The sequence below is a fragment of the Veillonella sp. AF36-20BH genome, assembly GCF_003602765.1.
Classification (GTDB): Bacteria; Bacillota; Negativicutes; order Veillonellales; family Veillonellaceae; genus Veillonella; species Veillonella hominis.
Window position 1 is genome coordinate 290858 of sequence record NZ_QTLR01000001.1, and the last position, 115343, is coordinate 406200.

A 115343-nucleotide genomic window follows, 5' to 3' on the forward strand; every position below is an offset into this window, starting at 1 on the left:
AGATCATATGGATGGTTTCTTTATGGCTCGCATGAAACGCTTATCATAATATAAGAAATGGAGCACCATGATAGAATTATTGGGTAAGTCTTTAGAAGAATTACAATCTATCTTTAAGACCCATAATATACAAAAGTTTCGAGCGAAACAATTAATTGACTATATCTATCATAGATATATTTTTGATTTTGAAGACATGACACAATTTCCGAAAGACTTACGTCAATGGCTAGGTGACAATTGTGTTATTTCTTTACCTACATTAATTACAGAGTCTATTGCCCCTGATGGAAAGACTCGCAAAATACTTGTAGAGATGTCAGATCAAAGTCGTGTGGAAGCAGTTTTGATGGAGCAACACTATGGGTATTCTGTATGTGTTTCCTCTCAAGTGGGGTGTGCTATGGGGTGTGTATTCTGTGCTTCTACACAAGGTGGCTTATACAGAGATTTAACAGTCGCTGAGATTATTGGACAAGTTGTCATATTTGGGGCTCTTACTAAAGAGGAAGTACACTCTGTTGTCGTTATGGGCGCAGGGGAGCCGTTACAAAATTATGATAATGTATTACAAGCATTACAACTACTACATGATCCTATGATTTGTAATATTAGTTATCGTAAGATGACGATTTCCACTTGTGGTTGGGTTCCTAATATTTATAAATTAGCTGATGAAGGTTTGCCAATAACCTTAGCACTTTCATTACATGCTACAAATAATGAAGTTCGTCGTAATATTATGCCCGTTGGGGCACGTTATGAATTGACGGAAGTCTTAGATGCGGTAAAATACTATTATAATACGACACAGCGTCGTGTTACCTTTGAGTATATTCTTATAGATTCTGTAAATGCATCTATAGATGATGCTCATGCTTTGGGGAAAATCTGTAAAGATTTCCCAAATTGTCATGTTAACTTGATCCCAGTTAATGGCAATGAACATATTGAATTATATAAACCATCTATTACGAATATGAATACATTTAAAGACATCGTTAGCTCCTATGGCGTATCAGTAACGGTACGAAAGGAAATGGGCGATGCAATCCAAGCCGCATGTGGACAGTTAAAGGCTGCTCATGGTCGGAAAAAGGAGAATCATGAATAATTTTGTTGGTTTAAGTAAAATTGGGCTTGTACGCCAGCGTAACGAGGACCGTTTTTTCATTGATGGCCATATTTGTGCTGTTACTGATGGCATGGGTGGTTATAGCGGTGGTGAAATCGCAAGTACCTATGCTGTAGATGAAATAAAAGAATATTTGTCCTCCCTTGAAACGATAGGTCAACAAGACTTATGTGATGCTATCATTCACGCTAATCAACGTATTGTAAATCGCGTTGCTTGTGAAGAACGACTTGCTGGTATGGGTACTACCGCTGTAGTTACAGCTATAAATGGTAATCAACTTTACTGGGCAAGTGTTGGTGATAGTCGTTTGTATGTATATAGAGATGGTCATTTACGACAAATTACTACGGATCATTCTATGGTACAAGAATTATTAACAGCTGGAGAGATTACAAAGGATGAAATGCTAAATCACCCTCAACGTAATTTATTAACCCGTGCAGTCGGTGTTGATGAAATCTTAGAGGTTGATAGTGGTGTAGAGTCTATTCTTCCCGGTGATCGTATTTTACTTTGCACTGATGGATTAAGTGGCTATGTATCTGATGATGTAATTGCCTCTGCATTACAATCAACGGATGATGATATGTTGGTTATTGAATCATTGATGGAAGCTGTATATGAAGTCGGAGCAGGAGATAATGTGACCATTGTGGTGGGAACAATCTAATCTAGAAATGGAGAAATAATGAGTACTATGAATATAAAAGGCATACTTCTAGATAACCGCTACCGTATTGTTGATAAAATTGGCGTTGGTGGAATGGCTGATGTATACCTTGGAGAAGATACCTTACTAGGTAGACAAGTAGCAATAAAAGTATTGCATGCTAATTTTGCAAATGATGATGAATTTGTGACTCGATTTAAACGAGAAGCACAAGCGGCAGGTAAATTAAATCATCCCAATATTGTAAATATGTATGATGTAGGTTTTGACCAAAATTTACATTACATTGTTATGGAATATGTAGATGGTGAAACCTTAAAAAAATATATAACTCGTCATGGAAAACTGTCTATAGATGAGGCTGTTAAATTTACTATTGCCATAGCTGAAGGCTTAGAACACGCTCATACAATGGGTATTGTTCATTGTGATATAAAACCACATAATGTTATTATTACCAATACTGGGCGCGTTAAAGTAACTGACTTTGGTATTGCTCGTGCAATAAATGCAACTAACACAGTTATGTATACGAATTCGATTTTGGGTTCTGCACACTATTTATCACCAGAGCAAGCTAGTGGTAAACCGGTAGATGGAAATACAGATATCTATTCATTGGGTGTTGTATTGTATGAAATGCTTACAGGTCGTGTGCCATTTGAAGGGGAAACGCCAATTGCAGTAGCATTAAAACACGTTCGTGAGAAGGTAGAACCTCCAACTCGATATAATCCATCAATTCCTCCGCTTTTAGAAGCTGTTGTTATGAAAGCATTATCTAAAAATCCTGCAGATCGTTTTGATTCTATCTCTGATATGATCAGTGATTTGCGGTTATCTCAAGGTTTTACAATGGGGAAAACACAACGTCATGAACCATATGATTTTGCTACACAAATGATTCCTGCGGTTGATCCTGAAGCACTTGAAGATCTAAGTACTATTCAAGAAGAACGTAAAGACGAGGGTAAAAAGAAGAGTATGTTAAGTAAAATTGCATCGATTCCACAAAAATACATCGTTCTAGGTGCTGCTGTCATTTTTTTAGTAGCATTTTTAGGTGCTTTCTTAAGCTACGGAAATTTCTGGAGTAATACAACAGTAGATGTACCTAATGTGGTAGGCAAACAAGTTTCTGTAGCAAAAAATATCTTAGAAGATAAACATTTGCGTGTGTCTACAAGTGAAGTTACGAATCCTGATGTGCCAGCTGGTCAAGTTATTTCTCAAACACCTGGGGCTGGAGAAAAGGTTAAAGAGCAACGGACAATTCACCTTGTAGTTTCTAAAGGTGTAGGCGATATTACGGTGCCAGATTTAACTGATTTAACTGTCGATCAAGCCCGTCAACGACTTAAAGATTTAGGTTTAGTTGTGGGGAAAATAACACAACAATCTGTAGATGGTAAAAAAGATGGTGTAATTATTGCTCAGAGTCCTTCAGGAGATTCTAAAGTGTCTAAAGGGACAACAATTGATCTCGTAGTAAATAAAGCGAAGGCTAAGAAAGTCAAAGTACCTAATCTTGTTGGTATGACATTAAAAGATGCTCGTGATACATTGAGTAATATTCAACTAGGTGTAAACCAAGTATCTGGATCTGTGGAAGAAAAATCTGTGGTTATAGAGCAAAGCATTAAAGCTGGCGATGAAATTGACGAAGGTTCCACATTAAATCTTACGACTGAGTTAAAAGATGATAAAAAGAAATCCGATAAAAAAGAAGGAAACAGTGGTAATAAAACAACTGGTACTATAGATGTTACTGTACCAGCTGGTTCTAAAAATCAAGAACTTAAAATTGTCGTAAAAGATGATGAAGGTTCTGCCGTAATCTATGATGATACGAATAAACCTGGAGATCGTGTTGTTAAAAAAGTGTCTGGTGTAGGTAATGTACGTATTGAGGTGTACCTCAATGGTGCATTAGTGCAAGAAACTGCATTATAAGAGGTACTATGATTACAGGCATTGTTGTTAAAAATATGAATGGGTACTTTTATGTACAAGATGATACAGGTACCATTCATGAATGTAAGGTTCGTGGCAGACTTAAGCAAGGACGCTATAGTTTACTTGTAGGGGACCGCGTTACGATTTCGGAGGATGGGTTCGTTGAATCCATCCATGAACGTCATAATTCGATGGTTCGCCCTGCAGTAGCTAATATTGACCAAGTTGTATTAGTTGTGGCTGCTCATGAACCAGATATTAATGAGTTATTACTCAATAAAATGCTCGTTATGATTGAACATGCGGATATCCCTATCGTACTATGTATCAATAAATGTGACTTGATGGATTCAGAGACGGAAACTATGGTTGATCTTTATAAATCAATCGGCTATGAGGTTTTGATGACATCCACATATAATATGACAGGCATTGATGATTTGCGTCATGTACTTCAACATAAGGTAACGGCTTTTGCAGGACCATCTGGTGTTGGTAAAAGTAGTCTTTTAAATGCGGTAGACCCAAAATTTGCCTTCCAGACTGGGGAGGTAAGTGATAAGATTAAACGTGGTAAACATACTACTCGTCACGCTTCTTTATATAGTTTAGATGCAGATTCTTTTATCATGGATACACCTGGATTTAGTGCTATTGAATTTAATGATGTTTCCCTTGAAAGATTGCCTACATTATTCCCAGAATTTGGTGAATATGTTGATACTTGTAAATTTAATCCTTGCTATCATGAACATGAACCCATTTGTGGGATTAAAGCTGCTCTAGAAGCTGGTCATATTCATCAAGGACGATATGATGCTTATATGTCTATACGTAATGATATAGAAAGTCAACGAAAGAGGTTTTAATATGATAAAAATTGCACCATCTATGCTTTCCGCAAATTTTGCGGTGTTAAGCGAAGAATTAAAATCTATTGAAGCAGCGGGGGCTGATTTATTACATATCGACATCATGGATGGACACTTTGTTCCTAATCTAACCTTTGGTGCTCCCATTGTGAAAGCAATTCGTACATATACAAAATTACCATTTGATGTGCATTTGATGGTTACTAATCCTGGTGATTATGTAGAAGAATTTGCAAAAATTGGTGTAGAATATTTTACTTTTCATCAAGAAACTGTACCTCATATGCATCGTTTGATTCAACATATCAAACAGTGTGGGATGAAGGCTGGTGTAGCATTGAATCCTAGTACACCTGTATCTCTACTAGAAGATGTAGCTGCAGATTTAGATATGATTTTAATTATGTCTGTGAATCCAGGATTTGGAGGACAATCTTTTATTAAGAATGCCATAAAAAAAGTTAAACAAGCTAAGATATTGTTAGAAGAAGTAGACAATTCAACGGCAGTCATTGAGGTGGACGGTGGTATTAACGATATTACTTGTGTACCGATTAAAAGAGCGGGGGCTACAGTTTTAGTTGCTGGTTCTGCAGTGTTTGGAGCAGAAAATCGTGCAAGTATGATTGACTCCATTCGCAATAATTAAATAAATAGTTTCATAATATTCTATAATTCAAATTTGAACATAAGATCGTACATCAATAAGAAAGAGAATGTATTTAAAATAAGGAGTGAGGAATACTTAAAGAATTCCTCACTCCTTGCTTGCTTTTGCCATGATTTTTTGTTAGAATTATTAGGTATGAAAAATATGCACGTCAGTGGACTTCGGTACTGTGCCTAATTTTGGGTGACCCGAAGGATGAAGCGGCGGAGGTTAATTAACAGGAGGTGCCACAATGGCAGTAGTATCAATGAAACAATTATTAGAGGCTGGTGTACACTTTGGTCATCAGACTAGAAGATGGAACCCTAAAATGGCGAAATTCATCTTCACTGAACGCAATGGTATTTATATCATTGATTTGTCTAAAACAGTTAAAAAAGTAGAAGAAGCTTACAATTTCTTGCGTGAAGTTGCTTCCCAAGGCGAAGTAATCTTGTTCGTGGGTACTAAAAAACAAGCTCAAGAAGCTATTAAAGAAGAAGCTATCCGTGCTAACATGTTCTTCGTTAACGAACGTTGGTTGGGCGGTATGTTGACTAACTTCAAAACAATTGAAACTCGTATTAAACGTTTAAAACAATTGGAAGCTATGGCAGAAGACGGTACCTTCGAAGTATTGCCTAAAAAAGAAGTTATCGGTCTTCGTCATGAAATGGATAAATTGGAAAAATACCTTGGTGGTATCAAAGATATGCCTAAAATGCCAGGTGCTCTTTTCGTAGTAGATCCTAAAAAAGAAAAAATTGCTATTGCGGAAGCTAAAAAATTGGGCATTCCAGTGGTTGCAACAGTTGACACTAACTGTGACCCAGATGAAGTTGATTTCCCAATTCCAGCAAATGACGACGCTATCCGTGCTGTTAAATTGTTGGCTGGTAAAATGGCTGACGCTGTTCTTGAAGGTCGTCAAGGCGAATCCTTCGAAGAAGCATTAGATAACATGGTAGCTGACTCTGCTGAAATGGTTAGAGACGGTAAAGCTTAATCGTTGTCGTATTAGCATTTGAAAGATAAATCTATAACATATATAATTGGGGTAAGGACTATATCCTTACCTTAATTAATACTAGGAGGAACAAAATAATGGCAATTACTGCTGCTTTGGTAAAAGAATTGCGCGACATGACTGGCGCAGGTATGATGGACGCTAAAAAAGCATTGGTTGAAACTGACGGTAATATCGATAAAGCGGTTGACCTTCTTCGTGAAAAAGGTTTGGCTGCGGCAGCTAAAAAAGCTGGTCGTATTGCAGCTGAAGGTGTAGTACAATCCTACATTCATGCTGGTGGTCGTATCGGTGTTTTAGTGGAAGTTAACTGTGAAACTGACTTTGTTGCAAAAACTGATGATTTCCAAAATTTAGCACGCGATATCGCAATGCAAATTGCGGCTGTAAATCCTACATACTTGAACCGTGAAGAAGTTCCTACTGAAGTTATTGAACACGAAAAACAAGTATTATTGGAACAAGCTAAAGTAGAAGCTGAAGAAGACGTTAAAGCTGGTCGCAAACCAAAACCTGAAGCTGTTTTAGAAAAAATGGTTGCTGGCCGTATCGAAAAATTCTATAAAGAAAATTGCCTATTAGAACAAGTATTCATTAAAGATGGTGATAAAACTGTTACAGACATCATTAATGAAAGTATTGCAAAAATCGGTGAAAACATCAACGTACGTCGTTTTGTTCGCTATGGTTTAGGTGAAGGCATTGAAAAACGCCAAGATGACTTCGTAGCAGAAGTAATGGCATCTGTTGGTAAATAATTAATAAACAATAAGAGAACACCGTACAGTGTTCTCTTATTTTGCAATAGAGGAGTAAAAATATGGCAAAAAGAAACTTTCGACGTATTGTTTTAAAGTTGAGTGGTGAAGCATTAGCAGGTGAACAAGGTTTTGGTATTAATCCTGATGTTGTCGAAGAATTTGCAAAAGAAATTGCTGCTTTAGCAAAATCCACTGATTTAGAAATCGCAATTGTTGTTGGTGGTGGTAACCTATGGAGAGGTTTAGCTGGTAGCAATCAAGGTATGGATCGTGCTACTGCTGACTATATGGGGATGCTTGCAACAGTGATGAACTCCTTAGCATTGCAAGATGCATTAGAACAAGCTGGTGTAGATACACGTGTACAAACGGCTATCGAAATGCAAGAAATTGCAGAACCTTATATTCGTCGTCGCGCTATTCGTCATTTAGAAAAAAAACGTATCGTCATCTTCGGTGCTGGCCTTGGTAAACCTTACTTCTCTACAGATACAACAGCTGCATTACGGGCCGCTGAAATTGAAGCCGATGCTATTTTAATGGCAAAGAAATTTGCTGATGGCGTATATGATTCTGACCCTAAGACAAATCCTAATGCCGTTAAATTTGATGAATTAACATATAACGAGATTATCACAAAAGAATTAAAAGTAATGGATGCTACATCTACAACTTTATGTAAAGATAACAATATTCCTATTATTGTATTTAGCATGGATATTCCTGGTAATATTACAAAAGCTGCTAAAGGTGAAGAAATAGGGACCATTGTTCGAGGAGAATAATTCATATGGAAATTAAAGAATTGTTACAACAAGCAGAAGACCGCATGAATAAGTCTATTGAGGCTTTAAAACATGAATTCGCATCTATTCGTACAGGCCGTGCTAGTGTAGCACTACTTGATAAAGTAATGGTTGATTATTATGGAAGTCCATCACCCATTAATCAAGTTGCGAATATCTCCGTGCCTGAACCTCGCATGATTGTGATTGCACCTTGGGATAAAACAATGATTGGTGCTATTGAAAAAGCAATTTTACAATCTGATTTAGGTTTGAACCCTGGTAATGATGGTGCACAAATTCGTTTAAGTATTCCTCAATTAACTGAGGAACGTCGTAAAGAAATCGTTAAAGTAGTTCATAAAAAGGCTGAAGATGCAAAAGTTGCAGTGCGCAACATTCGTCGCGATGTAAATGAAGCATTAAAAAAAGAAGAGAAAGCTAAAACGATTACTGAAGATGATGCTAAAGACGGTTTAGATCAAATCCAAAAGCTTACCGATGCTAAAGTTAAGCAAATCGATGAGTTAAAAGCAGTAAAAGAAAAGGACGTATTAGAAGTATAATGTTTGATTCTAATAGCCTTATTGGAATACCATGGCAGCTTGCAAAGTCTCGTTTGCAGGCTGCCCATATTCCTTTTAAGGTAATGATTGGTGGATCCTTTAATCGCTTCTTTGAAATTTCAGATAAAGGATTTTATGTGGCACGTATTACAAAGGTTGATGAGTGCTTACATATACTACTATATAGACCAATGATTGCCAGCGACTTCGGAAATTCTATCGAGGTAGACTATGCTAAAGAAATTATTTAACCGTAAACGTTCTGATACGCCTGTCATTGATCGTAATATAATTCCACAACATGTTGCTATTATTATGGATGGTAATGGACGATGGGCTAAACGCAGAGGCATGCCGCGCTCCATGGGGCATCGTGCTGGTGCAGAGGTGTTAAAAGAAATTGTTATGGCCGCAGATGAGATCGGAATTAGAGCTCTTACGGTATATGGTTTCTCCACGGAGAACTGGAAACGTCCTGAACAGGAAGTTTCTTTACTTATGTCTCTCATAAAAGAATACTTAAATAATAATGTTAAGTATATGCATGAACATAATGTACGCATTCGATTTATTGGTTTTATTGGAGGGCTTTCAGAAGACCTACAAAAAATCATTCAAGATGCAGAATTATTAACTCAGAATAATACAGGCCTCACATTACAGTTAGCGATTAACTATGGTGGGCGTGATGAAATAATTAGAACTATCCGCGACATTGTAAAATCCGTTGCGGATGGCGTTATTACAATGGACAAAATTACTGAAGAATATGTAAGTTCTCAATTATTCACTAAAGAGTTTAGTGATGTAGATTTATTAATTCGTCCTAGTAGTGATTTTAGAATTAGTAATTTTTTGTTATGGCAACTAGCGTATGCTGAATTTTGGTTTACCGATTTGCATTGGCCAGATTTTACTAAGGAAACTTTACTTGAAGCTGTGGCGGCATATCAGAAACGAGAACGCCGATTTGGTGGCTTATGTGATGAGGAATAAAAAATGTTAAAAACACGTGTTATTACCGCTGTTATTGGTTTTATTATTGCCTTAGGGGCCATTACATTTGGTGGATTAGTGTATGATGTGCTAATTACACTTTTAGCTTTATTAGGGTGGCGTGAGTTTGTATTACTTGGTAAAGCTAAACGTGTTTGGATATCTATTATATGGGGATATATTAGCATTTTATTGCTAATGATTGCTCTTGCATGTCATCAGTATATTATAGCTATAGCTATTTTAGTATTAAGTTTATTTGCCAATTATATGTTGTGTACATTTGGTGAAACTAAGTACTCGATGTCTAGTGTATCCTTTAGTGTATTTGGTTTATTATATATTGGTATGGGTATGACTTCATTGCTCTTGATTCGTCATGATTCAATTTACATGAATTTATCAATGCCTTTTGAACTATATAACTGGGGCACTATTACACTTTGGTTATTATTGTTTACTACTTGGGCTAGCGATACCTTTGCATACTTTTCAGGTCGAGCTTTTGGTAAACGTAAAATAGTACCATCCATTAGTCCTAATAAAACACTAGAAGGTTTTATTGGTGGATTTATCGGCTGTATCCTTACAGGTGCAGTATTTTCGTATATCGTTGGCATTCCTTGGTGGATGGGAATCCATGTAGGTATGATTAGCGGTATATTAGCACCATTAGGTGATTTGTTTGAATCAAAGATTAAACGACTATGTAATGTAAAAGATTCTGGTACATTATTACCAGGTCATGGCGGTGTATTGGATCGCTTTGATAGTTTATTATTTGCGGCTCCTATTACATTAATATATATATTACTATTTTCGTACTAATTTCATAGAGGTACACTTATGAAATACCTAAGTATTATCGGCAGTACTGGCTCAATCGGTACACAGACGCTTGATGTGGTGTCTCAACATCCAGATCAATTCAAGGTGGTTGCCTTAGTGGCACATCATAATATTGACCTCTTAGAACATCAGATTAAAGAATATAAACCTTTGGTGGCGGGTCTTGTAGATGAAGGTGCTTTTAAAGAATTACAAGCACGCTATACAGGTCCTACAAAATTGATAGGTGGTAAGGAAGCCCTCATTGCAGCAGCTACAATTCAAGAGGCAACAATGATTGTTACTGCTATTGTAGGTGCTGCGGGCATTGAGCCTACAGTGGAAGCTATAAAACAAGGTAAGACTATAGGTCTTGCTAATAAAGAAACTCTTGTTGCTGGAGGTCCATTAATTACGGCTTTAGCTAAAGAACATGGCGTGCAAATCTTACCTATCGATAGTGAACATAGTGCTATATTTCAGTGCTTAGAAGGACAGAAACGTGACAATGTTGATTCTTTAATTGTCACTGCTTCTGGTGGTCCTTTACGCACATGGGATTCTAGTAAAATTCAAACTGCAACTGCTGCAGATTGTTTGCGACATCCTACCTGGAATATGGGTAATAAAATAACTATAGACTCTGCATCCTTATTTAATAAAGGATTAGAGGTAATAGAAGCTCACTGGTTATTTGGTTTCGATTTTGATCATATTGATGTAGTAGTACATCCTCAAAGTATCGTTCATTCTATGATTCGTATGAAGGATGGTGCGATATTAGCGCAAATGGGGAATCCAGATATGCGTGAGCCCATTCAATATGCTTTGACGTATCCAAAACGTGAAGTTTTAAGTATGAATCATCTTGATTTTAGTCAAGCACTACAATTGGAGTTTTTACCTCCACGGTATGACGATTTTCCTGCACTTCGACTTGCGTATGAGGTGGGACGTGCTAGTGGATTTAAACCTGCTGTATTTAATGCAGCTAATGAAACGGCAGTATATGCCTTTTTAGAAGATAAAATCGCCTTTGGTGATATTTATAAAGTCGTTACTTCTGTTCTTGAATCTATGGGACCAGAAGATGATTTTACATTAGATAATTTATTATCCATCGATAGATGGGCCCGTGAAAAGGCAACATCGTTGATGTTATAGGAGAATATATGATTACGGCATTAGCCACAATATTTGTGTTTGGTTTAATCGTGTTTATTCATGAATTAGGCCATTTTATTACAGCTAAGATGTCAGGTATGCAAGTTGATGAATTTGCTATAGGTTTTGGTCCAGCCATATTTAAAGTACAAAAAGGGGAAACTTTATATTCTATTCGTATAATTCCTCTTGGAGGATTTAATCGTATTGCTGGTATGACACCTGACGAGCCTCTTAATGAGCGCTCCTTTTATAATAAACCTGCGTGGAAAAAATTTATTGTTATTTCTGCAGGGGCTGTATTTAACTTTATATTAGCCATTGTACTTTTCTTTGGCCTAAATGTGACTGTAGGAAATCTTACATATACAAATGAACCTGTAATTGGTAACATTATTGTGGGTAGTTCTGCAGAACAGGCTCATTTAGAAGCTAACGATAGAATTATTACGATTGATGGTAAAAAAATTAGTACTTGGGATGATATTCGTCCTAGCTTACAAGGCACAGCAAACCATGGTGTAACTGTTGTTGTAGAGCGTGAAGGACAAACTATAGAGACTACAGTAATACCTAAAATGGAACAAGATAGTCCTAAGATTGGCATCTATCCTAGCTTTACTCGTGAAACTTATAGTATTGGTGAATCTTTGAGCCTTGCTGTTAGTCGGACGGGGCAAACTATTGTTGCTATGGTCAGTGGGATTTATGATATGATTCGTGGCACACAAGCAGCCGAATTATCTGGTCCAGTAGGAATTTCCCAAATGGCAGGTACTATTGCACAATCAGGATTTGCACCACTATTAAGTTTTGCTGCATTCCTTAGTATTAACTTAGGGGTTATTAATCTTTTACCATTACCTGTTTTAGATGGTGGTCACTTGATTATTATCTTGGCGGAAGCTATAACAGGTCGTAGATTACCTGCTAAAGCTCTTATGTATATACAAATGGTTGGGGTTGCCTTAATGGTAGCATTATTCTTATATGTAACAACGCAGGATATTTTCCGTTTACTATAAGACAGATGGGAGATTACAATGATTGTACGTAAACCAACAAATGGTATCTATGTAGGTACAGTTAAAATCGGCGATTATGCACCGGTAAGTATTCAATCTATGATTACTACGGATCCAGTACATACAGAGAAGGCAATTGCAGAAATTAATCATTTAGCAGAGGCTGGTTGTGAACTGGTTCGTGTCGCCGTTCCTACAATGGCATCTGCAAAGGCTTTAAAGGCTGTTAGAGCGGGCATTTCAATTCCTTTGATCGCCGATATTCACTTTGATTATAGATTAGCTTTAGAAGCTATTGAAAATAATGTTGATGGATTGCGCATTAATCCAGGAAATATTGGTGGTGAAGATAAGGTTTTAGCCGTTATTGAAAAGGCAAAACCTAAACAAATCCCAATTCGCATTGGTGTTAATGCAGGCTCTTTACCAAAGCATATTCTCGATGCTCATGGAGGACATCCTACAGCGGATGGTATGGTTGAAACAGCTTTAGAACACGTAAGAATTTTAGAAAAACTCGATTATCGTCAAATGAAATTATCTATTAAAGCAACGGAAGTACCTCTAATGGTGGAAGCATATCGTAAGTTATCTGATAAGATTCCTTATCCGTTACATTTAGGTGTAACAGAAGCTGGTACTATTAAACAAGGCACTATTAAATCTGCTATGGGGATTGGTGCATTATTGCTCGATGGCATTGGTGATACATTACGGGTATCCTTAACTGGAGATCCAATTCACGAAATTGAAGTAGGTAGAAGTATTTTAAGTAGTTTAGGATTAAGAAATTTTGGGGCCACTATGATATCTTGTCCTACATGTGGCCGTTGCCAAGTAAATTTATTTGATATGGCTGGTATTGTAGAAGAACGTCTAGCAGATATAAAAGCGCCTATTAAGGTTGCCGTTATGGGGTGTGTTGTAAATGGTCCAGGGGAAGCGCGTGAGGCCGACTTTGGTATTGCTGGTGGTGATGGTCAAGGTATTATTTTCCGTAAAGGGAAAGTTATTAAGACTGTACCAGAAGCCGAATTAGTAGATACATTGTTTAGAGAAATTGACCAATATTTAGAAAATTTAGATGAGGAGTCTTTATGTTAGCCACTAAATTATATGCACCTACATTGCGTGAGGTTCCATCTGACGCTGATGTAGTAAGCCAACAGCTTATGCTTCGCGCTGGTTTTATGCGTAAAACTGCAAATGGTTTATATAGTTTTTTACCATTGGGTTGGAGAAGTATCAAAAAGATTGAAGCTATTGTACGTGAAGAAATGGATCGTGCTAGTGCTCAAGAAATTATGATGCCAATTTTACAGCCTGCAGAAATTTGGAAAGAGTCTGGCCGTTGGAACGCATATGGCGCAGAAATGATGCGTATCAATGATCGTCATGATAATGAGTTTTGTCTAGGACCAACACATGAAGAGATGATTACAACCCTCGTTAAAAATGAGATTAACTCATATCGTCAATTACCAGTCAACTTATATCAAATTCAAAGTAAATTCCGTGATGAGCGTCGTCCACGTTATGGCTTGATGCGTAGCCGTGAATTCATTATGAAAGATGCTTATTCTTTTGATGTAGATGAAGCGGGTTTAGATGAATCCTATAAATCTATGTACGATGCATATACACGTATTTTTACACGTTGTGGTCTTACATTCCGCCCAGTAGAGGCTGATAGTGGTGCAATCGGTGGTAGTGGTACGCATGAGTTCATGGCCATTGCCGAAGCTGGTGAAGCTGATATCGTATATTGTACTAAGTGTGATTATGCAGCTAACATTGAAATCGGCAAGCCTGGTATTATGAAGCAAGACGAAGAAGTTCTTCATGAGTTATCTGTTGTGGATACACCAAATGCAAGTTCTATTGAAGCTGTGGCAGACATGTTAAATTTACCATTACATAAAACTATCAAAGCGGTAGTATTTTCTATTGATGGTAAAGTGGTATTAGCCATTGTTCGTGGTGACCATGAAGTAAATGAAGTCGCTGTACAACATGCCGTTCTTGGTGCTGTAGAGCCTGAGATGGCTACCCCTGAAGAATTAGAAAAAGTAGGGTTAACAGCTGGTTTCATCAGTCCTATTGGTTTAAAACAAACAGAAGAATTTGCTATTGTTGTTGATGAATCTGTTATGGAAACTTACAATGTTTGTGGTGGCGCTAATAAAAAAGATGCTCACTACGTTAATATTAATCCAAAACGGGACTTTAATGTAGAAGACATTATTGTTGCTCCAATTCGTTTGATCACGAAGGACGATGTGTGTCCTAAATGTGGTGGTGCTTTAGAACATGCTAAAGGCATTGAAGTAGGTCAAGTATTTAAATTGGGTACAAAATATTCTGAAGCATTACAAGCTACATTCTTAGATCAAAATGGTCGTCCTAATCCAATGATTATGGGGTGCTATGGTATCGGTGTATCTCGTACACTAGCTGCTGCTATTGAGCAATATCACGATGAAAATGGTATTATTTGGCCACGTTCTATCGCTCCATTTGAAGCAGTTATTGTTCCAATTAATGCAAAAGACGAAGCATTAATGTCTACTAGTCAAACTATTTATACTGCACTACAAAATGCTGGTGTAGATGTATTGTTAGATGATCGTAAAGATCGTGCAGGTGTTAAGTTCAAAGATGCTGATTTGATTGGTTATCCACTTCGCATTACAGTAAGTAAAAATACTCTTGAGAATAACGAAGTAGAAATTCAAATCCGTAAGTCTGGAGAAGCTCTTCCATGTGCTATTGATTCTGTATCTGATAAAGTAACAGAATTGCTTCAAAACTTATAATAGAATTGCGATTCTAGTGAATGTTCATTAGGGTCGCAATTTTTCTTTCTAAACTTGAATTAATAGATTAAATAAGTCATAATTAAATGATAGAATATTTGGAATGGAGGTGCTATATGCTTGTAGATTTTCATATGCATTCCATCTTTTCAGATGGTGTTGAAACACCTAAAGATCTATTGCAACATGCCATAGACTGTAATGTATCTATGATGGCTTTAACCGATCATGATGAAATAGACGGCATTCAAGCATTGCGTGCTGCTCAAAAAGAGTTAGATCCTAATGAATCTATTAAAATCGTAAATGGCTGTGAATTTAGTGCTGATTATAAAGATAAGTCAATTCATATTTTAGGATATTGTTTTGATGAAAATAATAAAGATTTAATCGATTTTATTACGTTTTTTAAAGGAAAACGTGAAGAACGTATCGATGAAATTATCCGTCGTTGTAACAATGAAGGATATTATATTACAAAAGAAGAGCTCATTAAACAATTTCCTAATACTAAAGCTTATGGTCGCCCACATATTGGTAAACTTTTAATTGATGGTGGTTATGCCAAGGATATTAATGATGTATTTAAAGGTATTCTTCGAAAAGATAGTCCTTGCTATGTTCCTAAGGTAAAAGTAGAGGTTCCTTATATTATTGATATTATACATAAAGCTGGAGGACTTGCTGTTATGGCTCATCCTAAATTGGTTACCAGTGATGAATATGTGTTGGAAATGTTAAATTATGATTTTGATGGTATGGAGGTATATCACTCAAAGCATAATGATGTTGATGTGGAGCGATATAAAGAATTCGCTAAAAAGCATAAGCTATTTATTACTGGTGGTTCTGATTACCATGGTATTGTAGGCAAGAAACCTGATAGATTTGGTGATTACTTAGTATCTGGTAAGGATGTATCAGAATTTATTAGTTTGTTATAAATGACGAGGTAGGCTATGGAAGTCGTTGCTTTTGTAGGTAGTAGTGGCACAGGTAAAAGTCATCGTGCCCTCGTAGTTGCTCATGAAAATAAAATTGAATGTATCATCGATGATGGTATTTTGATTCATGATAATAAAATTGTAGCTGGCTTTTCTGCAAAAAAAGAGTCTAGTCGTTTAAAAGCTGTTCGTCGTGCTATTTTTCAAGACGAAGTACAAGTTAAATCCGTACGAGAACAATTAGATAAGATTAAACCTAATAAGCTTATGATTATCGGCACTTCTGATAATATGGTTAAGAAGATTACTAAAGCTTTAGGCTTACAAGAACCTGATCGATATATTCGTATAGAAGATGTTGCAACACCTAAGGAAATTGAAAAGGCACAACATGCACGTCTTAAAGAGGGTAAACATATAATTCCTGTGCCGACTATGGAATTAAAGCCACACTTTAGGGGGTATTTGATTGATCCAATCAAAACCATGTGGCGCCGCAGGACTTTGAAAAAACAAGATCAAGATACCTTAGGTCAAATTGGTTCTGAAGGATTTGAACGTTCTGTTGTACGGCCTGCTTTTAGCTACTATGGTCGACTCACTTTTGACGATGAAGTAATTATTAAATTGATTAGAAATGGGTTAAAAAAAGTAGCTGGTGTCGATGAGACCAGTATAATTTCTTTTAAAAAAAGCGACAAAGGTCAAAACGGTCTTGTTGTTGATATGGCTGTAGTTATTGAACATGGATATCCTGTTAAACCGTTGATGCAACAGGTACAAAAATCTGTTCGCAATGAAATTGAATATATTACCGGCATGTCTATTGAACGCATGTCCATTAAAGTTAAGAATATTATTGAAACAAAACGTAAGATTGTTAAAGTGTAGGAGTTAGAATGAAGTCTTATTATATTTACACCTATGGTTGTCAAATGAATACTGCCGACTCTGAGCGATTATCGCATCAGCTGGAATCTGTTGGGTATATACCAACAGAGAATGTTGAAACTGCAGATTTAATTCTGCTAAATACTTGTGCAGTGCGTGAAAATGCAGAAACTAAAGTTTATGGGCGTATAGGTGAGCTAAAAAGACTAAAACGTAATAATAAAAACTTGATTATCGCCGTCACAGGATGTATGGCTCAAAAAAATCAAGCAGAAATGTTTAAACGAGCTCCTCATATTGATATTGTATTGGGTACTCATAATATTCAACATATTAACGAGATGATTGAAGCAGTACAACATGGACATACGCATCAAATCAGCGTAGATATGGATAACTCTGTATTGCCTGAATTAGAGGCAAAACCAAATGGCTCTTTTTATGCATGGGTACCTATTATGAATGGCTGTAATAAATTTTGCACCTATTGTATTGTTCCCCATGTACGTGGTAGAGAGATTAGCCGTCCTGTAGAGGCCATTGTTAAAGAGGTTACAGACCTAGGGGTTAAAGGATTTAAAGAGATCACTTTATTAGGGCAAAATGTAAACTCTTATGGCCTAGATTTTAAAGATGGTACAGATTTTGGTACATTAGTTGATGCTCTTGATGGTATTCCTGGTATAGAACGTATTCGCTATATGACAAGTCATCCTCAAGATATGAGTAAGTCTATGATTGATGCTCTTGGTAGGTCATCCAATATTGTGACGCATTTACATTTACCTATTCAATCTGGTTCCAATCGTATTTTAAAGAAAATGAATCGTCATTACACGGTAGAGCATTATAAAGAATTGCTTTCTTATTGCCGTGAAAAAATAAAAGATGTGGTGGTGACTACGGATATCATTGTAGGTTTCCCAGGAGAAACTGAGGAAGATTTTCAAGCTACATTACAATTATTAAAAGATGTGCGCTATGACATGGCGTATACGTTTATCTACTCTAAGCGATCTGGAACGCCAGCAGCAACTATGGATGATCAAATTCCAGAAGAGATTAAGCGCGTTCGCTTACAAAAATTGATGGATGTACAAAATGAAATCTCTTATGAATTAAATAAACCTATGGAAGGACAAGTATTTGATATTATTGTAGAGGGACCAAGTCCTCGTGATGAAGACATGTGGTTCGGTCGTACATCTGGTAATAAAATGGTTTTATTCCCTAAGGATGACTCCCTATCAATTGGTCAAACTGTACCAGCTCATATCGATAAAGCCCAAACATGGGTTTGTTATGGTAGTATTTTAAAATAAACTATTAGAATCAAAAAGAACTCGTCACTATTATGTTAACTCTAAGGTTAGATTTTTATCTAAAATTAGTTTGCTAAACATGTGGTGACGATGTTCTTTTTTATCATAGATGCTGATTAGAAATCATATGTGTTATAATAATAAAATAATATAAAAGTTGTATATTGATGACTTTCATAGGTATGAACACCATTTATATATCGTATTTTCTATAAAGAAGGTGTAACTATGAATTTAGATTTAAACGCTGTAGGCGAAACGGCATTATTGACACTATATGCGAGAGCGAAAGATTACGAGTCAGAACAATCCGTATTGAAGGATCAGAAATCCTGGGATATTTTAAAGCATATTGATTATGATTTTGATCAATTTAAAGATGTTAAGATGTCCTATTACGGAATTTTAGGACGGGCTAAAGTAATCGATGATGAGATACGAAAGTTTATATCTCTATATCCAGATTGTATCGTCGTATCATTAGGTGCCGGTTTAGATACTATGTTTTATCGTGTCGACAACGGTTATATTGATTGGTATAATATCGATTTTGCTGGAGTGATTGAGGCACGTACACATTTTTTTGAGCCTCATGAACGAGTCCATAATTTAGTGAGTTCTATAACTGATGAATTGTGGACTAAAAATATTGAGATAAATGGACGAAAACTACTGCTTGTTAGTGAAGGTGTAGTTATGTATCTTACATTGGATGAAATGAAGCAGTTTTTAGGCTTGCTGACTGATTCTTTTGAAGAATTTACGTTATATCTTGATATGATTTCTCCATATGTGGCGAAACGCACTAAACAACATGATATGCTTAGTAAAATGAATGTTTCTTTTCAATGGGGAACTAAGGACGGTCATAAAATTGTAGTTATGAATCCTAAGCTTAAACAGACTGGATTGATTAATTTTACAGGAAGTATGTTGTCCTTAGCACCTATTGTTTATAAATTATTATACCCGTTTATATATTTGTTTAATAATCGTATGGGAATATACGAATATAAGCGGAATCTGTGATATGACTCATAATATATGAGGTGAATATGAGTAAAAAGCAAACACCTATGATGGAGCAGTATTTAGATATTAAATCTAGATACTCTGAAGAATTATTGTTCTTTCGATTAGGTGATTTTTATGAATTATTTAATGAGGATGCTTTAGTCGCATCACGTGAACTTAATATTACCTTAACAGGTCGTCCTACAGGAGATGAGGAACGCACACCGATGTGTGGCGTTCCTTTTCATGCGGCTGAAAGCTACATAGAAACGCTTGTAAAAAAAGGATATAAAGTTGCTATCTGCGAACAACTAGAAGATCCTAAAGCAGTTAAAGGCATTGTTAAGCGGGATGTTATTAAAGTTGTTACTCCTGGTACAGTGATGACAGAAAATGGTAACGATGCACGGTCAAATAACTTTTTATCATTATTTTATATGGTAAAAGATACGTGGATTCTTGTGTTTTCTGATGTATCTACAGGGGAAGTTATTTGGCACCGCATCACTGATTGTGAAAAACGCAGTGATATGTACGATGCACTCAGCATGTATAGACCAAGTGAAATCATATTACCTGAAGGAACGATATTACCGCAAGATATTCGGGATTTTATTGAAAATCAATTTAGTAATGTCGTATTTTCTCCTTTTTCTACATACTATACACAACGTGAAGTAGCTGAAAAAGCTGTAACTCATTTCGGTGATTTAGGCCTTATGGAAGAGGATGTATGGGAAGCTTTAGGTTATATGCTTTTATATTTAGAGGATATAATTAAGTCTGAAATTTCTCATATCAACTATGTACATCAATTAAGTGTAGGTAATCGCCTTATTCTTGATACATCTTCTTTGCGTCACCTTGAAATTACACATAATTTACGCGATGGTGGACAAAAAGGTACTTTACTGGATGTACTAGATCATACGTTGACACCAATGGGGGCACGTCTTTTAAAACAATGGCTTGAAAGTCCATTAATTGATATAAATCAAATACAACGTCGTCAAGCAGCCGTTTCAGAACTTATTACACGCGGTGCTGAACGTTCTCATATTCGTAACTTTTTAGATTGTATTTACGATTTTGAACGCATTGTTGGTCGTGTTGAAACCGGATCTGTGTCTCCCAGAGATTTAACGGCTCTTCGTGAGTCATTAGCAGTTCTACCTGATATTAAGAATGTATTAGGTACATGTTCAAGTCTAGCTTTAACATCTATTAATGAGCGCATGCAAGATCATAAAGATATTTATGACTTATTATGTCGAGCTATTGCAGAGCAACCAGCGTTGACATTAAAAGACGGTCGTGTTATTAAAGATGGATTTAATGCTGATTTAGATGAGCTACGTTCTTTAGCGACTAATAGCGAGCAATGGCTTGCTAAGATGGAAGCGGATATTAAAGAAGCTACAGGACTTTCAAAAATTAAGACTGGTTATAATAAAGTGTTTGGCTACTATTTCGAGGTATCCCATAGTAAATCAGAACAAGTACCAGACTATTTCATACGAAAACAAACCTTGGCCAATGCTGAACGCTATATTACGCCTGAGTTAAAAGAATTTGAAATTAAAATTCTCAGCGCGAAAGATAAAATCATCGCGTTGGAACACGAACTATATCAACAATTACGCAATGACATTAAACTCGTTATAAAAGATGTGCAAGAAACGGCACGTGCTCTTGCAGACCTTGATGTATTGTGCTCTCTTGCTTTGGTTGCTTATGAAGAAAATTATATTTGTCCAACTATTGTAATGAATGGTCAAATCAATATTCGTGATGGTCGTCATCCTGTTATTGAAAAGTTCTTAAAACGTGAGGTATTCGTACCAAATGATATCGTTTTAAATCATGATGAAGAAGAATTTTTACTCATTACAGGCCCTAATATGGCAGGTAAATCTACTTACATGCGTCAAGCGGCTATCTTAATGATTATGGCACAGATTGGTTCCTTTATCCCTGCTCGTGAGGCATCTATCTCACCTGTGGATCGTATTTTTACACGTGTCGGTGCTAGCGACGATATTTCTACTGGTCAAAGCACGTTCATGGTAGAAATGAAAGAGGTAGCGTATATTTTAGAAAATGCTACTCATAATAGTTTAATTATTCTCGATGAAATTGGTCGGGGTACGAGTACCTTTGATGGTTTGAGTATCGCACAAGCCGTAGTGGAACATATTTGTAAGCACATTCATAGCAAGACTTTATTTGCAACGCACTACCATGAATTGATTTGCTTAGAAGAAAGCTATAGTAAATTAAAAAATTATACCGTTGCAGTTAAAGAAAAAGGGAAAGATGTTGCTTTCTTGCGTCGTATCATTAAAGGTGGTGCAGATCGCAGTTATGGTATCCATGTTGCTAGACTGGCGGGCCTACCTAACTCTGTATTAAAACGAGCTGAAGTGATTTTAGAATCCTTGGAAGATCAAAGTCATGATGTAAGTGACTTAAATAATCGAGTTATGGGTGCTCAACTTACTAATGTGGCAAAACCAGCGGTTAAGCAAGTTAGTGATTCTCCACTAGGCAATTTATTTACCCATTCCGTAGTAGATAGCTTACTGGAAGTCGATGTAATGAGCATGACTCCAATTGAAGCATTAAATAAATTATATGAACTACAAGAGGAGGCTCGTAAAGGAGGCGGGAAATAATGGCAACCATTCACGTATTGGATGAAACGACAATCAATAAGATAGCTGCCGGTGAAGTCGTTGAACGTCCCGCATCAGTTATTAAAGAGCTCATTGAAAACTCTATTGATGCGTCTGCCACTAATATTGAGATTGAAATTGGTGAAGGCGGTGTGGCCTATATGCGGATTACTGATAATGGTATCGGTATGACGGAGGAAGATGCTCGCTTGGCGATTCTACGTCATGCAACCTCTAAAATTCAACAAGTAGAGGACCTCTTTGATATTGCGTCCCTAGGCTTCCGTGGGGAGGCCTTGGCTAGTATTGCCTCTGTATCTCATTTCTCTTTGACTACTCGTAAAGCAGACTCTGATTTGGGGACTCGTATTACTGTTGATGGCGGCACTTTTACCGATTGCATTCCTTATGGTGCGGCACCTGGTACAACTATCGAAATTAAAGATTTATTTTATAATACGCCGGCTCGTCGTAAATTCTTGAAAACGGAGCGTACAGAAGCCTCTAAAATTCAAGATATTGTAGGGAAATTAGCTCTAAGTAATCCACATATTTCTTTTAAGCTTATCATCGATGATCGGGTAGCTATTATTACACCAGGAAATGGCGATATTAGTGATACTGTAGCTGCGCTATATGGATATAAAACCAAAGATGATATTTTTACTGTTGCCTATGAAAGTGATTCTATCTATATCGATGGCGTAGTGAGTAAGCCCACACTTCTTAAAAGTACAAGGATATGGCAGACTATTATCGTCAATAATCGCGTGATTTCTGATAAAACCATAATGAAGGCTATCGATAATGCATACCATGCACTATTGCCGAAAAATGGTCATCCTTTGGTGGTACTAAATATTACTGTGCCTGCGAGAATGGTTGATATAAACGTACATCCTCGCAAGAGTGAAGTTAAATTCTCAGATGATAAGATTATATTTAAAGCGGTTTATCACGGTATCTTAAATGCTTTAAATAATCCACTCCATGAGAGATACGAACGAGAGTCATCATCTTATATGACTGGTACAGTTGCTAATATATCCGATAAATATGGTAATGATATTGCTAGTAATAGTAATAGGGATATAAAGAATTTTAGCTCTGATAGTACATCCTTAGCTGGTAATACTACTTATGATTCTTATCAAGCGCCTACTGTTGTACACGATTCAATGCAATCTGCTGAACATATAGCAACAGCTATAGATTATGATAAAGTTTTTGGTGGACGCCGTACAAAAGGCTATGAAGTCATGCGCGGTGAAACTTCGCAGTTTGTGGAAAACCTTAAAACAAAGGGGTATACACCACCTGCACCTAAGGCTACTTATGAACAATCCTCTTTTGTAGATAAAAGTTTTGAAGCTGTTCCTACTGCTTACACTAGTTATACTTCGGAAGATGTAGAGAAGTTTAAATCCTTGTCTCACGATATTCGTAACGAAGAGATAGAAGATCGTACAATTCAAAACTCGGGTTTTTTACCAATGGGTCAAGTTGCATCTTGTTATATATTAGCTAAAAAAGGTGATGATCTATATATCATAGATCAACATGCTGCACATGAGCGTGTGCGTTATGATAAGTTGTGTAAGTCTTCTGAATCGATTCCTATGCAATCTATTTTGGTTCCTCAGTATAGTGAGGCCACAGATGATGAAATGAATTTAGTAGAGGAAGAACGAGAAACATTACTTGATCTTGGATTTGATGTAGAGTTAGGTGGTCCTGCTAAGATAAAATTAGTAGGGGCTCCAGTAGATTTAGTAGAGTCAAAAGCATTTGAAATTTTGCAATATATATTCTCTTACTTACATGATCATCAACAGCCTACTAAGGCTCAATTACGACATGAAATGTTAGCTTATGCATCTTGTAGAGGGGCTATCAAGGCAGGTCATAATTTAAATATGTATCAAATGACTACTTTAATTGAGGACTTATTTAGTACCGAAAAACCATATGTATGTCCTCATGGTCGTCCTACGATCATCAAATTTACACCTGATGAATTAGGTAAATTATTCTTACGGTCCTAATATGAATATATTAACTACAGCTCAAAAATCTAATGAGGCCATTCAAGAGGAAGCCAAAGCTTTGGCTTCCTCTATGCATATGGCCTATATAAAAAGAGGAAAATTATCTATACCAGCATTATTTAATGCTCATCCATGTGATTTTATTGCTGTTCTTTCTGGTAATGGCTTAACTATTCATTTTCCTGATAATCAGCTACATAGCTTTCATTTATCCATGGCTCAATTACGTATACTACGTTTGCAACGTGGAGAAGGAGATCATTTAATTAATGCTGTTCAGACAATACTAAATACTAATGAAATAACTGATAAAGAAGAATTTTCGTTTCTTGATTGTACAATTGGTCTTGGTAGTGACAGTATCGTTGTGAGCTATGCTTTTCCTCAGGCTAAAATAAAAGGTCTAGAAGGTTCTTTACCTATATGGCTTGCCACATCTTATGGTTTAGCTCATTATTCGCATAATGTGAAAAGTGTGACGGACGCATTACGTCGTATTGAGGTAAGTTATGATATCTTTGAAAACTATGTACCAAATCTACCAGATGAAAGTATAGATATTATTTATTTTGATCCCATGTTTGAGGTCCCTGTAGAGGATAGTCCTCAATTTAAACCACTTCGTGGACATACTGTGGAAAGTCATATTGATGATAAAATTATGGAGGAAGCTATGCGTGTTGCCTCTTATGGTGTTATCATTAAAGAACGACCATTTAGTTCTGTCTTTCAGAAATATCCACCTCACCAATGGGTAGGAGGAAAATATAGCCGCATAGGCTATGGTGTATATATGAAGGAGTTATTGTGAATCCCTTAATTACCATCGTTGGACCTACTGCGGTAGGCAAAACAGATCTTACCTTGGACTTAGCAGAACAGCTACATGCTGAGGTTATTTCTGGTGATGCTTACCAGGTTTATAAACAATTCAATATTGGTACCGCTAAACCATCGGTGGATGAACTTAATCGGGTGAAACATCATCTCATCGATATACTGGAACCAAATGATTCATATTCGGTATCTATTTTTCAAGATCAAGCTAAAGAAATAATTGCAAGATTAAAAGATAGAAATATCCTTCCTATTCTGTCTGGTGGTACAGGACTGTATGTCCAATCATTATTGGAGAACTACAACTTTAATGATGTTAAACCTGACGAATATTTGCGAGCAGAACTCGATGAGCTCTATAGTACAAAAGGTATTGAAGGCTTACGAGAATATGCTTTCACATTAGGTAAAGAGCATAATATAGAGATACAATATAGCGACAAACATCGTTTGTATCGAGCTATTGAGATATTGCATCATGGTGATGTAGATTCGTTGCGAAATCAGACAAAAGATGGTGTATCCTATAAAGGTCCTGTTATCGGTCTTATGAGAGATCGTGATAAATTATATGAACGCATCAATTTACGGGTTGATATGATGTTTGATGCAGGTTTGATTGAAGAGGTGAAACAACTCATAAAATCTGGAGTGAATCCAGATTGCCAAGCTTTTAAAGGTATTGGCTATAAAGAGGTTGTAGACTATATAAATGACAATATAACATTAGATGAGTGTCGTGACTTAATTAAGAAGAATACACGTCACTTTGCTAAGCGCCAAATTACATGGTATAAACGTATGCCATATATAGAATGGATACATATTGATAGCAATACATCTAAAGATTTTATATTTAATAAAGCTATGGATTTAATCCGTAGAGAAGGATTAGCATGACATTAGAAGAAATACGCAGTAAAGCCCTAGAAATGGCTGAACCAGAATTTAAGAAATTTGAACCTATTGCATTGGCCAATACAAAAAAAGTATTAGAAGCCTTTAAGGAATGCCAAGTATCTGATTATCATTTCACTGGTACTACTGGTTATGGATATAACGACGTAGGGCGTGAAAAATTAGATGAAGTATTTGCCTATGTATTTAAAGGTGAAAAGGCTATCGTTCGTCCTCATTTTGTTTCTGGTACACATGCGTTAGCTACTACATTAATTTCTTTGATGGGAAATGGCTCTAAAGGGACAGAGTTTATCTATGCCGTAGGGGCTCCTTATGATACGATGCAATCCGTTATCGGTGCCGCTCGTGAAGTACGTGGTTCTTTAGTAGAAAAAGGTTTTACCTATACTGAGGTACCATTGAAAGATAATACCTATGATGTTGAAGCTATTGCTAACGCTGTTAACGATAATACGCGGGTAGTAGTGATTCAACGGTCTCGAGGCTATAGCACACGTGAACCTTTATCTATTGCAGATATTAAGGTTATTGTAGATGCTATAAAAACTAAAAATTCTAAAACGATTTGTTTCGTAGATAATTGTTACGGTGAATTTACAGAGCTGCAAGAACCATTAGAAGCTGGTGCTGATATTATGGCTGGCTCTCTCATTAAAAATGCAGGTGGCGGTTTAGCACCAACTGGTGGTTATATTGTTGGTAGAGAAAACCTTGTAGAGGATGCAGCGTATCAATTGACAGCTCCTGGACTTGGCGATCATATGGGTTCATATGCTCCTGGTTATCGCTTGTTCTTCCAAGGTTTATTTATGGCACCTCACGTAGTATTACAAGCTCTTAAAGGTGCTGTATATACGGCTGCTGTAGGTGAGTTACTAGGTTATGATGTATTCCCTAAGGTAAATGCTGATCGCTATGATTTGATTCAAGCCATTAATCTGAAAAATGGGGAAGAAATGGAGCATTTCTGTGTAGGTATGCAAGCCTATTCTCCTGTAGATGCTCACGTACATCCTATTCCTGGGGATATGCCTGGGTACGAAGATAAAATCATCATGGCTGGTGGTACCTTTGTACAAGGTTCCTCTATTGAACTCAGTGCCGATGGTCCTATACGTCCACCATATACAATTTTCATGCAGGGTGGCCTAGTGTTTGAACATTCCATGCTTGGTATTTTAGGAGCTGCTGAAGAACTATTAAAACATAGATAATGTTTAGAATCTCTTTCTTTTGTGAAAGGGATTCTTTTTATTTCAAATCTTTTCAATATACCTATTTCTAGGCTATAATATAAGTTGCTATAATTTTATAGCAATACTACTCGGACTTTTACACCGAACTAGTGTTTTACACGTCAGGCTTTCACCCTGATTAGTTTTATGATCAAGAGATCATTAAAAGGAGAAAGTATGGAAAAAGTTATCGCTGTAGCTATGAGTGGCGGCGTAGACAGTTCTTTAACTGCTGCAATGCTATTAAAACAAGGCTATAAAGTATTTGGTATTACCCTATGGTTATGGGTGAGTGGTACGCCCTATGATGAGGTGCCTCTTGCCGTAACTGATGCTAAGAAGATGTGTGATTTTCTTGGTATCGAGCATCATGTTATCGATGCTCGTGATGTATTCTACGAAAACGTAGTAGATTACTTTGTAAAAGAATATGCCTATGGTCGTACGCCAAATCCTTGTGTATTTTGTAACAAGAACATCAAGTTTGACTTGATGCTCAATCGTGCTCTTGAATTAGGTGCCACACATATGGTAACTGGTCATTATGCACAAGTAAATTATAATGAAGAAACAGGTCTATATGAGTTACATAAAGGTGTTGATCCTACAAAAGACCAAAGTTATGTTATGTACAATATGAACCAACGTATTTTGAGTCATCTTATGTTTCCATTAGGTGGTCAATGTAAGACTGAAACACGTAAATTAGCTGCTGAATATGATTTGCCAGTCGCTAAAAAACCAGATAGCGTAGATATTTGTTTCTTGCCTCATGGGAATTATCAAAAGCTAGTGGTAGAAGAAATGAATGGTAAGCCAGAGTCTGGTAATATCGTTACCGAAGATGGTGAGGTATTAGGTAAGCACAACGGCTTATTTAATTATACGATTGGTCAACGTAAAGGCCTTGGTATTGCTTATAAACACCCTTTATATGTTATTGGATTTAATGGGAATCGTAATGAGGTCATCGTGGGTCCTAATGAACGTCTCTTTACAAATCGTATGATTTGTAAGTTCTATAACTTCTTAGATGATACAATTCATAAGGAATTGAAGGCAGAAGGAAAAATTCGCTATGCAGCTAACCCTTCTCCTTGCACAGCACGTATTTTAGATGACGATACAATGGAGGTTATTTTTGAAGAACCACAACGGGCTATTACCCCAGGTCAGTCTGTAGCCTTTTATAATGGCACTCAATTATTGGGAGGTGCTGTTATCGATCGCGTATGTTAGAAAGGAGAATGCAAGTTCTTTGAACTTGTTTACATAGTATGTCAACGAAAAAGATTCGAAACTTCTGTATTATAGCTCATATCGACCATGGTAAATCAACCATCGCTGATAGATTAATTGAATATACTGGTACATTACAAAAACGTGAAATGGAGGCTCAAGTTTTGGACTCCATGGACCTTGAACGTGAACGCGGCATTACTATTAAAGCGCAATCTGTTCGTATTTTGTATAAAGCGCAAGACGGTGAAGAATATATTTTGAATCTCATCGATACTCCGGGCCACGTCGATTTCAGCTATGAAGTATCTCGTTCTCTTGCAGCTTGTGAAGGGGCATTACTCGTAGTCGATGCTGCACAAGGTGTGGAAGCGCAAACGTTGGCAAATGTGTATCTCGCTTTAGAACATGATCTTGAAATCATTCCTGTTATTAACAAGATTGATTTGCCGTCAGCAGATCCTGATCGCGTTAAACAAGAAATTGAAGATATTATTGGTTTAGACGCATCTGATGCTGTATTATGCTCTGCCAAATCAGGTATCGGTATTCCTGATATTTTAGAAGCTATTGTAAATAAAGTTCCTGCACCACCAGATAAATCTGATGAGCCAACAAGAGCCTTGATTTTTGATAGCCGTTTTGATGCGTATAAAGGTGCTATTGCTTATGTCCGCGTAAAAGAAGGGTCTATAAAAGCAAAAGATACAATTCGCATGATGCATGATAAAAAGGACTTTGATGTTACAGAACTCGGTATTTTTACTCCCAATCTTGTACCTGTGCAAGAATTACCATGTGGCTCAGTAGGTTGTATTGCAGCTAGCATCAAAAATGTAAAAGATTGCCATGTAGGCGATACTGTAACATTAGCTAATAATCCTGCATCAGAACCATTGCCTGGTTATCGTAAGGCTGTATCTATGGTGTACTGTGGCCTTTATCCAACAGAATCTAAAGATTATGAAAACCTTCGGGATGCATTAGAAAAGTTACAGCTTAATGATGCTGCCTTAGAATATGAAGCAGAAACATCATTGGCATTGGGTTTTGGTTTCCGTTGTGGGTTTCTCGGTCTTTTGCATATGGACGTAATTCAAGAACGTTTAGAACGTGAATATAACTTGACGCTTATTACGACGGCTCCATCTGTAAATTACAAAGTGTACAAAACAAATGGGGAAATGCTCGAAGTCGATAATCCTGCTAAATTACCACCTCCAACGGAAATTGACTATATCGAAGAGCCTTATGTAAAGGCTACAACAATTGTACCTAAAGATTTTGTTGGTACTATCATGGAATTATCTCAAGATAAACGCGGTGAATATCAATCTATGGAATATTTGGATGAAACACGCGTATCTGTCGTTTATCACTTGCCATTGAGTGAAATCATTTATGATTACTTTGATAAATTAAAATCCGCTACAAAGGGATATGCATCTCTTGACTACGAATTGATTGGATATAAACAATCTCCAATGGTTAAGATGGATATTCTCTTAAATGGAGATCCTGTAGATGCATTATCCATTATTGTACACAAAGACCGTGCAGCTACACGTGGTCGTGCATTAGCTGAGAAATTGAAAGAATTGATTCCTCGTCAAATGTTTGAAATTCCTATTCAAGCGGCGGTAGGTACAAAAATTGTGGCTCGTGAAACTGTAAAAGCTTGGCGTAAGGATGTTTTGGCAAAATGTTACGGTGGTGATATTTCTCGTAAGCGTAAATTACTTGAAAAACAAAAAGCCGGTAAGAAACGCATGAAGTCCGTCGGTTCCGTAGAGATCCCGCAAGAAGCATTCATGGCGATTCTCAAGGTTGAGGACTAATAAAATGAAAACAGATTCTGATATTCTGAATCTGTCTACGCTGAGGGATATGGGGCTGTATGTCCATATCCCTTTTTGTAAACAGAAATGTATGTATTGTGATTTTCCTGCTTATCAAAATTTACAAGATTATTACGAAACCTATGTATATGCTTTAGTTCAAGAAATCGATTTATGGGTCTCTGAACATCCAGAGTCAACATCTAAAGCTATTGATACAATTTATTTTGGTGGAGGTACGCCTACAGAATTATCGATTCAACATCTACAGATGATTCTTGATAAAATCAAAAACACTTTTACAATTACTGACGATTGTCATATGACTATTGAATCGAATCCTGGGGAAGTAAATTTACATTATTTAACGAAATTAGTTAAATTTGGTTTTAATCGTATTAGCTTTGGTGTTCAAACATTTGACGATAAGGCACTTACCATGCTTCATCGCAGTCACAACGGGGAACAGGCAAAACAAGCCGTTTATGATGCTAAAGAGGCGGGCTTTGCTGATATTAATATTGATTTGATTTATGGATTACCAAGACAATCCTTAGACGATATTAAACGTAATTTAGCAGTCGTAGAAGAGTTGCCTATTAATCATATTTCTACTTATGGATTACAAGTAGAAGTGGGGACCTATTTATATCATTTAGTTCAGAAAAATCTTATTTTCATTCCTAGTGAAAGTATAGATGAATCAATGTATGATACAATGATGGCTGGTTTAAAAGAATTGGGTTTTGAACGATATGAGATTTCAAATTTCGCCAAGGTTAATTCCTATAGTCGTCATAATTTAAAATATTGGCACTATATAGATTATTTAGGCTTTGGTGCTGGTGCTCATTCCTTCTATGACGGAGTACGCCGTAGTAATAATCGTAATGTAATGCCCTATATACAATCTGTTGACAGATATATTATGCCTACTATTGATACGGAGACGATTACTTTAGAGCGAGCTCAAGAGGATTTTTCCTTTTTAGCCCTTCGCACTAAATGGGGCCTTGATGAGCAAAAATTCGAAGATAAATTTGGCGTATCTGTCCATGATTTATTTGGTACTGCTTTAGATGATTTAGTTAGTAAAGGTCTATTAGAGTATCAAAATGGAAGTTATCATTTAACCGCTGAAGGTGCCAAGCATGGGAACTATGTATTTAGTCAATTTATTCGTGAGTAATTTCTCACAGTTTCTCAAAATCTAATATGTTAGTATAAATAGGATGATGGTGAATAAGCATGCTAGATTTGAGGAGGAGCGATGAAGACATCTGTAATATTACACGGTTTACATAATGAATTTACTTTAGATCAAATGAAAGCATGCATAGAACTTGCTGAAAAATATGGTGGATCCTTCCGTCATGTTGTAACAGGTATACAAATTACAGGTATTGAAAAAGATGATAAAGAGCAGTTTATTTCTGAATTGCCTGATGGCGTGACCACTGTTATTCATAGAGGTGTTAATTCCTTAATTGCTTGTGTAGGTAAAGGCCATTGTAAAAATGGACAAATGGAAACTAAAGAATTGGCTGATTATGTAGAGAGAAAACATTACGGCCGAAAAACCTCTCACAAGTGCAAAATCGGCATCAGTGGATGTGGACGTAACTGCCCAGATGCAATGGTAAAGGATATTGCCTTTATCGGTACATCTCAAGGTTTTATGTTGGCTGTTGGTGGTAATACAGGCATGAGACCTGAAGCAGGAAAAATTTTAGCAAGAAAACTAACTATTGAGCAATCTAAAAAAGCTGTAGATATTTTGATTGATTGGTATGCTAAATATGGTGAACCTCGTGAACGTATGGGGAAACTGTTAGAGCGTCTTGGCAATCCATTAGAAGGGGTAGAACTATAAATCAATTAGTACATTTTAGTTCTAATTGATTTATAGTTTATAGTCCGTAAATTCTTGGGCCAAAAAAGTATTTTAACTAAGAGTTTATTGACAACTAAATTATTATATATAAACACTTATACTATTTCAGGTTTTAATAATAGAAATTTTATTAGAACTACATATTCTAATCTTTAAATTTTGGGATATGTCATAAATGTAGATAGTATAAGTGTTTTCTTATTGTTGCACTTTGATTTTTTGACTAATTAATCAAAAATATTGATTTGTCTTTTTGACTAAATTGATATTATTTGACTTTTTTGGCATTTTTTAGCTTGACAATTTTTTTTAATATGGTAATATTATACATGCGATTAGCACTCAAAGTTAATGAGTGCTAACAAGAGGTGTCATTATGGATGAAAGAAAACAGCGCATCTTGCGAGTCATAATTGAAGACTATGTTAAGTCCGCAGAACCTGTAGGATCTCGAACGATTGCTAAAAATTATGATCTTGGCATCAGTCCTGCTACGGTGCGGAACGAAATGTCCGATTTAGAGGAATTAGGCTATTTAGAGCAACCTCATACATCGGCTGGACGTATTCCTTCAGCTAAGGGCTATCGCTTATATGTTGATTCTATGCTGAGTCGACAACCTGTTCCATTACAGGATGCTGAAAAAATTGAAATGTTATGGAAGCGTTCCAATGGATCAACGAGTGAACTCTTTCTAAATATGGCTAAACTACTTTCACAGGTAAGTCATAGCATGAGTTTATTCTTAGCACCAGCCCATGATAGAGCATTAATCAAATACATTCATGTATTACCGCTAGATAGTCATCAAGCCATTATGGTAGTTATTACTGAAACAGGAGCACTCGATAATGAGTTGATGTACTTTGGTGAAAGTGTTTCACCAGAGCTTTTACAAAGTCTAGCCATACAATTTAGCAATGCACTACAGAATGTAAGTATTGGTCATGTAACGGCTGAGGCTTTAGGATCTATATTGGTCCATATGGAAGGACCGCAGGGAATTTTATTAATCCTTTCGGAGACATTATTACGAGCTATTAATAAACGTAAGTTGTTCTATTCGGTAGGTACCACAGAGTTGTTAAATCAACCAGAGTTTAAGTCTGTTGAGAAGGTACAACCCTTGCTTTCCTTAGTGGAAGAACAAAATCAATTAGGACAGTTATTAAAAGATGATTCTCCAACACCTGTTAAGGTCAAGATTGGTATTGAGAATGAAACTGAAGCGCTACATTCAATGAGTGTGGTACAAGCTGATTTTACGAATCAAGATCAGCCTATCGGAACTCTTGCTATTCTTGGTCCAACGCGGATGGAATACGGACGTATCATCGGCATGTTGTCCCATATGAAACATATAATGGAAACTATGGTAAAAGAACAAAACAGAAAGGGCAAATAATGGCTGAAGAACAAGACATTAAACAAGAAACAGTGGAGGAAACAGAGGATACTACGAATGTAGAGGAACCAACTGTTGAAAAAACTGAAGAAGCTGTGGCTGATGCTGCTCAAGTGTTAGAAGAACTTAAAGCCGACTTTGATAATCGATATAAACGGTTACAAGCGGACTTTGAAAACTTCAAACGTCGTACTAACCAAGAAAAAGAGCAACTTGCTGGATATGTAAAAGGGGATGTATTAACGGACCTTCTTCCTGTATTGGATAACTTTGAACGGGCCGTTCAAAGTCCTGCAGAAGGGGAAGCAAAAGTATTCCTCGATGGATTCATTATGATTCATCAAAATTTGATGGCTATGTTATCTAAACATGGTTTAGCTGTTATTGAAGCTGTGGGTCAACCATTTGATCCAAATTTCCATCAAGCGATTATGCGTGTACCGTCAGATGAATATGAATCCGATACGGTGTGTGAAGTTTTGCAAACTGGCTATACTGTTGATGGTCGTTGTATACGTCCAGCAATGGTAAAAGTTGTTGAATAGATTATAAAGTTTTAGGAGGTATATATTATGGCAAAGGTAATTGGTATTGATTTAGGGACAACAAACTCTTGTGTTGCTGTTATGGAAGGCGGCGAACCTACGGTTATTACAAATCAAGAAGGTGCACGTACAACTCCTTCCGTTGTTGGGTTTGCAAAAAATGGAGAACGTTTAGTTGGTCAATTGGCTAAACGTCAAGCTGTATCTAACCCAGAAAATACAATCATTTCTATTAAACGTCACATGGGTACAGACTACAAAGTAACTGTAGAAGGTAAATCTTATACTCCTCAAGAAATTTCTGCAATGATTCTTCAAAAAATCAAAGCTGATGCAGAAGCTTACTTGGGCGAACCTGTAAAACAAGCTGTTATTACAGTTCCTGCATACTTTACAGATGCTCAACGTCAAGCTACAAAAGACGCAGGTGCCATTGCAGGTCTTGAAGTACTTCGTATCATCAACGAACCTACAGCAGCTGCTCTTGCATATGGTGTAGATAAAGATGAAGATGGTAAAGTTCTTGTATTTGACCTTGGTGGTGGTACATTCGACGTATCTATCCTTGAACTTGGTGACGGTGTATTTGAAGTATTAGCAACATCTGGTAATAACCACCTTGGTGGGGATGACTTCGACCAACGCATTATGAACTACCTTATTGAAGAGTTCAAAAAAGAAACTGGTATCGATTTATCCAATGATAAATTAGCTGATCAACGTTTAAAAGAAGCTGCTGAAAAAGCAAAAATTGAATTGTCTGGCGTAGCTAGCACAAATATCAACTTGCCATTTATCACAGCTGATGCTACTGGTCCTAAACATTTGGATGTAACATTGACTCGTGCTAAATTTGAAGAATTAACTGCTGATTTGGTACAAGCTACTATAGAACCTACTCGTAAAGCTATGAGTGATGCTGGCTTATCTGCATCCGATATCGATAAAGTATTGTTAGTTGGTGGTTCTAGCCGTATTCCAGCTGTACAAGAAGCAATCAAAAAAGTATTGGGTAAAGAACCAACTAAAAATGTTAACCCTGATGAATGTGTAGCTATTGGTGCTGCTATTCAAGGTGGCGTATTAGTAGGTGAAGTTAAAGACGTATTGTTACTTGACGTAACGCCATTGTCCCTTGGTATCGAAACAATGGGTGGCGTATTCACACGTATTATCGATCGTAACACTACAATCCCTACATCTAAATCTCAAGTATTCTCCACTGCCGCAGATAACCAACCATCTGTAGATATCCATGTATTGCAAGGTGAACGTGAGTTCGCAGCAGATAATAAAACATTGGGTCGTTTCAACTTGGATGGTATCCCAGCTGCTCCTCGTGGGGTTCCTCAAATCGAAGTAACATTTGACATCGATGCTAATGGTATCGTACATGTAAAAGCTAAAGATTTAGGTACTCAAAAGGAACAAAAGATTACCATTACTTCTTCTAGCGGCTTGAAAGAAGAAGAAATTGACCGCATGGTTAAAGAAGCTGAAGCTCATGCAGCGGAAGATAAAGCTAGAAAAGAAGAATTAGATGTTAAAAACAATGCTGATTCCTTAGTATATCAAGCTGAGAAAGCATTGAAAGACCTTGAAGGTAAAGGCGATGCTGCTTTGATGAAAGAAGTAGAAGAAGCGAAAGATAAATTGAAAAAATCTATCGAAGCTGGCAATATCGAAGACATCAAAAAAGATAGTGAAGCTTTGGAACAACCATTACATAAATTAGCAGAACAAATGTATGCAGCAGCTCAACAAGCTCAACAAGCAGCTGGTGGTGCTGAACAAGGTCAACAACAAACAAAATCTGATGACAATGTAGTTGATGCTGATTACACAGTAGTGGATGATGACAAGAAATAAGAAGGGTTGGTAACGAATGGCACGAGATTATTATGACATCCTAGGGGTTAGTAAAAATGCCTCTCAAGATGAAATCAAAAAAGCCTTCCGTAAAAAGGCACGCCAATACCACCCAGATGTAAATAAAGATAATCCAAAGGAAGCGGAAGCAAAGTTTAAAGAAGCTAACGAAGCTTATGAAGTCTTGTCTGATGAAACTAAAAAAGCTCAATATGACCAATTCGGCCACGACGCCTTCAAACAAGGAGGCGGCGCTGGTGCCGGTGGTTTCCAAGGCGGCTTTGGCGGTTTCGGTGGTCAAGCTGGAGGCTTTGGTGATATCTTTGGCGACATTTTTGGTGGCATGTTTGGTGGTGGACGCCAACAACAAGGCCCTCAAAAAGGTAATGACTTGCGTGAAGATATCGATATTTCCTTTGAAGATGCAGCCTTTGGTAAATCTATGGAAATTGAAGTGCATCGTCATGAAGAATGTGATCACTGTCATGGTACTGGTGGTGAACCAGGCTCTCGTGTCGATACTTGTCCAAACTGTCATGGTTCTGGTCAAGAAGCGGTTATTCAAAATACTCCATTTGGACGTATGCAGTCCGTTCGCACTTGTTCCCGCTGTCATGGTACGGGTAAAAGCATTGAAAAACCTTGCTCTAAATGCCGTGGTACTGGCGAAATGTTGGCTAAACGGAAGATTTCCATTAAAATTCCAGCTGGTGTAGATAGCGGATCTCGTTTACGTGTAGCCAATGAAGGGGAACCTGGTATTTTAGGCGGTCCTAAAGGGGATCTCTATGTATATATCTTTGTTCGTCCTCACAAGGAATTTGAACGAAATGGTAATGACGTTATTAGCCGTGTAAATATTAGCTTTGCTCAAGCTGCTCTTGGTGCGACTATACAAGTTAACACTTTAGATGGTAAAGTAGAGTTAAAGATTCCGGAAGGTACTCAAACGGGAACGGCATTCCGCGTAAAGGGCAAAGGTATACCATATTTGCGTAACCCTAACCAAAGGGGTGACCAACACATTGTGGTAACCGTCCAAACGCCTAAGAAGTTGACAGACACTCAACGTGAGCTATTGTTACGCTTTGCAAATGAAAGTAATGAAGATGTAAATAACTTACAAGTGAGCAAAAGTCTCTTTGAAAAAATCAAGGACTGTTTGACTAAATGAACAGCTCATGTGAAGGAATGGTTTGTTCCATCACATTCCCTATAAAGGAGCATATATGCAATGGATAGAAGTATCCATTGTCTGTGAAAGAGTAGCCACCGATGAGGTGACTACTCTTTTTGACGATTATGCAGACAATGGAATTATAGAAGAAGATGTTGAAAATCAGCCTAATTTAATAAAATTAACTATGTATGCTGATATATCACTCGATATGAATATGATTAAGGCGGATTTAGTAAAACGGCTTACTGAGGCCAATATCAAGGTTATATCAATAGATACAGATATTCTTGATGAGTCAACTTGGTTAAACTCTTGGCAACAGTATATTGAACCTACAGAAATTTTACCTAACTTAATCATTAAACCAGCATGGCAGGAATACAATAATGTAGATAATAAAATTATTATTGAAATTGATTCAGATATTTCCTTTGGTACCGGGTCTCATGAGACGACACGGACTTGTGCAGAGCTATTAAAATCCTATAGTAAATCTATGGATCTTGATACAGTTACTTGTTTGGATATTGGTACTGGCACAGGTATTCTTTTATTAGTAGCAGCCCATTTAGGTATTAAAAATTTAGTTGGTATAGATATAGAAGAGTATGCTGCAAATCAAGCTAGAATTAACTGTGAGAATAATCATGTATCTGCTGAAATCATTTGTGGTAATTTGGATAGTGATTTCAATGGTACTGCCCAATTAATTTTAGCTAATCTAACAGTGGATCCCCTTAAAATACTATTACCTCAAATTGGTAAGAAACTGGATGATAGGGGCATTTTGATTATTAGTGGCATTATTGATGATCGTTATGATGAAATCATGCCATATATTGAGGCTCATTGGCATATTATTGAGGAGCGCGTTGCAGGGCCTTGGCATACGTTTGCGCTAGAAAAACGATGAAAAAGATTTTTATTCCTACACCATTAGATGAAATAATAGAATTACCAAAAGATGTAACCCATCATGTACTACATGTATTTCGCCATAATATGGAGAAGCCTATAACTGTAACCGGCAGCGACAATCGTTGTGGTACATATCAAATTACAGCAGAAGTAGATGGTAAAGCTCAAGCAAAACTGATTGAATATGTAGAAGGAAATCTAGCATCGTATCGTACTATTCTAGTTCAATCATTATTAAAAGGTGAAAAGCTAGAATGGGTGTTACAAAAGGCGACGGAGTTAAATGTGGATACAATTTATCTTGTGCCCACAGCTAACTGCGTAGCTAAATATGATGAAAAAAAGCTTCAATCAAAAGTAAATCGTTGGGAAAAAATAATGCTAGAAGCAGCTCAACAATGTGGACGAAATCACTTGCCTACACTAGTAGTAGGAGAGACGCTTTTACAAGCATTAGACATTGAATCTGAGGCGTTGAAATTGGTAGCCTATGAAAATGAAGCAGGTCAGACTATCAAAGATGTACTTAAAACTTTACATTCCGATAAGTCTGTAACTGATGTTTTAATTTGTATAGGTCCTGAAGGGGGCTATCAAGAGAAGGAAATCAATGCTATTATAAAATATGGTGGAAAATCAGTATCGCTGGGAAATACAATTTTACGGGCTGAAACTGCTGCTATTGGATCGTTAGCGATGATTCGATATGAATTAGAATTATAAATTAAATAAGAATAGAGAGGTGCAATGAAAACCGTTGCTTTTACAACCTTAGGGTGTCGCGTAAACCAATATGATACAGATGCCATGAAAGGTTTATTTTTACAAAATAATTACGAAGCGGTAGACTTCGATGAAAAAGCTGATATATATGTAATTAATACCTGTTCTGTAACGAATATGGGGGAAAAGAAATCCCGTCAATTAATCCGCAAGGCAAAGCGTCAAAATGAAGATGCCTATGTTATTGTAACTGGTTGTTATGCTCAGCTTGATCCAGATGCGATTGCCGCTATAGATGGTGTTAATCTCGTTATTGGTACAAATAATCGCTCTAAAATTGTTGAATTAGTAGAGCAATTAGAATCTACAGAACGACAAATCAATGCTGTTCGGGATATCATGAAGGAATCTAACTTCGAGGAAATGCCGTTATATGGTAATGAATCTGACAAAGCTCGTGCGTTCATGAAAATTCAAGAAGGTTGTAATAACTATTGCGCCTTTTGTATCATTCCTTATACTCGAGGAAAATTAAAATCTCGTAAAGTTGATGATATTGTACAAGAGGCAAAACGTTTAGTAGATCATGGATTCCATGAAATCGTATTAACTGGTATACATTTGGGTAATTACGGTGTCGAATTACCAGGTCGTCCAACATTAGCTGATGTGGTAAAAGCTTTATTAGAGATTCCTAATTTATACCGCATTCGTTTCGGGTCCATTGAATCCGTAGAGGTTTCTGATGAGTTAGTAGAATTAATGGCTACCAATAAACGTGTTTGTCCTCATTTACATTTACCATTACAAGCTGGTTCTGATCATGTATTAAAGTTGATGAAACGCCATTATACATTACAAGAATATAAAGATTTAATTACAAGTTTACGTTCTCGTATTAAAGATTTATCAATTACAACTGATATTATTGCTGGTTTCCCTCAAGAAACTGATGAAGACTTCGAAGAAACATTGAATACAGTACGTGAAATTGGATTTACGCACATTCATGCCTTCCCATACTCCATTCGTGAGGGTACACCTGCAGCCACCATGGCGGATCAAGTACCAGAAGCTGTTAAGAAGACTCGTGTAGCACTTTTAAATGGCCTTAGCCAATCTGGTTATGAACGATACGCAAAATCTCGCATTGGTAAGCCTGGTGAGATTCTCATCGAAAAGGAAGAGAATGGATACTATATGGGCTTAACAAATGAATATATAAATGGTAAAGTTAAGTCTGATGGGACACGTAAAATTGGTGATCTCGTTGGTGGAACTGTTGTAGGTTTAGAAGATAATTATTTAATTATTGAGTAAGGAGTTAGATTATGAGTGACTGCATTTTTTGCAAAATTATCAATGGTGAAATTCCGTCTAAAAAAGTGTTAGAAAATGATAAATTCTATGCTTTTTATGATATTCAACCTGTAAAAAAAGTTCATGTATTAATCGTACCTAAAAATCACGTGTCTAATATTGCACATCTTAATGAAAAGAATGCAGATTATGTTGAAGGGTTACTGCCATTTGTTCGTGATGTAGCAAAAGAGCTTGGTATCTCTAAAGATGGATATCGTTTAATTTTTAATACTGGTGAAAAAGCAGGCCAAACTGTATTCCATATGCATGCACACCTTTTAGGTGGAGAAGAGATGGGCTGGCCAGAAGCCTAATTTTGAGTATTATGCATTCTTTTTATAATACTCATTAAAAAACCTATAAAATATACTTGAAAATATTGACAACATCTATACCTATACATATAATATTATATGTGCGTATGTAAATTATCAGCACTTCCCGAGATTATTTTTGGAGGGAGGGATATAGATGTCTGAAATCAAAGTCGGTAAAAACGAAACGCTTGAAAGTGCTCTTCGTCGATTCAAACGCTCCTGCCAAAAAGCGGGTGTTTTGTCTGAAGTAAGAAAACGCGAACACTATGAAAAACCAAGCGTAAAAAGAAAGAAAAAATCTGAAGCAGCAAGAAAACGCAAATTCAGAGCATAAGATGATTACCCTAATTCTGCCTTTTCATGGCTTTATGAAATCCAGAATTAGGGTTTCTTTATTATATACATAAGGAGGAAATATGAGTTTAAAAGATCAATTAAAGGAAGATATGAAAGCAGCTATGAAAGCTCGTGAAGAAGGTAAAACAGCTTTATCTGTAATTCGTATGGTCAATAGTGCCATAAAAAATACAGAAATCAATGACAAAATTGAGCTAGATGATGCTGGCATTCTTGGCATTTTAGCTAAAGAAATGAAAACTCGTCAAGATTCCTTAACAGAATTTGAAAAAGCGGGACGTGAGGACTTAATTAGTCATGTAAAAGAAGAAATGGCTGTATTGCAAAAATACTTACCAGAGCAATTGAAAGAAGATGAAATTCGTACAATTGTACAAGAAGCCATTGCTGCATGTGGTGATAACGTAAATATGGGCAATGTTATGAAACATGTAATGCCAAAAACAAAAGGGCGTGCAGATGGTAAGGTTGTCAATAATATTGTTAAAGAATTACTTGGATAATATATAGTGATATCAACGACCATTCTATATACAGTTATTGATTAAAGTTGATAGTATTGGATGTGTTAGATGTAACTTTAAAAGAATAATGAAATTCTATAGAAAGTTATTGACATATATTTTCAACATATGATAATATGAACTCAATAAAATAATTGGTCAACGAAGACTCCACTTTAGATATATAGATTTATATATTTATTTGTTGGAGTCTTTTTCTTTTAGGAGGAACAAATATGTCGACAACTAACGAATTATTATATTACATTCCGGCGGGTCAATATGGGAAAGAAGGCGTTCTTGCATTATTAGAACAACATCCTGAAATCAAGTTCGTATCTCTTGTAGGTATTGACTTAGCAGGTAATGATACTGATGAAAAGATTCCTATGTCAGCATTCTTCGATGACTACGAATCTTTCTTTGAAGGTCGTGCTGTTCAAACAGATGGTTCCTCTGTAGTACTTACAAATATTGCTACATTAAATAATGCTCGTGTAGATATGTGGGGCGATCCAAGTGTAAACTGGTTTGTTGATTACAACTACGAAAATATTGATCCTGTTACAGGATTACCAACTGGTACACTTCGTATTCCTGCATTCTTGATGCATAACTATCGCTATGTAGATTCTCGTTCTATTTTAAAACGCAGCTGCGACTATGTACGTGCTGAATTATTGGCTTTGATTAAAGAACATGGTTTACCTGGTATGCCGCATGTGAAAGCTGATGAAGTTGTAGATATCATTTTCACATCTGCAACAGAACTAGAATTCTGGGTAAAAACTCCATCTAGAACAGTTACCAAAAAAGAATTATCCGTATCCCAAAAATTACAAGAACAATACTGGCAACGTACTCATGGTACAGTTCGCACTGCATTAGAACAAGCTGTTGAACGTCTTGATAGATATGGTATGGTTGCTGAAATGGGTCATAAAGAAGTAGGTGGCGTTAAAGCTAAACTTGATGAAGATGGTCATGAAGCCGTTGTATTAGAACAATTAGAAATCGACTGGAAATTCTCAAATAATCCATTACAAACAGCAGATAATGAATTACAAGCTCGTATCATTGTTCGTGAAGTATTCCGTGAAAATGGTCTTGATGTAACATTTAATGCAAAACCAATAATTGGTGTAGCTGGTTCTGGTGAACATACTCATTTTGGTGTTATGGCTAAATTAAAATCTGGTAAAGTTGTTAACTTATTTAGCCCAGAAGATATGCGTAAAGAATCTGCTAGCTCTTTAGGCATTGGTGCAATTATGGGACTTTTAAAACACTATGAAGCCATTAATCCATTCATCAGCTCTACAACAGATTCTTTAAACCGTTTAAAACCTGGGTTTGAAGCGCCAGTATGTATTGTTACATCTTTAGGTACTGATCCATCTGAACCTAGCCGTAACCGTACAATCCTTTGCGGTTTAATTCGAGATATCGATAATCCTATGGCGACACGTTATGAATTGCGTTCTCCAAATCCTTACACCAATACATATACTGCTTTAGCGTTGATCTTTATTTCTGCATTTGATGGTATGAAATATGCCATTACATCTGGTAAAACACAAGCTCAATTGGAAGCAGAGCTTTCCAAAGAAGTAGGTGAAACATCTGATTATCTTGCTACAAATCGTGCATACCGTACTGAAAAAGATGTGTTTGATGATTTCACACAAGAAGAACGTAATCAAATGTTTGGTGTTGCTCCAGCTACTGTATGGGAAAACATAAAGGGTTACCAAAATAATCCTGAATTAGTAGAAACATTGGCTCAAGGCAATGCATTTGCTAAAGATTTAATGGACTCCTTTATTGCCTCCATTCTTAAACGCTGGAAACTAGTATTGGCTAACCGCTTAATCCCAAACAATTTGGATACAGTTCGTAGCATGGTTGCAATTCATACTGACAGCCGAAATAGTGTAGATGATAAACGCTTTGCAGAAGTTAATGACTTACGTTTCTACCTTGCGAAAGATAGTGATGATCGTAAATCCTTATTCACTCGTTTAATTGATGCACTTAATGATGGTGAATATGATTTAGCATCCCAATTACAAATCGAAATGAATGATAAAATGGAAGAATTAGAAGCTAAGTACGCTAACTACGCTAAAAATATCTTCTAATAAAATCAATTTATTAATAAAAATGGCCTCTACTACGGTAGAGGCCATTTTTCATTTAAATATATCTAAATAAATTAGATATATTCAAACAAAACGATTTAAATTTTATTCGTTATGTCCAATAAATTTTTCTACTAATACTAAGCTACATACAAGTACAAAAATTGCAACAGACCAAATTAAATTATCAAATGATGATTCATGATTGATAATTAGAAGTCTTACAATTGCAGTTATGCCAATGTATAAAAAGAAGTTAAGCGGAAAGTGGAAGTTATTTTTAAAATATTTAACGATGAGTGCAATAAACTCAAAGTATAGAAAGAAGGTAATTAGTTCTTCAATCAATAAAGAGTATGTACTATAACCTTGAATATTCGCCCACGTAACATAGACAAGACTAATCAATGTATTAATAAGTGCAATACAAAGTGCAATACCAACGCCTACAAGGGCTATATTTTTTATCGTTAATAATAGTTTAGAAATACGAATCCACATATATAATTCACCTACAATAAAAATCTAAATACTATACTACATAAAAAAGACCGTACACCGTACGGTCTTTTTACCTTTATATTAAGCTATTAGCAAAAATCTTAAGATTAGATATCAGCTTTAATAGCTTCTAATGCAGCATCGAAGTTAACTGCTTGAGTTACTTCTGGTACATATTCAACATAAGTTACTTTGTTATCTTTGTTGATTACTACAACGCCACGAGTTAAAAGACGAAGCTCTTCAATCAAGAAACCGTAGTTTTCACCGAAGGAAGCATCTTTGTGGTCAGACAAAGTAATAACTTTATCTACGCCCGCAGCACCACACCAACGTTTTTGAGCGAATGGTAAGTCCATAGAAATTGTCAATACGACTACATCTTCGGAAAGAGCTGTTGCATCTTGGTTGAACCAACGAGTTTGAGCATCACAAACACCTGTATCAAGGGAAGGAACAACGGAGATAACTTTTACTTTACCTTCGAAGTCTTTTAAAGTTTTAGCTTGCAAGTCATTACTCAATACAGTGAAGTCTGGAGCTTGTTGACCTACTTTAATTTCTGGGCCAACTAATGTGATAGGGCCACCTGCAAATGTTACTACGCCAGTACGTTTTTCCATGTTTTATTCCTCCTAAGAGTTTTAATTCTAATTATGTAAGATAAAATTTCTTTATATGCATAGTATAACATTTACATTACTATAAGTAAACTAAAAAATTCGATATAGTATTAATTTAGAAAAAACTTTAAGATTGATTACCATTAAAATTTAAAGAGGTCATTTAACTTATATTGTTGAAATACAACTACTGCTGTGATAAAAATATTTAATCTAACTATTATACATATAGGTGTATTAATGTATTATAAAAAATGTGTATACTATAAAGAGTAAAGTTAACATAATAAAGTTTGTTGATTTAGCTTTTACAGTATTGATTCAAATTCAATTACAATATAATAATACTAATGATTATATAGGCAATGATTTTAATTAGACTTAATAGAATATATTAGAGAGGACCTATGAAACCAATAGATTTATTTATGCAGTTTTTCCGGCGTGAAGGCTGGATCTATGCCATTGGCTTAACTATGTTGATGGCAATTGATGTGGCTTTTTTATTTGTTCCTCAATTCATTGGCAATGCTATAGATACATTGAGCAATAATAAGGAAGGTTTAGTTACTTATATTTATTATTTTATTTTATTATTTATTATTATCACTATTTTGAAAGTTATTTCACGTAGAACCCTATTAGGATCTATTCGTCGCATGGAGTATCTTTTTCGTGAGATTTTGTGTAGTAAAGCATTACAAGTAAAAACAACGTACTATGAGGCTAATGGACCTGGTAAGGTTATGGCGCTCATGACTAACGATGTAACATCGTTACGTGTTGCCCTTGGTCTAGGTGTAATGATTGTAGTGGATATTATTTTCTATTCCGTTGTGGGCTCCATAATATTAATTCAAAAGATTAATACTGTATTAGCTTTTAAAATTATGACACCTGTATTCTTAATTATTGTGACTATATTTGTACTAGGCAGAAAGCTACGTATTAAACAACGTAGTGCACAAGCTACTTATAGCGATTTAACAGAGTTTGGACAAGAGCTATTTCAAGGGATGGATGTTATTCGCGCTTTTAATCGTGAAAGCATTATATCTAACTCTTTTGAAAAAATAAATAAACTTAATTATAAGAAGAATATGGATGTTGCACTACTAGATGCAATATTAACACCGTTAACAAGAATTGCACCCTTTATCTGTATCAGTATTAGTATTTTTATTTGTGGACATTTAGCTGTAGAAGGTAAAATGACTATAGGCGAATTTGTTACAATCAATTCTTTTATAATGTTAATTGTAGGGCCTTTAATAGGCTTTGGAGGCCTTATTTCTATTGTACAAAAAGGTCTTGCTTCTTTAGATCGTATCATGGATTTCTTGCATTTGCCCACTGAAACAATAGATGATACCGATGAGGTATTGCCACTTGAGGATATTCACATCCGATACTTAGATTTTAATTATGAAAACTCTAAAGGTCATGCATTATCTCAAGTGACAACGACAATACCGAAAGGCTCTTTTATTGGTTTAGTTGGCAAACCTGGTTCTGGTAAAAGTACATTGTTTAAATTGCTTATTGGATTACAAGAATGTCCGGAACAGTCCATTTATTTTGGTAATCAAGATTTAGCTGCTGTTTCTTTATCAAAACTTAGAAACTCAATTGCTTATGTGCCAACACAATCTTACCTTTTAAGTACGACCATTGCAGATAATATTAAATTTGGTAAAAATTTACCTATGCACGAAACTGTAGAGGTTGCGGCACAAAAGGCAGACTTATATAGAGATTTAGGCGATTTGTTAAACGATGATTTACATGAGCTCGCTGAAGAAGGTCATGATTTATCAGGTGGACAAAAGCAGCGAATCAATATGGCTCGCGGCTTTTATAAAAATGCACCATATTTATTGCTAGATGATTGTTTTTCTGCTTTAGATGCAGTAACAGTTACAACTATTTTAAATACATTACATAATGTAAAAGAACAAACAATTTTATGTATTTCACAGCGATTAGAGGTTGTAGAGAAAGCAGATAAAATTCTAGTATTCGATGAGGGGCGTATCGTAGAAGAAGGTACTCATAAAGAATTATTAGCTAACAATGGTTTATACCGCACCTTATATGAAGCGCAGAAAGGAGAGGCCCATTATGAAGAAGCGTAATCTAAGAAATGACTGGGCTTTGTTCTCCTATATAACTGGCTACATTAAGCCTTATTTAGGTATTCTATTATTAGCAACGGTTGCGCTAGCAGGAAATTTAGTGCTATTACTTTTACGACCGTATATAACAAAGCAAGTCATCGATCTTGGCTTTGCCACTAATGATATCGCTGTTATTGAATACTATGCTCTAATGTATGGACTTACTATAATTGGTAGTGTTTTATTTATTTTTGTAGAGAATTATTTTTTAAAAAGTTTTGGTCAAAAAATAATTTATAATATTCGTAGTATTGTCTTTAAAAAGATTCTTAATAAACCACATGATGAATTTTATAAGTTGCCGATTGGCAATTGGGTAACTCGCATCACTAATGATGTAGAGTCATTACGTACATTATATACAGATGTAATTTTGAATTTAGCTAGTAGCGGTTTGATGATTATTGGTATATTAGGATTTATGTATGCTATTAATGTACCCCTAGCTATCATCATGACAATTTTATTACCTATAATGGGTGGAATTATTTGGGTGTTTCAAAAGTTTTCCCGCAAAGCATTTCGTCAGGTAAGACGCTCTGTAGCTGCATCTAATGCGAGTATCAAGGAACTGTTAAATTATATTGTAATCGTAAAATCCTATGGTGGCGAAAAAGCAATTGAGGAACGTTATAATACTGTTAATAAAGGTTTCTTAGAAGCAGGCCTTTTTGAAGTTACTACATTTTCTATTTTTAGACCACTCGTAGATGGTCTATTCTTTGTTGCGTTAATTGTTATTTTTATAACTACGAATTTAATAGACTCTGTAGCTGACGCTGGTACAGTATTTGCCTTTATCCAATATATGGACCGATTCTTCCAACCATTAAAGGAAATTGCAGATAAATATAACTCACTACAAAGTGCATTAGCTGGTGCTGAAAGATTAGTTCCCTTATTAGAGGAAGAAGAGCGTCAGATGGCTAATGAAGTTCCTGATGAATTTAAACATATAGAGACCATTGAATTTGAGCATGTGTGGTTTTCCTATAATAATAACGACATTTATGCGCTAGAAGACTTTACATTAAACATTAAAGCTGGAGAATTCATAGGGATTGTAGGTCCTTCTGGTAGTGGTAAATCTACACTTTTAGCATTGTTGATGGGGGTCTACAAACCAACAAGAGGGACTATCTATATCAACGGTATAAATATTACCAAATATGACAATTCTGTGCTTCGCCATTTAATGGGATATGTTTTTCAGCAAGCTTATCTATTTAAGGGTTCCATTAGAGATAACTTAACACTTTTTGATACATCAATTTCTAATGAGGAAATGATCAATGCAGCAAAACAAGTTAATTTGGATTCTATGATTGAACAACTTCCGGAAGGGTATGAGACACCGGTTGGTTATTTAGGCTCCTTATTATCTGATGGGCAAAAACAATTATTGGCTTTTGGCCGTACCTTGATTAAAAAAACACCAATTCTATTGCTAGATGAAGCAACGGCTAATATCGATAGTCATACGGAGAAGCAAATTCAAGCAAGTATTGAAAATATTCGAGGTAGTAAAACAATCGTAAGTATTGCTCATCGTCTTTCAACAGTAGAAGATGCCAATAAAATAGTGTATATGGAATATGGTAAAATAATAGAAAAAGGATCTTTTAATGAGCTTATCAACTTAAAAGGGGCCTTTTATAATCTATGGAATAATCAACACAGTGGGAGTTAGTATGGAATTTATCCAATCTAAAGATAATAAAACGATTAAGCGAATTATCTCATTAAGGCAACGTAAAAATCGCCAAAAAAATGGAGAGTACATCGTTGAAGGCATTCGCTCTATTCGAGATATTGCAGCTATGGGTGCAGTAAAAACAATCGTTATACGTGAATCTAAAGCGCAAGATAAAAATATATTAGATTTATTAGACTTAGATACTGTTCAATCTGTACCTAAATATATCGCACAAGATCCAGTGTTTGATAAAGTAGATAATACCGTAAATGGACAAGGTGTAGTTGCTATTGTATCAAAGCCTACATATGATATTGAATCAATTTCTATTGTGGATGGTTTATATATTACATTAGATGGTGTTCAAGATCCCGGCAATCTAGGTACCATTATTCGTACTGCTGTTGCAGCAGGTGTTAAAGGGATATTTTTGATGAAAGGAACTGTGGACCCTTTTAATGACAAGACAGTGCGCAGTACTATGAGCGCCTTACATAAAATACCTTTATATGAAGACATTACCTTATCTCTGTTACATGATATGGTAACCGAGTCTAATATGACTAGCTATGTAACAGCTTTAGAACATTCCAATCCTTATCATACTGTAAGTTATGCTAAGCGAACTATGCTAGTATTAGGAAACGAAGGAAATGGTGTAACACCAGAAGTTATGAATCTATGTACAAATCGTATTATGATTCCTATGTATGGTGATATGGAATCCTTAAATGTAAGCGTAGCTGCTGCATTATGTATGTATAAAGTACAAGAACAATTGATGCCTTAGTATATATATGATAAAATTTTATGACCTTATAAAAAGTCCTCTACTAGTAAACAAGTAGAGGGCTTTTGTATTGATTTTTTAGTTGTGTATTTGGTAAAATAACATATATCCTTTGTGGGAGAACAAAGTTCTCCCTTTTTTTCATGAAAAGGAAGATAACTATGTCCAAATTAATTGTAAATGCAGACGATTTTGGCCTTCATAGTGCAGTTAATGCTGGTATTATTGATGGTCACCGTAGAGGTATTATTACCAGTACCTCTTTAATGGCAGGAGGAGAAGCTTTTACAGAAGCCGTAAGTATGGCAAAACAAAACCCTAAGTTGGGCATTGGTATTCATATTACCTTGGTGGGTGGGGTCAAACCAGTATGTGATCCATCAGAAGTTTCATCACTTCTCACACCAGAAGGTGTATTTCCAGAGAACTATGTAGAATTTATTAAACGTATTTACTCTGGCAAAATCAATTATAGTGAATTACGTAAAGAGATTCATGCACAAATAGCTCAAATAATGGATACCGGCTTAAGGGTAACTCATATTGATGGACATCAACATTTGCATGTGTTACCAACGGTATTGCCAATTGTGATTGAACAGGCAAAATCCTTTGGTATACATGCTATACGTATACCCGATGAGTCTACTGGTTTTATGAATTATATGTATTCCCCAATTCGATTTCTTGGTAAAGTTGGTTTATCAACGGTTGCGGCTAATGCGCGACCAATCATACGAAATAATTGTATGACTACAACCCAATATTTTTGGGGCATGGTAAATGGAGGTCATATAAATCAGAAATCTCTAATGGGTATCCTAAAAGCGGTAAATAAACATTCTGGTACACATGAATTGATGGTTCACCCAGGTAGTAATAGTAGTATTCTTAGTAAGCTTTATAATTGGGGTTATCATTGGGAAGATGAGTTGCATGCACTCTGTTCCAGTCATACGCGATTATATATAAGTCAACATGATATAGAGCTCATTAATTATGGAGACTTGGTATGAGTAAAATGATGAAGAGAGGCATCTTTATGTTTCTCTTGTTATTGGCTGTATCAATTGGTATTATTTACTATACTATTGATTTAGATGCATTGAAAGCCATATCATCTTTTAATAGTATTTCCTTATTATTAGCTTTAGTTGCTTTAGTAGCAGGTATGTATTTTGATGGATTACGACTTCAAAGGCTCGTAAAAATTGGTGGTTACAAGTTATCGATACGAGCAGTGCTACGAGTTATTTTTAGTAATTATTTTATGGCTATGTTGACACCTGGAGCTAGCGGTGGTGCTGTCGCGCAAGTACTGGTGTTGAGAAGTTATGGCGTACCTATATCTAAAGGTACACCGATTGTATTAATACGTACCGTATTTTCCATTATGTTTTTGGTCATTATGCTGCCATTAGTATTCTTACGAGATGCTATTGAAATTCCATATATCTCTCGTGATATGCTTTTGATTTTTGCCGTGCTTGCTGTTATAGCAACCTTAGTGGGAACTTATATATTACAGACTAAGTATATGCGTCAATTTGTCTATAATCTAGCACAACGATTTAAAGCACATAACACTAAAGATTGGCTTTCTAAATTAGAAACACTAAATCAAGGTCTTGGTTTACTTTATAAACAACCTGTCCAATCTTTAATAGTTTTTATTGAATCTGGTTTGAGTTTATTATGCTTATATTGTATTGCACCCGCCTTAATGTATGCTTTCACACCAGATATTCCTATTATCGATATTTTAGATCGCATGATTTTATTAAATCTTATTTTGTATTTTGCACCAACCCCAGGGGGAACAGGCATTGCAGAAGGTCTATTTGTAGTATTATTTAGTGCCTTTGTACCTAATGGAACAGTGGGCATCATCGCTGTAGGATGGCGTGTTGTGGCTGAGTATATGCCATTCTTTATCGGTATGTATGCAGTATTAACATTATATGGACGACAATTCGTTGCCCAAGAAACTTCAAGAGAACAATAAGGGAGTGTGCTCTATGTCTAAACCAAAAAAAGATAAATTTTATCTGGTTCAAGAAGATATTTTACCAGAGGCTATAAAAAAGACGATAAAAGTAAAAGAAATTCTAAAACTAGGTGAGGTTAAAACAATTAACGAAGCAGTTGAAAAAATGGATTTAAGTCGATCTGCGTATTATAAATACAAGGATTATGTTTTTCCATTTTTTGAAATTGCTCAAGGAAAAATTGTTAGTATTTATGTTTCTATGTCAAATGAATCTGGTATGTTATCAAGCGTTTTGAAAGCCATTGCTGAACGTAACGGTAGTATTTTAACGATTAATCAAGATATTCCATTACAAGGCATTGCGAATAGTAGCATTTCTTTTGAAACCAAGGATTTACAAGGCTCATTAGAAGATTTATTGCTAGATATTCGCTCTATGAAGGGTATTATAAAGGTAGAGATTTTAGGCCAAGCATAGGCTAATTAAGAGAGTAGGACGATTATGACCACTATAAAAATTGCTTTATTAGGTTTTGGTACTGTTGCACAAGGTACTTTTAACTTATTGCAAGACAATGCTGAATTAATTAAAAATCGTACAGGTGTCAATGTTGAAATTTCTAAAATTTACGTACGAAATCCAGAAAAATATAGTCATATTATATTACCAGAAACAGCTAAATATGTAACTGATATTGATGAAGTATTAAAAGATGACTCCATTCAAATGGTAGTGGAATTAATGGGTGGTACAAACTTTGCAAAAGATTGTGTAGAAGGGGCTTTAAAAGCTAAGAAGAATGTGGTAACTGCAAATAAAGACTTATTAGCAGAAGCTGGTCCATACTTATTAGACTTAGCGAGTAAAAATGGGGTAGACTTACGTTTTGAAGCATCTGTTTTAGGTGGTATTCCTATAATCCGCACATTATATGAATCGTTAGCCGGTAATCGTATTACTGAAATCATTGGCATTATGAACGGTACTACAAACTTTATTTTGACTAAAATGTCTGAAGAAGGTTTAAGCTATCAAGATGTATTGAAAGAAGCACAAGAGTTAGGATATGCAGAGGCAGATCCTACAGCTGATGTTGAAGGCCTTGATGCAGCTCGTAAATTGGCAATACTTGCATCCATTAGTTTTAACCGTCGTATTTTCTTTGAAGATGTAACTGTAGAAGGTATTACTTGTATTGATACTGAAGATATAAAATTTGGGAAAGAGTTTGGTTACAATATTAAATTATTAGGTATTGCTAAAGAAACTGCTCAAGGATTATCTCTAAATGTATACCCTGCATTTATTCCTACTACACATCCATTGGCATCTGTTCGCGGATCCTATAATGCAATTTATGTTAAGGGTAATGGTATCGATGATGTCATGCTATATGGTCGTGGTGCAGGTAGCTTACCGACAGGTAGTTCTGTAGTATCTGACATAATGGAAGTGGCAAAGAATGTCTCTTATAATGAAACAGGGCGTTTGAAACCGTTCTATTATGATCAAAAAGATATTTATTCTCCAGGTAAAATCCAATCTAGCTACTACTTGCGTTTAGCAGTGGATAATAAAACAGGTGTTCTAGCAAAAATCTCTGCAAAATTAGCAGAACAAAAAATTTCTGTTTTATCCATCGTTCAACGAAATATGGATCCAGAAACTGCAGTTCTTGCCATTGTTACATCTAAATGCCCAAGATCTTATATTTTAAATCTTATAGACTCTTTTAATAGCTTGCGCTCCGTTAAGGCTGTTAATAGTGTCATTCGTATTATGGAAGCTTAATTATGAATACTGTTCGTGTACAAGTACCTGCCACTAGTGCAAACTGTGGCCCAGGTTTTGATTGCTTAGGATTAGCACTAAATCTTTATAATATATTCAGCTTTACACCAGATGAAAATGCTACAGAATATATATATACTTTTGAAGGTTTTGGTGCAGATATTCTACGCGCTGAAGATCCTAAAAAGAATCTAATTGGTTTCGCTATGGATCAAGTTTTTGCTACTGCTCAAGAACCAATTCGATATGGTCATATAACTTCTGAAACCTTGATTCCTCCATCTCGTGGACTAGGTAGTAGTAGTACGGCTATAGTAGGGGGACTTTTACTGGCGAACGCATTGGTAAAGCATCCACTTTCAAAAGAAGAGTTACTAGTTATAGCAAATCGTATGGAAGGTCATCCAGATAATGTGGCGCCAGCTATTTACGGAAATTTATGTTGTGCTACAGGTTTAAAAAATAAGGTACTAAACACGGTCATTTCTATTCCTCCGGAGCTACATTTTGCTGTTGTAGTACCAGAAGTCATGGTATCTACTGAATATGCTCGTTCTGTGCTACCAAATCATATTCCATTTAAAGAAGCTGTACAAAATGTAAGTCATGCTTCATTATTTGTAACAAGCTTAATTACGCATCAATTAAGTAATTTATCTGTTGCCTTAGATGACAACTTGCATGTACCTTATCGTAAGACATTGATTCCTCATTGTGATGAAGTTTTTGAAGCCGCAAAAGTTGCTGGAGCTTACGGTGCTACTATCAGTGGATCGGGTTCTACTCTGATTGCATATGTTGATAAAACTCATGTACAAGAGGTAGCAAAGGCTATGGGGGCCGTATTCACAGCAAATGAGATTGAAAATAAAATATATTGCTTAGAAGCTGATACAACTGGAGCGTTAATTATATAGTTTATGGTATAATTATAGTGTTAGGCATAGTCCATAACAATAATTGGAGGAAACTATGAACAATATAAAAACAACACTTTTATTAGCGACGCTAACGGCCATTTTAGTGGTTATTGGTGATATGATTGGCGGCAGAAGCGGTATGATTATGATGTTTGTCATATCCATGGGTATGAATTTTATGTCCTATTGGTACAGCGATAAAATCGTTTTAGCCCAATACAATGCTCAACCTGTTACTGCACAGTCTAATCCAAAACTATATGCAATGGTAGAGCAATTGGCTAAAAATGGTAATTTACCAATGCCAAAGGTTTATATCATTCCCAGTGAGGTACCGAATGCATTTGCAACAGGTAGAAATCCTAGTCATGCAGCAGTTGCTGTTACAGAAGGTATCCAACGTCTATTAACTGATGAAGAATTAGAAGGTGTGCTTGCACACGAATTAACGCATGTTAAGAATCGAGATACATTGATTAGTACAATTGCAGCTATGATGGCTGGTGCTATTTCTATGATAGCCAATATACTTCAATTTACTGCCATATTTGGGCGTTCCGATGATCGAGAAGGTACTAACCCTTTGGCGCTTCTTGGTACAATCATTATTGCACCTATCGCAGCTGGTCTTATTCAGATGAGTATTTCCCGTACTCGTGAGTTTTTAGCTGATGAGGGAGGCGGAGATATGTGTCGCAATCCATTAGCACTGGCTTCTGCACTTGCAAAAATTGACTACTACTCTAAACATGGTGCATTGCCTAATGCAAGTAATGCTACAGCCCATATGTTTATTATTAACCCTATGATGGGAATTGGTGAAAGCTTGAGCAATCTTTTTAGTACACATCCTCGCACGGAAGAACGTATTCAAAAGTTAAAGAAACAAGCTATGAATCCAAAGTATAAAGAAAAGGCAATATTATAATTAGTATCTACTGGAGGGTATTATGCAAGAAACATTAGTTTTAATTAAACCAGATGCAGTTAAACGTCAATTAAGTGGTGAAATTCTTAGCCGTTATGAACGTAAAGGCCTTGTTATTAAAGCATTAAAACTCTTACAAGTACCTCGTGAATTAGCGGAAGAACATTATACAGAACATAAGGAAAAACCATTCTTTGGTGAATTAGTTGATTTTATTACATCAGGACCAGTTCTTGCTTTTGTGTTAGCTGGTGAGAACGCAATTGTATCCGTACGTGCTTTAAACGGAGCAACAAATCCTGTAGATGCTGCCCCTGGTAGTATTCGTGGTGACTATGCCCTAACAATGGATGCTAACGTAGTACATGCTTCTGATTCTCCAGAAGCCGCTGCTCGTGAAATTCATCTTTGGTTCCCTGAATACAAATAATCTCAAGGTTGGGATTCTTTAGCTTTTATTTCTACATCCATGTTATCTATAGGAGGTAATCATATGGCAAGTAGCGTTTATACAAAAACAGGTGATGCTGGTACAACTGGTTTATACACGGGCGAACGTGTACAGAAATCATCTTTACGCGTAGAAGCTTATGGTACAATCGATGAATTACAAGCTTTTTTAGGATTGGCTCGCGCTTATGCTGAAAATCCACGTGTTTCTGCTGAATTATACGATATTGAGCGCAACTTATGGACATTAATGGCCGATATTGCAAGTTTAAATGCCGCTCCGGTAATTACTGAGCAATATGTAAAGCATTTAGAAAAAGTTATAGATCGCTTTGATGCAAAATTAGAACCTTTATCTAGTTTTGTTATTCCAGGTGAAAAACAATCTTCTGCTTACTTACATGTAGCTAGAACGATTACTCGACGTGCGGAACGCGCTTTATGGCGGGTATTAGACGCTGGTGAAAGTGTTCACGAATCTAATTTAAAATACTTAAATCGTCTATCCGACCTTTGCTTTATCTTGTGTCGTGTAGAGGAAGAACTTGGAGCAGAATAAACAAAAAAAGCTATGTATTTTACATAGCTTTTTGCTCGTTATAGACCTTATTGTGAAATTGTTTGGTTTAAAACATCTTGAGGACTAGGATAGTAGAAAAAGATATGAGGAATTTCATAACGGAATTTTTCTCTTAATAGATTGGCTAATGTTGTTTCAAAGTTTATAATTTTATCAGCGCCGAAATCAAAGTCTTCAACTAATACTAAGAGTTGTGCTTCAACTTGAGGTGCATTTTCTGGTAAGGCTTCTGGTGGTAGCGGAACATTCACTACTACTCGTGCAGTACCAATATATTTACCTTGCCCGTCATCGATGGCAACACGATATGTGTTATCCCATAAAGTAGCCATCATTTTTAGTTTCATATTCATAATTTCCATAGTATCGCTCCTTTGTTATACTTATAATGATACTGAAATTATAAATTCTTGTATAGGTGCATTATGAAATCACAAATTATATTGTGTTCCGGTGGGGCACGTAGTGGAAAAAGTGAATTTGCTGAACGTTTAGCATTGGCTACAAAAGGTTTAAAAGCTTATGTAGCTACGGGCCAAGCTTTTGATGAGGAAATGGTGGATCGCATCAAAAAACATCAAGAGCGACGAGGAAAAATATGGAATAATTTTGAAGTACCTTTACATTTAGCTGATGAATGGGAAAATATCAGTAAATCAGCAGATGTAATTCTTATAGATTGTTTAACCATGTTCACTACCAATCACATGATGGCTTATGGCTCCATTCGTGGTCAAGAAGATGCTAATAGTTTAGAACAGACAATACTTTCAGAATTAGACACTTTATTAGACTCGATACAATCATGTGAAGGTAAAACAGTTATATTTGTGACCAATGAAATTGGGTTAGGTATTGTGCCGGATAATAAACTGGCTAGATATTTTAGAGATATTGCTGGTCGTGTGAATCGAGCAGTAGCTTCTGTTGCAGATAAACTCTATTTAACAATTAGTGGTGTTACCATTGAATTGAAATCACAGGAGGTTCATATAAATGGCTAAGAAAATAATGTTTCAAGGAACGAGTTCTAATGTAGGTAAAAGTATTCTTTGTACTGCATTATGCCGTATTTTTTATAGAAAAGGTTTTAAGACCGTTCCTTTTAAAGCACAAAATATGGCTCTCAATTCTTATGTGACAAAATGGGGCGATGAAATTGGTCGTGCTCAAGTCGCTCAAGCCGAAGCCGCTGGTATTGATCCAATAGTTCAAATGAATCCTGTTTTATTAAAACCTACAGGCAATCAATCGTCTCAAGTTGTATTGATGGGAAAACCTGTTGGTGTATATAGTGCTAAAGAATATCATACTAAATATTCTCTAACCGCTTTAGATAAGGTTAAAGAATCTATCGATTTCTTAGATTCAAATTTTGATATGATGGTTATCGAAGGTGCTGGTAGCCCTGCAGAAGTTAACTTAAAAGCAAATGACATTGTAAATATGCGTATTGCCAAGATGACTCAAGCTCCAGTTTTTCTCATTGCAGATATTGACCGAGGTGGTGCTATTGCGTCTATTGTTGGTACCTTAGAACTATTAGAACCAGAAGAACGCGATCTTATCAAAGGTATCGTTATCAATAAATTCCGTGGTGATATCAAACTATTAGAACCAGCTCTTACATTTATTGAAGAAAAAACAGGTAAAAAAGTGGTAGGAGTTATTCCTGCCATTGAAAACCTCGATATTGATGAAGAAGATTCTGTTGCATTAGAGAACAAACGCAATAGTGGGTCTAAAGATATTCAGGTCGTAGTTATGCAAACACCTAAAATCTCTAATTTTACAGACTTTGATGCACTTAATTATGAGCCAGATGTATCTGTCCGTTTTGTAGGCCCTGGAGATGTTATCGGTACACCAGATTTAATTATATTACCTGGTTCTAAAAATACATTGGCTGACTTAACATATTTACGCGATACAGGCTTTGCTGATGAAATCAAAAAATTGGCTGCTCAAGGTACACCTGTTATCGGTGTTTGTGGCGGTAACCAAATGTTAGGTAAAACTATTTATGATCCGCATCATATGGAAGGTGATATCGAGGAAATTGAAGGACTTGGCCTTGTTGAATCCTCCACGACTATGAAGGCTCAAAAAACTACCCATCAAGTACAATTCAATGTATCTAATTTACAGTTCTTAAATGGTACTTTCAGGGGTGAAAAATTAGTAGGCTATGAAATTCATATGGGGGATACTACACCACTAGCAGATACAGTGTCTCGTTGCTTTACAATTACAAGTCGCAGTGAAGAGGCCGTCAATGTTATTGATGGTTTTATTGATGGCAATCATCAGGTAATGGGTACATATATTCACGGTGTATTTGATAATGACGAGTTTAGACGTTTTATTATCAATCAATTACGTGAACGCAAGGGATTACAACCATTAGATGTAGTATTCCATTATTTTGAACATAAAAATGCGGCATATAATCGCTTAGCTGATATTGTGGAGGAACATTTAGATATGGACTATATTATGTCTACTTTGGGATAGTAGAGGAGATATATGGAACATTTAACATTTTTTCACTGGTTTTCGAAGTATAACTTTGTGTGTATACCAGTTTTAGCATTTTTATTGGATTTAATTATTGGAGATCCTAATAGTAAATATCATCCAGTGGCCATTATTGGACGTATAATATCTTTTTTTGAAGCCGTTCTTTATAAGGACACTGATAATGATACGAAGAAATTGTGGTACGGTGGTATTGCAGTAGGTTTAATTCTTATATCGGTATATATCATAGTATCTTTATTGTTATGGCTAGGTGGAGTAGTAGACAAATGGGTATACTATGCTTTCGAAGTAGTGATCCTCTACATCGCCATTTCTCCACGTTCATTGGCTGGCGCAGGTTTTACGATTAGTCAGTTAATAAAACAAGGTAATATCGTAGAAGCTCGTAAACGTTTATCTTGGATTGTGGGACGTGATACTGAAGACCTAGATGAAAGTGAAATCACTCGTGCTACAGTAGAAACGATTGCGGAAAATACGGTAGATGGTATCATTGCACCTTTTTTCTTTTTTATTATCGGTGGCCCTATGGGGGCTATTCTTTATAGAACTGCTAATACTATGGATTCTATGTTAGGCTATAAGAATCAAAAGTACTTGTACTTTGGTCGCGTAGCTGCACGCTTTGATGACATATTAAATTGGATTCCTGCCCGAATTACCTTTGTATTAATTGTAATTTCTGCATTCTTTTTACGCTTTGATGCAAAAAAGGCGATCCAAATTGGTTTGCGCGATGCTAAGAAACATCCAAGCCCTAATGGTGGTTACGCAGAAGCACCAGTTGCAGGAGCTTTACATATTCGCTTAGGTGGTTACAATCAATATTTCAAAAAAATGACTTTTCGCGAATATATGGGTGACCCTATTGAAAAGTTGAATCGCAACCATATTACACGAACTATTTATATGATGTATGTTACGACTATACTAATGGTCATCATTAGTACAGTCATTACCTATGGGATGAATGTATAATGACACCTTTTTTTATAGCACTACAATTTTTAACGCGTTTAAAACTTGTAAATCAAACTGAATGGTCTGTAGAGGACTTTGGTAAATCGGTAGTAGCCTTTCCTTATGTGGGCCTTATTATTGGTCTCATACTAGCTATATTATATGGCGTATTGTCGCCATTTATTCCGATTATGCCATTGATGTTAATTATCGTTGTGGCTGAGTTTTTAATAACTGGTGGCCTTCATGCTGATGGTTTGATGGATACAAGCGATGGTTTGTTTTCCGGCCGTGAAAGAGAACGTAAACTAGAAATCATGAAAGATAGTCGTATAGGCTCCTTTGGAGTTGTTGCTTTTGTATTTGTTACACTTTTGAAATGGCAATTATTAGCTTCGATTCCATCGGCTGAATTTATTCCTATGGCACTCATTATGATGCCTTTAATGAGCCGCTGGTCTATGGTTTTTAGTATTCGATCCTATCCATATGCTAGAGAACAGGGGATGGGGGCAGCATTTGCTAATTTAGCACCTAAATATGTTATTACTTATAACACCATATCTACGTTCTTTATGCCTATTCTATTACTATTAATCGGTTTAGTATTATATACACTTTTATATGGTGCTTATGCAATTTTTTCAGCACCTGATGTAGGGTATTTGGTAGGACTAGGTGTGTTAGTATATGCTACTATAGGTATTTTCCAAATCAATATTGTTAGCATGATTATTACGTATATTATTAACCGATTATTAAACCGCTATATTGTAAAAGCGTTAGGTGGCACTACTGGTGATACATATGGATTTGTTGTGGAAGTAACTGAAGTATTATTGATATTGGTATATAGCATAATTTTATCTATACTATCAGCTACGGTAGTTAATAATCCAACTATGTTCTAACTCTAAATTTTTGATTTTCAAAGTTTTAATATCTTTAGAACGTATACTTTATTTGATGTGAAAGGAGTTTAATGTGACCTATTATGTAAGAGCCCCAGGTACATGTGGGGAATTTCTACAAGGTTCTATTGATGGTCAGTCATTTTTAGTGACATGTCCAATTAATCGATACTCCTACGCATTGAGTAATGTAATACAACCTTTTTCTAAAGAATTTTGTGCACTTCAACCAAAATCTGCACAAGCTCGTAAATTAGTACAAGAATTGGTCCAACAAAAAAATAAAAATCAAATTTGCCCGCCTGTGTATGTAAGATCCGATATTCTGCAAGGAAAAGGCATGGCTTCAAGTTCGGCAGATATTTCTGTAACAGCTATGGCTACAGCTTTGGCCATGGACTATGATTTATCATTAAAAGAACTTGAGCAAATTTGTCTATCTGTAGAGCCTACAGATGCCTCTTTTTATCAAGGTGTAACTCAGTTTGATTATATTAAAGGGACTATCTCTAAGCCATTAGGTATGTGCCCACCTTTAAAAATCCTCGTTTTTGACGAAGGCGGTAGCATTGATACAGTTAGCTTTAATAAACAAGCAGATTTACAAAATAAAATTTTAGAAAAAGAATCTATTATACAAGAATCCTTTGATTTCTTTAAACAGGGTCTTATAACGCATGATATAAAGCTCATTGGCCAAGCTGCTACATTAAGTGCTTTTGGCAATCAGCGTATTTTATATAAACCTAATTTATATGACTTTCACGATGTAGGTAATTCTTATAATAGTGTGGGAACAATCATCGCTCATAGCGGAACCATTATGGGACTATTATTCCCCGTTGATTATGGTCGTATTGATGATTGTAAGAATGAGATTTTACGTAAGTTGCCACAATTAACCTATGTAGATACGGTTGAAACTACGAATGAAGGATTAACTTATATCAAACGATAAAGTATTTCATAGAAAGAGAATAGTATGTCTAAAATACATGGGGGCAATATCTTTCAGTTTGCCCATGAACAACGAATTGAACCATACGATGTTATTGACTTTAGTGCTAATATTAATTCACTAGGCCCTAGCCAACGTGGCTTATCTGCATTAGAATCTCAATTGCGATATATATCACATTATCCGGATGCTACAAATGATGATATATTAAATGCCATTGCTGATATCTATGGTATGAATAAAAATCAAATTGTAGTTGGCAATGGAGCAGCAGAGCTATTATATGCAATTTGTCGGTTACCTGGCTATACGGGCGCTTTTGTTCCCGCACCAGGTTTTTCTGAATATAAAGCAGCTTTAGAAGCAAGTAGAATTCCAGTACGCGATATTTATTATCGACCACGGGAAGATGAACATGGAAAACCTTATTTTGAGGTTCCTTATTTAGCATTAGAAACTTTTGCAGCTGAGTTAAAGGGGCAAGATGGTCATATTATTGTATTTCTAGGTAATCCCAATAATCCAGATGGTACGTTACTTGATAAAAACCATATTCGTACTATTGCAAGCATGCTGAAAGATGCTAATAGTTTACTTGTTATAGATGAGTCCTTTATCGATTTTGTTGGTAACGACACATTACAAGATAATGAATACTCCATGCGCTCCCTAGTTAACGAGTTTGATAATATTATCGTGGTTCATTCTTTTACAAAATTCTATGCCGTGCCAGGGCTACGAATTGGTGCTGCTTTCAGCAATCCTCTTATCATTGAGCAACTAAATAGTTTTATTCCCACTTGGTCTGTTAACACATTAGCTCAATCCTATACAGAGGCGGCTTTGAATGATGTAGAGTATGTGAAACGAACAAAACAAGTATTACATGAAGAGCAACTTTTTATGCATAACTCATTAGATACTATAGATGGTATTACTGTATATCCGCCTTCAGCTAATTTTATGTTGTTCCACATTGAGCAAGAAGGAATAACGGCAGAGTCGATTAATGAAGCTCTTAAAAAAGATAATATGATTGTTCGCAACTGTGATTCTTATATGGGATTAAATAATCAATGGGTTCGCGTTGCAATTAAAGATCATGATACTAATGTTAAGTTAGTAGAAAAATTAACAGATATTTTGAAAGTATAGGAAGACTATGAAGACATTGTATATTGTGCGCCATGGTGAAACTGATTGGAACAAAATGGGAAAATACCAAGGCATCACAGATGTTCCACTTAATGAAAATGGTTTAAATCAAGCAAAGGCATGTGGTCAGGCTCTTAAAGATGTTAAATTTGATCGCATATTATCTAGTGATTTGAGTCGTGCTTTAGTTACAGCTGAAGTCATTCGCGGGGAACGTACTACTCCTATAACAGTAGATAAACGCTTACGAGAACTTAATTTTGGCGATTGGGAAGCTATGCTATTTTCAGATATCGAAGATCGTTGGCCTGGTTTGATAGATGAAATGTATTTGCGACCACATCTAGTTAAGGTTCCTAATGGTGAAAGCTTTAAGAATTTACAAGACCGTGCATGGGAAGGTCTAGAGGAATTTATCAATGTTAATAATGAGGAGGAAACACTTCTCATTGCTTGTCATGGTGGAACTATACGAACATTATTGTGTAAATTATTAGATATTTCCATTAGTCATTGTTGGAATTTTAGTCAAGGTAATACAGCAATTAATCGTATATTCTATAATGGCATGGGAGAGTTTGATCATAATATTTTAAACTTGCTCAATGATACAGCACACGTAGATATATTACAAGGTCATGCATGATGCGACTAGATAAATTATTAGCCAATAAAGCTTATGGTAGTCGAAAAGAAGTCCATCAAATCATAAAGGATAGAAGGGTTACCATCAATGGTAGTATAACAACGAAAAAAGATACTCACATTGATATTAATGTTGATATAGTTGCTGTTGATGGTAAGGTTGTTAGTACTACTCAACTATATTATGTAAAATTTCATAAGCCAAAGGGCTATGTTACAGCGGTAGAAGATTCTAATCACCCTGTTGTTATGGATTTACTCCCTCCAGAATTCATAAAAATGGGAGTTGTTCCAGTAGGCAGATTAGACAAGGATACAGAAGGACTTTTATTATTAACTAATGATGGTGTGTGGGGACATTCTATCATCAATGGTAATAAACATGTGCCTAAGATTTATTACGTAGAATTTGAAGGAACGCTATCTGATGAAGGTATACAACGTATTAAAAAGGGAATTCTTCTTGGAGATGGTACGCAATGTAAACCGGCAGAAATCGAATCTGTATCGTTACACTCAGCACATATAACGATTGAAGAAGGCAAATATCATCAAGTTAAGCGCATGATTGGTGCTGCAGGTGGTACTGTAACATATTTGAAACGTCTTACGATTGGTCATATTGATTTAAGTGGCATTGAGGAAGTTGGTTCTGCAATGGAATTGACCGTTGAACAGATAGAGGGCTTTAAAAAATAGCATAAAATTCTATTCAATATAGGCATTTTATGGTAAGATTAATTGTACTTTATAGACTAGGAGCAAGATTATGAATGGATTAAATCTGCTACAACAGTATATTAAAGAGCAAGAATTAACAGGCGTCATTTTAATAAGCCCTATAAATTTACATTATTTTGCAGGCTTTACTGGTACTACAGGCTTTGCTATCATTACTCAAGATAAAGCCTTTATGATTACTGATTTCAGATATACTGAACAAGCAACAAAACAATGTGAAGGGTACACAGTTATTCAATATGAAACAACTGTTATGGATACTCTTGTAGATATATTCAATGAATATCATATTCACGAAAGTTTATTCGGTATAGAAGGCAAACAAATGCCTGTGGATACGTATGAAACTTTATGTGATACATTAGATGAACGCTTTAATTTTACATCTATCAATTTTGCAAAACTACGTGCGGTTAAGCGTGAAGATGAATTAGACTTATTGCGTAAAGCTGCTAAAATTGGTGATGGTGCTTTTGCTGCCTTGCTACCACAACTAAAGGTAGGGATGACAGAAAACGAAGCGCGCATTATATTAGAATCAGAAATGTTAAAACGTGGATCAGAGGAACCTTCCTTTGCAACCATTGTTGCTTCTGGTAATCGTTCTAGTATGCCTCATGGTGTAGCCAGTGATAAGGTCATTGAAGCAGGTGATTTTGTTACCTTTGACTTTGGTGCAGTATATAAGGGTTATCATTCTGATATGACTAGAACTATTGTAATGGGGCCTGCCTCTGAATTACAAAAGAACCTGTATGGTATAGTTTTAGAAGCACAAAAACGTGGCGTAGCTGCAGTTCGGGCTGGTATTACTGGTAAAGAACTTGATGCAGTTTGTCGTGATTATATTAAAGAACATGGATATACCAAGGAATTTAATCATGGTACTGGGCATGGCGTAGGTCTTGAGATTCACGAAGAACCAGTAGCCAATACTAAATCCGATACGGTATTTACAGAAAATATGATCATTACGGTAGAACCTGGCATTTATATAACAGGTACTATCGGATTGAGAATAGAGGATAGTGTCATCGTCAAATCTGACGGCTATGAGGTGTTGACACATAGTCCAAAAGAGTTAATTGAAATAGGTATTTAGAAGGAGAAGAGTTAGATGATTTCCAGTAATGATTTTCGTCCAGGTGTAACCGTTGAAATTGACGGTAATGTATGGCAAGTAGTTGATTTTCAACACGTTAAACCAGGTAAAGGTGCTGCATTCGTACGTACTAAAATGAAAAACTTGCAAACTGGTTCTGTAGTTGAGCGTACATTTAATGCAGGTGAAAAAGTGCCTAAAGCACATGTTGATCGTCGTCGTATGCAATACTTATATGAATCTGATGGCTCTTATACATTCATGGATAACGAAACTTATGATCAAGTTGAACTTACCCTTGAACAATTAGGTGATGCTAAAAACTTCCTTCTTGAAAATATGGAAGTATCCATCATGTTTTTCCAAGGTATCGTAATCGGTATCGATTTACCTGTAGCTGTTGAACTTCGCGTAGTTGAAACAGATCCTGGTATCCGTGGCGATACTGCGACTGGTGGTAATAAACCAGCCGTATTAGAAACAGGCTACACTGTAAAAGTACCTCTCTTCATTGAAGTAGATGATGTACTTCGTATTGATACTCGTACAGGACAATACATCGAACGTGCCTAATACTCATTGATATGTATTGGGGCAAGATCTTTTCAAGGAATCTTATTCCCCATATATCGTAACATTTGCACTGTAAGCACTTGTCGTCTATGTAATTATATATAGGGACAGGTGCTTTTTTTGAAAGAGGCCAGTATGACCAAGAAAAATACTGAACTAGAGTCGGGTAAGATTAAGATTAACGATGATGTATATGCTACAATTGTAACAATGACAGCGCTTGACACAAAGGGAATTCATCATATGAGTTCCACCTTTAATGATGGCGTTAACACTTTTTTTAGACGTAAATCCGATCATGAAGGTGTTAAGATATCCTTTAACGATGAAGGAGCAATATCAGTTACACTATATGTGTGCATTCAGTATGGATATCGTATTCCTGATGTTGTTTTACGTCTACAAGAGCGCATTAAAACTGCTTTAGTCTCTTATACAGAAATTGAGGTTCAAACTATTGATGTAGTTGTACAAGACATTATTTTTGATGATTTAGTAACACCTCAACAGCCATAGGAGGTATCTCTATGAGTTCAGATAATCAATTAAATTATGGTTTAGACACGGATACCATTGATATTGCAGATTCTGTCATCATTGATGTAGCAACAAAAACTTTAGGAACCATTCCTGGTATTCATTCTTTAAGCCCACGCTTTTACGATGAGTTGGTAGAGGGTATTACACATGCTTTTGGTCAGCGTAGCTTACCTGGTATCAATGTAAAGCATCGTAAAGGTTTTATTGAAATTAACATTTATATTAAAGCATTGTATGGATATAATCTCATTGAATTATCAAAACAATTGCAATTAGAAATCAAACAAACCTTAAAAAATATGCTAGATCTTGATCATATTAAGGTTGATGTGCATATTGAAGGTATTGTAAAAGAAAAGGAGCCAGTTTTACATGGTAACTAAGCGAAATCGGCGAGAGGCTCGTCAATACGCATTCCAAATGTTATATGCCAATGAATTTCATACTGATCAAAATGATGTTCAATTTCCTGAAGGAAACATTCATAAAGCAATGGATAAGGCATATGCAAATAGTATTATAGAGGGTGTACTATCAAACACTGAAGCAATTGATGCTACATTACAGCCATTCTGTAAATCTCGTAAAGTAGCAAATTTAGATAAGGTGGATCGTTCTATTTTACGTATTGCCGTTTGGGAAATGACAAATAAAGCGGAAGCTTTAGAGCCATCCATTGCTATTAATGAAGCCATTCAATTAGCAAAAGAGTTTGGATCTGATGCATCTTATAAATTAATTAATGCAATCTTAGACGCATACAATAAGAGTAAATAATGAAACGATATTACTTAGGCATTGATACGAGCTGTTACACCACAAGTTGTGCCATTGTAGATAGCGACTTTCACATAGTAGGGGAAGCACGTAAAATCTTAGAGGTAAAACCAGGTGAGCGAGGACTACAACAATCAAATATGGTCTTTCAGCATATAAAGGCATTACCTAAGCTAATGTCAGAATTACCTCAGGTATCGATTAGCGGTATCGGTGTTAGTGGCTTTCCACGGCGCGAAGAAAATTCGTATATGCCAGCCTTTATGGTTGGGTTAGGCCAAGGAGAAACCTTGAGTCATCTTATGAATGTACCTTTACATATTTTTGCACATCAAGAGAATCATATATTAGCTGCTTTGAGGGATTTAAAAAATATTCCTAATGAGCCATTTTTGGCATTACATCTATCAGGTGGCACGACAGAACTAGTATATTGCCATTATCAAGGAAACGGTATTTTTGAATCTCACATCGTTGGTGGTTCTAAAGATTTACAAGGGGGGCAATATGTTGATCGTATAGGTGTCGCATTAGGCTTACCATTTCCTGCAGGTAAACATTTAGAGGCTTTAGCATTACAAACTACAGAATATGAACCATTGCCATCATCTGTAAAAGACGGATGGATTAGCTTTGCCGGTCCTTGTAGTGCTGCTATGCGGCGTATAAATAACGCTATGAGTGATATAGATAAATCTAAGTTAGCTAGAGCTGTTTTTACTTCCATTGGAAATGCTCTAGAAAAAATGATTACTTATCATACTAAAGAGAAACCTGTACGTACACTTATCGCTGTAGGTGGTGTGATGAGTAATAGTTTACTTCGTAAGCGCATGGAAATTTGTTGTAAACGTAATCGTCTCCAATTACATGTAGCGCAGACACAATTTTCTGTTGATAATGCCACAGGTAATGCTTTTGGTGCTGCATATTTACAAGAATCTAGAGGATAATCGTGAATGTACTAACCATTACACAATTGAACAATCTCATAAAGCGTACTTTAGACCGTGAATATCTATTAAAGAATGTATATGTAAGTGGTACAATCATTAATGCAAAATGCCATAGTAGTGGACATATGTATTTTTCTTTAAAAGATGAGGAATCTGCTATTGATGTGACAATGTGGTCTAGTACAGTCATGCAAAAGGGACTAGTTAATGCCATTCAAAATGGTTTATTAGTAACTGTAAAAGCATCTGTTAACTTTTACAATAAAATGGGCCGTTTAAATCTCATTGCATCAGATATGCAGATAGGTGCTAAAAGTCCGTTACAGCTTGAATTTGACGCTCTAAAACGAGCGTTAACTGCTTTGGGGTACTTTGATGATAGCCATAAAGTAGGTTTACCCTATATGGCGAGTTGCATTGGTATTGTTACATCCCAATCTGGTGCTGTATTACATGATATTCTACATGTTAGTAAACAACGCAATCCACTAGTTCAATTTAAATTGTTTTCCGTTCCTGTACAAGGTAGTACCGCAGGCCCAATTATAGCAAAAGGAATTGCTACGGCAGATGCTGATCCAGATATTGATGTCATCATCGTTGGTCGTGGTGGTGGATCTATGGAGGACTTGTGGTGTTTCAATGATAGAGCTGTTGTAGAGGCAATTTATAATGCTCATACACCGATTATTTCGGCGGTAGGTCATGAAACAGATTACACCTTATGTGATTATGTAGCTGATGCGCGCGGGGCTACGCCTAGCCATGCTACAGAAATGGCAGTACTTCCAATTACTACATTACAAGATCAGCTGACAGAAAAAGAAGAGTATTTACACGAATATATACGCTATACACTACAACAAAAACGTACAGATTTAACATTGCTCTTTAATCGAAAACTTGGTATTCCAGCTCTGCAATTTTTACATAAGCAAAAATCACACTTACAAGAGCTTTCACAAACTCTAACTAATGCAACTAAAGAACGATGTAATGCAGAGAGACATAGCTTAGCATTATTGGCACAACAGTTAGAGTCGCTAAATCCATTACAAATGATGATTAAAGGTTTTGCAAAGGTTGAGCATGATAACAAACCTATTACATCGGTTGCCCAATTACAACTAAATGACGATATACGAGTTACACTAGCTGATGGTTATATTACTGCTACGGTAAAGGAGGCGCACAAGGATGGCCGCATCACTAAAAAGTTATGAGAAAAAATATAAGGCCTTAGAAGATATTGTTAAGCAATTAGACGATGGGGATATGACCATTTCTGAGCTTTTATCACAATATAAAAAGGGCTTAACTTTGGTAAAAGAATGTGCTGAAATGCTTGACTCTGTTGAAGATGAAGTACAACAAATTATCGAAGAAGTCCGCATCAGCGAATAAGGAGATTCTATGTTCAAAGATTATTTAGCATCTAGCAAACAAAATATTGAACAATGGTTAGGCGAAGTACTTAATAGCCCAAATCAAGAATTTGAACAACTTTATGAATCTATGAATTATAGTTTAATGCAAGGTGGCAAACGAATACGACCTATTTTAACTAAGGCTGTGTTGGAAATGCTTCATAAAGAGCCAGCTGATTATAAGGAATTTCTATGTGCTATGGAGTGTATCCATACGTATTCATTAGTTCATGATGATTTACCAGCTATGGATAATGATGATTATCGTAGAGGTAATTTGACCAATCACAAAGTATACGGTGAGGGACTTGCTATTTTAGCCGGTGATGGGTTATTAACATATGCCTTTCAATTGATGACTTCAAATACAGTTGCTAGTGCACAGCAAAAACTAGATGCTATAAAATGTGTTGCTACTGCGGCTGGTCCTGAAGGTATGGTTGGGGGACAAGCCTTTGATTTGCTCAGCGAAGACAAACATATTCCTTTAGAAGAATTAAAGGTTTTACATACTGGTAAAACAGGTGCACTATTTAACGCTTCTGTAGAATTAGGTCTTATTCTTGGAAGTGCTAATAAGACTACGCGAACAGCCCTTATGGAATATTCTAATTGCCTGGGATTATTATTCCAAATTACTGATGATATTTTAGATGTAACCGGTACTATTGAAGAATTAGGAAAAACACCCGGTAGTGATATTCGCCAACATAAATCTACCTATGTATCTTTACTAGGTTTAGAGCAAGCAAAACATCAAGCCTACTTAGTAGGTAGCCAAGCTCATGATGCGTTAAACTTGGTTTCTTATGATACAACTATACTATCAGCATTAATTGATTATCTTTTAGAACGTACGAATTAATGGGTATTACCTGTAGAAGGTATAAACAATGATTGATATATTACCACAAATAGCACATAATTATATCGCGCAAGCTGCATTTTGGGGCTGGTTTACGGCTCAAGCTATCAAATTTGTATGGCAACTCTTAAGACATGGTAAATTCCGACCAGAGCGCCTTGTTGGATCTGGTGGTTTTCCAAGTTCACATACATCATTTGTAATTGCTACAACAACAGCGATTTATCTTAAAAATGGTGTAACGGATCTATTTATATTATCCTTAGTATTTTCAATTGTTGTTATGTATGATGCGTCTGGTGTACGATTAGAGGCAGGACGACAAGCTCAAATACTTAATCAAATTGTAGATTATTTTACCAAAAAGAATATACCTGTTGTCATTACACGTAAAGAAGCATTAAAAGAGTTGTTGGGACATACACCTATCGAAGTATTTGGTGGTTTAATTCTCGGTATTCTTGTGGCCTTTATTCAGTTTTATTGTATTTATCATGGTGTAATATGAGCAATAAAGAACGATTAGATATACTCCTCGTTAATCGAGGCCTTTTTGAAAGTAGAGAAAAAGCAAAAGCAGCTATTATGGCGGGCCTTATATTTATGGATACTACACGTATAGATAAAGCAGGCACCAAGATTCCTGTGGATGCCAATATTATTGTAAAAGGCAATACTTTACCTTATGTAAGTCGTGGAGGACTTAAATTAGAAAAGGCTATTCAAACTTACCCTATCGATTTACATGGGACTGTGATGATTGATATAGGAGCTAGTACAGGTGGTTTTACAGATTGCGCATTACAAAACGGTGCGTCTAAGGTCTTTGCCATCGATGTAGGATATAATCAATTAGCTTGGAAATTACGCCAAGATTCACGTGTGATTAATATGGAGAAACAAAATATCCGTACTGTTACCGCTGAACAAATAGGTGAACTTGTTGATTTTATTTCTATTGATGTAGCATTTATTTCTTTAGACAAAGTTTTACCAGTAGCTACTAATTTATTAAAAGATACGGGCTCACTTGTGGCCTTAATAAAACCACAATTTGAGGCTGGTAAAGAAAATGTTGGTAAGGGCGGTATAGTGCGAGATAGTGAAATCCATAAAGAAGTTTTACATCGTATTCTACACGTTGCGTATGATTGTGGATTGTATACACATGGCTTAACTTTCTCACCAATTAAAGGTATGGAAGGCAATATAGAGTTTTTAGGTTATTTTAAAAAGTACGAAGAAGGGGCCTTAACCATTGATGATACTTTGATTGATACAGTGGTTGCAGAAGCCCATTCATTATAGGAGATTACTATGCGTATCGGATTCTTCCCCAATATGGGGAAAAGCAATATTATGGCAGTTCTAAAAATGGCTGCACATATTTGTAAAGATGAAGGTATCGAAGTATTTTTGCCAGATGATCTCGAATCAGATGCACCTGCACGAGTACTTAAGATTCCTGAAACTCATATTTTAAGTCGTCCAGAAATCTTCAAACAAATAGATATTGCCTTTAGTTTTGGTGGTGATGGTACCATCATCCATCTTGCAAGACAAATTTATCCATATAATGTACCTGTTTGTGGTATTAATCTTGGCGAACTAGGTTTTTTAAATCAAATTGAAATTCATCAAATGCAAAGTCATATTAAACGTATTGCTAATGGTGATTATAATATTGAAAAGCGTGGACATTTATATGCTTATATAGAACGTCATAAGGGTAAAGAGGAAGAACTAGTTCCTATCATTAACGAAATTGTTATCACTCGTGCTGAGCCTGCTAAAATGGCGCGAATTAATATGTCTATTAATAATCAACACACGCAAATGTATCCATCGGATGGTTTAATTATTTCCTCTGCTACAGGTTCTACCGGCTATAATCTATCGGCTGGTGGTCCAATCATGAAACCAGATAATCGGTCCATCATTGTCACCCCAGTAGCGCCACACTTAATTCAAGGTGTAAGCCTTGTTTTAGAGGAACATGATACGATTCAAATTACAATGCCGGAAAGAGAACCACAATTACATATTTGTATTGATGGTACATTTGACTATACTTTTACAAATAAAGAAACCTTACATATAAGCTCTAACCCTGTATATTGTTTATTTGTACGATTCAAGGATCAATGTTTCTTTGGTACACTATTTAAAAAGTTAGCATCTCGTCGAGATGAATTGTTATAACCAAATCTCAAGTGGGGTGGTTTTGTGATTAACATTAACAATGCTGTTCAATTCCAACATTTAATCTGGGATCGATGTATGGAAAATGCCAAAGTGGTAGTAGATGCTACTTGTGGTAATGGCCATGATCTTTTATACCTTTCTAAACGGGCACAAAAAGCATGCCATCTATATGGAATTGATATTCAAATGAAAGCTATTAAAACTAGCAAAGAGCTTTTACAATCAAATGCTATTGCACCAGAAGTAAGTTTAACGTTTATTCATGACTCTCATGATTTGGCAGTAGCTCATCAATTAAAAGATGAAGTTATTGATTTAATGATTTTTAACCTTGGATATTTACCTGGAGGAGATCACCAAGTTGTAACAAAACCTCACCAAACCATTGATGCCATAAATGAAGGTTTACACAAACTTTCCAAGTCTGGAGTTATTACAATAGTTGCTTACCCTGGAACAACAGAGGGATTTGAAGAAATGCAGTCTCTTAAATCGTATTTATCAGATTTAGATCAGAAAATATATAATGTATGCCATTGGCATCCGATGAACCAAATACATAATCCACCTGAGTTATTTATATTGCAAAAACGATAAAACGAAATATATCTTTATTCATTATGAATAAAACTCATACTCAGTTAGTAAAACCCCCTTTATAGGGGATTTTAATTATACATGTATATTTTTCTATTTTTAAATTATTAATTCCCTATAAATAGATGAACCTTATGAGCTATGAATTTGCACGTTATCAATATATAGAATATTAACAATATTTTAAATATTAATATAATATGCATAAGACGTATAATATATGCGATTTATACCATATATTAATTATGAATATATGGTATAATATTATCAGAAAGATACTATTCTCTTTTATGTGCAAGGTTTAAAAAAGGGAGTTCAAAATGAAACGCTATCGCTATAACAAAATTAAAGAGATCGTGCAGTCCAAGGCGATTGAAACACAAGAGGAATTAGCTGCGGCTTTACTAGAAGAAGGTATTGAAGTTACACAAGCTACAGTTTCTCGTGATATTAAGGAATTAATGTTAATCAAAATTCCTACAGGCGATGGACATTATCGTTATGCATTATCTCCAGAGGAAAATGTAGTTTTATCTCGTAGTCGTATTAACCGACTATTCCAAGATTCTTTGATTAAGGTTGATCACAGTTTAAACCAAGTTGTATTACATACAATCCCTGGTTCTGCTCAATCTGTAGCATTTTCTATCGACCATGCAAAATGGACTGAAATTATTGGTACATTAGCAGGGGACGATACTATTTTGTTAATTGCAAAATCCGAAGCTGAAGTTCCAGCAATTTTAGCGAAAATTCAAGATTTAATGAAGGACTAATAATATGTTAACGCAAATGAGCATTCGCAACTTTGCGTTGATTGAGCAAATGAATATTTCATTTAATGATGGCATTACTATCTTTACCGGCGAAACTGGGGCAGGGAAATCCATTCTTATGGATGCCTTTAGTATCCTATTAGGAGAACGCGCAAGTAGCGAGTTTATTCGTCACGGTAAAGATAGTTTTGTTATTGATGGAATATTTGATATTGCTAATCACCAAAGTATTCAAGACCTATTAGAGTCTAAAAATATCATGATAGAAGAAGGCCAGTTAATTCTATCAAGATCTTTTAACCGTAATGGCAAATCTAGTATATTGGCTAATGATCAACCAATACCTTTAAAAGCTTTAAAGGAGATTGGTCAATACTTAGCAGATATTCACGGACAATATAGCAACCAACGTTTACTAGACGCTGATACACACCATGAATATTTAGATACTTTTAATAAAGAAGGAAAGGAAGCCTATAAAGCTTATACTGATGCGTATAAAATTTATAAGCAAGCAAAACAAGATGTAGATCATTTACAAGAAAATATGTCTGAGCGAGCCCGGGAGCTTGATATGCTTAGATACCAAATCGATGAAATTGAAGATGCTGGTCTGAGTGTTGGTGAAGATGTAACTATTGCAGAAGAACTTAAGCGTCTTGACAGTTTTGAACATATCGATAAGGTTTTAGGTTCTTGTTATGATGCCTTTTATAATGGACGTCAACCATTACTTGATACGATTAACTCGATTAAGGTAGAGGTTAATGATCTAGTAAAATATGACAGCGAGTTAAAAGAAGTCTCAGAAATGGTGGACTCTGCTTATTTCCAACTAGAAGAAGCTGCACAATCTTTAGATCGTTACAGGGATACTATCAGCTACGATGAAGAGCGTTATAAATATTGCCAAGACAGAGATACCACAATTTATAGCTTAAAGAAAAAATATGGTGAAACCGTAGAAGATATTCTAGCATACGAAGAAAAGGCGCAATCTCGTTTAGAAGAACTAGAAGACCTTGTATTTGCTCAAGATGAATTAGAAACTCGTCTTGAAGAAGCAAAAAAGGTAGCAGAAGAAGCGTTAACAGTTTTACACGAGGTACGTCAAAAAAATGCAAAAGATATTGCTACGGCCTTACATCAAGAATTAGTGGATCTAGGGATGCCCAAAGGGGATATTCAATTTCATATTGAAGAGGGGACTGAGTTATCCTCATTAGGTGCAAAGTCTATTGAAATGCTATTCTCTGCGAATAAAGGGGAACAGTTATTACCTCTACATAAAGTAGCATCTGGCGGTGAGTTAGCTCGCATTGCATTAGCCTTTAAATCAGTATTCCGTAGTGACGCTTTTAAAACGATGGTATTTGACGAAATTGACGTTGGTATCAGTGGTGATATAGCACTTAAGGTGGCAGAAAAAATACTTAATTTATCTAGAACAAATCAAGTATTTTGTATTACTCATTTGCCTCAAACTGCAAGTATTGCGAAACAACACTATCATCTATCTAAAATCGAGCAAGATGATCGTACAATCTCTACATTAGTAGTCTTAAATGAGGACGAACGAGTAACACAAATCGCGTCTATGATGTCTGGTAAGGGAATGTCTGCTACAGCACTTGCGGCGGCGAAAGAACTTATTGACCATTTTAATTGACTAAAATCGCATAATTACTTATACTAATAGTATTAAATGAATATGTTGATAGAGGTGCGAGTATTAAGAGTAATCATGAGGAGTAGGCATGCATTGATCCATGATAAAAGGGATGCTTGCCGAAGTTCGATGATTGCGACTCATCGTTCTGGTTGTCTATTTAATAGATAGACAACTGTCATCAATCTTGTATTGGTGGAGTGCTATCATTGAGCTTTTCATAAGAGTATATATAGCTATATAATCTATAAGGCCAGTGGATGCATCCACTGGCTTTTTTGGAGGTATATATGATTCGAGTAATGGTAAATGGCGCTGGCGGCAAAATGGGTCGTGAAGTTGTCAAAGCAGTACATAACGATCCTGATTTAACATTAGTTGGTGGTATTGATCCGACTAAGGCAGGGGAAGATGTAGGCTCTGTAGCAGGAATCGAACAATTAGGTATCAAGATGAATGCCTCCATCGATGAGGTATTAGATACAAATAAACCTGATGTGATTGTAGATTTCACTAATCCTGCAGTTATTTATGAAAACGCGAAGAAAATGTTATCCGCTGGTATTCATGTAGTCATCGGTACTACAGGATTGACCGCAGAACAACGTGATGAACTTGATACAATAGGTCGTTCCAATCAAGCGAATTGCTTAGTGGCACCAAACTTTTCTCTTGGGGCGGTAATGATGATGAAAGTGTCTGCAGAGCTCGCTCCATATTTCCCTAATGTAGAAATTATAGAATTACATCATAATCACAAATACGATGCGCCTTCTGGCACAGCTATTTTAACAGCTAAATTGATTAACGATGCTAAACAAGCTGCTAAGGTAACTGCTGATGAGGATTTAACTCGTGAAAGCTTACCAGGTGCTCGTGGTGCTAAGGTTGACGATGTAACAATTCATAGTGTACGCCTTCCAGGTTATGTGGCTCATCAAGAAGTATTATTTGGTGGTTATGATGAAACATTAACCATACGTCATGATAGCTTAAGCCGTTTATCTTTTATGCCAGGCGTAGTATTAGCATGTAAAAAAATTAGTTCTAAAACTGGCTTAACATACGGTTTAGAACATTATTTATAATATTTGTGCAAGGAGATGTATCAATGAAAAAACCTAATGTTGCTATTCTAGGTGCTACTGGTGCAGTAGGTGCTGAATTTATTACACTTATTGAAGAACGTAACTTTCCTTATGAAAACTTAAAACTATTAGCTTCCACTCGTTCTGCAGGTACAGAACTTACTGTGAATGGTAAAACATATATTGTAGAAGAAGCAAAACCTGAATCTTTTGATAATATTGATATTGCATTATTTGCAGGTGGCTCTATATCTAAAACATTAGCGCCTGAAGTCGCTAAACGCGGTGCTATTGTAATCGATAACTCTAGTGCATTTCGTATGGATCCTGAAGTTCCACTCGTAGTACCAGAAGTTAACCCAGAAGATATTTTGAAACATAAAGGTATCATTGCAAATCCTAACTGCTCTACAATTATCATGAGTTTAGGATTAAAACCTCTTCATGATCTCTCTCCAATTAAACGTGTAGTTGTAAGTACATACCAAGCTGTATCTGGGGCAGGCAAAGAAGGTATTGAAGAACTTGAAAATCAAGTAAAACAATATATTGCAGGCGAAGAAATGACAGCAAATCTGTTACCAACAGGATCTGCTCCTAAACACTATCCTGTAGCATTCAACTTATTGCCACAAATTGATGTGTTCTTAGAAAATGATTATACTAAAGAAGAAATGAAGATGGTTTACGAAACGCAAAAAATTCTTCATGACGAAACTATTCAAGTAGTTCCAACTACAGTTCGTGTTCCTGTATATCGCTCTCATTCTGAATCTGTCTTGGTAGAAACAGCAGAACCGGTATCTGTAGAGGCTTTCAAAGCGGCATGTGAAAAATTCCCTGGTTTACAAGTTAAAGATAATCCTGCTGAACAAATTTACCCTATGCCATTGTATACATCTAATCAAAATGACTGTGAAATTGGTCGTATTCGTAAAGACTTATACAATGACAACGGTATGAACTTCTGGATTGTAGGGGACCAAATTCGTAAAGGTGCAGCTCTTAACGCGTTGCAAATTGCTGAATACTTGGTGGAAAAACAAGCATTTTAATCTATCAAGGGGAGGACATATATGAAAACCTTTGGTCGAGTGTTAACAGCTATGGTGACATCCTTTAATAGTGATGGATCCGTAAATATTGAAAATTGTGTTGCTATCGCCAATCATCTGTTAGATAATGGCTCTGATGGTCTTGTAGTTTGTGGTACAACGGGTGAAAACCCAACTATGTCTAGAGACGAAAAATTAGCTCTATTTAATGCAATTGCAAAAGAATGTGGACATAAAGGTTCAATTATTGCCAATGTAGGTAGTAACGATACAAAAGCTTCTGCAGACTTTGTAAAGGAAGTCTCTAACATCGATGGTATCGATGGTTTGCTAGTTGTAGTACCTTATTACAATAAACCGAACCAACAAGGCCAATATTTGCATTTTAAAACTATTGCAGAAGCTACTACATTGCCAATTATGGTGTATAATGTACCAAGTCGTGTAGGGACAGGTATTTTCCCAACTACCTTAGTTCAACTACATAACGAATATCCACATATTTGTGCTATCAAAGAGGCAAGTGGTAATTTAATGATTGCTTCTGAAATTAAGCGCTTAATGCCTGGAGATGATTTCATGGTATATAGTGGGGACGATGGTCTTACATTACCGATGTTATCTGTTGGAGGATGTGGAGTTGTATCTGTAGTATCTCATGTAGCAGGCAAAGATATGAATGCTATGATTCAAGCTTATGAATCTGGCCATAACTACGAAGCGATTCGTATTCATCAAGCTTTATCAGAAATTATAAAAGCGATGTTCATCACCACAAATCCGATTCCTGTTAAATATGCAGCCCGTAAAATTGGCTTACCTGTGGGAAAATTTAATTTACCAATGTGTGAACCAACGGCTGATGAAGCAGCATATATTGATAAAGCATTAGCAGAATATCTAAAATAAAATATTAGTATAAAATAAAAACCAGTAACTACATTGTAGCTACTGGTTTTTATTTTATACTACAATCACTGTTATTTTTGATTAGAGTCACATTATTTGTATTATATTAATTGTATTTTAATGTAAAAATTTACAATTATGGTATAATTTCTCTGGAGATAGTATTTTTAACTATACTCTAGTCTACTGTTAATTCATGATAAACAGACAAATTGTGAAAGTTCGAACCGACCAATATGGCGGGTACATTTAAAACACAAGGAGTTTAGCATGATACTAACAATGTTAAAAGGTAAAATTCACAGGGCTACTGTGACACAAGCAGAGCTTGATTATGTAGGGAGCATTACAATTGATACAGATTTATTGAATGCATCCGGAATACGAGAATATGAACAAGTTCAAATTGTAAATATTAATAATGGAGCACGTTTTAGTACATATACTATTGCCGGAGAAGCAGGTAGTGGTGTTATATGTTTAAATGGTGCTGCTGCACGACATGTGCAAGTACATGATAAGATAATTATCATGTGTTATGCACAGCTTGATGAAAGCGAAGTTGAGAGCCATAATCCTCTCGTTGTATTTGTAGATAATAGTAATAAGATAAGTCATATAAAAAACTATGAGAAACATGGTTTATTAGTTGATCAAAAATAATTGTCATTGATCGAATTACAGTAGACTGTATAGGACTATCTTCGTATTTACAATATAACGGAGGAATATAATGGAAGTTATAACAACTATCGAAAATGTACGGAATACAGTAAATAGCTGGAGAAAAGAAGGTTACTCAATTGGTTTTGTACCAACCATGGGATTCTTACATGAAGGACATGCTGCATTAATAGATCAAGCTAGAAAATATAATGATAAGGTCATTGTCTCTATATTTGTAAATCCTATTCAATTTGGAGAAAATGAAGACTTAAGTACTTACCCTCGTGATATTAATAGCGATAAAAAGTTATGTGAATTACATGGTGTCGATCTTATTTTTGCTCCAAATCCGGAGGAAATGTACCAAGATAAAAAGGCATTTGTAAACATTGCGGATTTATCTGATACATTGTGTGGTATTCGCAGACCAATTCACTTTAAAGGCGTTTGCACTGTGGTGGCAAAATTCTTTAATATTATTCAACCAACAAATGCGTTTTTTGGTGAAAAAGACGCACAGCAATTAGCCATTATACGTAAAATGGTCTTTGATTTAAATTTTCCTGTCAGTATTATTGGTGTTCCCATTGTTCGTGAAAAAGATGGTTTAGCAAAATCTTCTCGTAATACATATTTGTCTAGTGAAGAACGGAAAGCTGCAACCATATTGTATAAAGCTATTCAATTGGGCAAACAAACTATACAATATGGTTGCCCTGCTAAATGTATCATTGATACTATGACAGACATTATACAAACCGAACCACTTGCTAAAATAGATTATATTTCAGTTGTTGATGCTAAGACTATGCAACCTATACAAGAGGTTACTGCCCCAGTATTAGTGGCTATGGCTATATATATTGGTTCTACACGACTTATCGATAACTTCTCATACGATCCAAAATAAGGAGAGAAGTTATGAATCATTTACTTACACTCAACAACGTCCTTTCCAAATACTTAATTTTTATAATCTTAGGCTTTTCATGTATTGCCTATATAGTACCAGAATACTTTACTTGGGCAATCGCTTATACACCATTCTTACTTGGTATAGCCATGTTTGGCATGGGGCTTACTATTAAGTTTGAAAGCTTATGTAGTATCCTTAGGCATCCAAAAGATATTTGTATTGGTGTACTTGCACAATATACAATAATGCCTCTATTAGCTTGGGGAATTTGCCATATATTTACCTTATCACCGGATATTGTTATTGGTGTTATATTAGTAGGTTGTTGTCCTGGTGGAACAGCCAGTAATGTTATAACCTATATTGCCAATGGTGATGTCCCTTTATCTGTAGGAATGACAATTACTTCAACATTAATATCTCCCATAGTTACACCATTATTAATCCTATATATCGGTGGCGCATGGGTAGATGTTCAAGTACTACCTATGATGATTACTATGGTAAAAGTTATTATTGTGCCAATCTTATTGGGTGCAGTAATCCAATATGTATGTAAATCACATATTAATACTTTAACTAGTATTAGTCCTATCTTCTCAATGATAGCTATTATACTATTAATAGCAGCCATTATTGCTATCAACAAGGATAAACTATTGGTTTCTGGACTTGAAACACTTATTGTTGTTGGTATACATAATATACTAGGTCTACTACTAGGCTTAGGTGTAGGAGCACTGCTTAAATTAAGATATGATAAAACTACAGCGCTAGCAATAGAGGTAGGAATGCAGAATAGTGGTTTAGCCGTAACATTGGCAGCAACAAATTTTGCATTAAATCCATTAGCAACGCTAGTAGGGGCGATTTTTAGTGTATGGCATAATATATCAGGTGCTATTTTTGCTACTCTACGGAGAGAAAATAGTTTACATTAAAATAAACTTTATACATGTAACAAAAGAACGGCAACGATATGTTGCCGTTCTTTTGTTTATATTCTATCTCGTACAAGACCGATTACGAGGCCCTCAATATGACAATTATCTACAATAATTGGATCAAAATCATCATTTTCAGGCTGCAAACGAATGTGACCATTTTCTTTGTAAAAACGTTTTACTGTAGCCTCATCATCGATACGTGCTACAACTACATCGCCATTATTTGCTGTATTTTGATGGCGTACGATGAGCATATCACCTTCATACATACCGATATTCATCATAGATTCGCCTTGAACACGAAGTAAGAAACAATCGGAATCACCAGTCAATTGAACTGGCAATGTAAGCGTGGACTCTAAGTTTTCCACCGCAGTAATAGGCATACCTGCTTGTACAGTACCGATAAGAGGTACTTGTTTAAGACCTGCACCTAAAAACTCAAAGTTATCAGAGCTAGACGTTTCATTACCAGCTACTGAGATAGAAGGTTTAGTATCTTCTAAAACGGTAATAGCACGATTTTTATTTGGATCACGTTTAATATATCCAAATTTTTCTAGCGCATTCAAATGAGATTGAACAGTAGAAGTGGAACTTAGTCCTACATGTGTACAGATTTCACGAACTGTAGGACAACGATATTCATTATGTAATGAATCTTTTATAAAGTCTAATATACGGCGCTGTTTTGTATTAATATCTGTAGCAGGGCGTCTCACGATAAACCTCCAAAGTCAATCTAATGTCAAAAAATGTAAATATTTCTATGCGTAAAAATTACCACATAACGTACTATATAATAAAAATATAAGATATTTACTTAACTTATATACCTATTATAGGCAATTTTAAAAGTTTTTGCAAACATTTGTTCTAAAACGCTTGACCGAACATTCGTTCGTGTGGTATTATAAGTATGTAAACAAACAAATGTTCTCAGATATTATGTTCGATGTAAATGTGAGGTATGAGATGAAAAATATATTGATGATGGTAGGAATGTGCTTAACAGTATTATTTGGTTATAATATGTCAAATCCTACAACAGAGGTAAATACACATAATGTACGTGAAGTAAAGGTTCAAGCAGGCGATACAATGTGGGATATTGCAGCACGTACAGCTCATAAAGATATGGATGTTCGTGAAATGGTATATGCCATGAAGGAACTCAACAATATTAGCGATTCTGGTGCTCTTGTACCTGGTACAGTTTTAAAGGTACCAGCAAAGAAATCTGATAGTCCAGTTAGAGCTTTGGACTATATGGCTCAAAACTAAATATATATGGGTTAATCCCACGCAAAAAAGCAGCTACTCTAACAGAGATAGCTGCTTTTTGTTATCTAATGTATGTTATTAAACGATTTATAGTTATTGTCTAAATCAACTGATTTATGATTGTTATCTAAATCGCTTTTCAAAAATTGTAGAGATAGGATTATCTACAAACTTATTTGCTTCATTGATATAACGACGAACCATGTTTACACTATGATGACGAGTTTGTCGCATAATATTACGTTCTTCAACACCATAAGCTGCTGCAGTCGTTGCAAAGCCATGACGTAAACTATGAGCGCCATACATAGTCGGATCTAGACCAATAAGAGAAATATATTTTTTTACGATTTCTGCAATCATCTTATCGGATATAGCTGTTTTACGTAAAGACATATTTTTTGTAAACCCTCTAAATACAGGTCCCTCAGTAATACCAGAAGCACGTAACCATTGTTGTAAAGCTTGCACTGCATCTAGAGGAGAACCAGATAAATGTGGGATAGCTACCACGGCACCTTGACCTTCTTGGTCGGCCTTAGAGGATGCTACAAAGATTTCAACACCTTGTGGTGAAAATTGAAGATTTTCTACTGTAATAGCCGCAATCTCACTGCGACGGAAGGCACCCATAAAGCCAATCAAAAGAATAGCTTTATCACGCAATAATTGAATTTCCGGCACATCTAGCTTAGCCATACAGTCTATAATATCTTCAATATCTTCTAATAAAACTGGTGTTTTCCCTTGTTGAAACGTTCCTTTTAACCGTCTAATGCCACGTAAAGCCTGTTTTACAATAGGTGCCATACATGGATTATTTCTTTGACCAGAAGCATTAAAATTTTCAGATATAGCACTAATACGACGTGAAATTGTATTTGCCTTTGCATAATCTGCTAGATCGTTAATATAATTTACTATTGTTTCTGGTGTAGCTGGAAAATAAGATACCTTTTGATAAGTACACCAATCTACAAAATCGTCCCAATCCGATTCGTAAGCATCAACAGTATTCTCAGCCTTAGATAACAATATGCTTTGTTTTGCTTTCATAGACAACTTTGTACTATTCATAAGCGCATCATTATTGCGCAAATAAAAATGCTTTTGTTGTTTCTTAGACTCTGACATAATTCACCCTTACCCCTAAAATATTAATATAATTGTACCATAGATTAGATCTTTATATGCTATAATTAGAGAATATAATAACTTATTCGGGAGCGTTTACCAATACATGACGAAGAAATACATATTAGTGGGAACACTACTTGTTCTTTTGGGTACAAGTGGTTGCTCATACATTCCAACAGAAAATATTTCTTATGGTGTATATTATAATGATACAGATCTATCAAATACACCAAAGAACGAATTACAAGCACGTTTACAAGAGGTGAATGATAAGCTACCTCAGACTATATCTATTGATATGGGAAATAATAAAAAACAACAAGCCACATATCATGATCTAGGTATTCAATTCGATACAGAGGCTATGGTAAAAGCTATTTCCACATACGGCTATGAGGATGATATGTGGACAGTATTGTCACATAGATTTAATGGCTTATTTTATGGGCATCATTTTAAACCACAATATAAGTTAGACGAAGTAAAGGGGAAAACATATCTCACTGAGTTAGCAAAAACAATAGATACACCTGGTCATGATGCATATCTTACTGTTGAAAATGGACAAGTAGTAATACATCCCGCAAAAGAAGGTAAACGTATTGATATCGATGCCACCCTCAAAAAGCTGAAAGATGATTTACAATCTGGCGATAGTATAAATTCACTTTCTATGGTATTTACTACGCAGAATACAGTAAAAGTTACCGATACTGATCTAAAACCTTTAAATACTGTATTAGCATCTTTCACAACGGAGTATAATCCAGGTAATGAAAGCAGAACACATAATATCCAATTAGCTTCTGATAAGATAAATGGTACACTCATTAAGCCAGGCGCACAATTCTCCTTTAACGATGTTGTAGGCGAACGTACTGCAGAAGCTGGCTATGATGATGCACCTGTTATGATTGATGGCAAATTAGTTCCTGGCATTGGTGGCGGTATTTGCCAAGTAAGTTCTACTATTTTTAATACAGCTTTATTATCCGGAATGAATATTGTTGAACGAACTCCTCATTTTGAGCCAGTTGGATATATTCAAGCTGGCAGAGATGCTACAGTAGCTTGGGGCTATTTAGATTTTAAGTTTAGAAATCCATATCAGCATTCTATTTATATTTTAAGCGTTATGAATAATGGAACCTTAACTATTTATATTATTGGTACAGCTCAAGATAAACCAAAGAATATATCTATCTCTGTAGGCGATTACAGTGAGATTCCTAATAAAACAATAACTAAGGTAGATCCATCTTTAAAAGAAAAAGAGGTACAAGAAGGGCATGTAGGCTTGAAAATGAATACATATAGAACCATTACATATGGCAACTGGGTTACTCAAACCGATTCCTTTGAGTCTGTATATGACCCAGTAGATACAATTATTACAATGCCTACTACATTTGAAGCAGCAGTAAAAAAAGGTGACAAAAAGAAAACATAATTATAGTTTTTATGAAATATAGCCTAAACTATTGACCATTAGATATAAATAGTTTAGGCTATAATTTGGGCTGTAAATGAGAAATCATTATAGACGTAAATAAATTAGTATAGATTAATTATTAAAATAAAAAGCATAAGATATTCTCAATAATTATCATTTAGATGAGAGTAGAATAGAAGAGGAATTTATGGACACAATTTTACAATTTGATCACTCTTTAATCTTCTATGTACATGAACATTTTGTATATAGTTTTTTAACACCAATTATGGCATTTATTTCAAAAATTACAAGTAATGGCGCATTATGGATTATAATAGCCTTATTATTAATGCTACAAAAAAAATATCGTGTTTTAGGCGTGGCAATTATTATTGCTTTAGGATTTGTATTTATAATTGGCGACCAAGGTTTAAAACCAAATGTAGCGAGATTAAGACCATTTGTTGATTTTCCAAATGTAACGGTGCCGTTAGAATCTGCACTACCAAAAGCTACAAGCTATTCATTCCCATCAGGTCATAGTTTTGGTTCATTTGCATCAGCTATGACTATTTACCTAGGCTTAAGCCAAATAGTACCTCAGAAGCGATATTTAGGAATTTTAGCATTATTAGGTTCAATAGTAGTAGCGTTCTCTAGAGTTTACTTATTTGCACATTATCCAACAGATGTATTAACAGGCTTAGTATTAGGGATTATCGTAGGATTCATTGCCTGGAAATTAGCAAGAATTGGTTGGAACTGGTGGACTAACCGTCATAATGATGTAGAATACGAACCATACACATTTAAACGTAAATAATCAAAAAAACTAGATAATACAAGGGATTGGGCCATTTAGGCCCAATTTTCTTATATAAATTACTTCCGATAATATATTGTTATCGGAAGTAATTTATATTGCAAAAAACTAGCCTACAAGTTTATAAGCTAGTTTATTTTAGTTAATCAAAATAATCAGTAAAAAATTAATTATTTTTTCATATGAATCTATTTCTTTTATATATTCCGCTAACTCAGGTTCATTAATAGTAACTTTATCAAATTTAGGTTCAATAATTATATTACCGTTATAATCCATTAGGCCATATTTTCCATTAGATTTATAAACAAATAAATCTTTATAAAATGATGTTATATCGTCATTATAATGTGGTAATTTAAATAATTTGTAACCTGAGTTTGTATCAATTACATATTTTATTATAAGTTGCTGTAGTAAAGACAATAAAATAAAAGACGATAGAGTCCAAATATTTTACTTTTTTAATAATATAGGTTTATATGAGGTATTATTTAAATTATATGCTATACAGTCTAACATATAAAATCCACACCGAAATTCCTGTTCATACTCATTCCCTATTAAGTCAGAATACTTGATTTTGAATTTTAAAAAATCATTGATTTTTTCTCCATTTTTTAAATCCACCTTAACTTTGAATGTAACCTTTTCTCTTGCAGTTGCATAATACTGACTTAAATACTCATAAATATAATACAATTTCTTAGGATACCCTTCACTATAAATATACCCTTGCAATCCTTTATCAGGAAATTTCGGTGATAGCTGTATATTTGTCGCACTTTCTTTTCCTATATTTATGAAACCTATTTCTAAAATCAAGCTATTCTTTTGATTTTTAATCTTACTGTCTTTTAAGACTATATTGAAATATGGGATAATTGACGCTCGAGTATTCTGTTCAGATAACAAATTTTGAATTAAAATATCTTTTTGTCTGTTTTCTTCTTTGTATATATCAAAATTTTTCTTCCAATTATAATTTTCTTCATTAATTTTTTCAGCGTGCTTTAAGCGTTTACTAGAATAATAATTCTTTATAATTGTATATATCAACGATATAACTGAAATCACAATTGGAATCCATGTCACTACATCTATATTTCTTAAAAATTCATACATCCATTTCCCTCCATTTTTTTATTAATTAGATATGAAATATTATATCAAAATTAAATTGCAATATGAAATTGAATAGCATTCAAATCTACAATTCTGTTAACTACTTCATGAAAGACATTCAAGGAGGGCCATAATTTAGAATCTTGCGTGTCAAATTATTACACCATTGAAGGGTTCGTTTAATAGTTTCCTCTGAAACGGCTTTTACTGGCATTCCTTTCGGTATACATCTAATTATGACTTTTATTTGATCCACGTTCTTTTATTTGTTCAATTTCATTCTACAATTAAGCAAATAATTCTTTTCATATTTTTAATTTTTCTATATGCCAATAAAGTATTATTATTACATAAAATTTATATTGAATTTTTTAGGATTAGATTGTAAAATAGTAATATAAATTATCTAATTTACTCATACTCTTATGGAGGAATTATATGTGCTGGTGTGATATTGTAAGTAAAGCCAAAATTGGCGGTTTAAAACATTTAGGTAATGGCATGGAGAGTTCTTTAAGATTTCTTGCTGAAATTATTCTTAGTTTAAGTATCATTCGCGTATTAGTAAACTGGACTTTTGGTATTTAAATCTCAAAATATAATACGATCATATTAAAAGGCGCTTAGTTATACTAAGCGCCTTATTTTTATATATTCAGTTATATCTAGTTATTTTCTTCACTACAGCGCTAATATATTACTCATATGCTTCGCTGCAATCTATGTATTCCATAATAATTTGGCAAATTTGGCCATCTTTATCAAATGCCCAGTATACTGGATATAAACCATCGCCAAACCCAGATTGAATCATCGGTACTGTCAATTCCGTATCAGGAATTGTAAAGTTAATCCAATCTCCTTTAGAACGTTGGAATTGTGGATATGCCATAGCATTCAATTGGAATAAATCACTATAATAATCATCGTAGATATTTTTTTCAGGGTAGTTTATATGCCATTGTTCATAAAATTTGTTATATGTCTCAATAGTTTGTGCATCTACTATTGTAGCTAAACCCGAATCTACAGGAAATCCAATATAGGTATCCCCATCATCTAAATCGGTTAAGTCTTCAGTCCCTTTTAATGCTAATTCGTAATATACAGGCTCATTACTGCTAAAAACAACTCGACTAGCTACATAACGATATTCATTTGGTTCCATTTCGATTATCTTAGTATCTAACAGATACGTACCTGGTGTTACCTGTCTAAGATATGTATCTGGTTTACTTGGCAATGTTACTAGAGGATCACAACACGTAATATATCCTGTTGGAAAATTTACCGTCCACATGGGTAATGTGTGTAACGGAAATCCTTTTAACTCTTTTCTGTTAAATAAATCATGATATGGTACGGTAGGTTTTAATTTACCTTCGGAACCTAATCGGTTAAAGGTTTGAATCCATTCGCTAGTTAATTTAGATTGTTCCATATTACTCCTCGGCTTCGTATTTACAATGAATATATTCGCCTTCTAATACTTCGTAGGCTGCGGTTTTACGTATAATTTGCTTTACTAATGTATCTAGTTTAGAACCATTTGTATAGTCTGCAGGTGCATAATAACGGATACGATGATGACGCATCATCTTATATACCTTTTCTTTATCTTTCTTAAATGGATCATATACACCTATAGAATGACCCCCATTAGCGTTCACAAGACTCATACAAGGAATATCTGTATCGCTATCCCCAATATAAATCATGTTACGGAACGGCACTCGTTGATTTTCAGGCTTAATGTAATCATTAACACCAGTATCATTAATATCATGAATTCCTTTTTGAATACGGAACAAAAATTGTGTCTTATTCGTATAGTTAATGGCTTGTGCAGGCCAAACAGCTACACCTTTATCATCAAACATAAATGCACTGGCATAGATTTTGGTGAAAGCCCCCTCTTTTGCCATTTCAGTGCCTTCGATCATCTCTTTTAAGCCAGACGAAATAATATAATGTTCAATCTTAACGCCTTGTTCTAAGCCATATTCGCGAATACGTTCAAACCAAGTCCGTACCCCTTCGTATAATTCTACTTGATTGCCGTATTCCATGAGTTTATCTTTTGTTACATAGAAATGGCCTACAGCTTCTTGAATCATTTTGTACATATAGGCTAAGTTATTATCCATATCATGTTTTTTAGCCAATTGATTTGATTCATGCCAAAATTGTTTGATTTGCTCTTCGTTATAGCCTACCGATTGAATGAAACCTTGTGCCTGCATATCGTCAGGGGTTAATGTCTTATCAAAGTCGTAACACATTGCTAACACGGGCATAGATGAGTCAGATGATTGTAAATTATCTTTACTATCTTTCTTATACGTTATCATAAATGCACCTCCTTTTAAATTAAACAAAAAATACATTTACACTCTCTTATATTCCTGAGATTCCTTCTTGACAACCCCTTTGGTATCTATTTTACACGGTAAGTCAATTCATTTAATTTAGTAATTTCTAGTAATTTTGCTTAAAATAAGCTATCTTGTGTTATAGTTTCCTCTACAATCCAGCTCTTCTCCGTACTTTCTTTGATAATTTCTCTTTTTGAAAGTCTTCCAATAAGTAAGCTAGAATTTGGATCATGATGTAAACGATTATATCGAACCACCGCTTGATTAGTATTAGCATAACAATAACGACAAAAGTGGCTACAGCTATCGTAGGCACCAATATCACCATGTAAATAACAATTACATTCTGGTCTCGCTGGCGTACGTTTTGGTGCTTTTAATTTTATATTCCAGGCCCTTTCATAACAATCTAAAGTAAGGCACCCCTCCGTATCAGCACCAAGTTCTTTAAAGATATACCCTTCTCCACAAGTTTTGAGAGTCATATGATGAGAACGAGCTATGGATAGAAATTCTTTGATGATCTTAGTTTGAACATCTAAACTCGGTCTGTACCCTTCTGGGAAATTCTGAGCCACCTTATCAAATATATCTAAAAAGCTTACAACAACAGTATCTGTATAATCTTTAAGGGACTTGGCCATTATATAAAAGCTTTCAAAATGAAAATCTACTGTATACTCATTGGTTAAAATGATAGGATCATAGCGCCATACCATAGATTGTGGAGTAAGCAGTTTGGATATGTATTTAAATCCCTCTATAACAGAAGCATAAGGTGGTACATAGGGCTCAATATCAGTTCCATAAGGCATTATTGTCATATGCCAGTATTGTCTGTAGTCAACAATTTCATTTAGTAGTGGAATAAATGGTAAAGGATTCTTAGTACAAAATGCAATGCCATCTATTACCTCTTGATTAATAGGATACCGAGTCACCTGTAGCGGATTATATGGATTACGAACATCTACAAACCCTTCACGGACACGATTGATTAGCCATTGGCCATAAAAAGCAGGAATATCTGTACGTTGTCCAGTCTGTAATATCATAGCCCTGCCCTTTCCTTAAAATAAAACATAGATGTATTATATCATACCTCATAGTTAGTATTTATGGAATTAATGTGATTTTTGCTGTATAGTTCGTTATTATTTTATGATACTATAAGTACTATAGAATATGAGGAGAAGTAAAATATGAACGATATTTTTGAACGCAACCATCCTATGAAGGATGATAAAGAATTTATTACATCCTATTGGGCAGATCGAGCTCACGATTTTGGCGCTTTACGTGCAAAAGAATTGGAAAGTCCCAAACTAAAATTATGGAGAGAAGAATTAACTTGTCATATATTTGATTCTGATAGATCTTTACGAATATTAGATATTGGATGTGGAGCCGGCTTTTTTAGTATTATACTATCTCAACTTGGTCATACAGTGCATGGCATTGATATTACACCTAATATGATAGATGAGGCAAATCAACTAGGAGAATCCCTCGATTGTGATGCAACCTTCTCCGTAATGGATGCAGAAAATCTAGGATTTGATACTAATACTTTTGATATCGTTGTGGCCAGAAATGTAACGTGGAATTTACCCCATCCTGACAAAGCCTATGCCGAATGGTTTCGCGTCATTCGCCCAGGTGGTTTGATTTTAAACTATGATGCGGAACATGCTCGTAATCATCATAATGTATCACAATCTGTTCATCATGCCCATGAACATGTAAGCAACGAATTAAAAGAACGATGTCACACCATTTATCATATGCTCGATATTTCTTCTTATACACGACCTCAATGGGATAAAGAACTACTTACTAAATTAGGTGCTAGTTCTGTTACCATTGATCTAACTGTAGGTCCGCGCATTTACAATGAGGAAGACGAGTTTTATATTCCTGTACCCATGTTCTTGGTGAAAGCAATTAAATAAATCTATATAGTATATAACACAAAACCCACTCTATGATTATCATGAGTGGGTTTTGTGTTTAGATTAACTGCTAATTACTAAAATATACCTGAGCTTTATCAATCTCTGCCCGTAGTTTTTCTTCATCAATTGTAAGCAGTTCTTTGTCTTTCATAAGAACCTTACCACCCACAATTGTAGTATTTACATCGGAGCTATTAGCAGAGTATACAAGAGCTGCTAAATCATTGTAACGAGGCATCCAGTGCATACCAGATACATCATATAGCACGATATCTGCACGATAGCCTTTATCTAATACACCAAGATCTGTATATCCCAATGCTTTTGCACCTTCTACAGTGCCCATGTTCCATGCGGCTTGAGCAGGAATAGCCTTTGGATCATAAAGACGTGCTTTATGTAATGTTGCTGCAAGACGTACTTCTTCAAGCATATCAGCATTATTATTAGAAGCGGAGCCATCTGTACCAAGACCAACCGTAATACCTTTGGCAATCATTTCAGGTACTGGTGCAATACCGCTAGCTAATTTTAAATTAGATTGTGGGTTATGAGCTACGGCTACATTATTTTCAGACATAATAGCCATATCTTCGTCTGTCACATGAACGCAGTGTGCGGCTAAGGTAGTATTCCAGAATAAACCTAAATCATGCATATGCGCAATTGGTGTCTTACCAGTAGCTTTCATAACAGTCTCCACTTCTCCTTTTGTTTCGGACAAGTGCATATGAATACCACAATTTAATTCATGAGATAAGGCAATCACCTTTTCCATATAATCATCAGGGCAAGTATATGGTGCATGTGGTCCAAGCAATACTTTGATGCGGTCATTATCAAAGCCGTTCCAAGTGCGGAATAAGTCAGCATTTTCAACTAATGCTTGATCTGCTGTTGGGGATACACCGGCTAAGCCACGAGATAATACAGATCGAATGCCAGTTTCTTTTACCACCTCAGCTGTAGTATTCATAAAGAAATACATGTCGCTAAAAGTTGTGGTACCAGTGCGTAGCATTTCAGCAATGCCAAGTTGTGTGCCGTAACGTACATAATCATCATTTAATTTTGCTTCTGTTGGCCAAATAGCCGTTTCAAGCCATTCCATAAGCTCAAGATCATCTGCATAGTTTCTAAATAGACCCATCGCAATATGAGTATGTGTATTTACAAGACCTGGCGTAGCCAATTGACCTTTACCGTCTAGTACTTCCTTAGCAGAGTCTTTTGCCTTTTCAGCTTCAATATCGTTTAAAATAGCTGTAATATAACCATTATTAATTTCAATGGCATGATTTTTAAGAACCCCCTCATCGGTGAGGACGTCTACATGAGTAATCAATAAATCAGACATAGTCTTCCCTCATAGGTATAACCGAGCCATGATAGCTCGGTTATATTTGTTTAATTTGAAAGCTAGTATAGTTTAGATACAAAATGTATTACAGAAACCATTATATTTCAATACAGTATTAGTTTACTTTTGTTAGGTAATCGATTTGTTCTTGTGTTAAAGAATCTAAATCATACCCCATCGAGTTCAACTTAAGTTTGGCGATTTCCACATCTAATTCATGAGGCAATACGTATACTTTTGGATCCATTTCTTTACCGTTTTTCAAGATATACTCTGCAGCAAGGGCTTGCATAGCAAAGGACAAGTCCATAATTTCTGCAGGGTGACCATCGCCAGCTGCAAGGTTTACTAGACGGCCTTCAGCCAATACATAGAGTTTACGACCATCAGACATAGTATAGCCTTCGATGTTTTGGCGAACCCGTTCGTGGCTTACAGCAAGTTCAGTAAGATCAGAAACGTTCACTTCGCAATCAAAGTGACCAGCATTACACAAGATAGCTTTATCTTTCATCACTTCGTAATGTTCTTTTACGATAACATCTTTACAACCTGTTACAGTACAGAAGATATCGCCCACTTTAGCAGCTTCAATCATAGGCAATACTTTAAAGCCATCAAATACAGCCTCAACTGCTTTAATTGGATCTACTTCAGTTACATATACGTGGGCACCAAGGCCTTTTGCTCGCATAGCAACGCCTTTACCGCACCAACCGTAACCAGCAACGACAACGTTTTTACCTGTTACAGTCAAGTTTGTAGTACGCATGATGCCGTCCCAAACGGACTGACCTGTACCATAGCGATTATCAAAAAGATATTTACAGTAAGAGTCGTTTACTGCAATCATAGGGAATGTTAATTGTTTAGCATTCTCTAATGCATATAAACGATGTACACCTGTTGTAGTTTCTTCACTCCCCCCTAACAAACGTTCTTTTGCATCTTGACGTGTAGTATGCAATAGATTTACTAAATCACCACCATCATCGATGATAATATGTGGTTTGTGATCAAGTGCTTTATGGAGGAAGTTAAAATATTCTTCATCAGTACAATCGTACCAAGCATATACAGTAATGCCCATATCTACAAGACCTGCAGCTACATCGTCTTGTGTAGACAACGGATTGGAGCCCGTTACAATTACATCTGCACCACCGCGTTTTAAAACAGTCGCGAGGTATGCTGTTTTTGCTTCCAAGTGGACACTAACAACAATTGTTTGGCCTTTGAAAGTTTGTTCTGCTTCAAAACGGTCACCTAATGTGTTTAATGTAGGCATAAAGTTAGAAACCCAATCAATTTTTTTGCGACCTTCTGTTGCTAAATTTATGTCTCTAATTAAAGATTGCATAATATCTCCTTTTACTCATACAAGTAGATACAATAAAATAAATAGTTGATAGTAAATCTACTTAGATTTATTGATACTATATAATTTTGTTAATATCATTGTAGATACTTAATTATATAGATAATATATTTCTTATATATAGAATGCTTAATAAGCTAATCATTAAGATAATAGACTATTTAGATTCTACAATCTGGCGTAGCTTATCGATTGACTCTTCATAATTTGGAGTCAATACTCCCTCTTCGGTGATAATCGCTGTTACAAGTTCATGAGGTGTTACATCAAATGCAGGATTAAGTACATCAATACCACTAGGGGCTGTTTGAACACCGTGTAAAGCAGTTACTTCATCCTCGTTGCGCATCTCAATAGGAATATCTCCACCATTTTCCAGACTAAAGTCAAATGTACTATAAGGAGCGGCTACATAAAACGGAATATTGTGGAATTTAGCTAGTACAGCCACACCATAGGTACCAATTTTATTGGCTACATCCCCTTTTGTAGTGATGCGGTCAGCACCGACGATAACGGCATCAATTAACCCATGTTGCATCGCATAGGCTGCCATATTATCTGTTTCAAGAGTAATAGGAATACCATCCTCGTGAAGTTCAAAGGCTGTAAGTCGAGCACCTTGTAATAATGGACGTGTTTCATCAGCATACACGCGTTCCAATTGTCCATTTTCATGTAATTTACGGACAACACCAAGAGCTGTACCTAAACCACCTGTAGCTAGTGCACCAGCATTACAATGAGTTAAGATGCGAATATTCTTTTTATCTTCAAATAATGTAGCCCCTGCTTCGGCCATACGTCTATTCAAAGACACATCTTCTTCGTGAATGATAATAGCCTCTTTTGTAATGAGGTCTACTACTTCACTCATTGAGGACATACTGTCAACATTAGTTTTCACAAGAGAAATGACACGATCTACAGCCCAAGCTAAATTGATTGCTGTAGGGCGAGTTTCTTTTAAGGTCTCACTAAACTCATATAAGCTTGTAAGTTGTTCACTAAATGGCGCCTCTAAACGTCCTGTTTCCATAGCAGCTAAAATGAGACCATAACTAGCAGCTACGCCAATAGCAGGTGCACCACGAACGCGAAGCATTTTAATAGCTTCGGCCACTTGGCGCCAATCTGTACAGTGAACGTATGTAATTTCAGTAGGCAATTTAGTTTGATCTAATAGTACCAGCGTATCTTTACGCCATTCAATATTAATCATAACTTCTCCTTCGATGAACTATTGTGTATCATTATGAGTTGATTATAGTTTAAAACCACCATATTCATGCATGCGATTGTGAGCGTCATAACGAGTATCTACATCGATTACATCAATAGCACCTAAGATAAGAGATTTAAGTTGAGCCGCCATGTCAGCCATCATTTCTACTACTTCACCATGTGTTAAAGCAGCTTCGGAGATACCTGCTGCATAGTTTGTAATCATAGAAATTGTAGAATACGCCATTTCAGCTTCATTTGCTAAATTAACTTCAGGTACATTAGTCATACCTACGGTATCGCCACCAAGCATATGGAACATTTTAATTTCCGCAGGAGTTTCAAAACGAGGACCTTCAGTACATACATAGGTACCACCATTGTGGATGGTAAGACCTTGTTCTGTGCCAACCTTTTGAAGAATATTACGTAATTCAGAGCAGTAAGGATTTGTTACGTCAAGATGTGCTACTGGACGGTCACCACCTTCATAGAATGTAGTGATGCGGTTCTTAGTGAAATCTAAGAATTGGTCAGTCAAAACAAAATGACCAGGTTTGAAGTTTTCATTCAAGGAACCTACCGCAGTTGTAGAGATAATAAATGTAACGCCTAATTTTTTTAGCCCCCAAATATTTGCACGATAATTAATTTTATGTGGAGGAATTGTGTGATCTTTGCCGTGACGAGCAACAAAGATTACTGTTTTTCCGTGGTATGTACCTTGTACATAATCTATTTCACCATATGGTGTTATTAAGGATTCTTCATGAATATTTTCAAAGATGGTTGGATCATAAACGCCAGTACCACCAATTACACCGATTGCACTCATTGTGACCTCCTATTATTAATAACTCTTATCTTTTATTTTCTCATAGAATACAAAAACAGGCTATAGGAAAAACCATATAGCCTGTAATTTTTATAAGGGTTATTTTATTTTTAATAATAATTATTGAACTGGACCTTTTGGCTCAAACATATCTTGTAGCTCTTCACGACTGAAATGATATTTTTCATTACAGTAATGACATACTAGTTCTGTCGTCTCGTCTTCAAGGATTGCTTTTTTATCATCTTCACGTAATGTCATAAGAACACTAGCAAAACGATCGCGACCGCAACGACATTGGAAATTAACAGGCTCATTATATACCTCATTAACAGTTAAGCCGTCTAATACGCGTTCCATAAGGCCTTTACCATCTGGATGAGCTTTCAAATATTCTGTTACAGGACCTAGTTCATTAATGTTTTTTTCTACTTGTGCTAATGCAGCATCTGTCGCATCTGGCAAGGCTTGTACGATAAAACCTCCAGCTACAACTGTATGGTAATCAGGATCTACCAATACGCCAAGGCTGATTGTAGAAGGTACTTGCTCAGAAGCATACAAATAGTAAGCCAAATCCTCTGCTACTTCACCGCTTTGAATCGGGCTTGTAGAAGTATAGTCTTGCGCCAATTGTGTAAATCGCGTAACTTGTACTTCCCCATTATGACCTACTGCGGCACCAACGTCGAGTTTACCAGCATGTTTTAATGGTACATCTACATGAGGTTCATCTACATACCCACGAACCGTATTATCTGAAAATGCATCTACGTGCACCACACCTAGTGGACCATCACCCTTAATGCGTAAACTTACGTTTTCATGGTTTTTGAAATCACCAGCTAATAAGATAGCCCCCGTCATAGCACGACCTAAAGCAGCTGTTGCTACAGGCCATAAATCATGACGTACACGAGCTGTTTCAACTGTATCGGTTGTTACAGCTAAAGACATACGAACCCCTTCTCGGGTTGTAAAACGTTTTATATAATCCATTCTATCATTCCTTATTTCTACTGATTTTATTAAGGTATTACTTTTATATTGCTTATATAGTATATCATGTCAAATATTTAACTTTCAATAATAGAGAATATATGTTCGTCTGGTCTTATTTAAATTTAAAAGAACATATTTTCGATGATATAAAAACACCCAGTACCATAAGATACTGAGTGTTATATATACAATTCTTAGATTTGATCGATAAGGTTAACCATTTCGATTGCACCCATCGCACAATCATAACCTTTATTACCCGCTTTTGTACCTGCGCGTTCGATAGCTTGCTCAATGTTTTCAGTAGTTACTACACCAAACATAACAGGAATACCAGTTTCCAAAGATACATGTGCGATACCTTTGGCTACTTCGTTGCATACATAATCATAATGAGTAGTGGCCCCACGAATAACAGCACCTACACAAATAACTGCATCATAACGACCAGATAAAGCTGCTTTCTTAGCAATCAAAGGAATCTCATAAGCACCTGGAACCCAAATTACTGTAATATCCTCTTGTTTAACATCGTGACGAAGTAAACAATCTTCAGCGCCTCCGATTAATTTAGATGTAATGAACTCGTTGAAACGAGAACCGATAATAGCAAATTTCTTACCAGTACCTAATAAGTTACCTTCTTGAACCATCATTATATTGACCTCCTTTATTCCATCTAAGGAAATATATATGTAACGACCGAGTTATATGGTGAAAGTTAATTAGTCTTCTAACATATGACCCATTTTCTCTTCTTTTGTTTTTAAATAGCCTGCATTAAATTTATTTGCAGCAATGATGAGTGGTACACGGCTAGTTACATTGATTCCCCAATGTTCTAAGCCATGACGCTTTTCGGGATTGTTAGTTAATAAGCGGATGCTTTTAATACCCAAGAAACGGATAATTTGAGCCGCTAAGGAGTATTCACGCATATCTGCAGGGAAGCCTAATTGTTCATTTGCTTCTACTGTATCAAGGCCCTGTTCTTGTAATGCATAGGCTTTAATTTTATTGGTCAAACCAATGCCACGGCCCTCTTGTCGCATATATACAACAACGCCTTTGCCTTCTTTTTCAATAGCGCGCAACGCATTGTCTAATTGTTCGCCACAATCACAGCGCTTAGAACCAAATACATCGCCTGTTAAACATTCAGAATGAATACGTACAAGCACATCGCTACAATCTTGAACATTGCCCTTTACGATAGCTAAATGCTCTTTATGATCTAATTCATTTTTAAATACAAAGATATTAAAATCACCAAATTTAGTAGGCAACTTAGAACAAGCACCAAGCTCAACCATATCTTCATGTTGTTTACGATATTCTATAAGTTCTGCTACAGAAGCAATTTTCAAGTCATGTTCTTTAGCAAATTCCATAAGATCCGGTAAACGTGCCATATCGCCATCATCTTTTGTGATTTCACAAATAACGGCAGCCTCTTGTAACCCGGCTAAACGACAAAGATCAATAGATGCTTCTGTATGACCTTGTCGTACCAATACGCCTCCCTCTTTATAGACAAGTGGGAACACATGACCTGGACGGCGAAAATCTTGAGGTTTTGCAGATGGATCTAATAATTTTTGGATTGTATAGGCACGCTCTGCTGGAGATACACCGGTTGTAGTATCTACATGGTCAACAGTAACAGTGAAAGCAGTTTCATGGTTATCAGTATTTTTAGTAACCATTGCAGGAATGCCAAACTTTTCTAACGCTTCGCGGCGCATAGGCGTACATACGATACCGCGAGCGTATTTAACCATGAAGTTAATGTTTTCTTGCGTCGCAAACTCTGCAGCAATGATAAGATCACCTTCGTTTTCACGGCTTTCATCATCAACGATAATAACAGGTTTACCAGTTTTAAGGTCTTGTAAGACTTCATTAATAGAATGTAATTGTTCGCTCATAGGAACGCTCCTTACTTATATAAATCCATTCTCTACTAAGAGGGATTGCATAGATTTTTTAGGCTTTTCTTCGGTAGGTTCACTACCAAGATTCATAAAATGACGAATATATCGTCCAGCAATATCCGTTTCTAAATTGACCTCTGTTCCAATATGAGTAAAACCTAAAATAGTTTCACTCAAAGTGTGAGGAATGATAGAGACGGAAAAACTACTTTCTGTTCGTCGCATAATTGTGAGGCTAATTCCATCGATGGTAATGGAGCCCTTATAGATAACATAATCCATAACGGATTTTGGAGTTTCGATAGTAAAGATAATGGCATTATCGGTTTGTTCACGATTAATAATACGACCTGTACCATCTACATGGCCTGCCACAATGTGACCACCAAATCTACCATTAGCAAGCATAGCTCGCTCTAAGTTGACTGGTTGATGGACTTTCAAATTAGTAAACGTAGTCATCTTAATGGATTCTGGCATCACATCCGCTGTAAATATACTATTGCCAATCGTTGTGGCCGTCAAGCACACCCCATTAACAGCTACGGAATCACCAACTTTTAAATCGCTAAAAATTTTTTCTCCTCGAATTGTTATGGTTAAGGATTTAGGGCCCTTTTTAATGTTCTCGACGCGGCCAATTTCTTCAACGATTCCCGTGAACATAAGCGCCCCTCCTTCCTTGACGATACGCTTCAATGCGAATGTTATTATCTAATACTTTAATCTTGGTGAAAGTTAGTTGTGGCGAAGCCTTTAAACTTTCAAAACCTCGACCTCCTACAGCTGGTGTTGCATCGTTACCACCAATAATGGTATTTCCAATATATGTTACGACCTTATCAAAGTTCTTCGTTTCCACAAAGGAACTGATAATTGCAGATCCACCTTCAACAAGAATAGATGTGTAACCTAGTTCACCTAGTTTTGTAAGAATATCATCGATAGATAATTTCTTAATATCAATCACAATGTCTGTGCTCTTGCTTTTACGAGTAGAAATAGATTCTACTACGGTTACTTGAGCACCAACTTGTTCTAATACTTGTATCCGATCCTTAGGACAACCTTTAGATACGAATATATGAATCTTGCGATTATTTATTTCAAAGACGCGACTAGTAGTAGGTGTTCTACCAAGACTATCCAAGATAATTACATCTGGTTGATGAATCGTAATCGGTTCATCAAGTATGCTTTTATCTAATAACGCATCTGATAATTCACTATCCGTTAAACGACAATTTAACTGTGGATTATCTGCCAAAATTGTACCAATTCCAACGAGCATGGCATCATGCGTGGCACGCAACACATGTCCATCGCGACGAGAGGACTCATTTGTAATCCATTGAGATTGTCCAGTAGATGTAGCAATTTTCCCATCTAATGACATAGCACTTTTTATAGTGACAAAAGGCTTACCTGTCTGTATATAGGTAAAGAAATGCTCATTTAGTTCAGCACATTCATCACTACATACGGGGCAAACAACCTTAATACCTGCTTCACGAAGTAACTCCATTCCCTTTCCAGAAACTAGTGGATTTGGATCTGTACTACCTACTATTACTTTAGCTATGCCAGCCTCAATGATACGAAGCGCACAAGGTGGTGTTTTTCCATAATGAGAACATGGCTCTAATGTTACGTATAAAGTAGCACCTTTGGCATTATCACCTGCTTGATTTAGTGCATGCACCTCAGCATGAGCTGTACCAGCTTTATGGTGATAACCTTCACCGATTATTGTATTATCTTTTACCACAACAGCACCAACCAAAGGATTTGGTGAGGTGTGACCTGTGGCTAATTTTGCCAGTTCAATGGCGCGCTTCATATATACTACGTCATCCACCATATCACCTCAATAAAAAAAGGACTATTACATAGTCCTTGGGTCATCATAAATGCGCACAACAAATGTGCCTCGTCTTTTCTCATCCAGACTCTACTGTCGGTATCGGAATTGCACCGATTCATACCAAAAAGGTTCGCGGACTTTACCGCCGGTAAGGAATTTCACCTATCCCCAAAGACTTATCTATTTTGTTTATGAATTAATAGTAACACTTTTATTAATGTTATGCAAGAATAATAGTTTTGTATTGAGAAAGAATATTAAATAATTTGATTAAAATATAATTTTTAGAACACAAATACTAGAATAATATAAATAATAATATATATTTACTTTTAATATAAACATATATAAACTATGTATACAGTAAATAGTAACTTTTATCACATAATTACAAGTTAAACAAGTCTAATATAGTATATATGGTTTGAATAACCATATTTTAATGATAGTAATTATTAAATATAGGTGATAATATGGCAAAAAAACGAATTTCTGATGTACTTATAGAAGTCTTAGCCAATGCGGGCATCGAACGCATTTACGGTATCACTGGAGATAGTCTAAACTCTGTAAATGATAGTTTACGCCGCAATGGTAAAATTGCTTTTGAACATGTACGACATGAAGAAACAGCAGCCTTTGCTGCCGGTGCAGAAGCATCCCTAACTCATAAACTAACTGTATGTGCTGGTAGCTCTGGTCCTGGCAACTTACACTTAATTAATGGTCTCTTCGACTGTCATCGCAATCGTGTTCCAGTATTGGCCATTGCTTCTCACATTCCTCAATCTGAAGTAGGTTTGAACTATTTCCAAGAAACACATCCAGAAAATCTATTCAAAGAATGTTCTTGTTTCTGCGAACTTGTATCCAATCCTAAGCAAATGCCGGAATTTCTATTCCGTGCTATGAACGCTGCTGTTGGTAACCAAGATGTTGCTGTTATCGTTCTTCCTGGGGACGTTGCAGTTATGGAAATGGAAATTGATGAATTACCTGTGTGGAACCCACCTCGTTTACCTCATATTGTTCCACAACGAGAAGATATTGAAGAAATGGCGGCTCATTTAGAAACAGGCAAACGTATTACCCTATTCTGTGGTGCCGGTTGTGAAGGTGCTCATGATGAAGTGGTAGAATTAGCAAAACGCTTGCAAGCACCAGTTGTACACGCTTTCAGAGGTAAAGAATGGGTTGAATGGGAAAATCCATATGATGTAGGTATGACTGGCCTATTAGGCTATACATCTGGCTACCGTGCTATTGAACAATGTGATACTTTGGTAATGCTTGGTACAGACTTCCCTTACCGTCCATTCTATCCAGAAAATGCGAAAGTAATACAAGTAGATAGAGATCCTAGCGCTTTAGGTCGTCGCGTACCTCTTACACAAGGTATCATTGGTACTGTAAAAGATACGTTAAAAGAATTATTACCTCTTGTAGGCCAACGTGGTGATACTGAATTTATTGATACTGTACGTAAAGCATATACAAAATTTAGAGCTGACTTAGATAGTTATGCCGTAGCTGAACCAGATGGTGTAGCAATTCACCCTCAATACTTCGTAAATCGCCTCAATAAACTAGCAGCAGAAGACGCAATTTTTACCTTTGACGTAGGTACTCCAGTTATTTGGACTGCTCGTCACTTAAAAACAAATGGTAAACGTCGCATCTTAGGTTCCTATAACCATGGGTCTATGGCGAATGCTATGATGCATGCTATTGGCGCTCAAAATGCATGTCCTAACCGTCAAGTCATCTCCCTCTCTGGTGATGGTGGCTTTACAATGATGATGGGCGAAATGTTAACATTAAAACAACTTAACTTACCAGTTAAAATCTTTGTATTCAATAACGAAGAACTTAGCTTTATCGCTATGGAAATGAAAGCTTCCGGCTATCTAGACTACGCTACAGACTTTGTAAATCCAGATTTCGGTAAACTTGCTGAAGCTGCTGGTATCAAAGGTGTGAGCATTCATAACTCTAGCGAAGTTGATGAAAAAATCATGGAAGCCCTTAACCATAATGGCCCAGTCATCGTTAACGTTCGCGTAGATAAACAAGAACTTGCTATGCCTCCTAAAATTGCATATCAACAAGCTAAGGGCTTCAGCAAATACTTGATCAATGCAATCCTTGATGGCCGTGGTACAGAGCTTAAAGAAATGGCCAAAACAAACTGGATGAAATATAAATCCCTATACTAATATTGCGAAATTTACAAAATCTGCCAAAATAAATAAACTGCAAAACTTTCAAAAAGAGGTGTCATCAAATGATGACACCTTTTTATCTATAATAATCGTCCTCGTAATCGTCTTTATACCGTATCGCATCAACCTCTGATGGAGATAATACATTCCTCTCTTCATCTACATATTCCCGGAATTCGTTAAAGTATACACCTGGAATATCTGATTCTTCTAATTCAGGAGTATCTTCTGGCTTAATATCCCAAAGTTTAATATCATCAGCTTGATTCGAAAGTCGATCAGTTATGTTAAAAGCATTACTATTTTCTTCTACTTTTGTATTTAGTTTAGGCACTTTAGAAACACTACTATTTGATGAATAGATTCCTAATAATTTTAATAAACTACCTATCATTTCCCAACACTCCCTTGCACCAATGATATATATTAATTATATTGTAGCAAACTACATAAAAATAAGCACTATATCAACATTTGGTATATAGTGCTTACTTTGTATTTAAGTTTTATCTTGTATTTTATTATGCTCCAAATAGTGACATTTGTTCGTCTTCAGGAAGTTCACCACAGCATTTGAGTTCTTTCATAAGATCAATGATGGTATTTGATACTTTACAACGGCGTTGTAAGTCTTTTAGAGATGTAAATGGACGTTCATTTCTTTCCTCGACGATAGCATCAGCTACTGTTTCACCAAGGGAATCAATAGCTAAGAATGGAGGTAATAGAGCACCATCCTTAATGCTAAAGCGTCTAGCTTCGGAGTGTTGAATGTCTACATTGATAAAACGATAGCCCCGTTGATACATTTCCATAGATACTTCCAAAGCACTCATAAGGTCCTTATCTTTAGGACTGGCAGCACGATCAAGAGCCTTGATACGGTTAAACTCGGTCAATTGTGTTTTGAGGTCCCCTGTCATGATCCGTAAATCGAAGGCTTTCGCACGAATGGAGAAGTAAGCTGCATAAAATGCCAATGGATGATATACCTTAAACCAAGCAATACGGAAAGCCATCATTACGTAAGCTACCGCATGGGCCCTTGGGAATAGATAGGAAATCTTTTTACAAGATTCAATAAACCATTCAGGAATATTATTTTCACGCATTTCTGCTTCAAATTCCGTCGTAGCTTGCCCTTGTTTATTTCGTTTTTCAATACCCTTACCTTTACGCACGTTTTCCATTACAAAGAAGCTATGCTTTCTATCCATGCCCCGATGAATCAAGAAGTTCATTACGTCGTCACGAGTTGAAATGGCTTCATTCAACTTACAAGTACCATTTTTAATGAGATCTTGCGCATTGTCGAGCCATACGTTTGTTCCATGTGAAAAGCCAGAAATACGAACTAAATCAGAGAATGTTTGCGGACGAGAGTCTTCAAGCATGCCCCGTACGAATTTCGTGCCACATTCTGGAACAGCCAAACTAGCTACTTGGTCACCTTGTAATTGTTCAGGTGTTAAGCCAATCCCTTCTGTAGAGGAGAACAAGCTCAATGTCTTTGGATCATCAAATGGTATTGTCTTGGCGTCGATACCTGTCAAATCCTCTAGCATACGAATAATGGTCGGATCATCATGGCCCAGAATATCTAGCTTAGTCATACGACCTTCAATGGAATGATAATCAAAGTGTGTCGTTAATACGCCACTTTCCTTTTTATTAGCTGGATGTTGAATTGGCGTAAAGTGATGCACATCCATATCTCGAGGACATACCATAATACCACCAGGATGTTGGCCTGTAGTATTCTTCACATTTGTAAAGCCCTTTGCTAAATGTTCAAAGAAACCATTACGAGCTTGAATATCTCTAATTTCGGCGTACTTTTTAACATAACCAAAAGCAGTTTTATCAGCTATAGTACCAATTGTACCTGCTTTAAACACATTATCACGGCCAAATAGTTCTTCTGTATATTTGTGAGCTTTTGCTTGGTAATCACCAGAGAAGTTAAGGTCAATATCTGGAACCTTATCACCTTCGAAACCAAGGAAAATAGCAAATGGAATATCATGACCATTTGTTTGTAAAGCATGACCGCATTCAGGACAGTCCTTACGAGGCAAGTCAAAGCCCCCTGCATATTCCCCCTTTTCAAAGAATTCTGAATATTTACAGTTAGGGCATACATAATGAGGCGGTAATGGGTTTACCTCTGTAATCTCAGACATGGTAGCGGCAAAGGATGACCCTACGGAACCACGGGAACCTACAAGGTACCCATCATCAAGAGATTTTTTTACCAGCTTATGAGCGATGTAATACAATACGCCGTAACCATTGGAAATAATACAATCCAATTCATAATCGAGACGTTCTTGTACGACACGAGGCAATGGATCACCGTAAATAGCCTTCGCATTTTTATAGCACATTTCTGTGAAAGCTTCGTCAGCACCTTCAATCTTAGGTGAATATGTACCATCAGGAACGGGCTTAATATCTTCAATGCTATCATTAATAGCACGTGTATTAGTAACGACTACTTCGTATGCTTTTTCTTCGCTTAAATAAGGGAAGGACGCAAGCATTTCATCTGTAGTACGTAAATGTAAATCTGGTTGTTCATCTGCATCTAGATAACCACATGCAGTTAACATGATTTCACGATAAATTTTTTCTTCTGGTGTCAGGTAGTGAACATCACAAGTAGCACATACAGGTTTATTTAAGGCTTCTCCTAATTCGATAACGGTCTTATTCATATCGATGAGGGCTTGCTCATCTGGCATGAGACCTTTACGAACCAAAAACGTATTGTTAGTATGTGGCTGAATTTCAAGATAATCGTAGAAGGATGCTACTTCCAAAAGCTCTTCTTTTGTAGCTCCACGAACGATGGATTGCATAAGCTCCCCTGCTTCACAGGCAGAACCGATGATAATACCTTCACGATGTTCTTCAATAACGGAACGAGGCAAACGCGGACGAACCTTGTAATGTTCAAGGTGAGAAATGGAAATCATTTTATATAAATTACGTAAACCTACCATATTTTTAGCTAACAAAATAATATGGTAACGTTTATCTTTTTCTTTTTTCTTTTTCTTATCTAGTACAGGCTCTTCATCTTTTGTTACCATTTCATCTTCGATGAGGTAACCTTCTACACCGTAGATAACCTTAACACCTAACTCCTTACCAAGAGCTTGCGCTTCTGGGAAAGCTTGTACTACGCCATGGTCCGTAATAGCCACTGCAGGATGGCCCCATTTTTTAATTGTTTTAAATAAATCCTTTACAGATACGAGGGCATCTTTATCACTCATCTTAGTATGTAAGTGAAGTTCCACACGAGAGTCCGGACGATTTTCAGTTCGTTCCACACTAGTAGTTTCTATTGCTTCAATACTGCGAACAGAAAGGATATAATCCTTGTCAAAACGATCATCGAAGCTGACACTACCTTGTACCCGAACCCGTTGTAAGCCTTTTAATTGTTTTAGTAATTCATCCCCTTCTTCAGGGCTGTTCGTAAACTTGATAAATTTAATGCTATTTGTATCATCTACAATGCTACCGTTAACGATACTTTTACCAGTCTTAGTATCACGTTTATCTAAACCTACAAAGACACCTTCAAAAATTACACTAGGTGTATCCAAGGTGCCCATGATTTTAGAGGTGACCCCTTCAATTTTAGGTCCTAAAATCATGCCTTCATCAGTAGGTGCATCCTTTGGTGCACGACGAGGATATTTACCATCCCCTTCACTTCCTTTAGCCGTAGATTTTGTATTTTTTTTAGGGCCAAAGCCTTTGCTTACTTTAGGTGTACTGCTCACAGATGCGATAGTATCACTACTGCTAGATTCGGCAGCCGTATGATTAGAACGAGACACAACAACTGGACTATTGTTGAAATAGCCTAATTCAATAGCTTCTACAAATGGGGCAAAATCATCTTCGTCTACATCATCATATTCATCTTGTTGGTCATAACCCGCAAAAGACTTGCCTCTAGGTTCTTGATTTTTAGCCTCTTCAGCTTCACGTTGTGCTTCAGCCGCTTCAATCCATTCACCAGCACCACAGCCACCGCCATAATAATAGGTATCTAATCCTTCACCCGTTTCAGTATCTATCTTCCAAGCAAAGCAACAAGCTGTATCTGTATTTGTTGGAATATCATCAAAAGAGATATTTTTTTCCTTATACCATGCAGACAACCTTTCACGTAGACTAAGCAATGTGGAAAATGCAGAGTCTGCTGCTTGAATCGTCACATGTTGGCTATGACAGTTCACATAGAAGGATGATTTCTTATTCTGTTTTGGTACAACACGATAACGTACTTTCATTTTTATCCCTTATACCCACAGTAGGTAATACATAAATCTCTAAATCGCCAAATATCGCCCTTGCTGCTACGGCTATCTAATATAATCTCATAAAGCCCTTTTAATAAAGCTCGTAGAGCCTTAATTGAAATTCTCGGACTCGCCTCGTAAGCTAGCTTAATCGGATATGGTTTAAATGACGAATCATGATCCTTACATAAGTTTTGTATGGCTTGAACAGACATACCCACTTGGCGACATTCGCTAACTAGCAACTGTAAACGTAATTGCCCCTCAATATAGCTCATAGCACGGTCTAATTCTTTATAGCCGAACATAAATGGAAATAGTTCAAGTAATGTATCGATATCTCTTTTTAATAGAGCCTCTTTAAAAGTAAAAATGTTTTTGGCTCCATAGTCACTACCGTTTTCTTCGAGAAATTCTTTGGTAATAACCTTTTCCCCAGTAATTTGTAAAAAATAACGGTCAAACTCAGTTCTCATAAAAGAAACAGGTACCTCTTGCCACAAATCAATGAGATGAGCCACATATTCCTGTGCATCAGGCGTCATTTTAAAGCCGTTAGACGTACAGTACTGACGTATCCACATCACGAGGTCTGCCCCTTCAAGACGCTTACATTGATGATTTGGTATTTTTTCTAAAATCTCTTTATTCTGCTTGATCCGTTTATCAATCATATCATGATAGATCAAAACGATAGGATTATCTCCATTATATTCCATGAGGAGTTCATACAATGGAACCCAAGCATCACTATTTTTGCCACTTTTACGAATGATGGGCAAATTAACTAAACAGAATACCTTTTGATCGCCAAAAAGTGAATCTTCACATAGTTTTTCGCTTATTTTTTGTGGGCCCGCCTCATCATCTAATACAGTCACTGGAAGGTCTGGATAGGCACTTAAAAATTTACGTTTTTCTTCTTCAATTAATTGTGGTTCGTCACCATAGATGAGTTGAATATGTGCCATATTCCCTCCTTTCACAGATAGATATCTTTAATAAAGCTGTATCCCATTATATACATATGTTCTGATGATGGATCCACATCGCGTAAAGCACCATGAGGACTACTGAACAAAACAGTACTACGCGGTGAAATACAATCAATTTCATTCATTACACTAAATCGACTCGTTATAAATAAAACATTAGCCTTATCATTTAATTTTAGATTTTTTTCTCTACTTTGTCCATTATATACGACTATTTGGTTCATACCATTTTTATATATTCCCCTTGCCGAACCGTTACTGTGAAAGTACTTGACTTTTACCATTTTAGGATTCATGCCATATGCCCTAATAGTTTGATTAATTAGTCTTTCATTAGGTATCGTTTTAATATAATCTGGTGCATCGATTAACAAATATGCCTGTTCATGGTTTGGTGCTATGCACAGCAGCACATTACACTGCTTCATAGGAATATAATGGATTACTGTATCCTTGTTATGCTGAGTCACATAGTATGAAGCACCAAAGTTTGCAACCATACATAATAAGGACATCACTACATATACAGTATACTTTTTCTTATGTGTCAAAAAGTACGTAAACAGACCTAGTAAAGTATAATATACATAAACACAATAAAGATGCATCATACCAAGCCAAAGTAAACTACCACTACGCCCTAAGACATGATTTAAATATAACGATATGCGTAATAGTGCATCTATCAAAGACCATAGAAACGATATAGACATTACATAGCTAATAACAGTGCTTATAAAGATTAAAATGATGGATATATCTAATATAGGTGCTACTATGCAAGCTGCTAACAAACTAGCAATACTAATATAGTGAAAGTAATACAGCTGTAGCGGCAAGATGAGCAACTGTGCTGACACACATAACACAAGGGGTGTTTTAATCCATTTTGGTAGCCATTGAATACGGTCGTATAATACCTTCCCCCATATAAGTAAACCATAGGTTGCACCAAAGGATAGTTGAAAGCTTACATCAAACAAAGAAAAAGGATCATATACAAGACATAGAATAGCGCATATACATAAAGCCTGTTTAGCTTGATATAATCGTCCTTTTACATAAGCCATGCACATGAGTATACTCATCATCGTTGCACGTATAACAGGTGCATCTCCACCAACGATACAGCAATATATACAAGCTACTAATATACCTAAAATTAAGCATGTGCGCTTCCGTAATTTAACGAGTCTTCCTAAACCGTAAATTAAGGCTAATAGCAGTGCAATATGTGAGCCAGAGATAGATAAAATGTGGATGAGACCCGTATAAGCAAAATCTTTCATTCGCTCTTCCCCTAGCTCACTATAATGACCACCCAAGCATAAGGCTTGTGCTAATACCTTTTGTGGACCATCTAGATTACTAGCAATATTTTTTTCAATAGATTCTCGTATTTGACCACATAAATATAAACTTTTTCCATATAGTTTTTCAGAAAATGTTTCTTTAAAGTGGAATGCTTGTAAATCTTTATTAGTAGCAGATCGATATACACCATCATAGATTCGACCTCTTGTATTAGAGCTCATATATCTACCTCTAAGATTAATGCGTCCTTCCTCTTCGATGAGAAATAAACTTTTTGGTGTACCTTCAATTATTGCTTGATCCCCTAGCCGTATTAAATACTTTGTAGTAGATACCTTTGAGTAAATCTGTAATCGACCCTGCGCCTTAATATAGTCGTTTTTAGCAGTATCTTTATAGGGATGTAATCCATGTAACTCTACATTATATTTGTAATATTCCTGTTTATCGATAGTTACTAATTCAGGATATGATACGACAGTGCCAAAATATTCTCCTTCTTGCTGTAAATAGAAAGATGTATAGCTGTTATAGTTAATAATTCGTAAGTCTGTTTGATAATAGGATAATCCCATTGCAGCAAAAACTAATATTAATAAATTGGCATATAAACGCCACCTACAATATGATTGCATTATTTTAATAACAGTTACACCAATAATAGCTAAGGCAATCGCAAAAATATAATGCATTTGACTAAGTACGGGATAATATTTACCATATCCTAATATAGTGCCAATTATTATAGATCCCAATATAGTATGTGCCCATTGGCTATAAGTTATAAATGGCTTTGTATTAACTAATACTTGAGTATTGAAGATTGATTCCTCAAACGCTCGTTCTGTATTCCTAAATTTAGATTGTAATTTTATCTTTAATCTTCTTAAATACGCCATCACCGATGCCCTTCACCCCCTTGATACCTTCAACGGATGTAAAGGGTCCTTTTTGTGAACGATACTCTTCAATTCTTTTTGCCATAGCGGGTCCTATGCCTGGTAATGCATCAAGCTCTTTTGCAGAAGCTGTATTGATATTAATTTTGTTACCGCGCAATAAAACCTCTGGATTACCGTGGAAGTTAAATACTATGTGGATATGATCTCCCGCATTAACCGACTTTGCCATATTGACTGATTCTACATCAGCATAAGGTAATAGCCCACCTGCTAACTGAACTACATCACCTACAGTAGCACTACTTTCAAACTCATATAAACCAGGTGAAACTACGGCGCCCGTAATATAAGCTATAGGTTTGTTGGATGTTTGTTCAACAGTTGATATAGAAGAATTTCCATCTATTGCTCCTTCAACTAAGACAGAATCGCTTTCATCTGTTATAATAGGCCATAGGAAATAAATTCCTACTAAAACACATAGGATTAATATAATTGTTATATATGGATTCAATTTTACTTTCATAGTGCACCTCCTACTGAAAGAATTCCCTATGAAAAAGTAAACTCCTACCGTTGACTCTATTGGTCACACCAGCAGGAGTTTCATAATTGATGTCGAATATAAGGAGATACAATGAATCAAGAAACATTAAAAAAATATGCACATACCTTGTTAAAATATGGCGTAAATTTACAAGAAGATCAAACTCTTGTTATTTCTGTAGATGTGGAAAACAAAGACTTTGCAGTTATCGTCACAGAAGAAGCATATGAATTAGGTGCCAAAGAGGTTGTCCTCAACTGGAGATGTTCTCCAATCGCTCGTCAACGTTTATTACATGCTAAGGAATCTGTATTAGAAAGACCGGCTAACTGGATTCCTGAATTCTACAAGCAATACATCGATGATAAAGCCGCTTTCTTATCTTTGATTAGTGCGAACCCAAAAGCGTTAGAAGGTATTCCAACAAATCGTATTTCACTACAATCGCGTAACTTAAATAAAGCTTTATCCTTCTACCATACAGCGATTATGAACTCCTCTGTTACATGGTGCGTTGCTTCTGTACCAACTGTTCTATGGGCAGATTTACTTGGCTATGAAGGTACAGATGAAGAGAAAATTGAACAACTATGGACTACCCTATTAAAACTTTGCCGTATTGAAGGTGTAGAACCGAAAGACACATATCGTCATCACATGGCAAAATTGCGTCACCGCTGTGAAGCATTGAATAAATTTGACTTAAAGGCATTGCGGTATACTTGTGAAAATGGTACTGACCTCTTATTAGAATTACCAGAAGGTCATATATGGCTAGGTGGTGAAGAATCTTCAAAAGATGGCACTATTTTTAATGCCAATATTCCTACAGAGGAAGTTTTCTCCGCACCCCAATATAATGGTGTTAATGGTATTGTATACAGCACAAAACCTTTAATTTACCAGGGTAATACTATTTCTGATTTCTCCTTTACTTTCAAAGAAGGTAAAATCGTTGATTATACTGCAAAAGAAGGTTATGAAGTATTAAAAGAGTTAATAGAAACCGATGAAGGTTCCCTCTACCTCGGCGAAGTTGCTTTGGTGGACCACTTCAGCCCAATTAGCCAATCTAACCAAATTTTCTACGAAACATTGTTTGATGAAAATGCATCCTGCCATTTAGCGATTGGTGCATCTTATCCTACATGCCTCAAAGATAGTGATGGTTTATCTGAAGAAGAATTAAAAGAACGTGGCCTTAACTACTCCTTAACACATGTAGACTTTATGATTGGTCATGAACATATGAATATTAAAGGCTACACTCGTGACGGTCAAGAAGTAGACATTATGATTGATGGCCATTTACAAGTATAAACATGACTACAGTGTAATCCTACATTGGATGATAGTAAAAACTGTACGTTCAATCTAACGGATCTGGTTGATATCAATTTATAATAGAAAACTACATATAAAAGAACCCCTATATACGCTTGTATATAGGGGTTCTTATAAGTGGTAAAAAATTATTATATCACAATGTAATATTCAATGTGCGGCCTGTAGATTTGTATTCAATAATGTCTACACCTGCGGTTTTCAACATCCGTTTGGATGCTTTTACTTCTTTTGTATCCTTATAGAGATCATCGCGATAGATAACGGCTTTAATACCACTTTGAATGATGGCTTTCGCACATTCATTACATGGGAAAAGCGTTACATATATTTTAGAGCCCTCTAGAGAACCGCCACGATAATTTAAGATTGCATTGAGTTCGCTATGTACAGTATAGAAATATTTGTTATCATCAGCTGTATCACGTTCCCATGTGAAATCATCATCACTGCAATTCAAAGGCATACCATTATAACCAATGGACAAGATTTTATTATCATTACTAACAATACATGCACCAACTTGTGTATTTGGATCCTTAGAACGTTGTGCTGCCAAAATGGCAACACCCATGAAGTATTCATCCCAGGAAATATAATCGCTACGTTTTGCCATAATTACCTCACTTAAAATAAGCCCCCTTCTACCTATGTAGTTGGGGGCTTACAATATTAAACAAATAGAATATCCTTATTTAACAACGATATTTACAAGTTTACCAGGTACGTAAATAACTTTTACGATATTCTTACCTTCTATAAATTCTTGAACACGGCTAGATTCTTTGGCCAATGTTTCTAATTCTTCTTTTGTAATATTTACGGAAACAGTAAGTTTATCACGAACTTTACCATTTACTTGCAAGACTACTTCTACTTCGTCTACAACGAGAGCAGATTCTTCATATACAGGCCATTTTTCTGTGTGAATGGATGTAGTTTCACCCAATTCATGCCACAATTCTTCTGTAATATGAGGCACAAATGGCGCTAAAAGAAGCAATAAGGAATGTGTCAATTCATTAGCTAATGCACTATTGATTGTTTCTGCTTTATCCTTATGAGCATACATAGCATTTACAAGTTCCATGATGGCAGAAATCGCTGTATTAAAGTTGAAATTATTATCTAAGTCTTCCGTAACCTTTTTGATAACACGGTGTAATTCACGACGCAATCCGAATTCGTCTTTTGTAAGATCACCAGTTACATTTTTCTTAGCCTCTTCGTTGTACGCATCAACAATACGCCATACACGGCCTAAGAAACGATAGGAACCTTCAACACCTTGGTCAGACCAATCAAGGTCACGATCTACAGGCGCTGCGAATAGAATAAACAAGCGAGCAGTATCTGCACCATAAGTATTGATAATTTCTTCAGGAGAAACTACATTACCTTTAGATTTAGACATTTTACTGCCTTCTTTAAGAACCATACCTTGTGTCAACAAGCCACGGAATGGTTCATTTGCATCGATAAGGCCTAAATCGTGAATAACTTTCACAAAGAATCGAGAGTACAATAAATGCAAGATAGCATGTTCAATACCGCCGATATATTGGTCAACATTCATCCAGTAATTAGCAATTTTTTTATCAAATGGAGCTTGGTCGTTTTTAGCGTCTGTATAACGCAAGAAGTACCAAGAGGAATCGATAAATGTGTCCATCGTGTCTGTTTCACGACGTGCAGGGCCACCACATTTAGGACATGTAGTATTTAAGAAGCTTTCAGATGTAGCCAATGGAGATACAGCACCAGATTCAAATTTAACATCCTCTGGCAAGCGTACTGGCAACTCTTCTTCAGGAACGAGTTGTTCACCACAAGTTTCACAGTATACTACAGGAATTGGCACGCCCCAGTAACGTTGACGAGAAATCAACCAGTCACGAAGACGGAAGTTTACCTTACCTTCACCAATGCCGCGTTCATTAAGAGCTGCCGTGATATTTTTACGAGCCTCTTCAGATGTTTGGCCATTATATTCACCAGAGTTAACGAGGATACCATCTTCATGATACCATTCTTGCCATTTTTCAAGGCTGTATTCTTCACCTTCACGAGTTACGACTTGTTTAATAGGCAAATCATATTTATGAGCAAATTCCCAGTCGCGTTCATCATGTGCAGGGGAACCCATTACAGCACCAGTACCATAGTCTACCAATACATAGTTTGCAATCCACACAGGAACTTGTTCGCCAGACATTGGGTTTACTGCATAAGACCCAGTAAACATACCTTCTTTAGGTGCCTCTGTAGATGTACGGTCGATATCGCTCATATTGCGCATACGTGTAATGAAAGCTTCTAATTCAGTTTTATTAGGAGCATTTTCAATGAGGCGTTCCACATATGGATGTTCAGGAGCCAATACTATATAGCTTACGCCGTAAATAGTATCAACACGTGTAGTATACACAGATACGCGTTCATTGATGGATGGCACTTCAAAGGAAAATTCTGTACCTTCAGAACGACCAATCCAGTTCTTTTGCATCAACTTAACACGTTGTGGCCAATGATCTAGAGTATCTAAATCAGCTAACAAGCGATCCGCATATTCAGTGATGCGTAAAAACCATTGTGACAAATCTTTTTTCTCAACAGGGTTATCACAGCGCCAACAAGCACCATCGATAACTTGTTCATTTGCCAATACAGTATGACAAGTTTCACACCAGTTTACTTTTGCTTCCTTTTTATAGGCTAAGCCTTTTTTATAAAACTGTTCAAAAAACCATTGAGTCCATTTATAGTAATCTTCTTTACATGTTGCTACTTCGCGGTCCCAATCATAGGACAAACCAAGTGCTTTTTGTTGCAATTTCATGTTCTCGATGTTATCAAGAGTCCATGTTTTAGGTGCTATGCCATGTTTAATCGCCGCGTTTTCAGCAGGCATACCAAAGGAGTCCCAGCCCATTGGATGCAACACGTTGAAGCCCTTCATTTTTTTGAAACGAGCTACTACGTCACCGATGGAATAGTTACGCACGTGACCCATGTGTAAGTTACCAGATGGGTACGGGAACATTTCTAATACATAGTATTTTTCTTTAGATTCATCATATTCTGTTTTAAATGTATGGTTATCTTCCCA

At 36.0% G+C, this 115343-nt stretch carries 114 protein-coding genes and 2 riboswitches (2 of these 116 running past the window's edge); of the genes, 88 read left to right on the plus strand and 26 right to left on the minus strand.

The features are described 5' to 3' along the window. The 41 genes from rsmB to DW000_RS01645 all read left to right on the plus strand — a co-directional run. Positions 1-49: the 3' end of a 16S rRNA (cytosine(967)-C(5))-methyltransferase RsmB gene (gene rsmB / locus DW000_RS01445; RefSeq protein WP_120054744.1), read on the plus strand. The gene continues 1307 nt to the left of window position 1, outside the view; only the last 49 of its 1356 coding nucleotides appear in the window; its start codon lies off the left edge, out of view; its stop codon occupies positions 47-49. A gap of 18 nt (positions 50-67) precedes the next feature. Further along, positions 68-1114: a 23S rRNA (adenine(2503)-C(2))-methyltransferase RlmN gene (rlmN, locus tag DW000_RS01450; protein WP_120054745.1), complete on the plus strand. Its 1047-nt coding sequence runs from the start codon at positions 68-70 to the stop codon at positions 1112-1114. Continuing rightward, entirely contained in the window at positions 1107-1808 is a 702-nt protein-coding gene (locus DW000_RS01455) for a Stp1/IreP family PP2C-type Ser/Thr phosphatase (protein ID WP_004697417.1), read from the plus strand. Before rlmN ends, DW000_RS01455 begins: the two co-directional genes overlap by 8 nt. 27 nt (positions 1809-1835) lie before the next feature. Then, a complete protein-coding gene (gene pknB / locus DW000_RS01460) occupies positions 1836-3761 on the plus strand; it encodes a Stk1 family PASTA domain-containing Ser/Thr kinase (protein ID WP_165850971.1) in 1926 nt (641 codons plus the stop codon). Between the two features lie 8 nt (positions 3762-3769). Next, positions 3770-4633, plus strand: coding sequence for a ribosome small subunit-dependent GTPase A (gene rsgA / locus DW000_RS01465; RefSeq protein WP_008600844.1), 864 nt, complete (start codon positions 3770-3772; stop codon positions 4631-4633). 1 nt (position 4634) lies between these two features. Beyond that, entirely contained in the window at positions 4635-5285 is a 651-nt protein-coding gene (rpe, locus tag DW000_RS01470; protein WP_120054747.1) for a ribulose-phosphate 3-epimerase, read from the plus strand. 253 nt (positions 5286-5538) lie between these two features. Next, positions 5539-6291, plus strand: a complete 753-nt coding sequence (rpsB, locus tag DW000_RS01475) for a 30S ribosomal protein S2 (protein ID WP_004695687.1) — start codon at positions 5539-5541, stop codon at positions 6289-6291. Between the two features lie 98 nt (positions 6292-6389). Then, positions 6390-7070, plus strand: a complete 681-nt coding sequence (tsf, locus tag DW000_RS01480; protein WP_004695689.1) for a translation elongation factor Ts — start codon at positions 6390-6392, stop codon at positions 7068-7070. Between the two features lie 62 nt (positions 7071-7132). After that, the gene (gene pyrH / locus DW000_RS01485; protein ID WP_004697414.1) at positions 7133-7858 is read left to right on the plus strand and encodes a UMP kinase; all 726 of its coding nucleotides are present in this window, start codon (positions 7133-7135) and stop codon (positions 7856-7858) included. Positions 7859-7863: 5 nt separating this feature from the next. Further along, positions 7864-8424 carry a ribosome recycling factor gene (gene frr, locus DW000_RS01490; protein WP_004695693.1) on the plus strand — a complete coding sequence of 187 codons (561 nt, stop codon included), beginning with the start codon at positions 7864-7866 and terminating at the stop codon, positions 8422-8424. Next, complete coding sequence (locus DW000_RS01495; protein WP_004697100.1) at positions 8424-8675, plus strand: hypothetical protein; 252 nt, start codon at positions 8424-8426, stop codon at positions 8673-8675. Before frr ends, DW000_RS01495 begins: the two co-directional genes overlap by 1 nt. Beyond that, positions 8656-9420, plus strand: a complete 765-nt coding sequence (locus DW000_RS01500; protein WP_120054748.1) for an isoprenyl transferase — start codon at positions 8656-8658, stop codon at positions 9418-9420. The genes DW000_RS01495 and DW000_RS01500 overlap by 20 nt, the downstream gene beginning before the upstream one ends. A gap of 3 nt (positions 9421-9423) precedes the next feature. Further along, complete coding sequence (locus DW000_RS01505; RefSeq protein ID WP_120054749.1) at positions 9424-10248, plus strand: phosphatidate cytidylyltransferase; 825 nt, start codon at positions 9424-9426, stop codon at positions 10246-10248. Between the two features lie 18 nt (positions 10249-10266). After that, positions 10267-11412 (plus strand): 1-deoxy-D-xylulose-5-phosphate reductoisomerase, encoded by a 1146-nt coding sequence (locus DW000_RS01510; RefSeq protein WP_008713852.1) that lies wholly within the window; start codon positions 10267-10269, stop codon positions 11410-11412. A gap of 8 nt (positions 11413-11420) precedes the next feature. After that, on the plus strand, positions 11421-12437 hold the full coding sequence (gene rseP / locus DW000_RS01515) for an RIP metalloprotease RseP (protein ID WP_024061701.1): 1017 nt from the start codon (positions 11421-11423) through the stop codon (positions 12435-12437). An 18-nt stretch (positions 12438-12455) separates the two neighbouring features. Further along, positions 12456-13541 (plus strand): flavodoxin-dependent (E)-4-hydroxy-3-methylbut-2-enyl-diphosphate synthase, encoded by a 1086-nt coding sequence (ispG, locus tag DW000_RS01520; protein WP_024061700.1) that lies wholly within the window; start codon positions 12456-12458, stop codon positions 13539-13541. Continuing rightward, positions 13535-15253 carry a proline--tRNA ligase gene (locus tag DW000_RS01525; RefSeq protein ID WP_120054750.1) on the plus strand — a complete coding sequence of 573 codons (1719 nt, stop codon included), beginning with the start codon at positions 13535-13537 and terminating at the stop codon, positions 15251-15253. Before ispG ends, DW000_RS01525 begins: the two co-directional genes overlap by 7 nt. Positions 15254-15369: 116 nt before the next feature. After that, positions 15370-16197 (plus strand): PHP domain-containing protein, encoded by an 828-nt coding sequence (locus DW000_RS01530; protein WP_120054751.1) that lies wholly within the window; start codon positions 15370-15372, stop codon positions 16195-16197. Positions 16198-16212: 15 nt separating this feature from the next. After that, entirely contained in the window at positions 16213-17088 is an 876-nt protein-coding gene (locus DW000_RS01535; protein ID WP_004695710.1) for an Asp23/Gls24 family envelope stress response protein, read from the plus strand. A gap of 8 nt (positions 17089-17096) precedes the next feature. Then, positions 17097-18410, plus strand: a complete 1314-nt coding sequence (miaB, locus tag DW000_RS01540) for a tRNA (N6-isopentenyl adenosine(37)-C2)-methylthiotransferase MiaB (RefSeq protein WP_120054752.1) — start codon at positions 17097-17099, stop codon at positions 18408-18410. Positions 18411-18638: 228 nt separating this feature from the next. Then, positions 18639-19439, plus strand: coding sequence for a class I SAM-dependent methyltransferase (locus DW000_RS01545; RefSeq protein ID WP_120054753.1), 801 nt, complete (start codon positions 18639-18641; stop codon positions 19437-19439). Between the two features lie 26 nt (positions 19440-19465). Continuing rightward, entirely contained in the window at positions 19466-22099 is a 2634-nt protein-coding gene (mutS, locus tag DW000_RS01550; protein WP_120054754.1) for a DNA mismatch repair protein MutS, read from the plus strand. After that, positions 22099-24144: a DNA mismatch repair endonuclease MutL gene (gene mutL / locus DW000_RS01555; RefSeq protein ID WP_120054755.1), complete on the plus strand. Its 2046-nt coding sequence runs from the start codon at positions 22099-22101 to the stop codon at positions 24142-24144. The genes mutS and mutL overlap by 1 nt, the downstream gene beginning before the upstream one ends. A 1-nt stretch (position 24145) precedes the next feature. Then, a complete protein-coding gene (locus tag DW000_RS01560) occupies positions 24146-24958 on the plus strand; it encodes a class I SAM-dependent methyltransferase (protein WP_120054756.1) in 813 nt (270 codons plus the stop codon). Beyond that, a complete protein-coding gene (gene miaA, locus DW000_RS01565) occupies positions 24955-25884 on the plus strand; it encodes a tRNA (adenosine(37)-N6)-dimethylallyltransferase MiaA (protein ID WP_120054757.1) in 930 nt (309 codons plus the stop codon). Before DW000_RS01560 ends, miaA begins: the two co-directional genes overlap by 4 nt. Then, entirely contained in the window at positions 25881-27119 is a 1239-nt protein-coding gene (locus DW000_RS01570; protein WP_120054758.1) for a methionine gamma-lyase family protein, read from the plus strand. The genes miaA and DW000_RS01570 overlap by 4 nt, the downstream gene beginning before the upstream one ends. A gap of 198 nt (positions 27120-27317) precedes the next feature. Further along, the gene (gene mnmA / locus DW000_RS01575; RefSeq protein WP_120054759.1) at positions 27318-28379 is read left to right on the plus strand and encodes a tRNA 2-thiouridine(34) synthase MnmA; all 1062 of its coding nucleotides are present in this window, start codon (positions 27318-27320) and stop codon (positions 28377-28379) included. 38 nt (positions 28380-28417) lie between these two features. Then, on the plus strand, positions 28418-30217 hold the full coding sequence (lepA, locus tag DW000_RS01580) for a translation elongation factor 4 (RefSeq protein ID WP_119562946.1): 1800 nt from the start codon (positions 28418-28420) through the stop codon (positions 30215-30217). Positions 30218-30221: 4 nt separating this feature from the next. Continuing rightward, the gene (gene hemW, locus DW000_RS01585) at positions 30222-31406 is read left to right on the plus strand and encodes a radical SAM family heme chaperone HemW (RefSeq protein WP_120054760.1); all 1185 of its coding nucleotides are present in this window, start codon (positions 30222-30224) and stop codon (positions 31404-31406) included. 81 nt (positions 31407-31487) lie between these two features. Then, positions 31488-32090 (plus strand): nitrite and sulphite reductase 4Fe-4S region, encoded by a 603-nt coding sequence (locus tag DW000_RS01590; RefSeq protein WP_024061690.1) that lies wholly within the window; start codon positions 31488-31490, stop codon positions 32088-32090. Between the two features lie 397 nt (positions 32091-32487). Then, positions 32488-33516, plus strand: a complete 1029-nt coding sequence (gene hrcA / locus DW000_RS01595) for a heat-inducible transcriptional repressor HrcA (protein ID WP_101928258.1) — start codon at positions 32488-32490, stop codon at positions 33514-33516. Then, positions 33516-34061 carry a nucleotide exchange factor GrpE gene (gene grpE, locus DW000_RS01600; protein WP_004696996.1) on the plus strand — a complete coding sequence of 182 codons (546 nt, stop codon included), beginning with the start codon at positions 33516-33518 and terminating at the stop codon, positions 34059-34061. Before hrcA ends, grpE begins: the two co-directional genes overlap by 1 nt. Positions 34062-34088: 27 nt before the next feature. Next, positions 34089-35930, plus strand: coding sequence for a molecular chaperone DnaK (gene dnaK, locus DW000_RS01605; RefSeq protein WP_004697142.1), 1842 nt, complete (start codon positions 34089-34091; stop codon positions 35928-35930). Between the two features lie 16 nt (positions 35931-35946). Further along, positions 35947-37104 (plus strand): molecular chaperone DnaJ, encoded by a 1158-nt coding sequence (gene dnaJ / locus DW000_RS01610; RefSeq protein ID WP_004695739.1) that lies wholly within the window; start codon positions 35947-35949, stop codon positions 37102-37104. 55 nt (positions 37105-37159) lie between these two features. Then, positions 37160-38023, plus strand: coding sequence for a 50S ribosomal protein L11 methyltransferase (locus DW000_RS01615; protein WP_008713878.1), 864 nt, complete (start codon positions 37160-37162; stop codon positions 38021-38023). Beyond that, complete coding sequence (locus DW000_RS01620) at positions 38020-38751, plus strand: RsmE family RNA methyltransferase (protein WP_004695742.1); 732 nt, start codon at positions 38020-38022, stop codon at positions 38749-38751. The genes DW000_RS01615 and DW000_RS01620 overlap by 4 nt, the downstream gene beginning before the upstream one ends. A 24-nt stretch (positions 38752-38775) precedes the next feature. Next, entirely contained in the window at positions 38776-40071 is a 1296-nt protein-coding gene (gene mtaB / locus DW000_RS01625; RefSeq protein ID WP_004695745.1) for a tRNA (N(6)-L-threonylcarbamoyladenosine(37)-C(2))-methylthiotransferase MtaB, read from the plus strand. A gap of 11 nt (positions 40072-40082) precedes the next feature. Continuing rightward, on the plus strand, positions 40083-40427 hold the full coding sequence (locus DW000_RS01630; protein WP_004695748.1) for a histidine triad nucleotide-binding protein: 345 nt from the start codon (positions 40083-40085) through the stop codon (positions 40425-40427). Between the two features lie 157 nt (positions 40428-40584). Beyond that, positions 40585-40764 carry a 30S ribosomal protein S21 gene (gene rpsU / locus DW000_RS01635; RefSeq protein ID WP_004695751.1) on the plus strand — a complete coding sequence of 60 codons (180 nt, stop codon included), beginning with the start codon at positions 40585-40587 and terminating at the stop codon, positions 40762-40764. Between the two features lie 82 nt (positions 40765-40846). Beyond that, positions 40847-41290: a GatB/YqeY domain-containing protein gene (locus DW000_RS01640; protein WP_004695753.1), complete on the plus strand. Its 444-nt coding sequence runs from the start codon at positions 40847-40849 to the stop codon at positions 41288-41290. A gap of 236 nt (positions 41291-41526) precedes the next feature. Then, positions 41527-43431 (plus strand): glutamine synthetase, encoded by a 1905-nt coding sequence (locus DW000_RS01645; protein WP_004695754.1) that lies wholly within the window; start codon positions 41527-41529, stop codon positions 43429-43431. Positions 43432-43536: 105 nt separating this feature from the next. Here the strand turns inward: DW000_RS01645 and DW000_RS01650 are convergent, their stop codons facing one another. Further along, a complete protein-coding gene (locus tag DW000_RS01650) occupies positions 43537-43932 on the minus strand; it encodes a phosphate-starvation-inducible protein PsiE (protein ID WP_004695756.1) in 396 nt (131 codons plus the stop codon). 107 nt (positions 43933-44039) lie between these two features. Beyond that, positions 44040-44555, minus strand: a complete 516-nt coding sequence (tpx, locus tag DW000_RS01655; protein ID WP_008600893.1) for a thiol peroxidase — start codon at positions 44553-44555, stop codon at positions 44040-44042. Between the two features lie 407 nt (positions 44556-44962). On the opposite strand from tpx, the gene DW000_RS01660 reads away from it, so the two are divergent. The 11 genes from DW000_RS01660 (at position 44963) to DW000_RS01710 (ending at position 55857) form a co-directional block, all read left to right on the plus strand. Then, positions 44963-46690, plus strand: coding sequence for an ABC transporter ATP-binding protein (locus DW000_RS01660; RefSeq protein WP_120054761.1), 1728 nt, complete (start codon positions 44963-44965; stop codon positions 46688-46690). Then, on the plus strand, positions 46677-48422 hold the full coding sequence (locus tag DW000_RS01665; protein WP_120054762.1) for an ABC transporter ATP-binding protein: 1746 nt from the start codon (positions 46677-46679) through the stop codon (positions 48420-48422). Before DW000_RS01660 ends, DW000_RS01665 begins: the two co-directional genes overlap by 14 nt. 1 nt (position 48423) lies before the next feature. Beyond that, positions 48424-49218 (plus strand): RNA methyltransferase, encoded by a 795-nt coding sequence (locus DW000_RS01670; protein ID WP_120054763.1) that lies wholly within the window; start codon positions 48424-48426, stop codon positions 49216-49218. Between the two features lie 161 nt (positions 49219-49379). Next, entirely contained in the window at positions 49380-50234 is an 855-nt protein-coding gene (locus tag DW000_RS01675) for a ChbG/HpnK family deacetylase (protein WP_120054764.1), read from the plus strand. Then, positions 50231-51223, plus strand: coding sequence for a lysylphosphatidylglycerol synthase transmembrane domain-containing protein (locus DW000_RS01680; protein WP_120054765.1), 993 nt, complete (start codon positions 50231-50233; stop codon positions 51221-51223). Before DW000_RS01675 ends, DW000_RS01680 begins: the two co-directional genes overlap by 4 nt. A 13-nt stretch (positions 51224-51236) precedes the next feature. Beyond that, positions 51237-51686 carry an ACT domain-containing protein gene (locus DW000_RS01685; protein WP_004695770.1) on the plus strand — a complete coding sequence of 150 codons (450 nt, stop codon included), beginning with the start codon at positions 51237-51239 and terminating at the stop codon, positions 51684-51686. A gap of 24 nt (positions 51687-51710) precedes the next feature. After that, positions 51711-53000: a homoserine dehydrogenase gene (locus DW000_RS01690; protein WP_120054766.1), complete on the plus strand. Its 1290-nt coding sequence runs from the start codon at positions 51711-51713 to the stop codon at positions 52998-53000. Positions 53001-53002: 2 nt separating this feature from the next. Further along, positions 53003-53917 (plus strand): homoserine kinase, encoded by a 915-nt coding sequence (gene thrB / locus DW000_RS01695; RefSeq protein WP_120054767.1) that lies wholly within the window; start codon positions 53003-53005, stop codon positions 53915-53917. 55 nt (positions 53918-53972) lie between these two features. Beyond that, positions 53973-54848 carry a zinc metalloprotease HtpX gene (gene htpX / locus DW000_RS01700; protein WP_012864344.1) on the plus strand — a complete coding sequence of 292 codons (876 nt, stop codon included), beginning with the start codon at positions 53973-53975 and terminating at the stop codon, positions 54846-54848. Between the two features lie 22 nt (positions 54849-54870). Next, a complete protein-coding gene (gene ndk, locus DW000_RS01705) occupies positions 54871-55278 on the plus strand; it encodes a nucleoside-diphosphate kinase (RefSeq protein WP_120054768.1) in 408 nt (135 codons plus the stop codon). A gap of 63 nt (positions 55279-55341) precedes the next feature. Beyond that, positions 55342-55857 carry a cob(I)yrinic acid a,c-diamide adenosyltransferase gene (locus tag DW000_RS01710; protein WP_012864346.1) on the plus strand — a complete coding sequence of 172 codons (516 nt, stop codon included), beginning with the start codon at positions 55342-55344 and terminating at the stop codon, positions 55855-55857. A gap of 47 nt (positions 55858-55904) precedes the next feature. Here the strand turns inward: DW000_RS01710 and DW000_RS01715 are convergent, their stop codons facing one another. After that, positions 55905-56240 (minus strand): hypothetical protein, encoded by a 336-nt coding sequence (locus tag DW000_RS01715; protein WP_004695781.1) that lies wholly within the window; start codon positions 56238-56240, stop codon positions 55905-55907. A 63-nt stretch (positions 56241-56303) separates the two neighbouring features. Here DW000_RS01715 and cobU point away from each other — a divergent pair, with 63 nt between their 5' ends. From cobU to DW000_RS01860, 29 genes are all read left to right on the plus strand, one after another. Further along, positions 56304-56882, plus strand: coding sequence for a bifunctional adenosylcobinamide kinase/adenosylcobinamide-phosphate guanylyltransferase (gene cobU / locus DW000_RS01720; protein WP_120054769.1), 579 nt, complete (start codon positions 56304-56306; stop codon positions 56880-56882). After that, entirely contained in the window at positions 56875-58392 is a 1518-nt protein-coding gene (locus DW000_RS01725) for a cobyric acid synthase (RefSeq protein WP_120054770.1), read from the plus strand. Before cobU ends, DW000_RS01725 begins: the two co-directional genes overlap by 8 nt. Before the next feature lie 12 nt (positions 58393-58404). Beyond that, positions 58405-59397: an adenosylcobinamide-phosphate synthase CbiB gene (gene cbiB / locus DW000_RS01730; protein ID WP_120054771.1), complete on the plus strand. Its 993-nt coding sequence runs from the start codon at positions 58405-58407 to the stop codon at positions 59395-59397. Continuing rightward, positions 59397-60290 (plus strand): adenosylcobinamide-GDP ribazoletransferase, encoded by an 894-nt coding sequence (cobS, locus tag DW000_RS01735; RefSeq protein ID WP_077708403.1) that lies wholly within the window; start codon positions 59397-59399, stop codon positions 60288-60290. Before cbiB ends, cobS begins: the two co-directional genes overlap by 1 nt. 73 nt (positions 60291-60363) lie before the next feature. Continuing rightward, positions 60364-61248 carry a GHMP kinase gene (locus DW000_RS01740; protein ID WP_120054772.1) on the plus strand — a complete coding sequence of 295 codons (885 nt, stop codon included), beginning with the start codon at positions 60364-60366 and terminating at the stop codon, positions 61246-61248. A 24-nt stretch (positions 61249-61272) separates the two neighbouring features. Continuing rightward, entirely contained in the window at positions 61273-62403 is a 1131-nt protein-coding gene (locus DW000_RS01745; RefSeq protein WP_120054773.1) for a threonine-phosphate decarboxylase, read from the plus strand. Between the two features lie 7 nt (positions 62404-62410). Beyond that, a complete protein-coding gene (gene cobC / locus DW000_RS01750) occupies positions 62411-63049 on the plus strand; it encodes an alpha-ribazole phosphatase (protein ID WP_120054774.1) in 639 nt (212 codons plus the stop codon). Further along, positions 63049-63747, plus strand: coding sequence for a pseudouridine synthase (locus DW000_RS01755; protein ID WP_120054860.1), 699 nt, complete (start codon positions 63049-63051; stop codon positions 63745-63747). Before cobC ends, DW000_RS01755 begins: the two co-directional genes overlap by 1 nt. 70 nt (positions 63748-63817) lie before the next feature. After that, positions 63818-64891, plus strand: coding sequence for a Xaa-Pro peptidase family protein (locus DW000_RS01760; protein WP_120054775.1), 1074 nt, complete (start codon positions 63818-63820; stop codon positions 64889-64891). A 15-nt stretch (positions 64892-64906) separates the two neighbouring features. Then, positions 64907-65464: an elongation factor P gene (gene efp, locus DW000_RS01765; protein ID WP_004695799.1), complete on the plus strand. Its 558-nt coding sequence runs from the start codon at positions 64907-64909 to the stop codon at positions 65462-65464. Positions 65465-65599: 135 nt separating this feature from the next. Beyond that, positions 65600-65980, plus strand: coding sequence for an Asp23/Gls24 family envelope stress response protein (locus DW000_RS01770; RefSeq protein WP_004695801.1), 381 nt, complete (start codon positions 65600-65602; stop codon positions 65978-65980). 11 nt (positions 65981-65991) lie between these two features. After that, positions 65992-66387, plus strand: a complete 396-nt coding sequence (locus DW000_RS01775; protein WP_004695803.1) for an Asp23/Gls24 family envelope stress response protein — start codon at positions 65992-65994, stop codon at positions 66385-66387. Next, positions 66377-66781 (plus strand): transcription antitermination factor NusB, encoded by a 405-nt coding sequence (nusB, locus tag DW000_RS01780; RefSeq protein WP_120054776.1) that lies wholly within the window; start codon positions 66377-66379, stop codon positions 66779-66781. Before DW000_RS01775 ends, nusB begins: the two co-directional genes overlap by 11 nt. Beyond that, complete coding sequence (locus DW000_RS01785; protein WP_120054777.1) at positions 66781-67734, plus strand: metallohydrolase; 954 nt, start codon at positions 66781-66783, stop codon at positions 67732-67734. The genes nusB and DW000_RS01785 overlap by 1 nt, the downstream gene beginning before the upstream one ends. A gap of 2 nt (positions 67735-67736) precedes the next feature. Further along, positions 67737-68960 (plus strand): exodeoxyribonuclease VII large subunit, encoded by a 1224-nt coding sequence (xseA, locus tag DW000_RS01790; RefSeq protein ID WP_120054778.1) that lies wholly within the window; start codon positions 67737-67739, stop codon positions 68958-68960. Further along, positions 68935-69141: an exodeoxyribonuclease VII small subunit gene (xseB, locus tag DW000_RS01795; RefSeq protein WP_004697322.1), complete on the plus strand. Its 207-nt coding sequence runs from the start codon at positions 68935-68937 to the stop codon at positions 69139-69141. The genes xseA and xseB overlap by 26 nt, the downstream gene beginning before the upstream one ends. Before the next feature lie 9 nt (positions 69142-69150). Further along, positions 69151-70029, plus strand: a complete 879-nt coding sequence (locus tag DW000_RS01800) for a polyprenyl synthetase family protein (RefSeq protein WP_012864361.1) — start codon at positions 69151-69153, stop codon at positions 70027-70029. 28 nt (positions 70030-70057) lie between these two features. Further along, the gene (locus DW000_RS01805; RefSeq protein WP_004695814.1) at positions 70058-70537 is read left to right on the plus strand and encodes a divergent PAP2 family protein; all 480 of its coding nucleotides are present in this window, start codon (positions 70058-70060) and stop codon (positions 70535-70537) included. After that, a complete protein-coding gene (locus DW000_RS01810; RefSeq protein ID WP_120054779.1) occupies positions 70534-71337 on the plus strand; it encodes a TlyA family RNA methyltransferase in 804 nt (267 codons plus the stop codon). Before DW000_RS01805 ends, DW000_RS01810 begins: the two co-directional genes overlap by 4 nt. Positions 71338-71346: 9 nt before the next feature. Continuing rightward, on the plus strand, positions 71347-72231 hold the full coding sequence (locus DW000_RS01815; RefSeq protein WP_004697273.1) for an NAD(+)/NADH kinase: 885 nt from the start codon (positions 71347-71349) through the stop codon (positions 72229-72231). Positions 72232-72255: 24 nt separating this feature from the next. Beyond that, positions 72256-72831, plus strand: a complete 576-nt coding sequence (locus DW000_RS01820; protein ID WP_120054780.1) for a class I SAM-dependent methyltransferase — start codon at positions 72256-72258, stop codon at positions 72829-72831. A 320-nt stretch (positions 72832-73151) separates the two neighbouring features. Beyond that, positions 73152-73607 (plus strand): arginine repressor, encoded by a 456-nt coding sequence (gene argR / locus DW000_RS01825; protein ID WP_004695825.1) that lies wholly within the window; start codon positions 73152-73154, stop codon positions 73605-73607. A 4-nt stretch (positions 73608-73611) separates the two neighbouring features. Next, complete coding sequence (gene recN / locus DW000_RS01830) at positions 73612-75276, plus strand: DNA repair protein RecN (RefSeq protein ID WP_119562959.1); 1665 nt, start codon at positions 73612-73614, stop codon at positions 75274-75276. Positions 75277-75317: 41 nt separating this feature from the next. Continuing rightward, a riboswitch (Lysine riboswitch) is annotated at positions 75318-75490 on the plus strand. 76 nt (positions 75491-75566) lie between these two features. Next, positions 75567-76364, plus strand: coding sequence for a 4-hydroxy-tetrahydrodipicolinate reductase (gene dapB / locus DW000_RS01835; protein WP_060919801.1), 798 nt, complete (start codon positions 75567-75569; stop codon positions 76362-76364). A 23-nt stretch (positions 76365-76387) separates the two neighbouring features. Then, the gene (locus DW000_RS01840) at positions 76388-77419 is read left to right on the plus strand and encodes an aspartate-semialdehyde dehydrogenase (protein ID WP_120054781.1); all 1032 of its coding nucleotides are present in this window, start codon (positions 76388-76390) and stop codon (positions 77417-77419) included. Between the two features lie 21 nt (positions 77420-77440). After that, the gene (dapA, locus tag DW000_RS01845) at positions 77441-78328 is read left to right on the plus strand and encodes a 4-hydroxy-tetrahydrodipicolinate synthase (protein ID WP_120054782.1); all 888 of its coding nucleotides are present in this window, start codon (positions 77441-77443) and stop codon (positions 78326-78328) included. A 270-nt stretch (positions 78329-78598) separates the two neighbouring features. After that, positions 78599-78991 (plus strand): aspartate 1-decarboxylase, encoded by a 393-nt coding sequence (gene panD / locus DW000_RS01850; protein ID WP_120054783.1) that lies wholly within the window; start codon positions 78599-78601, stop codon positions 78989-78991. Positions 78992-79061: 70 nt separating this feature from the next. Further along, positions 79062-79904 (plus strand): pantoate--beta-alanine ligase, encoded by an 843-nt coding sequence (panC, locus tag DW000_RS01855; protein WP_120054784.1) that lies wholly within the window; start codon positions 79062-79064, stop codon positions 79902-79904. Between the two features lie 11 nt (positions 79905-79915). Beyond that, positions 79916-80851, plus strand: a complete 936-nt coding sequence (locus DW000_RS01860) for a bile acid:sodium symporter family protein (protein WP_120054785.1) — start codon at positions 79916-79918, stop codon at positions 80849-80851. 56 nt (positions 80852-80907) lie between these two features. Here the strand turns inward: DW000_RS01860 and lexA are convergent, their stop codons facing one another. Next, the gene (gene lexA, locus DW000_RS01865) at positions 80908-81579 is read right to left on the minus strand and encodes a transcriptional repressor LexA (protein WP_120054786.1); all 672 of its coding nucleotides are present in this window, start codon (positions 81577-81579) and stop codon (positions 80908-80910) included. A gap of 253 nt (positions 81580-81832) precedes the next feature. On the opposite strand from lexA, the gene DW000_RS01870 reads away from it, so the two are divergent. Beyond that, entirely contained in the window at positions 81833-82141 is a 309-nt protein-coding gene (locus DW000_RS01870; RefSeq protein ID WP_120054787.1) for a LysM domain-containing protein, read from the plus strand. 123 nt (positions 82142-82264) lie between these two features. Here DW000_RS01870 and DW000_RS01875 read toward each other — a convergent pair whose 3' ends face one another. Further along, a complete protein-coding gene (locus DW000_RS01875) occupies positions 82265-83275 on the minus strand; it encodes a site-specific integrase (protein WP_120054788.1) in 1011 nt (336 codons plus the stop codon). Between the two features lie 106 nt (positions 83276-83381). Between DW000_RS01875 and DW000_RS01880 the strand changes: the two genes are divergently transcribed. Together DW000_RS01880 and DW000_RS01885 are read left to right on the plus strand one after the other, a co-directional pair. Then, positions 83382-84728 carry a VanW family protein gene (locus DW000_RS01880; RefSeq protein ID WP_120054789.1) on the plus strand — a complete coding sequence of 449 codons (1347 nt, stop codon included), beginning with the start codon at positions 83382-83384 and terminating at the stop codon, positions 84726-84728. A 190-nt stretch (positions 84729-84918) separates the two neighbouring features. Further along, positions 84919-85536 carry a phosphatase PAP2 family protein gene (locus DW000_RS01885; RefSeq protein ID WP_120054790.1) on the plus strand — a complete coding sequence of 206 codons (618 nt, stop codon included), beginning with the start codon at positions 84919-84921 and terminating at the stop codon, positions 85534-85536. A gap of 138 nt (positions 85537-85674) precedes the next feature. Here the strand turns inward: DW000_RS01885 and DW000_RS09950 are convergent, their stop codons facing one another. Together DW000_RS09950 and DW000_RS01895 are read right to left on the minus strand one after the other, a co-directional pair. Beyond that, positions 85675-85962 (minus strand): WG repeat-containing protein, encoded by a 288-nt coding sequence (locus DW000_RS09950; protein ID WP_279386757.1) that lies wholly within the window; start codon positions 85960-85962, stop codon positions 85675-85677. 30 nt (positions 85963-85992) lie between these two features. Further along, on the minus strand, positions 85993-86661 hold the full coding sequence (locus DW000_RS01895) for a hypothetical protein (RefSeq protein ID WP_120054791.1): 669 nt from the start codon (positions 86659-86661) through the stop codon (positions 85993-85995). Positions 86662-87099: 438 nt separating this feature from the next. On the opposite strand from DW000_RS01895, the gene DW000_RS09795 reads away from it, so the two are divergent. Beyond that, positions 87100-87249 (plus strand): hypothetical protein, encoded by a 150-nt coding sequence (locus DW000_RS09795; RefSeq protein ID WP_012864375.1) that lies wholly within the window; start codon positions 87100-87102, stop codon positions 87247-87249. 109 nt (positions 87250-87358) lie between these two features. Here DW000_RS09795 and DW000_RS01905 read toward each other — a convergent pair whose 3' ends face one another. From DW000_RS01905 to DW000_RS01915, 3 genes are all read right to left on the minus strand, one after another. Then, positions 87359-88102 carry a DUF4241 domain-containing protein gene (locus tag DW000_RS01905; RefSeq protein ID WP_120054792.1) on the minus strand — a complete coding sequence of 248 codons (744 nt, stop codon included), beginning with the start codon at positions 88100-88102 and terminating at the stop codon, positions 87359-87361. Between the two features lies 1 nt (position 88103). After that, positions 88104-89012 carry an HAD family hydrolase gene (locus DW000_RS01910; protein WP_120054793.1) on the minus strand — a complete coding sequence of 303 codons (909 nt, stop codon included), beginning with the start codon at positions 89010-89012 and terminating at the stop codon, positions 88104-88106. 140 nt (positions 89013-89152) lie between these two features. Then, the gene (locus tag DW000_RS01915; protein ID WP_120054794.1) at positions 89153-90091 is read right to left on the minus strand and encodes a DUF1848 domain-containing protein; all 939 of its coding nucleotides are present in this window, start codon (positions 90089-90091) and stop codon (positions 89153-89155) included. A 147-nt stretch (positions 90092-90238) separates the two neighbouring features. Between DW000_RS01915 and DW000_RS01920 the strand changes: the two genes are divergently transcribed. Beyond that, the gene (locus DW000_RS01920; protein ID WP_120054795.1) at positions 90239-90988 is read left to right on the plus strand and encodes a class I SAM-dependent methyltransferase; all 750 of its coding nucleotides are present in this window, start codon (positions 90239-90241) and stop codon (positions 90986-90988) included. 70 nt (positions 90989-91058) lie between these two features. On the opposite strand, the gene DW000_RS01925 is transcribed toward DW000_RS01920, so the two are convergent. From DW000_RS01925 to ribD, 9 genes are all read right to left on the minus strand, one after another. Continuing rightward, positions 91059-92348 (minus strand): amidohydrolase, encoded by a 1290-nt coding sequence (locus DW000_RS01925; RefSeq protein WP_120054796.1) that lies wholly within the window; start codon positions 92346-92348, stop codon positions 91059-91061. Positions 92349-92466: 118 nt separating this feature from the next. Next, positions 92467-93711: an adenosylhomocysteinase gene (locus DW000_RS01930; RefSeq protein ID WP_004695862.1), complete on the minus strand. Its 1245-nt coding sequence runs from the start codon at positions 93709-93711 to the stop codon at positions 92467-92469. A 175-nt stretch (positions 93712-93886) separates the two neighbouring features. Then, positions 93887-94951, minus strand: coding sequence for an S-methyl-5-thioribose-1-phosphate isomerase (mtnA, locus tag DW000_RS01935; RefSeq protein WP_120054797.1), 1065 nt, complete (start codon positions 94949-94951; stop codon positions 93887-93889). A 42-nt stretch (positions 94952-94993) separates the two neighbouring features. Beyond that, the gene (mtnP, locus tag DW000_RS01940) at positions 94994-95788 is read right to left on the minus strand and encodes an S-methyl-5'-thioadenosine phosphorylase (protein ID WP_120054798.1); all 795 of its coding nucleotides are present in this window, start codon (positions 95786-95788) and stop codon (positions 94994-94996) included. A 120-nt stretch (positions 95789-95908) separates the two neighbouring features. Further along, positions 95909-96787: an Hsp33 family molecular chaperone HslO gene (hslO, locus tag DW000_RS01945; protein ID WP_120054799.1), complete on the minus strand. Its 879-nt coding sequence runs from the start codon at positions 96785-96787 to the stop codon at positions 95909-95911. Between the two features lie 197 nt (positions 96788-96984). Beyond that, positions 96985-97446: a 6,7-dimethyl-8-ribityllumazine synthase gene (ribE, locus tag DW000_RS01950; protein WP_004697404.1), complete on the minus strand. Its 462-nt coding sequence runs from the start codon at positions 97444-97446 to the stop codon at positions 96985-96987. A gap of 69 nt (positions 97447-97515) precedes the next feature. After that, positions 97516-98718: a bifunctional 3,4-dihydroxy-2-butanone-4-phosphate synthase/GTP cyclohydrolase II gene (locus DW000_RS01955; RefSeq protein WP_004697328.1), complete on the minus strand. Its 1203-nt coding sequence runs from the start codon at positions 98716-98718 to the stop codon at positions 97516-97518. Between the two features lie 15 nt (positions 98719-98733). Beyond that, the gene (locus DW000_RS01960) at positions 98734-99390 is read right to left on the minus strand and encodes a riboflavin synthase (protein WP_004696980.1); all 657 of its coding nucleotides are present in this window, start codon (positions 99388-99390) and stop codon (positions 98734-98736) included. Further along, entirely contained in the window at positions 99371-100585 is a 1215-nt protein-coding gene (ribD, locus tag DW000_RS01965) for a bifunctional diaminohydroxyphosphoribosylaminopyrimidine deaminase/5-amino-6-(5-phosphoribosylamino)uracil reductase RibD (protein WP_004697371.1), read from the minus strand. The genes DW000_RS01960 and ribD overlap by 20 nt, the downstream gene beginning before the upstream one ends. Positions 100586-100652: 67 nt before the next feature. Further along, a riboswitch (FMN riboswitch) is annotated at positions 100653-100768 on the minus strand. Positions 100769-101061: 293 nt separating this feature from the next. Between ribD and poxB the strand changes: the two genes are divergently transcribed. Then, complete coding sequence (gene poxB / locus DW000_RS01970; protein WP_008713952.1) at positions 101062-102804, plus strand: ubiquinone-dependent pyruvate dehydrogenase; 1743 nt, start codon at positions 101062-101064, stop codon at positions 102802-102804. Between the two features lie 82 nt (positions 102805-102886). Here poxB and DW000_RS01975 read toward each other — a convergent pair whose 3' ends face one another. The 5 genes from DW000_RS01975 to DW000_RS01995 all read right to left on the minus strand — a co-directional run bounded on the left by DW000_RS01975 (position 102887) and on the right by DW000_RS01995 (position 110869). Continuing rightward, the gene (locus DW000_RS01975; protein WP_120054800.1) at positions 102887-103204 is read right to left on the minus strand and encodes a hypothetical protein; all 318 of its coding nucleotides are present in this window, start codon (positions 103202-103204) and stop codon (positions 102887-102889) included. 127 nt (positions 103205-103331) lie between these two features. Then, on the minus strand, positions 103332-107123 hold the full coding sequence (locus tag DW000_RS01980; protein ID WP_120054801.1) for a PolC-type DNA polymerase III: 3792 nt from the start codon (positions 107121-107123) through the stop codon (positions 103332-103334). 2 nt (positions 107124-107125) lie between these two features. Then, positions 107126-108103: a DNA polymerase III subunit delta gene (gene holA / locus DW000_RS01985; protein ID WP_120054802.1), complete on the minus strand. Its 978-nt coding sequence runs from the start codon at positions 108101-108103 to the stop codon at positions 107126-107128. Between the two features lie 11 nt (positions 108104-108114). Then, entirely contained in the window at positions 108115-110343 is a 2229-nt protein-coding gene (locus tag DW000_RS01990) for a ComEC/Rec2 family competence protein (RefSeq protein ID WP_120054803.1), read from the minus strand. After that, positions 110300-110869 (minus strand): ComEA family DNA-binding protein, encoded by a 570-nt coding sequence (locus tag DW000_RS01995; RefSeq protein WP_120054804.1) that lies wholly within the window; start codon positions 110867-110869, stop codon positions 110300-110302. The genes DW000_RS01990 and DW000_RS01995 overlap by 44 nt, the downstream gene beginning before the upstream one ends. A gap of 111 nt (positions 110870-110980) precedes the next feature. Here DW000_RS01995 and DW000_RS02000 point away from each other — a divergent pair, with 111 nt between their 5' ends. After that, positions 110981-112210, plus strand: a complete 1230-nt coding sequence (locus DW000_RS02000; protein ID WP_120054805.1) for an aminopeptidase — start codon at positions 110981-110983, stop codon at positions 112208-112210. Positions 112211-112370: 160 nt separating this feature from the next. Here DW000_RS02000 and DW000_RS02005 read toward each other — a convergent pair whose 3' ends face one another. Then, the gene (locus tag DW000_RS02005) at positions 112371-112850 is read right to left on the minus strand and encodes a dCMP deaminase family protein (protein ID WP_004695896.1); all 480 of its coding nucleotides are present in this window, start codon (positions 112848-112850) and stop codon (positions 112371-112373) included. A gap of 75 nt (positions 112851-112925) precedes the next feature. Next, on the minus strand, positions 112926-115343 hold the 3' portion of the coding sequence (leuS, locus tag DW000_RS02010; protein ID WP_120054806.1) for a leucine--tRNA ligase. 51 nt of this gene lie beyond the right edge of the window; the window shows 2418 of its 2469 coding nt (coding positions 52-2469); its start codon lies off the right edge, out of view; the stop codon is at positions 112926-112928.

Excerpts from the sequence above, each read along its gene's own strand:
- thrB (WP_120054767.1), top strand. The coding sequence starts at position 53,003 with ATGAATACTGTTCGTGTACAAGTACCTGCCACTAGTGCAAACTGTGGC.
- dapA (WP_120054782.1), top strand. The coding sequence starts at position 77,441 with ATGAAAACCTTTGGTCGAGTGTTAACAGCTATGGTGACATCCTTTAAT.
- pknB (WP_165850971.1), top strand. The coding sequence starts at position 1,836 with ATGAATATAAAAGGCATACTTCTAGATAACCGCTACCGTATTGTTGAT.
- DW000_RS01570 (WP_120054758.1), top strand. The coding sequence starts at position 25,881 with ATGACATTAGAAGAAATACGCAGTAAAGCCCTAGAAATGGCTGAACCA.
- dnaJ (WP_004695739.1), top strand. The coding sequence starts at position 35,947 with ATGGCACGAGATTATTATGACATCCTAGGGGTTAGTAAAAATGCCTCT.
- DW000_RS01510 (WP_008713852.1), top strand. The coding sequence starts at position 10,267 with ATGAAATACCTAAGTATTATCGGCAGTACTGGCTCAATCGGTACACAG.
- DW000_RS01770 (WP_004695801.1), top strand. The coding sequence starts at position 65,600 with ATGACCAAGAAAAATACTGAACTAGAGTCGGGTAAGATTAAGATTAAC.
- DW000_RS01930 (WP_004695862.1), bottom strand. The coding sequence starts at position 93,711 with ATGCAATCTTTAATTAGAGACATAAATTTAGCAACAGAAGGTCGCAAA.
- rsgA (WP_008600844.1), top strand. The coding sequence starts at position 3,770 with ATGATTACAGGCATTGTTGTTAAAAATATGAATGGGTACTTTTATGTA.
- DW000_RS09795 (WP_012864375.1), top strand. The coding sequence starts at position 87,100 with ATGTGCTGGTGTGATATTGTAAGTAAAGCCAAAATTGGCGGTTTAAAA.
- DW000_RS01665 (WP_120054762.1), top strand. The coding sequence starts at position 46,677 with ATGAAGAAGCGTAATCTAAGAAATGACTGGGCTTTGTTCTCCTATATA.
- mutS (WP_120054754.1), top strand. The coding sequence starts at position 19,466 with ATGAGTAAAAAGCAAACACCTATGATGGAGCAGTATTTAGATATTAAA.
- DW000_RS01505 (WP_120054749.1), top strand. The coding sequence starts at position 9,424 with ATGTTAAAAACACGTGTTATTACCGCTGTTATTGGTTTTATTATTGCC.
- DW000_RS01870 (WP_120054787.1), top strand. The coding sequence starts at position 81,833 with ATGAAAAATATATTGATGATGGTAGGAATGTGCTTAACAGTATTATTT.
- DW000_RS01880 (WP_120054789.1), top strand. The coding sequence starts at position 83,382 with ATGACGAAGAAATACATATTAGTGGGAACACTACTTGTTCTTTTGGGT.
- DW000_RS01535 (WP_004695710.1), top strand. The coding sequence starts at position 16,213 with ATGGAAGTCGTTGCTTTTGTAGGTAGTAGTGGCACAGGTAAAAGTCAT.
- DW000_RS01500 (WP_120054748.1), top strand. The coding sequence starts at position 8,656 with ATGCTAAAGAAATTATTTAACCGTAAACGTTCTGATACGCCTGTCATT.
- DW000_RS01785 (WP_120054777.1), top strand. The coding sequence starts at position 66,781 with ATGAAACGATATTACTTAGGCATTGATACGAGCTGTTACACCACAAGT.
- DW000_RS01525 (WP_120054750.1), top strand. The coding sequence starts at position 13,535 with ATGTTAGCCACTAAATTATATGCACCTACATTGCGTGAGGTTCCATCT.
- DW000_RS01685 (WP_004695770.1), top strand. The coding sequence starts at position 51,237 with ATGTCTAAACCAAAAAAAGATAAATTTTATCTGGTTCAAGAAGATATT.
- DW000_RS01455 (WP_004697417.1), top strand. The coding sequence starts at position 1,107 with ATGAATAATTTTGTTGGTTTAAGTAAAATTGGGCTTGTACGCCAGCGT.
- pyrH (WP_004697414.1), top strand. The coding sequence starts at position 7,133 with ATGGCAAAAAGAAACTTTCGACGTATTGTTTTAAAGTTGAGTGGTGAA.
- poxB (WP_008713952.1), top strand. The coding sequence starts at position 101,062 with ATGGCAAAAAAACGAATTTCTGATGTACTTATAGAAGTCTTAGCCAAT.
- DW000_RS01680 (WP_120054765.1), top strand. The coding sequence starts at position 50,231 with ATGAGTAAAATGATGAAGAGAGGCATCTTTATGTTTCTCTTGTTATTG.
- DW000_RS02005 (WP_004695896.1), bottom strand. The coding sequence starts at position 112,850 with ATGGCAAAACGTAGCGATTATATTTCCTGGGATGAATACTTCATGGGT.
- DW000_RS01760 (WP_120054775.1), top strand. The coding sequence starts at position 63,818 with ATGAATGGATTAAATCTGCTACAACAGTATATTAAAGAGCAAGAATTA.
- lepA (WP_119562946.1), top strand. The coding sequence starts at position 28,418 with ATGTCAACGAAAAAGATTCGAAACTTCTGTATTATAGCTCATATCGAC.
- ribE (WP_004697404.1), bottom strand. The coding sequence starts at position 97,446 with ATGATGGTTCAAGAAGGTAACTTATTAGGTACTGGTAAGAAATTTGCT.
- DW000_RS01805 (WP_004695814.1), top strand. The coding sequence starts at position 70,058 with ATGATTGATATATTACCACAAATAGCACATAATTATATCGCGCAAGCT.
- dnaK (WP_004697142.1), top strand. The coding sequence starts at position 34,089 with ATGGCAAAGGTAATTGGTATTGATTTAGGGACAACAAACTCTTGTGTT.
- DW000_RS01810 (WP_120054779.1), top strand. The coding sequence starts at position 70,534 with ATGAGCAATAAAGAACGATTAGATATACTCCTCGTTAATCGAGGCCTT.
- DW000_RS01650 (WP_004695756.1), bottom strand. The coding sequence starts at position 43,932 with ATGTGGATTCGTATTTCTAAACTATTATTAACGATAAAAAATATAGCC.
- DW000_RS01615 (WP_008713878.1), top strand. The coding sequence starts at position 37,160 with ATGCAATGGATAGAAGTATCCATTGTCTGTGAAAGAGTAGCCACCGAT.
- mnmA (WP_120054759.1), top strand. The coding sequence starts at position 27,318 with ATGGAAAAAGTTATCGCTGTAGCTATGAGTGGCGGCGTAGACAGTTCT.
- mtnA (WP_120054797.1), bottom strand. The coding sequence starts at position 94,951 with ATGATTAATATTGAATGGCGTAAAGATACGCTGGTACTATTAGATCAA.
- tpx (WP_008600893.1), bottom strand. The coding sequence starts at position 44,555 with ATGGAAAAACGTACTGGCGTAGTAACATTTGCAGGTGGCCCTATCACA.
- efp (WP_004695799.1), top strand. The coding sequence starts at position 64,907 with ATGATTTCCAGTAATGATTTTCGTCCAGGTGTAACCGTTGAAATTGAC.
- panD (WP_120054783.1), top strand. The coding sequence starts at position 78,599 with ATGATACTAACAATGTTAAAAGGTAAAATTCACAGGGCTACTGTGACA.
- DW000_RS01640 (WP_004695753.1), top strand. The coding sequence starts at position 40,847 with ATGAGTTTAAAAGATCAATTAAAGGAAGATATGAAAGCAGCTATGAAA.
- DW000_RS01905 (WP_120054792.1), bottom strand. The coding sequence starts at position 88,102 with ATGGAACAATCTAAATTAACTAGCGAATGGATTCAAACCTTTAACCGA.
- xseB (WP_004697322.1), top strand. The coding sequence starts at position 68,935 with ATGGCCGCATCACTAAAAAGTTATGAGAAAAAATATAAGGCCTTAGAA.
- DW000_RS01710 (WP_012864346.1), top strand. The coding sequence starts at position 55,342 with ATGGCAAGTAGCGTTTATACAAAAACAGGTGATGCTGGTACAACTGGT.
- ndk (WP_120054768.1), top strand. The coding sequence starts at position 54,871 with ATGCAAGAAACATTAGTTTTAATTAAACCAGATGCAGTTAAACGTCAA.
- cobS (WP_077708403.1), top strand. The coding sequence starts at position 59,397 with ATGACACCTTTTTTTATAGCACTACAATTTTTAACGCGTTTAAAACTT.
- hemW (WP_120054760.1), top strand. The coding sequence starts at position 30,222 with ATGAAAACAGATTCTGATATTCTGAATCTGTCTACGCTGAGGGATATG.
- rlmN (WP_120054745.1), top strand. The coding sequence starts at position 68 with ATGATAGAATTATTGGGTAAGTCTTTAGAAGAATTACAATCTATCTTT.
- DW000_RS01715 (WP_004695781.1), bottom strand. The coding sequence starts at position 56,240 with ATGGAAATTATGAATATGAAACTAAAAATGATGGCTACTTTATGGGAT.
- DW000_RS01925 (WP_120054796.1), bottom strand. The coding sequence starts at position 92,348 with ATGTCTGATTTATTGATTACTCATGTAGACGTCCTCACCGATGAGGGG.
- DW000_RS01955 (WP_004697328.1), bottom strand. The coding sequence starts at position 98,718 with ATGAGCGAACAATTACATTCTATTAATGAAGTCTTACAAGACCTTAAA.
- holA (WP_120054802.1), bottom strand. The coding sequence starts at position 108,103 with ATGGCACATATTCAACTCATCTATGGTGACGAACCACAATTAATTGAA.
- DW000_RS01895 (WP_120054791.1), bottom strand. The coding sequence starts at position 86,661 with ATGTATGAATTTTTAAGAAATATAGATGTAGTGACATGGATTCCAATT.
- DW000_RS01815 (WP_004697273.1), top strand. The coding sequence starts at position 71,347 with ATGCGTATCGGATTCTTCCCCAATATGGGGAAAAGCAATATTATGGCA.
- mutL (WP_120054755.1), top strand. The coding sequence starts at position 22,099 with ATGGCAACCATTCACGTATTGGATGAAACGACAATCAATAAGATAGCT.
- hrcA (WP_101928258.1), top strand. The coding sequence starts at position 32,488 with ATGGATGAAAGAAAACAGCGCATCTTGCGAGTCATAATTGAAGACTAT.
- DW000_RS01860 (WP_120054785.1), top strand. The coding sequence starts at position 79,916 with ATGAATCATTTACTTACACTCAACAACGTCCTTTCCAAATACTTAATT.
- hslO (WP_120054799.1), bottom strand. The coding sequence starts at position 96,787 with ATGGATTATATAAAACGTTTTACAACCCGAGAAGGGGTTCGTATGTCT.
- mtnP (WP_120054798.1), bottom strand. The coding sequence starts at position 95,788 with ATGAGTGCAATCGGTGTAATTGGTGGTACTGGCGTTTATGATCCAACC.
- rpsB (WP_004695687.1), top strand. The coding sequence starts at position 5,539 with ATGGCAGTAGTATCAATGAAACAATTATTAGAGGCTGGTGTACACTTT.
- DW000_RS01690 (WP_120054766.1), top strand. The coding sequence starts at position 51,711 with ATGACCACTATAAAAATTGCTTTATTAGGTTTTGGTACTGTTGCACAA.
- recN (WP_119562959.1), top strand. The coding sequence starts at position 73,612 with ATGTTAACGCAAATGAGCATTCGCAACTTTGCGTTGATTGAGCAAATG.
- DW000_RS01980 (WP_120054801.1), bottom strand. The coding sequence starts at position 107,123 with ATGAAAGTACGTTATCGTGTTGTACCAAAACAGAATAAGAAATCATCC.
- DW000_RS01560 (WP_120054756.1), top strand. The coding sequence starts at position 24,146 with ATGAATATATTAACTACAGCTCAAAAATCTAATGAGGCCATTCAAGAG.
- panC (WP_120054784.1), top strand. The coding sequence starts at position 79,062 with ATGGAAGTTATAACAACTATCGAAAATGTACGGAATACAGTAAATAGC.
- DW000_RS01675 (WP_120054764.1), top strand. The coding sequence starts at position 49,380 with ATGTCCAAATTAATTGTAAATGCAGACGATTTTGGCCTTCATAGTGCA.
- tsf (WP_004695689.1), top strand. The coding sequence starts at position 6,390 with ATGGCAATTACTGCTGCTTTGGTAAAAGAATTGCGCGACATGACTGGC.
- DW000_RS01630 (WP_004695748.1), top strand. The coding sequence starts at position 40,083 with ATGAGTGACTGCATTTTTTGCAAAATTATCAATGGTGAAATTCCGTCT.
- DW000_RS01875 (WP_120054788.1), bottom strand. The coding sequence starts at position 83,275 with ATGTCAGAGTCTAAGAAACAACAAAAGCATTTTTATTTGCGCAATAAT.
- ispG (WP_024061700.1), top strand. The coding sequence starts at position 12,456 with ATGATTGTACGTAAACCAACAAATGGTATCTATGTAGGTACAGTTAAA.
- DW000_RS01910 (WP_120054793.1), bottom strand. The coding sequence starts at position 89,012 with ATGATAACGTATAAGAAAGATAGTAAAGATAATTTACAATCATCTGAC.
- cbiB (WP_120054771.1), top strand. The coding sequence starts at position 58,405 with ATGGAACATTTAACATTTTTTCACTGGTTTTCGAAGTATAACTTTGTG.
- DW000_RS01660 (WP_120054761.1), top strand. The coding sequence starts at position 44,963 with ATGAAACCAATAGATTTATTTATGCAGTTTTTCCGGCGTGAAGGCTGG.
- DW000_RS01545 (WP_120054753.1), top strand. The coding sequence starts at position 18,639 with ATGAATTTAGATTTAAACGCTGTAGGCGAAACGGCATTATTGACACTA.
- DW000_RS01590 (WP_024061690.1), top strand. The coding sequence starts at position 31,488 with ATGAAGACATCTGTAATATTACACGGTTTACATAATGAATTTACTTTA.
- argR (WP_004695825.1), top strand. The coding sequence starts at position 73,152 with ATGAAACGCTATCGCTATAACAAAATTAAAGAGATCGTGCAGTCCAAG.
- htpX (WP_012864344.1), top strand. The coding sequence starts at position 53,973 with ATGAACAATATAAAAACAACACTTTTATTAGCGACGCTAACGGCCATT.
- DW000_RS01960 (WP_004696980.1), bottom strand. The coding sequence starts at position 99,390 with ATGTTCACGGGAATCGTTGAAGAAATTGGCCGCGTCGAGAACATTAAA.
- DW000_RS01915 (WP_120054794.1), bottom strand. The coding sequence starts at position 90,091 with ATGATATTACAGACTGGACAACGTACAGATATTCCTGCTTTTTATGGC.
- rseP (WP_024061701.1), top strand. The coding sequence starts at position 11,421 with ATGATTACGGCATTAGCCACAATATTTGTGTTTGGTTTAATCGTGTTT.
- DW000_RS01495 (WP_004697100.1), top strand. The coding sequence starts at position 8,424 with ATGTTTGATTCTAATAGCCTTATTGGAATACCATGGCAGCTTGCAAAG.
- frr (WP_004695693.1), top strand. The coding sequence starts at position 7,864 with ATGGAAATTAAAGAATTGTTACAACAAGCAGAAGACCGCATGAATAAG.
- DW000_RS01745 (WP_120054773.1), top strand. The coding sequence starts at position 61,273 with ATGTCTAAAATACATGGGGGCAATATCTTTCAGTTTGCCCATGAACAA.
- dapB (WP_060919801.1), top strand. The coding sequence starts at position 75,567 with ATGATTCGAGTAATGGTAAATGGCGCTGGCGGCAAAATGGGTCGTGAA.
- DW000_RS01620 (WP_004695742.1), top strand. The coding sequence starts at position 38,020 with ATGAAAAAGATTTTTATTCCTACACCATTAGATGAAATAATAGAATTA.
- cobU (WP_120054769.1), top strand. The coding sequence starts at position 56,304 with ATGAAATCACAAATTATATTGTGTTCCGGTGGGGCACGTAGTGGAAAA.
- DW000_RS01775 (WP_004695803.1), top strand. The coding sequence starts at position 65,992 with ATGAGTTCAGATAATCAATTAAATTATGGTTTAGACACGGATACCATT.
- rpsU (WP_004695751.1), top strand. The coding sequence starts at position 40,585 with ATGTCTGAAATCAAAGTCGGTAAAAACGAAACGCTTGAAAGTGCTCTT.
- ribD (WP_004697371.1), bottom strand. The coding sequence starts at position 100,585 with ATGGTGGATGACGTAGTATATATGAAGCGCGCCATTGAACTGGCAAAA.
- DW000_RS01800 (WP_012864361.1), top strand. The coding sequence starts at position 69,151 with ATGTTCAAAGATTATTTAGCATCTAGCAAACAAAATATTGAACAATGG.
- rpe (WP_120054747.1), top strand. The coding sequence starts at position 4,635 with ATGATAAAAATTGCACCATCTATGCTTTCCGCAAATTTTGCGGTGTTA.
- DW000_RS02000 (WP_120054805.1), top strand. The coding sequence starts at position 110,981 with ATGAATCAAGAAACATTAAAAAAATATGCACATACCTTGTTAAAATAT.
- grpE (WP_004696996.1), top strand. The coding sequence starts at position 33,516 with ATGGCTGAAGAACAAGACATTAAACAAGAAACAGTGGAGGAAACAGAG.
- nusB (WP_120054776.1), top strand. The coding sequence starts at position 66,377 with ATGGTAACTAAGCGAAATCGGCGAGAGGCTCGTCAATACGCATTCCAA.
- cobC (WP_120054774.1), top strand. The coding sequence starts at position 62,411 with ATGAAGACATTGTATATTGTGCGCCATGGTGAAACTGATTGGAACAAA.
- DW000_RS01670 (WP_120054763.1), top strand. The coding sequence starts at position 48,424 with ATGGAATTTATCCAATCTAAAGATAATAAAACGATTAAGCGAATTATC.
- DW000_RS01975 (WP_120054800.1), bottom strand. The coding sequence starts at position 103,204 with ATGATAGGTAGTTTATTAAAATTATTAGGAATCTATTCATCAAATAGT.
- DW000_RS01840 (WP_120054781.1), top strand. The coding sequence starts at position 76,388 with ATGAAAAAACCTAATGTTGCTATTCTAGGTGCTACTGGTGCAGTAGGT.
- DW000_RS01885 (WP_120054790.1), top strand. The coding sequence starts at position 84,919 with ATGGACACAATTTTACAATTTGATCACTCTTTAATCTTCTATGTACAT.
- mtaB (WP_004695745.1), top strand. The coding sequence starts at position 38,776 with ATGAAAACCGTTGCTTTTACAACCTTAGGGTGTCGCGTAAACCAATAT.
- DW000_RS01995 (WP_120054804.1), bottom strand. The coding sequence starts at position 110,869 with ATGAAAGTAAAATTGAATCCATATATAACAATTATATTAATCCTATGT.
- DW000_RS01755 (WP_120054860.1), top strand. The coding sequence starts at position 63,049 with ATGCGACTAGATAAATTATTAGCCAATAAAGCTTATGGTAGTCGAAAA.
- DW000_RS01920 (WP_120054795.1), top strand. The coding sequence starts at position 90,239 with ATGAACGATATTTTTGAACGCAACCATCCTATGAAGGATGATAAAGAA.
- DW000_RS01645 (WP_004695754.1), top strand. The coding sequence starts at position 41,527 with ATGTCGACAACTAACGAATTATTATATTACATTCCGGCGGGTCAATAT.
- DW000_RS01530 (WP_120054751.1), top strand. The coding sequence starts at position 15,370 with ATGCTTGTAGATTTTCATATGCATTCCATCTTTTCAGATGGTGTTGAA.
- DW000_RS01725 (WP_120054770.1), top strand. The coding sequence starts at position 56,875 with ATGGCTAAGAAAATAATGTTTCAAGGAACGAGTTCTAATGTAGGTAAA.
- miaB (WP_120054752.1), top strand. The coding sequence starts at position 17,097 with ATGAAGTCTTATTATATTTACACCTATGGTTGTCAAATGAATACTGCC.